This is a genomic window from Enterobacter sp. 200527-13, from assembly GCF_027924865.1.
In the GTDB taxonomy this organism is placed as follows: Bacteria; Pseudomonadota; Gammaproteobacteria; order Enterobacterales; family Enterobacteriaceae; genus Enterobacter; species Enterobacter ludwigii.
Map to the genome: position 1 here is coordinate 114,591 of NZ_BSCM01000004.1, position 114,577 is coordinate 229,167.

Annotated in this window: 111 protein-coding genes, 2 tRNA genes and 1 other RNA gene (1 of these 114 running past the window's edge); 48 read left to right on the forward strand and 66 right to left on the reverse strand. The window is 55.3% G+C overall.

The genetic code is table 11. The features are described from left to right. Positions 1 to 43: 43 nt before the first annotated feature. The 3 genes from QMG44_RS15300 to actS form a co-directional block, all read right to left on the reverse strand. On the reverse strand, positions 44 to 1,225 hold the full coding sequence (locus tag QMG44_RS15300; RefSeq protein WP_281853198.1) for a phage integrase central domain-containing protein: 1,182 nt from the start codon (positions 1,223 to 1,225) through the stop codon (positions 44 to 46). A gap of 195 nt (positions 1,226 to 1,420) precedes the next feature. Continuing rightward, positions 1,421 to 1,494: transfer RNA gene (locus QMG44_RS15305), tRNA-Gly, on the reverse strand. A gap of 80 nt (positions 1,495 to 1,574) precedes the next feature. Next, positions 1,575 to 2,315, reverse strand: a complete 741-nt coding sequence (gene actS, locus QMG44_RS15310) for an amidase activator ActS (RefSeq protein ID WP_014171504.1) — start codon at positions 2,313 to 2,315, stop codon at positions 1,575 to 1,577. Between the two features lie 162 nt (positions 2,316 to 2,477). Between actS and idi the strand changes: the two genes are divergently transcribed. After that, positions 2,478 to 3,020 (forward strand): isopentenyl-diphosphate Delta-isomerase, encoded by a 543-nt coding sequence (idi, locus tag QMG44_RS15315; protein WP_086532139.1) that lies wholly within the window; start codon positions 2,478 to 2,480, stop codon positions 3,018 to 3,020. A 39-nt stretch (positions 3,021 to 3,059) separates the two neighbouring features. Here the strand turns inward: idi and lysS are convergent, their stop codons facing one another. The 5 genes from lysS to xerD all read right to left on the reverse strand — a co-directional run bounded on the left by lysS (position 3,060) and on the right by xerD (position 9,148). Next, positions 3,060 to 4,577: a lysine--tRNA ligase gene (gene lysS / locus QMG44_RS15320; protein ID WP_025203283.1), complete on the reverse strand. Its 1,518-nt coding sequence runs from the start codon at positions 4,575 to 4,577 to the stop codon at positions 3,060 to 3,062. A gap of 9 nt (positions 4,578 to 4,586) precedes the next feature. Next, a protein-coding gene (prfB, locus tag QMG44_RS15325; protein WP_104440355.1) for a peptide chain release factor 2 occupies positions 4,587 to 5,685 on the reverse strand; the annotation gives its coding sequence in 2 pieces (ribosomal slippage) (positions 4,587 to 5,609 and positions 5,611 to 5,685; 1,098 coding nt in all). Between the two features lie 90 nt (positions 5,686 to 5,775). Then, complete coding sequence (gene recJ, locus QMG44_RS15330; RefSeq protein WP_044866092.1) at positions 5,776 to 7,509, reverse strand: single-stranded-DNA-specific exonuclease RecJ; 1,734 nt, start codon at positions 7,507 to 7,509, stop codon at positions 5,776 to 5,778. 5 nt (positions 7,510 to 7,514) lie between these two features. Next, positions 7,515 to 8,228, reverse strand: coding sequence for a bifunctional protein-disulfide isomerase/oxidoreductase DsbC (gene dsbC, locus QMG44_RS15335; protein ID WP_020883731.1), 714 nt, complete (start codon positions 8,226 to 8,228; stop codon positions 7,515 to 7,517). Between the two features lie 23 nt (positions 8,229 to 8,251). Then, the gene (xerD, locus tag QMG44_RS15340; protein WP_086532138.1) at positions 8,252 to 9,148 is read right to left on the reverse strand and encodes a site-specific tyrosine recombinase XerD; all 897 of its coding nucleotides are present in this window, start codon (positions 9,146 to 9,148) and stop codon (positions 8,252 to 8,254) included. Positions 9,149 to 9,249: 101 nt separating this feature from the next. Here xerD and fldB point away from each other — a divergent pair, with 101 nt between their 5' ends. Then, positions 9,250 to 9,771, forward strand: coding sequence for a flavodoxin FldB (fldB, locus tag QMG44_RS15345; RefSeq protein WP_014171513.1), 522 nt, complete (start codon positions 9,250 to 9,252; stop codon positions 9,769 to 9,771). A gap of 6 nt (positions 9,772 to 9,777) precedes the next feature. Here fldB and QMG44_RS15350 read toward each other — a convergent pair whose 3' ends face one another. Further along, on the reverse strand, positions 9,778 to 10,188 hold the full coding sequence (locus QMG44_RS15350; RefSeq protein ID WP_086532137.1) for a protein YgfX: 411 nt from the start codon (positions 10,186 to 10,188) through the stop codon (positions 9,778 to 9,780). Continuing rightward, complete coding sequence (gene sdhE / locus QMG44_RS15355) at positions 10,169 to 10,435, reverse strand: FAD assembly factor SdhE (protein WP_003863437.1); 267 nt, start codon at positions 10,433 to 10,435, stop codon at positions 10,169 to 10,171. The genes QMG44_RS15350 and sdhE overlap by 20 nt, the downstream gene beginning before the upstream one ends. 294 nt (positions 10,436 to 10,729) lie before the next feature. Here sdhE and ygfZ point away from each other — a divergent pair, with 294 nt between their 5' ends. Beyond that, positions 10,730 to 11,710, forward strand: coding sequence for a tRNA-modifying protein YgfZ (gene ygfZ / locus QMG44_RS15360; protein WP_079231695.1), 981 nt, complete (start codon positions 10,730 to 10,732; stop codon positions 11,708 to 11,710). 109 nt (positions 11,711 to 11,819) lie between these two features. Here the strand turns inward: ygfZ and QMG44_RS15365 are convergent, their stop codons facing one another. Then, positions 11,820 to 12,479 (reverse strand): hemolysin III family protein, encoded by a 660-nt coding sequence (locus tag QMG44_RS15365; RefSeq protein ID WP_014171517.1) that lies wholly within the window; start codon positions 12,477 to 12,479, stop codon positions 11,820 to 11,822. Positions 12,480 to 12,745: 266 nt separating this feature from the next. Here QMG44_RS15365 and QMG44_RS15370 point away from each other — a divergent pair, with 266 nt between their 5' ends. Both QMG44_RS15370 and bglA read left to right on the forward strand, forming a co-directional pair. After that, positions 12,746 to 13,477 carry a MurR/RpiR family transcriptional regulator gene (locus tag QMG44_RS15370; protein WP_086532136.1) on the forward strand — a complete coding sequence of 244 codons (732 nt, stop codon included), beginning with the start codon at positions 12,746 to 12,748 and terminating at the stop codon, positions 13,475 to 13,477. 116 nt (positions 13,478 to 13,593) lie between these two features. Next, the gene (bglA, locus tag QMG44_RS15375) at positions 13,594 to 15,027 is read left to right on the forward strand and encodes a 6-phospho-beta-glucosidase BglA (RefSeq protein ID WP_020883728.1); all 1,434 of its coding nucleotides are present in this window, start codon (positions 13,594 to 13,596) and stop codon (positions 15,025 to 15,027) included. A 36-nt stretch (positions 15,028 to 15,063) separates the two neighbouring features. Here bglA and QMG44_RS15380 read toward each other — a convergent pair whose 3' ends face one another. From QMG44_RS15380 to QMG44_RS15415, 8 genes are all read right to left on the reverse strand, one after another. Beyond that, positions 15,064 to 15,807, reverse strand: a complete 744-nt coding sequence (locus tag QMG44_RS15380) for an SDR family oxidoreductase (RefSeq protein WP_025203278.1) — start codon at positions 15,805 to 15,807, stop codon at positions 15,064 to 15,066. A gap of 74 nt (positions 15,808 to 15,881) precedes the next feature. Continuing rightward, the gene (gene gcvP, locus QMG44_RS15385; protein WP_020883726.1) at positions 15,882 to 18,755 is read right to left on the reverse strand and encodes an aminomethyl-transferring glycine dehydrogenase; all 2,874 of its coding nucleotides are present in this window, start codon (positions 18,753 to 18,755) and stop codon (positions 15,882 to 15,884) included. A gap of 124 nt (positions 18,756 to 18,879) precedes the next feature. Next, positions 18,880 to 19,269: a glycine cleavage system protein GcvH gene (gcvH, locus tag QMG44_RS15390; protein ID WP_014171522.1), complete on the reverse strand. Its 390-nt coding sequence runs from the start codon at positions 19,267 to 19,269 to the stop codon at positions 18,880 to 18,882. Positions 19,270 to 19,292: 23 nt separating this feature from the next. Next, positions 19,293 to 20,387 carry a glycine cleavage system aminomethyltransferase GcvT gene (gcvT, locus tag QMG44_RS15395; RefSeq protein WP_040018862.1) on the reverse strand — a complete coding sequence of 365 codons (1,095 nt, stop codon included), beginning with the start codon at positions 20,385 to 20,387 and terminating at the stop codon, positions 19,293 to 19,295. 430 nt (positions 20,388 to 20,817) lie between these two features. Next, positions 20,818 to 22,020 carry an FAD-dependent 2-octaprenylphenol hydroxylase gene (gene ubiI / locus QMG44_RS15400; RefSeq protein WP_086532135.1) on the reverse strand — a complete coding sequence of 401 codons (1,203 nt, stop codon included), beginning with the start codon at positions 22,018 to 22,020 and terminating at the stop codon, positions 20,818 to 20,820. 12 nt (positions 22,021 to 22,032) lie between these two features. Continuing rightward, entirely contained in the window at positions 22,033 to 23,211 is a 1,179-nt protein-coding gene (ubiH, locus tag QMG44_RS15405) for a 2-octaprenyl-6-methoxyphenyl hydroxylase (RefSeq protein ID WP_032680330.1), read from the reverse strand. Next, entirely contained in the window at positions 23,208 to 24,521 is a 1,314-nt protein-coding gene (gene pepP / locus QMG44_RS15410; RefSeq protein ID WP_086532910.1) for a Xaa-Pro aminopeptidase, read from the reverse strand. The genes ubiH and pepP overlap by 4 nt, the downstream gene beginning before the upstream one ends. A 31-nt stretch (positions 24,522 to 24,552) precedes the next feature. Beyond that, positions 24,553 to 25,131, reverse strand: a complete 579-nt coding sequence (locus QMG44_RS15415) for a YecA family protein (protein ID WP_025203274.1) — start codon at positions 25,129 to 25,131, stop codon at positions 24,553 to 24,555. 168 nt (positions 25,132 to 25,299) lie between these two features. Here QMG44_RS15415 and zapA point away from each other — a divergent pair, with 168 nt between their 5' ends. The 3 genes from zapA to QMG44_RS15430 all read left to right on the forward strand — a co-directional run bounded on the left by zapA (position 25,300) and on the right by QMG44_RS15430 (position 26,476). Further along, the gene (gene zapA, locus QMG44_RS15420; RefSeq protein ID WP_006811891.1) at positions 25,300 to 25,629 is read left to right on the forward strand and encodes a cell division protein ZapA; all 330 of its coding nucleotides are present in this window, start codon (positions 25,300 to 25,302) and stop codon (positions 25,627 to 25,629) included. Between the two features lie 41 nt (positions 25,630 to 25,670). Beyond that, positions 25,671 to 25,854: non-coding RNA, 6S RNA (gene ssrS / locus QMG44_RS15425), on the forward strand. A 25-nt stretch (positions 25,855 to 25,879) separates the two neighbouring features. Then, a complete protein-coding gene (locus tag QMG44_RS15430; RefSeq protein WP_086532134.1) occupies positions 25,880 to 26,476 on the forward strand; it encodes a 5-formyltetrahydrofolate cyclo-ligase in 597 nt (198 codons plus the stop codon). A gap of 45 nt (positions 26,477 to 26,521) precedes the next feature. On the opposite strand, the gene serA is transcribed toward QMG44_RS15430, so the two are convergent. Next, positions 26,522 to 27,754: a phosphoglycerate dehydrogenase gene (gene serA / locus QMG44_RS15435; RefSeq protein ID WP_014171529.1), complete on the reverse strand. Its 1,233-nt coding sequence runs from the start codon at positions 27,752 to 27,754 to the stop codon at positions 26,522 to 26,524. Positions 27,755 to 28,026: 272 nt separating this feature from the next. Then, complete coding sequence (gene rpiA, locus QMG44_RS15440; RefSeq protein WP_014171530.1) at positions 28,027 to 28,686, reverse strand: ribose-5-phosphate isomerase RpiA; 660 nt, start codon at positions 28,684 to 28,686, stop codon at positions 28,027 to 28,029. 127 nt (positions 28,687 to 28,813) lie between these two features. Here rpiA and argP point away from each other — a divergent pair, with 127 nt between their 5' ends. Further along, positions 28,814 to 29,707, forward strand: a complete 894-nt coding sequence (argP, locus tag QMG44_RS15445; RefSeq protein WP_008499727.1) for a DNA-binding transcriptional regulator ArgP — start codon at positions 28,814 to 28,816, stop codon at positions 29,705 to 29,707. A 47-nt stretch (positions 29,708 to 29,754) separates the two neighbouring features. On the opposite strand, the gene QMG44_RS15450 is transcribed toward argP, so the two are convergent. The 7 genes from QMG44_RS15450 to tkt form a co-directional block, all read right to left on the reverse strand. After that, positions 29,755 to 30,495, reverse strand: a complete 741-nt coding sequence (locus tag QMG44_RS15450) for an oxidative stress defense protein (RefSeq protein WP_025203272.1) — start codon at positions 30,493 to 30,495, stop codon at positions 29,755 to 29,757. A 91-nt stretch (positions 30,496 to 30,586) separates the two neighbouring features. After that, a complete protein-coding gene (gene argO / locus QMG44_RS15455) occupies positions 30,587 to 31,222 on the reverse strand; it encodes an arginine exporter ArgO (RefSeq protein ID WP_014171533.1) in 636 nt (211 codons plus the stop codon). A 146-nt stretch (positions 31,223 to 31,368) separates the two neighbouring features. After that, the gene (gene mscS / locus QMG44_RS15460) at positions 31,369 to 32,223 is read right to left on the reverse strand and encodes a small-conductance mechanosensitive channel MscS (protein WP_014171534.1); all 855 of its coding nucleotides are present in this window, start codon (positions 32,221 to 32,223) and stop codon (positions 31,369 to 31,371) included. A 187-nt stretch (positions 32,224 to 32,410) separates the two neighbouring features. Further along, entirely contained in the window at positions 32,411 to 33,490 is a 1,080-nt protein-coding gene (fbaA, locus tag QMG44_RS15465) for a class II fructose-bisphosphate aldolase (protein ID WP_014171535.1), read from the reverse strand. Between the two features lie 91 nt (positions 33,491 to 33,581). After that, complete coding sequence (pgk, locus tag QMG44_RS15470; RefSeq protein WP_086532133.1) at positions 33,582 to 34,745, reverse strand: phosphoglycerate kinase; 1,164 nt, start codon at positions 34,743 to 34,745, stop codon at positions 33,582 to 33,584. Positions 34,746 to 34,794: 49 nt separating this feature from the next. After that, the gene (gene epd / locus QMG44_RS15475; protein ID WP_086532132.1) at positions 34,795 to 35,814 is read right to left on the reverse strand and encodes an erythrose-4-phosphate dehydrogenase; all 1,020 of its coding nucleotides are present in this window, start codon (positions 35,812 to 35,814) and stop codon (positions 34,795 to 34,797) included. 381 nt (positions 35,815 to 36,195) lie between these two features. Then, positions 36,196 to 38,187, reverse strand: coding sequence for a transketolase (gene tkt, locus QMG44_RS15480; protein ID WP_020883715.1), 1,992 nt, complete (start codon positions 38,185 to 38,187; stop codon positions 36,196 to 36,198). Between the two features lie 272 nt (positions 38,188 to 38,459). Between tkt and QMG44_RS15485 the strand changes: the two genes are divergently transcribed. Both QMG44_RS15485 and QMG44_RS15490 read left to right on the forward strand, forming a co-directional pair. Beyond that, entirely contained in the window at positions 38,460 to 39,218 is a 759-nt protein-coding gene (locus tag QMG44_RS15485; RefSeq protein ID WP_086532131.1) for a M48 family metallopeptidase, read from the forward strand. A gap of 220 nt (positions 39,219 to 39,438) precedes the next feature. Further along, positions 39,439 to 40,707, forward strand: a complete 1,269-nt coding sequence (locus tag QMG44_RS15490; protein WP_086532130.1) for an OprD family outer membrane porin — start codon at positions 39,439 to 39,441, stop codon at positions 40,705 to 40,707. A 59-nt stretch (positions 40,708 to 40,766) separates the two neighbouring features. On the opposite strand, the gene QMG44_RS15495 is transcribed toward QMG44_RS15490, so the two are convergent. The 14 genes from QMG44_RS15495 to QMG44_RS15560 all read right to left on the reverse strand — a co-directional run bounded on the left by QMG44_RS15495 (position 40,767) and on the right by QMG44_RS15560 (position 53,461). Beyond that, the gene (locus tag QMG44_RS15495; protein WP_086532129.1) at positions 40,767 to 42,407 is read right to left on the reverse strand and encodes a thiamine pyrophosphate-binding protein; all 1,641 of its coding nucleotides are present in this window, start codon (positions 42,405 to 42,407) and stop codon (positions 40,767 to 40,769) included. 13 nt (positions 42,408 to 42,420) lie between these two features. Beyond that, entirely contained in the window at positions 42,421 to 43,890 is a 1,470-nt protein-coding gene (locus QMG44_RS15500; protein ID WP_047956079.1) for an aldehyde dehydrogenase, read from the reverse strand. A 9-nt stretch (positions 43,891 to 43,899) separates the two neighbouring features. After that, positions 43,900 to 44,670: an aspartate dehydrogenase gene (locus tag QMG44_RS15505; protein ID WP_281853199.1), complete on the reverse strand. Its 771-nt coding sequence runs from the start codon at positions 44,668 to 44,670 to the stop codon at positions 43,900 to 43,902. Positions 44,671 to 44,679: 9 nt separating this feature from the next. After that, positions 44,680 to 45,474, reverse strand: coding sequence for an SDR family oxidoreductase (locus QMG44_RS15510; protein WP_014171544.1), 795 nt, complete (start codon positions 45,472 to 45,474; stop codon positions 44,680 to 44,682). Next, entirely contained in the window at positions 45,458 to 46,228 is a 771-nt protein-coding gene (locus tag QMG44_RS15515) for an alpha/beta fold hydrolase (RefSeq protein WP_086532128.1), read from the reverse strand. Before QMG44_RS15515 ends, QMG44_RS15510 begins: the two co-directional genes overlap by 17 nt. Positions 46,229 to 46,237: 9 nt before the next feature. Further along, on the reverse strand, positions 46,238 to 46,768 hold the full coding sequence (locus tag QMG44_RS15520) for a cupin domain-containing protein (RefSeq protein ID WP_014171547.1): 531 nt from the start codon (positions 46,766 to 46,768) through the stop codon (positions 46,238 to 46,240). Between the two features lie 10 nt (positions 46,769 to 46,778). Continuing rightward, the gene (locus QMG44_RS15525) at positions 46,779 to 48,035 is read right to left on the reverse strand and encodes an MFS transporter (protein WP_014171548.1); all 1,257 of its coding nucleotides are present in this window, start codon (positions 48,033 to 48,035) and stop codon (positions 46,779 to 46,781) included. Positions 48,036 to 48,060: 25 nt separating this feature from the next. Then, positions 48,061 to 49,248 carry an NAD(P)/FAD-dependent oxidoreductase gene (locus QMG44_RS15530; protein ID WP_086532127.1) on the reverse strand — a complete coding sequence of 396 codons (1,188 nt, stop codon included), beginning with the start codon at positions 49,246 to 49,248 and terminating at the stop codon, positions 48,061 to 48,063. Further along, complete coding sequence (locus QMG44_RS15535; protein WP_086532126.1) at positions 49,245 to 50,171, reverse strand: VOC family protein; 927 nt, start codon at positions 50,169 to 50,171, stop codon at positions 49,245 to 49,247. Before QMG44_RS15535 ends, QMG44_RS15530 begins: the two co-directional genes overlap by 4 nt. A gap of 78 nt (positions 50,172 to 50,249) precedes the next feature. Continuing rightward, positions 50,250 to 51,038: an IclR family transcriptional regulator gene (locus QMG44_RS15540; protein ID WP_020883705.1), complete on the reverse strand. Its 789-nt coding sequence runs from the start codon at positions 51,036 to 51,038 to the stop codon at positions 50,250 to 50,252. 12 nt (positions 51,039 to 51,050) lie between these two features. Continuing rightward, positions 51,051 to 51,800 (reverse strand): SDR family oxidoreductase, encoded by a 750-nt coding sequence (locus QMG44_RS15545; protein WP_063156838.1) that lies wholly within the window; start codon positions 51,798 to 51,800, stop codon positions 51,051 to 51,053. Beyond that, positions 51,800 to 52,822: an aromatic ring-hydroxylating dioxygenase subunit alpha gene (locus tag QMG44_RS15550; RefSeq protein WP_020883703.1), complete on the reverse strand. Its 1,023-nt coding sequence runs from the start codon at positions 52,820 to 52,822 to the stop codon at positions 51,800 to 51,802. The genes QMG44_RS15545 and QMG44_RS15550 overlap by 1 nt, the downstream gene beginning before the upstream one ends. Before the next feature lie 10 nt (positions 52,823 to 52,832). Continuing rightward, the gene (locus tag QMG44_RS15555) at positions 52,833 to 53,141 is read right to left on the reverse strand and encodes a recombinase-like helix-turn-helix domain-containing protein (protein WP_014171555.1); all 309 of its coding nucleotides are present in this window, start codon (positions 53,139 to 53,141) and stop codon (positions 52,833 to 52,835) included. Next, positions 53,138 to 53,461, reverse strand: coding sequence for a non-heme iron oxygenase ferredoxin subunit (locus QMG44_RS15560; RefSeq protein ID WP_013098654.1), 324 nt, complete (start codon positions 53,459 to 53,461; stop codon positions 53,138 to 53,140). Before QMG44_RS15560 ends, QMG44_RS15555 begins: the two co-directional genes overlap by 4 nt. 417 nt (positions 53,462 to 53,878) lie before the next feature. On the opposite strand from QMG44_RS15560, the gene QMG44_RS15565 reads away from it, so the two are divergent. Further along, a complete protein-coding gene (locus QMG44_RS15565) occupies positions 53,879 to 55,090 on the forward strand; it encodes an MFS transporter (protein WP_047743614.1) in 1,212 nt (403 codons plus the stop codon). A gap of 3 nt (positions 55,091 to 55,093) precedes the next feature. Here the strand turns inward: QMG44_RS15565 and speB are convergent, their stop codons facing one another. The 3 genes from speB to yqgB form a co-directional block, all read right to left on the reverse strand. Next, a complete protein-coding gene (speB, locus tag QMG44_RS15570) occupies positions 55,094 to 56,014 on the reverse strand; it encodes an agmatinase (protein ID WP_014071686.1) in 921 nt (306 codons plus the stop codon). Positions 56,015 to 56,223: 209 nt separating this feature from the next. After that, positions 56,224 to 58,200, reverse strand: coding sequence for a biosynthetic arginine decarboxylase (gene speA / locus QMG44_RS15575; RefSeq protein ID WP_020883700.1), 1,977 nt, complete (start codon positions 58,198 to 58,200; stop codon positions 56,224 to 56,226). Between the two features lie 8 nt (positions 58,201 to 58,208). Continuing rightward, on the reverse strand, positions 58,209 to 58,340 hold the full coding sequence (gene yqgB / locus QMG44_RS15580; RefSeq protein WP_071605459.1) for an acid stress response protein YqgB: 132 nt from the start codon (positions 58,338 to 58,340) through the stop codon (positions 58,209 to 58,211). 332 nt (positions 58,341 to 58,672) lie between these two features. Here yqgB and QMG44_RS15585 point away from each other — a divergent pair, with 332 nt between their 5' ends. The 9 genes from QMG44_RS15585 (at position 58,673) to ruvX (ending at position 66,114) form a co-directional block, all read left to right on the forward strand. Then, the gene (locus QMG44_RS15585; protein ID WP_025203262.1) at positions 58,673 to 58,855 is read left to right on the forward strand and encodes a hypothetical protein; all 183 of its coding nucleotides are present in this window, start codon (positions 58,673 to 58,675) and stop codon (positions 58,853 to 58,855) included. 147 nt (positions 58,856 to 59,002) lie between these two features. Beyond that, entirely contained in the window at positions 59,003 to 60,157 is a 1,155-nt protein-coding gene (gene metK / locus QMG44_RS15590; protein ID WP_014171559.1) for a methionine adenosyltransferase, read from the forward strand. A 367-nt stretch (positions 60,158 to 60,524) separates the two neighbouring features. Next, positions 60,525 to 61,922 (forward strand): galactose/proton symporter, encoded by a 1,398-nt coding sequence (gene galP, locus QMG44_RS15595; protein ID WP_014171560.1) that lies wholly within the window; start codon positions 60,525 to 60,527, stop codon positions 61,920 to 61,922. 58 nt (positions 61,923 to 61,980) lie between these two features. Then, positions 61,981 to 62,478, forward strand: a complete 498-nt coding sequence (locus tag QMG44_RS15600) for a SprT family zinc-dependent metalloprotease (protein ID WP_032670169.1) — start codon at positions 61,981 to 61,983, stop codon at positions 62,476 to 62,478. Positions 62,479 to 62,572: 94 nt separating this feature from the next. Further along, positions 62,573 to 63,280: a deoxyribonuclease I gene (gene endA, locus QMG44_RS15605; RefSeq protein WP_020883698.1), complete on the forward strand. Its 708-nt coding sequence runs from the start codon at positions 62,573 to 62,575 to the stop codon at positions 63,278 to 63,280. Between the two features lie 52 nt (positions 63,281 to 63,332). Further along, entirely contained in the window at positions 63,333 to 64,064 is a 732-nt protein-coding gene (rsmE, locus tag QMG44_RS15610; protein WP_020883697.1) for a 16S rRNA (uracil(1498)-N(3))-methyltransferase, read from the forward strand. Positions 64,065 to 64,103: 39 nt separating this feature from the next. Continuing rightward, on the forward strand, positions 64,104 to 65,051 hold the full coding sequence (gene gshB / locus QMG44_RS15615) for a glutathione synthase (RefSeq protein ID WP_020883696.1): 948 nt from the start codon (positions 64,104 to 64,106) through the stop codon (positions 65,049 to 65,051). Between the two features lie 86 nt (positions 65,052 to 65,137). Next, on the forward strand, positions 65,138 to 65,698 hold the full coding sequence (locus QMG44_RS15620; protein ID WP_020883695.1) for a YqgE/AlgH family protein: 561 nt from the start codon (positions 65,138 to 65,140) through the stop codon (positions 65,696 to 65,698). Next, positions 65,698 to 66,114, forward strand: coding sequence for a Holliday junction resolvase RuvX (ruvX, locus tag QMG44_RS15625; protein ID WP_014171567.1), 417 nt, complete (start codon positions 65,698 to 65,700; stop codon positions 66,112 to 66,114). Before QMG44_RS15620 ends, ruvX begins: the two co-directional genes overlap by 1 nt. On the opposite strand, the gene QMG44_RS15630 is transcribed toward ruvX, so the two are convergent. Then, on the reverse strand, positions 66,080 to 67,105 hold the full coding sequence (locus QMG44_RS15630) for a type IV pilus twitching motility protein PilT (RefSeq protein WP_047956086.1): 1,026 nt from the start codon (positions 67,103 to 67,105) through the stop codon (positions 66,080 to 66,082). The two genes, ruvX and QMG44_RS15630, sit on opposite strands and share 35 nt — an antisense overlap. Before the next feature lie 17 nt (positions 67,106 to 67,122). Here QMG44_RS15630 and QMG44_RS15635 point away from each other — a divergent pair, with 17 nt between their 5' ends. From QMG44_RS15635 to QMG44_RS15660, 6 genes are all read left to right on the forward strand, one after another. Then, positions 67,123 to 67,824 (forward strand): YggS family pyridoxal phosphate-dependent enzyme, encoded by a 702-nt coding sequence (locus QMG44_RS15635; RefSeq protein ID WP_086532125.1) that lies wholly within the window; start codon positions 67,123 to 67,125, stop codon positions 67,822 to 67,824. Between the two features lie 21 nt (positions 67,825 to 67,845). After that, positions 67,846 to 68,412, forward strand: a complete 567-nt coding sequence (locus tag QMG44_RS15640) for a YggT family protein (protein ID WP_014171570.1) — start codon at positions 67,846 to 67,848, stop codon at positions 68,410 to 68,412. Next, on the forward strand, positions 68,409 to 68,705 hold the full coding sequence (gene yggU / locus QMG44_RS15645; RefSeq protein WP_014885193.1) for a DUF167 family protein YggU: 297 nt from the start codon (positions 68,409 to 68,411) through the stop codon (positions 68,703 to 68,705). The genes QMG44_RS15640 and yggU overlap by 4 nt, the downstream gene beginning before the upstream one ends. A gap of 3 nt (positions 68,706 to 68,708) precedes the next feature. After that, positions 68,709 to 69,302: an XTP/dITP diphosphatase gene (locus QMG44_RS15650; protein ID WP_014171572.1), complete on the forward strand. Its 594-nt coding sequence runs from the start codon at positions 68,709 to 68,711 to the stop codon at positions 69,300 to 69,302. After that, positions 69,295 to 70,437 (forward strand): radical SAM family heme chaperone HemW, encoded by a 1,143-nt coding sequence (gene hemW, locus QMG44_RS15655; protein WP_014171573.1) that lies wholly within the window; start codon positions 69,295 to 69,297, stop codon positions 70,435 to 70,437. The genes QMG44_RS15650 and hemW overlap by 8 nt, the downstream gene beginning before the upstream one ends. A 63-nt stretch (positions 70,438 to 70,500) precedes the next feature. Next, positions 70,501 to 70,863 (forward strand): endonuclease domain-containing protein, encoded by a 363-nt coding sequence (locus QMG44_RS15660; RefSeq protein WP_047743623.1) that lies wholly within the window; start codon positions 70,501 to 70,503, stop codon positions 70,861 to 70,863. Between the two features lie 61 nt (positions 70,864 to 70,924). Here the strand turns inward: QMG44_RS15660 and QMG44_RS15665 are convergent, their stop codons facing one another. Genes QMG44_RS15665 through trmB form a run of 3 tightly spaced genes read right to left on the reverse strand, consistent with a single transcriptional unit; the run spans position 70,925 to position 72,743 of the window. After that, complete coding sequence (locus tag QMG44_RS15665) at positions 70,925 to 71,641, reverse strand: DUF2884 domain-containing protein (protein WP_073396406.1); 717 nt, start codon at positions 71,639 to 71,641, stop codon at positions 70,925 to 70,927. Between the two features lie 56 nt (positions 71,642 to 71,697). After that, positions 71,698 to 72,024 carry a YggL family protein gene (locus QMG44_RS15670; protein WP_020883688.1) on the reverse strand — a complete coding sequence of 109 codons (327 nt, stop codon included), beginning with the start codon at positions 72,022 to 72,024 and terminating at the stop codon, positions 71,698 to 71,700. Beyond that, the gene (trmB, locus tag QMG44_RS15675; protein ID WP_020883687.1) at positions 72,024 to 72,743 is read right to left on the reverse strand and encodes a tRNA (guanosine(46)-N7)-methyltransferase TrmB; all 720 of its coding nucleotides are present in this window, start codon (positions 72,741 to 72,743) and stop codon (positions 72,024 to 72,026) included. Before trmB ends, QMG44_RS15670 begins: the two co-directional genes overlap by 1 nt. 144 nt (positions 72,744 to 72,887) lie before the next feature. On the opposite strand from trmB, the gene mutY reads away from it, so the two are divergent. The 4 genes from mutY to QMG44_RS15695 all read left to right on the forward strand — a co-directional run bounded on the left by mutY (position 72,888) and on the right by QMG44_RS15695 (position 76,873). Beyond that, positions 72,888 to 73,940 (forward strand): A/G-specific adenine glycosylase, encoded by a 1,053-nt coding sequence (gene mutY, locus QMG44_RS15680; RefSeq protein ID WP_207622561.1) that lies wholly within the window; start codon positions 72,888 to 72,890, stop codon positions 73,938 to 73,940. A gap of 26 nt (positions 73,941 to 73,966) precedes the next feature. Continuing rightward, entirely contained in the window at positions 73,967 to 74,239 is a 273-nt protein-coding gene (locus tag QMG44_RS15685; RefSeq protein ID WP_013098674.1) for an oxidative damage protection protein, read from the forward strand. Between the two features lie 56 nt (positions 74,240 to 74,295). Beyond that, positions 74,296 to 75,372, forward strand: a complete 1,077-nt coding sequence (mltC, locus tag QMG44_RS15690) for a membrane-bound lytic murein transglycosylase MltC (protein ID WP_025203253.1) — start codon at positions 74,296 to 74,298, stop codon at positions 75,370 to 75,372. Between the two features lie 244 nt (positions 75,373 to 75,616). Continuing rightward, entirely contained in the window at positions 75,617 to 76,873 is a 1,257-nt protein-coding gene (locus tag QMG44_RS15695) for a nucleoside permease (RefSeq protein ID WP_086532123.1), read from the forward strand. Between the two features lie 18 nt (positions 76,874 to 76,891). Here the strand turns inward: QMG44_RS15695 and citG are convergent, their stop codons facing one another. From citG to QMG44_RS15735, 8 genes are read right to left on the reverse strand one after another with little or no spacing between them, the layout of a single operon-like run. Next, the gene (citG, locus tag QMG44_RS15700) at positions 76,892 to 77,701 is read right to left on the reverse strand and encodes a triphosphoribosyl-dephospho-CoA synthase CitG (protein WP_020883684.1); all 810 of its coding nucleotides are present in this window, start codon (positions 77,699 to 77,701) and stop codon (positions 76,892 to 76,894) included. Further along, a complete protein-coding gene (gene citX / locus QMG44_RS15705) occupies positions 77,679 to 78,218 on the reverse strand; it encodes a citrate lyase holo-[acyl-carrier protein] synthase (protein WP_032680312.1) in 540 nt (179 codons plus the stop codon). Before citX ends, citG begins: the two co-directional genes overlap by 23 nt. Before the next feature lie 2 nt (positions 78,219 to 78,220). Further along, positions 78,221 to 79,738, reverse strand: a complete 1,518-nt coding sequence (citF, locus tag QMG44_RS15710; protein WP_086532122.1) for a citrate lyase subunit alpha — start codon at positions 79,736 to 79,738, stop codon at positions 78,221 to 78,223. A gap of 10 nt (positions 79,739 to 79,748) precedes the next feature. Further along, positions 79,749 to 80,624, reverse strand: coding sequence for a citrate (pro-3S)-lyase subunit beta (gene citE, locus QMG44_RS15715; protein ID WP_086532121.1), 876 nt, complete (start codon positions 80,622 to 80,624; stop codon positions 79,749 to 79,751). After that, positions 80,621 to 80,914 (reverse strand): citrate lyase acyl carrier protein, encoded by a 294-nt coding sequence (gene citD / locus QMG44_RS15720; RefSeq protein ID WP_020883681.1) that lies wholly within the window; start codon positions 80,912 to 80,914, stop codon positions 80,621 to 80,623. Before citD ends, citE begins: the two co-directional genes overlap by 4 nt. A 16-nt stretch (positions 80,915 to 80,930) precedes the next feature. Beyond that, positions 80,931 to 81,956 (reverse strand): [citrate (pro-3S)-lyase] ligase, encoded by a 1,026-nt coding sequence (citC, locus tag QMG44_RS15725; protein WP_086532120.1) that lies wholly within the window; start codon positions 81,954 to 81,956, stop codon positions 80,931 to 80,933. Between the two features lie 10 nt (positions 81,957 to 81,966). Beyond that, positions 81,967 to 82,830, reverse strand: coding sequence for a fumarylacetoacetate hydrolase family protein (locus QMG44_RS15730; RefSeq protein ID WP_014171588.1), 864 nt, complete (start codon positions 82,828 to 82,830; stop codon positions 81,967 to 81,969). A 17-nt stretch (positions 82,831 to 82,847) separates the two neighbouring features. Beyond that, the gene (locus QMG44_RS15735; RefSeq protein ID WP_014171589.1) at positions 82,848 to 84,209 is read right to left on the reverse strand and encodes a 2-hydroxycarboxylate transporter family protein; all 1,362 of its coding nucleotides are present in this window, start codon (positions 84,207 to 84,209) and stop codon (positions 82,848 to 82,850) included. Between the two features lie 345 nt (positions 84,210 to 84,554). Between QMG44_RS15735 and QMG44_RS15740 the strand changes: the two genes are divergently transcribed. Both QMG44_RS15740 and QMG44_RS15745 read left to right on the forward strand, forming a co-directional pair. Continuing rightward, the gene (locus QMG44_RS15740) at positions 84,555 to 86,180 is read left to right on the forward strand and encodes a sensor histidine kinase (RefSeq protein WP_025203246.1); all 1,626 of its coding nucleotides are present in this window, start codon (positions 84,555 to 84,557) and stop codon (positions 86,178 to 86,180) included. Further along, entirely contained in the window at positions 86,170 to 86,862 is a 693-nt protein-coding gene (locus QMG44_RS15745; protein ID WP_014171591.1) for a response regulator, read from the forward strand. The genes QMG44_RS15740 and QMG44_RS15745 overlap by 11 nt, the downstream gene beginning before the upstream one ends. Before the next feature lie 50 nt (positions 86,863 to 86,912). Here the strand turns inward: QMG44_RS15745 and QMG44_RS15750 are convergent, their stop codons facing one another. Then, complete coding sequence (locus QMG44_RS15750) at positions 86,913 to 89,048, reverse strand: ornithine decarboxylase (RefSeq protein WP_086532119.1); 2,136 nt, start codon at positions 89,046 to 89,048, stop codon at positions 86,913 to 86,915. Between the two features lie 255 nt (positions 89,049 to 89,303). On the opposite strand from QMG44_RS15750, the gene QMG44_RS15755 reads away from it, so the two are divergent. Both QMG44_RS15755 and QMG44_RS15760 read left to right on the forward strand, forming a co-directional pair. Next, entirely contained in the window at positions 89,304 to 90,017 is a 714-nt protein-coding gene (locus QMG44_RS15755) for a DUF554 domain-containing protein (protein ID WP_014171594.1), read from the forward strand. A gap of 95 nt (positions 90,018 to 90,112) precedes the next feature. Continuing rightward, positions 90,113 to 90,188, forward strand: a tRNA-Phe gene (locus QMG44_RS15760). A gap of 54 nt (positions 90,189 to 90,242) precedes the next feature. Here the strand turns inward: QMG44_RS15760 and QMG44_RS15765 are convergent. Further along, the gene (locus QMG44_RS15765; protein WP_281853207.1) at positions 90,243 to 90,770 is read right to left on the reverse strand and encodes a LuxR family transcriptional regulator; all 528 of its coding nucleotides are present in this window, start codon (positions 90,768 to 90,770) and stop codon (positions 90,243 to 90,245) included. Positions 90,771 to 91,441: 671 nt separating this feature from the next. Here QMG44_RS15765 and pgaA point away from each other — a divergent pair. The 4 genes from pgaA to pgaD are packed head-to-tail and all read left to right on the forward strand — an operon-like array spanning position 91,442 to position 97,644. Further along, positions 91,442 to 93,880 carry a poly-beta-1,6 N-acetyl-D-glucosamine export porin PgaA gene (pgaA, locus tag QMG44_RS15770; protein WP_086532118.1) on the forward strand — a complete coding sequence of 813 codons (2,439 nt, stop codon included), beginning with the start codon at positions 91,442 to 91,444 and terminating at the stop codon, positions 93,878 to 93,880. 8 nt (positions 93,881 to 93,888) lie between these two features. After that, on the forward strand, positions 93,889 to 95,892 hold the full coding sequence (gene pgaB, locus QMG44_RS15775) for a poly-beta-1,6-N-acetyl-D-glucosamine N-deacetylase PgaB (protein WP_040018839.1): 2,004 nt from the start codon (positions 93,889 to 93,891) through the stop codon (positions 95,890 to 95,892). After that, positions 95,885 to 97,216, forward strand: coding sequence for a poly-beta-1,6-N-acetyl-D-glucosamine synthase (gene pgaC, locus QMG44_RS15780; protein ID WP_032678962.1), 1,332 nt, complete (start codon positions 95,885 to 95,887; stop codon positions 97,214 to 97,216). The genes pgaB and pgaC overlap by 8 nt, the downstream gene beginning before the upstream one ends. Further along, positions 97,213 to 97,644 (forward strand): poly-beta-1,6-N-acetyl-D-glucosamine biosynthesis protein PgaD, encoded by a 432-nt coding sequence (gene pgaD / locus QMG44_RS15785; RefSeq protein ID WP_014171599.1) that lies wholly within the window; start codon positions 97,213 to 97,215, stop codon positions 97,642 to 97,644. Before pgaC ends, pgaD begins: the two co-directional genes overlap by 4 nt. Positions 97,645 to 97,709: 65 nt before the next feature. Here the strand turns inward: pgaD and gss are convergent, their stop codons facing one another. Next, positions 97,710 to 99,572 carry a bifunctional glutathionylspermidine amidase/synthase gene (gene gss / locus QMG44_RS15790; protein ID WP_014171600.1) on the reverse strand — a complete coding sequence of 621 codons (1,863 nt, stop codon included), beginning with the start codon at positions 99,570 to 99,572 and terminating at the stop codon, positions 97,710 to 97,712. A 213-nt stretch (positions 99,573 to 99,785) separates the two neighbouring features. Here gss and yghU point away from each other — a divergent pair, with 213 nt between their 5' ends. Both yghU and QMG44_RS15800 read left to right on the forward strand, forming a co-directional pair. Beyond that, positions 99,786 to 100,655 (forward strand): glutathione-dependent disulfide-bond oxidoreductase, encoded by an 870-nt coding sequence (gene yghU / locus QMG44_RS15795; RefSeq protein WP_032678965.1) that lies wholly within the window; start codon positions 99,786 to 99,788, stop codon positions 100,653 to 100,655. Between the two features lie 160 nt (positions 100,656 to 100,815). After that, positions 100,816 to 101,148, forward strand: coding sequence for a glycine zipper domain-containing protein (locus QMG44_RS15800; RefSeq protein ID WP_020883667.1), 333 nt, complete (start codon positions 100,816 to 100,818; stop codon positions 101,146 to 101,148). A gap of 80 nt (positions 101,149 to 101,228) precedes the next feature. Here the strand turns inward: QMG44_RS15800 and QMG44_RS15805 are convergent, their stop codons facing one another. After that, positions 101,229 to 102,776, reverse strand: a complete 1,548-nt coding sequence (locus tag QMG44_RS15805) for a methyl-accepting chemotaxis protein (RefSeq protein ID WP_032678967.1) — start codon at positions 102,774 to 102,776, stop codon at positions 101,229 to 101,231. 507 nt (positions 102,777 to 103,283) lie between these two features. Between QMG44_RS15805 and QMG44_RS15810 the strand changes: the two genes are divergently transcribed. Both QMG44_RS15810 and QMG44_RS15815 read left to right on the forward strand, forming a co-directional pair. Next, positions 103,284 to 105,875: an autotransporter outer membrane beta-barrel domain-containing protein gene (locus QMG44_RS15810; RefSeq protein ID WP_086532117.1), complete on the forward strand. Its 2,592-nt coding sequence runs from the start codon at positions 103,284 to 103,286 to the stop codon at positions 105,873 to 105,875. 148 nt (positions 105,876 to 106,023) lie between these two features. Beyond that, the gene (locus QMG44_RS15815; protein WP_032680300.1) at positions 106,024 to 107,064 is read left to right on the forward strand and encodes an aldo/keto reductase; all 1,041 of its coding nucleotides are present in this window, start codon (positions 106,024 to 106,026) and stop codon (positions 107,062 to 107,064) included. Positions 107,065 to 107,117: 53 nt separating this feature from the next. Here QMG44_RS15815 and QMG44_RS15820 read toward each other — a convergent pair whose 3' ends face one another. Next, positions 107,118 to 107,606: a TIGR00645 family protein gene (locus QMG44_RS15820; RefSeq protein WP_014171606.1), complete on the reverse strand. Its 489-nt coding sequence runs from the start codon at positions 107,604 to 107,606 to the stop codon at positions 107,118 to 107,120. Between the two features lie 81 nt (positions 107,607 to 107,687). Continuing rightward, positions 107,688 to 108,191 (reverse strand): ESA_00282 family adhesion-associated protein, encoded by a 504-nt coding sequence (locus tag QMG44_RS15825; protein WP_020883663.1) that lies wholly within the window; start codon positions 108,189 to 108,191, stop codon positions 107,688 to 107,690. Between the two features lie 102 nt (positions 108,192 to 108,293). Here QMG44_RS15825 and QMG44_RS15830 point away from each other — a divergent pair, with 102 nt between their 5' ends. Continuing rightward, entirely contained in the window at positions 108,294 to 108,698 is a 405-nt protein-coding gene (locus tag QMG44_RS15830; RefSeq protein WP_020883662.1) for a hypothetical protein, read from the forward strand. A 1-nt stretch (position 108,699) separates the two neighbouring features. Continuing rightward, positions 108,700 to 109,146 (forward strand): cytoplasmic protein, encoded by a 447-nt coding sequence (locus tag QMG44_RS15835; RefSeq protein WP_086532115.1) that lies wholly within the window; start codon positions 108,700 to 108,702, stop codon positions 109,144 to 109,146. Between the two features lie 45 nt (positions 109,147 to 109,191). Here QMG44_RS15835 and exbD read toward each other — a convergent pair whose 3' ends face one another. Both exbD and exbB read right to left on the reverse strand, forming a co-directional pair. After that, the gene (gene exbD, locus QMG44_RS15840) at positions 109,192 to 109,617 is read right to left on the reverse strand and encodes a TonB system transport protein ExbD (RefSeq protein ID WP_014171610.1); all 426 of its coding nucleotides are present in this window, start codon (positions 109,615 to 109,617) and stop codon (positions 109,192 to 109,194) included. Positions 109,618 to 109,621: 4 nt separating this feature from the next. Then, positions 109,622 to 110,353, reverse strand: coding sequence for a tol-pal system-associated acyl-CoA thioesterase (gene exbB / locus QMG44_RS15845; protein ID WP_014171611.1), 732 nt, complete (start codon positions 110,351 to 110,353; stop codon positions 109,622 to 109,624). Positions 110,354 to 110,604: 251 nt separating this feature from the next. Between exbB and metC the strand changes: the two genes are divergently transcribed. Both metC and yghB read left to right on the forward strand, forming a co-directional pair. Then, positions 110,605 to 111,792, forward strand: a complete 1,188-nt coding sequence (gene metC / locus QMG44_RS15850; protein ID WP_232937743.1) for a cystathionine beta-lyase — start codon at positions 110,605 to 110,607, stop codon at positions 111,790 to 111,792. A 149-nt stretch (positions 111,793 to 111,941) separates the two neighbouring features. After that, positions 111,942 to 112,601, forward strand: a complete 660-nt coding sequence (yghB, locus tag QMG44_RS15855) for a DedA family general envelope maintenance protein YghB (RefSeq protein ID WP_014171613.1) — start codon at positions 111,942 to 111,944, stop codon at positions 112,599 to 112,601. A gap of 47 nt (positions 112,602 to 112,648) precedes the next feature. Here the strand turns inward: yghB and QMG44_RS15860 are convergent, their stop codons facing one another. Then, on the reverse strand, positions 112,649 to 113,548 hold the full coding sequence (locus QMG44_RS15860) for an AraC family transcriptional regulator (protein WP_086532113.1): 900 nt from the start codon (positions 113,546 to 113,548) through the stop codon (positions 112,649 to 112,651). A gap of 195 nt (positions 113,549 to 113,743) precedes the next feature. Here QMG44_RS15860 and yqhD point away from each other — a divergent pair, with 195 nt between their 5' ends. Beyond that, on the forward strand, positions 113,744 to 114,577 hold the 5' portion of the coding sequence (gene yqhD / locus QMG44_RS15865; protein WP_020883658.1) for an alcohol dehydrogenase. Its footprint extends 330 nt past the window's final position; 834 of the gene's 1,164 nt are visible here — the first part of the coding sequence; it begins with the start codon at positions 113,744 to 113,746; its stop codon lies off the right edge, out of view.

Here is a 114,577-nt window from a genome sequence, read left to right on the forward strand (position 1 = left end):
AGGTGCCCAACCATGAAAGTTGAGCGTCCTGTTTTATACCGTTTTATTTGCCACGGCTCAGACTATCGATATGGTCAGCGTACCACTGCATCATCTCGCGCCGACGATCCAAATACTGCGCATGGTTGTAGGTGCCGCGAATGCTATTTTTATCCACATGCGCCAGTTGTAGCTCTATCCACGCAGAATTAAAGCCCTGTTCATGCAGGATTGTGCTCATTGTGTGGCGGAATCCATGACCAGTTGCCCTGCCACCATAACCAATACGCCGAATTAATACATTCAACGACATATCGCTGATTGGCTTAACTTTTTCGAGTCTCCCAGGGAAAACATACTGATAACCAGTAGTCATCGTTTTGAGTTCCGCCAGAATAGCCAAAGCTTGTCGTGACAAAGGTACAACGTGGGGGCGACGCATTTTCATTCGTTCTTCTGGAACACTCCAGATATTATTTTCAAAATCGAACTCTGACCATTCAGCCTTACGTAACTCCCCTGGACGCGTACCTGTTAAGATAAGTAGCTTCATAGCAAGCTTAACAAGAACATTTCCGGTATACGCCTGAAGAAGAGTGAGAAAATCAGGCAACTCTGTTGCTTGCAAATGCGGATAATTCGCCTTTTTATGCGGCATCATCACACTAGCGAGATCTGGTGCTGGATTAGATAAAGCACGTCCTGTCGCTATTGCATACTTCCAGACTTCACCACAGCGCTGACGAACCTTTCGCATCTTCTCTGTAGCCCCTCTTTTTTCAAGACGGGATAGCACCCCCATCAATTCCATAGGTGTAATAGAGTCAATGGGGCGATGACCGATATAAGGGAAAACATCTTTCTCAAAAGTTGCGATCATTTCTGTCCGGTAAGACTCGGCCCAAAGATCATAGCGCCGTTGATACCATTCCCTAGTAATAGATTCAAAAGTGTTGCCGAGCTTATCCTGCTGAGACTGTTTCTTCTCTTTGCGGGTATCACTCGGGTTGATACCCGCAGCTAATAGGTCCTGCGCCTCGTCGCGTTTGCTACGAGCTTCGGATAAAGAAACTTTTGGGTAAGTTCCTAAGGACAACATTTTCGCCTTACCTTCATAGCGGTAACGAAACCGCCAGCCCTTCGATCCATTAGGTTCAATCTGTAACGATAATCCGTTGCCATCTGCTTTGGTATACGTTTTATCAGCGGGCTTGGCGCGGCGTATCTCAAGGTCTGTGAGAGGCATATGTATAGTTTTCTCCTCAGAAATCATTCTGTGTGTATAGTTTCAGAGTGTATAGGAGAAGCTATACACATTTCTATACAACATCAGTTCTTGATTTGGGGTAACTCAGGTTGAATTGGGTTGACGAAAAAATGATAAAAAACCAAGTAAAATCAGTAGGTAGTTGACTTGAGTGGAGTTCTGGGGAATTGAAATTGGAGCGGGCGAAGGGAATCGAACCCTCGTATAGAGCTTGGGAAGCTCTCGTTCTACCATTGAACTACGCCCGCTTTGAGGTGCGTAAGGCATTATAGACCTTACGCCTCTTCATACAAGCCTCTTTGCAACTAAATGGCGATTATATAATCACTTAGCACTTTGGCTTGCTGCCTGGCGCCGGAAGATAACGCTGCGGATCGATGGCTGTGGCGCGATAGCGGATCTGGAAGTGTAACTTCACCGAGTCCGTGCCGGTACTGCCCATGGTGGCAATCTTCTGCCCAGCCTTCACATTCTGCCCGTTGTTCACCAGCATCGTATCGTTGTGGGCATAGGCAGTGATGTAATCTTCCCCATGTTTAATCATGATCAGGTTACCGTAACCGCGCAGCTGGTTGCCGACGTAGACCACCTTCCCTGCTCCTGATGCATAGACTGGCGTGCCGCGCGCAGCAGCGATATCAATGCCTTTATTGCCTCCCTCAGACAAGGAGTAAGGCAACACGACTTTGCCGCTGGCAGGCCAGACCCAGCAACGCTGGCCGACCGGAGGCCATGAGGACTGCGGCACCGCGTAAGACGGCGTCACTTTGGCTGTTTTGCCTTTTGAGGATTTCTTCGTTGAAGACGCGCCACCGTTAACCTTCAGTTTCTGCCCCACCTCGATGGTGTAGGGTGGCGAGATGTTATTCAGACGCGCCAGATCCTTCACGCTGGTCCCCGTTGCGCGCGAAATCCGATACAGCGTATCCCCGCGCTTAACGGTATAGACCGCGCCGGAATAGCTGCCCATATCCGACGACTTGCTTCCTGAACAGCCTGCCAGTAATAGTGTCAGCGTCAGACAAAAAACGGCGGTAATGGGATTTCTCGTCAGGCTTCCTGCAAACAAAACAGATCCTCGGTCAGCGTGAATGGCGCACTATGATACCAGCCCAGACTGATATGGGTCAGCCCTTTTCCGCTCTTGAGAGCAAACGGCGCATGGAGGAATGCAGTATAATGCAGCTGCTGATGGTGCTGAGCCATCCGCATCGTTGGCACTGGAGCATCAATGAGTATTCAAGAACACGTTATTTTGGTAAATGACCAGGGAATGGTGATTGGCACTCAGGAAAAGTACGCCGCGCACACCGCCCACACCCCGCTGCACCTGGCTTTCTCATCGTGGCTTTTTAACGCCAGAGGTGAGTGTCTGGTTACCCGACGCGCCTTAAGCAAAAAAGCCTGGCCAGGGGTCTGGACCAACTCCGTTTGCGGACATCCTCAGTCCGGTGAAAAGACGGAACAGGCTATCATCCGCCGTTGCCGCTTTGAGGTTGGCGCCGAGATCGCCAATATCACCCCCATCGCCGCTGAATTCCGTTACCGTGAAGCCGATCCTTCGGGGATCGTGGAGAACGAGATTTGCCCGGTATTCGCAGCACGCGTCACCAGCGGACTGCATATTAATCACGATGAAGTGTTGGAGTATGAATGGGTCGAACTGGAAGCGTTGTTCCGCGCACTGGACGCTGCCCCCTGGAGCTTTAGCCCGTGGATGGTGCAGGAAGCGACGGTCGCCCGCGACGCGCTCAGGGTCTTCGCGGCGCAATAAAAAAGCCCCTTTCGGGGCTTTTTTTACTGTCTTAACGGCTTACTTCACCGGGCGCATCGCCGGGAACAGGATCACATCACGGATGGTGTGACTGTTAGTGAACAGCATAACCATACGGTCGATACCAATCCCCAGACCTGCGGTTGGTGGCAGACCGTGCTCCAGCGCAGTCACATAGTCTTCGTCGAAGAACATCGCTTCGTCATCGCCCGCCGCTTTCGCGTTAACCTGATCCTGGAAGCGCTGAGCCTGATCTTCTGCATCGTTCAGCTCGCTAAAGCCGTTGCCGATTTCGCGGCCACCGATGAAGAACTCAAAGCGGTCAGTGATTTCCGGGTTCACATCATTACGACGTGCCAGCGGAGAAACTTCTGCCGGGTATTCGGTGATGAAGGTCGGCTGAATCAGGTGCGCTTCGGCCACTTCTTCGAAGATCTCGGTCACGATACGGCCCAGACCCCAGCTCTTCTCAACGTTGATACCGATGCTTTCCGCGATCGCTTTCGCAGAGTCGAAGTTATCCAGATCGGCCATGTTGGTTTCTGGACGGTATTTCATGATCGCTTCGCGCATGGTCAGTTTTTCAAACGGCTTGCCGAAGTCGAAGACTTCTTCACCGTAAGGCACTTTAGTGGTGCCCAGAATGTCCTGCGCCAGGGTACGGAACAGAGATTCGGTCAGCTCGATCAGATCTTTATAATCCGCATACGCCATATAGAGTTCCATCATGGTGAACTCTGGGTTATGACGCACGGAGATGCCTTCGTTACGGAAGTTACGGTTGATTTCGAACACGCGGTCAAAACCACCGACGACCAGACGCTTCAGGTACAGTTCCGGCGCGATACGCAGGTACATGTCCAGATCGAGGGCGTTGTGATGGGTGATGAACGGACGTGCAGACGCACCGCCTGGGATCACCTGCATCATTGGGGTTTCCACTTCCATAAAGTCGCGGTTAACCATGAACTGGCGGATACCGGCCATGATCTGAGAGCGAATCTTGAAGGTCTTACGGGATTCATCGTTGGAGATGAGATCCAGGTAACGCTGACGGTAACGCGCTTCCTGATCCTGCAGGCCATGGAATTTGTCCGGCAGCGGGCGCAAGGCTTTGGTCAGCAGACGCAGTTCGGTGCAGTGGATAGACAGCTCACCGGTCTTGGTTTTGAACAGCTTACCTTTCGCCCCCAGAATATCGCCCAGGTCCCACTTCTTGAACTGCTCGTTGTAGATGCCTTCCGGCAGGTCGTCACGGGAGACGTACAGTTGAATACGGCCGCCAACGTCCTGCAGCGTCACGAAGGAGGCTTTACCCATGATACGACGGGTCATCATGCGGCCAGCAACGGCCACTTCGATGTTCAGCGCTTCCAGCTCTTCGTTCTCTTTACCGTCGAAGTCAGCGTGCAGTTGGTCTGAGGTATGGTCACGACGAAAATCGTTCGGGAACGGCACGCCCTGCTCGCGCAGTGCTGCCAGCTTCTCGCGGCGGGTTTTCAGTTCGTTATTAAGATCGACTACCGCGTCAGCGCCCTGTGCTTGTTGTTCAGACATGTTGGTTCCTCATAACCCTGCTTTCAAACTTGCTTCGATAAATTGGTCCAGGCTGCCATCCAGCACCGCCTGCGTGTTACGGGTTTCAACCCCGGTACGCAGGTCTTTGATGCGGGAGTCATCAAGGACGTAAGAACGGATCTGGCTGCCCCAACCGATGTCAGATTTGTTATCTTCCATCGCCTGTTTCTCAGCATTTTTCTTCTGCATCTCCAGCTCATAAAGCTTCGCTTTCATCTGCTTCATGGCCTGGTCTTTGTTCTTATGCTGGGAACGGTCGTTCTGGCATTGCGTCACCAGCCCGGTTGGAATGTGGGTGATACGCACCGCAGATTCCGTACGGTTAACGTGCTGACCACCCGCGCCGGATGCGCGGTAAACGTCGATACGCAGATCCGCCGGGTTGATGTCGATATCGATATCTTCGTCAACTTCCGGATAGACAAACGCGGAGCTGAAGGAGGTGTGACGACGGCCGCCGGAGTCGAACGGGCTCTTACGCACCAGGCGGTGAACCCCCGTCTCGGTACGCAGCCAGCCGTAGGCGTAATCGCCAATAATCTTGATGGTGACAGATTTAATACCGGCCACTTCACCTTCAGACTCTTCGATGATTTCGGTTTTGAAGCCGCGGGCTTCCGCCCAGCGCAGATACATGCGCATCAGCATGCTGGCCCAGTCCTGGGCTTCGGTACCGCCAGAACCTGCCTGAATATCGAGATAGCAGTCAGCGTTATCGTATTCACCGGAGAACATGCGACGGAATTCAAGCTGTGCCAGCTTCTCTTCGAGCACGTCGAGTTCAGCCACGGCTTCGTTAAAGGTTTCTTCGTCGTCAGCTTCGACGGCCAGCTCCAGTAAACCGGAAACATCTTCCAGCCCCTGAGCCATTTGATCCAGCGTATCTACGATAGCTTCGAGAGAGGAACGCTCTTTACCCAGCGCCTGCGCGCGTTCAGGTTCGTTCCAGACGTCCGGCTGTTCCAGCTCGGCGTTTACTTCTTCAAGACGCTCTTTCTTGGCATCGTAGTCAAAGATACCCCCTAAGAACGTCAGAGCGCTCCGTGAGGTCCTGAATACGGTTTTTTACCGGATTAATTTCAAACATGGTCTGTTTTCTTTTATGGACTTGTCAAAATGCGGTGATAAGAGCGGGATTGTACCGAATCCACGCCCTTTTTTATAGAGATTACTGCCGCTAAATTGGCCAGATATTGTCGATGATGATCTGAAGGGTGCGGTTACCGCGGAACTCGTTTATATCCAGTTTGTAAGCCAGCTCAACTTCGCGCACGCCGTTGTCCGGCCAGACAGCGGTATCGACGTTAAAGGCAATACCGTCCAGCAGCGGGCCACCGCCTACAGGCTCGACCATCACTTTCAGATGGCGCTCACCAACAATGCGCTGTTGCAGCAGACGGAAGCGGCCATCGAACAAGGGTTCCGGGAACATCTGCCCCCACGGCCCTGCATCCCGGAGCATCTGTGCCACTTCCATCGTCATCTCAACCGGCGTGAGTTCGCCGTCGGAAACCACTTCGCCCTGCAGCAGGGCCGGGTCAATCCAGTCGGTGACCAGCTCGCCGAACAGACGCTGGAACTCGTCGAACTTCGCCTCTTCCAGCGACAAACCTGCCGCCATGGCATGGCCGCCGAACTTGAGCATCAGACCCGGGTAGAGGGTATCCAGACGCTCCAGCGCATCGCGCATGTGCAGCCCCTGAATCGAACGCCCGGAGCCTTTAAGGGTGCCATCACCAGCCGGTGCAAACGCAATGACCGGGCGGTGGAAACGCTCTTTAATACGCGAAGCCAGAATGCCCACCACGCCCTGATGCCACTCAGGGTGATACATCGCCAGGCCGCCCGGCAGCGTATCGCCGCTGCGTTCCAGCTTTTCGCACAGGGTCAGCGCTTCAACCTGCATTCCCTGTTCAATCTCTTTACGGGTCTGGTTCAGGGCGTCCAGCTCATTAGCCAGCACGCGCGCTTCACCAATGTTGTCGCACAGCAGCAACGCGACGCCAACGGACATGTCGTCCAGTCTGCCGGCCGCGTTCAGGCGAGGCCCCAGGGCGAAGCCCAGATCGCTTGCCGCCAGCTTGAGCGGATCGCGGTTAGCAATCTCAAGCAGCGCTTTGATACCGGGACGGCATTTGCCCGCCCGGATGCGGCTTAAGCCCTGCCAGGTCAGAATACGGTTATTGGTATCGAGCGGCACCACGTCTGCGACGGTCCCCAGTGCGACCAGGTCGAGATACTCGGCCAGGTTCGGCACGGCAATACCGCGGGCGTCGAACCAGCCCTTATCACGCAGCAGCGTGCGTAACGCCAGCATCAGATAAAATGCCACGCCGACGCCTGCGAGTGATTTCGACGGGAAATCGCAGTCGCGCAGGTTCGGGTTGATGATCGCTTCCGCGGCAGGCAGCGTTTCACCCGGCAGGTGGTGATCGGTAACCAGCACCGGGATCCCCAACTGATGCGCATGATCGACGCCCGCATGGGAAGAGATCCCGTTGTCTACGGTCAGGATCAGCTGTGCGCCGCGGGCATGGGCCTGATCGACCACTTCCGGGCTGAGGCCGTAACCATCTTCAAACCGGTTCGGCACCAGATATGTCACGTTGTCGCAGCCCAGCGCGCGCAGGCTCAGCACGCTCAGCGCGGTACTGGTTGCGCCATCAGCATCAAAATCCCCCACTACCACAATACGCGTACCTTCACACAGCGCGTTGTAGAGTATTTCTGTGGCTTTTTCGATGCCGTTTAACTGCTGCCATGGCAACATCCCTTTAACGCTGCGCTCAAGATCGGCGGCGGTACGCACGCCACGGCTGGCGTAAAGCCGCTTTAGCAGCGGCGGGAGGTCGTCAGGCAAATCAGCATGTTCCACCGCCTCACGGCGGCGCAGTTTTATTGGGGCTTTCACGCGAATTATTTACCACCAAACTGTTTCTGGTGCGCGTCAAGGAACTCTTTCATCTCTTTAGGTCCCTGATAACCCGGAACAACATAGCCGTTGCTCAGGACAATCGCTGGCGTACCGTTCACGCCAAACTGCACACCCAGCGCGTAGTGGTTAGCAATATCAATGTCGCAGGATGCAGGCTGCACGCCTTTGCCATTCATCGCGTCATCAAAGGCTTTGTTGCGGTCTTTCGCACACCAGATAGCTTTCATATCCTGCTCTGGCTTGCTCTCAACGCCCGCGCGCGGGAAGGCCAGATAACGCACGGTGATCCCCAGCGCGTTGTAATCTTTCATCTCTTCATGCAGCTTATGGCAGTAGCCACAGGTGATGTCGGTGAAGACGGTAATGACGTGTTTTTCCTGCGCCGCTTTATAAACGATCATCTCTTTTTCGAGCGCGTTCAGGTTTTTCATCAGCAGCTGGTTGGTTACGTTGACCGGCTGTGCACCGCTCACGTCGTACATTGGCCCCTGAATAATGTGTTTTCCGTCTTCGGTCACGTACAGCACGCCGCTGTTCGTCAGAACCGTTTTCATGCCGGCAACCGGTGCAGACTGGATATCACTGCTGGTGACGCCTAGCTTCGCCAGAGACTGTTTGATAGCGGCGTCATCCGCATGGGCAAAACCGGTAAATGAGGCTGCCAGCAGGGTGAACAGCGCGAAAGACTTTTTCATATAAGATCCTAATTCGTCGGCACTCACGCTCGTGGGTGGTGCTGTTGGTGTAGCTGCCGCAGCCGTTCCGTCGCGACATGGGTATAAATTTGGGTCGTGGAAAGATCGCTATGTCCCAGCAGCATCTGCACCACGCGCAGGTCGGCGCCGTGGTTCAGCAGATGCGTCGCAAAGGCATGACGCAAAACGTGTGGCGAAAGCTTTTCACTGTCGATACCCGCCAGTGTGGCGTAATGTTTGATGCGATGCCAGAACGTTTGCCGCGTCATCTGTTGTGCGCGCTGGCTGGGGAACAAGACATCGATTGAAGTGCCATTAAGCAACCATGGACGACCGTGCTCCAGATACGTTTCCAGCCAGTACACCGCCTCTTCACCCAGCGGCACCAGCCTTTCCTTGTTTCCTTTACCGATTACGCGAACCACGCCCTGACGAAGGCTAATGTCGCTCATCGTCAGGCCGACCAGTTCAGAAACACGCAAACCGGTAGCATACAATAGCTCAAGCATGGCTTTATCGCGTAACTCCAGCGGCAGGTCAACTGCGGGTGACTGTAATAATCTCTCAACTTGTGCTTCGCTGAGATCTTTCGGCAGCCGCTGCGGGAGTTTCGGGGAGGCCAGGAGCGCGCTGGGATCGTCTTCGCGAATTTTCTCACGGTTGAGGTGCTGGAACAGCCGACGCATTGCGCTGAGCAAACGTGCGGAACTGGTGGCCTTGTAGCCCCCTTCCATCCGCTCGCCCAGCAGCGCCTGCAGGTCGTCGCTTTGTGCGTTCGCCAGCGACAGCCCGCGGTGCGCCAGCCACTCCACCAGCATGGTGAGATCGCGCCGGTAGGCACTGAGCGTATTCTCGGCCAGGTTCTTCTCCAGCCACAGTGCATCGAGAAACTGTTCGATGAGTGCGAGATCCTTTTCCACATCAGCCCCTTTGATTCTGCAGTCAGGCCATTATGCCTGATTGCGATCGGTTTCTGGTACACTACGCGCAAAGTCAAAGCAAGAATTGAGATAGTCACGCGATGAATATTGGTCTGTTCTATGGTTCCAGCACCTGCTACACCGAAATGGCGGCAGAGAAAATTCGGGACATCATTGGCCCGGAACTGGTGACGTTGCATAACCTGAAAGATGACGCGCTTACGCTGATGGAGCAGTACGACGTGCTGATCCTCGGCATCCCGACCTGGGATTTCGGCGAAATACAGGAAGACTGGGAAGCCATCTGGGACCAGCTTGATACGCTTAACCTCGACGGCAAAATCATTGCCATGTACGGCATGGGTGATCAGTTGGGTTACGGTGAGTGGTTCCTGGACGCACTCGGCATGCTGCACGACAAACTGGCACCGAAGGGCGTCACGTTTATCGGTTACTGGCCAACCGAAGGGTACGAGTTCACCAGTAAGAAACCGATTATTGCCGATGGGCAGCTGTTTGTCGGGCTGGCACTGGATGAAACCAACCAGTACGATCTCAGCGATGAGCGCCTGCAAAGCTGGTGTGAGCAGATTCTGGGCGAAATGGCAGAACAGTTCAGCTAACGCGAATTACTCCTGCGTCAGTTGCTGTAATAACATCCGACGCAGGTCCCGCCACTCAGCGCTATCCATACTGTCCGCAGCCAGCCACAGATGCTGGCGACGCCCGCTGTCCACGCTACGTAGCCGCAGCATCATGCCGGAAGCGATCATCCAGGGCAGACCGAGAATTTCCCACTCTTTTCCCTGCCAGCGCAGGCGGGAATCCATCAGTAATTTGATCTCCCCCTGACGGGCATGAATGCGGCGCTGGCTGCGCACGCTGTCAAACACCACAAACGACAGCAACAGCAGCCACAGAGGCGTATAGCTAAGCGGCCACGGCATCAGTAACACAAAGGCCGCGACCAGGCCGTGGAGCAACAACGACATCCACTGCGAGCGCCACGAGACGCGAAGGTCAGATTGCCACAGGACCACGTTCCTGATTCCGTGTTTGAATTAATTGCACCATCCGTTGCAACTCGGTGTCGGCGGGTTTGCCGTGATTCATCAGCCAGTTAAATAAATCAGGATCGTCAGACTCAAGCAGGCGAACAAACAGACGCTTATCATCATCGCTTAAGCTGTCATACTCATATTCGAAGAAAGGCATGATGGAAATATCAAGTTCACGCATGCCGCGACGGCACGCCCAGTGAATACGGGCCTTGTTGTTAATATCCATGTTCTGTTTCCTGCATTACGTTTGGCACAGTCGGCACCCCGTCCAGTGTTCTTGATTTCTCTGCGGGGACACCAGCTAGTGTAACGTGTTTTTGACCGTTTCTTTACTGGAATATTGCGAACCACGAGCGCGCTTCCACAATAAACCCTATAAAGACAGCGGATTACACTATTTTGCGTGGCGCTACGCATAACCGGGTTATGGCACAAATGGCCTGTTGAAAGCGCTTGCAATGCCAGCAGGCTCTTTTACCATTAGGCATTATCAAAGCGTTAAGCAATTCAGGATATCGTTATGGCCTTTACACCATTTTCTCCTCGCCAGCCCGCCGCCTCTGCGCGTCTGCCGCTGACGCTTATTACTCTTGATGACTGGGCGCTGGCGACACTCACCGGTGCAGACAGCGAAAAATACCTGCAGGGCCAGGTAACCGCCGACGTCAGCCAGATGGACGAACACCAGCATCTGCTGGCCGCACACTGCGATCCAAAAGGGAAGATGTGGAGCAACCTGCGCCTGTTCCGTCGCCAGGAGGGTTTTGCCTTTATTGAGCGCCGCAGCCTGCGGGACGCGCAGCTCACCGAGCTGAAAAAATACGCGGTCTTCTCAAAAGTCACTATCGCCGCGGATGATGAACACGTTCTGCTGGGCGTGGCAGGCTTCCAGGCCCGTGCGGCGCTGAAAAATCTGTTCAGTGAACTCCCGGATGCCCAGAAACAGGTCGTCAGCGAAGGCGCAACGTCTATCCTGTGGTTTGAACACCCGGCGGAACGCTTTCTGTTAGTCACGGATACCGCGACCGCCGAACGCGTCACCGAGGCGCTGCGCGGTGAAGCCCAGTTTAATAACAGCCAACAGTGGCTGGCGCTGAACATTGAAGCCGGGCTGCCGGTGATTGACGCCGCAAACAGCGGGCAGTTCATTCCTCAGGCCACCAACCTGCAGGCGCTGGGTGGCATTAGCTTTAAGAAAGGGTGCTATACCGGCCAGGAGATGGTGGCACGCGCCAAATTCCGCGGAGCCAACAAACGCGCACTGTGGACCCTGGCGGGCCACGCCAGCCGCGTGCCTGACGCTGGTGAAGATTTAGAGCTGAAGATGGGCGAGAACTGGCGCCGTACAGGCACGGTGTTAGCCGCAGTTCAACTGGATGATGGCCGCCTTCTGGTTCAGGCCGTCATGAACAACGATATGGAAGCCGACAGCGTGTTCCGCGTGCGTGACGATGCCAATACACTGAGCATTGAGCCACTGCCGTATTCGCTGGAAGAGTAAGGCGTCATTGCCCGGCGACGAGATAAAAAAACGGTAACCTGACGGTTACCGTTTTTTTTGCTTACTCTCACGAAGAGAGGGCGGAGGCAAGAAGATCAACGTCCTGAAATTAAACCTGTCCCACATAGAGATAAATCGCTAAAAAGTGGCACACGCTACCGCCCAGCACAAACCCATGCCAGATAGCATGATTGTACGGGATACGCTTGCAGACATAGAAAATGACGCCCAGCGAGTAGACGATGCCCCCAACGGCCAGAAGCGTCACGCCCCCTACCGCCAGCTTGATCGCCAGTTGATAAACCACAATCAGCGAAAGCCAGCCCATCGTGAGATAGGTCACCAGCGACAGCACCTTAAACCGGTGCGCAATGGTCAGCTTAAACAGGATCCCCAGTAGCGCCAGGCTCCAGATAACAATCATCAGGCCACGCGACAGCGGCGAGTTAAGACCCACCAGCAGGAAAGGCGTGTAGGTCCCTGCAATAAGAAGATAGATAGCGCAGTGGTCGAATTTCTTGAGCCAGATCTTGGCCCGTTGATGCGGGATAGCGTGGTACAGCGTCGACGCCAGGAACAGCAGGATCATACTCCCGCCATACAGACTGTAGCTGGTAATGGCCATTGCGCTGGCATTCGTATCCACCGCCTGCACCAGCAATAACACTAAACCGACAATCCCAAAAACCAGGCCAATACCGTGGCTAATACTGTTGGCTATTTCCTCAGCCAGCGAATATCCCTGTGCAATTAATGGTCTGCTCACCATACAAAACTCCGGGAAAACTAACGATGAATATTCATCACCTGTCTATGCTAACTGAGAATGATTCCAGTGAACACCTGTTAGCTAAAATAATTTCACAAACATAATTTTTATCTATAAATCATGAACATAAACAAATTATTCACCTAACATTTGTTCACATTAAAATTTAATCATTAAGAATCAAGGGCATAAAATTGGATCCTGCCGACTTGCTGCATGTTATGATGGATAAATGATGTCTGAATGAGAGTTTCGCCATTGTGAGTATGTTCACCCACGCCGCCATTGCCAGTCTCAATAATCTGGAAATGATGGTCTACAACTATGTCATTAAAAATCGTGACAAAGTCATGTACATGACCATCCGCGAGCTGGCGGATGCGGCCGGCGTCTCAACGACCACTATCCTGCGCTTTTGCCGCAAACTCAACTGCGAAGGCTACTCTGAATTCCGCGTGCGCTTTAAGCTCTATTTAGAGCAGAACGAACCTCAGCAGCCAAATTTTGGTGCCAGCGAAATTATCAGCTTCTTTAAAGGCGTTAATAACGAAGAGTTCGATGCTTTATTAGACGAGGCGGTCGATATTATTTTATCTTCCGAACGTATTATATTTGTCGGCGCGGGCACGTCTGGCTCGCTGGCAAAATATGGCGCACGCTTCTTTTCGAATATCGGTAAATTCAGCAACCACATCGACGATCCTTATTTCCCGGTCACCAATGATATGGCTAAAAACGCGCTGGCGATTGTGCTGTCGGTATCCGGTGAAACCGAAGAGATCCTGCGCTTTGCCAGCCAGTTTAGCCTGCATCGCTGCAAAGTGCTCTCCATTACCAGCCACGAGCACTCGCGCCTGGCAAAGCTCGCGGACTTTAACCTCTCCTGGCATGCCCCTCAGATGCGGATAGGCGGCGTGTACGATATCACCACACAAATACCCGTCATCTATATTCTCGAATCGCTTGGCCGGAAACTGGCGAAGAAACTGACAGAATAAAACACCCTGTTTTTTCGATGTGACAAATTACATTTTCAGCGAATTGTTATATCGTGACATTTAATTCCGCTTTGCTAGACTCGAACGCAATATGTCATTTACTGAGAATAGCAGCGATGAAAAAACTTACCCTACCAAAAGACTTTTTATGGGGCGGCGCAGTGGCCGCTCACCAGGTTGAAGGCGGCTGGAACAAAGGCGGTAAAGGGCCGAGTATCTGCGATGTCTTAACGGGCGGTGCGCACGGCGTGCCGCGCGAAATCACGCAGGAAGTCGTGCCGGGGAAATACTATCCGAACCACGAAGCTATCGACTTCCATGGCCATTACAAAGAAGACATCAAACTGTTTGCTGAGATGGGCTTCAAATGTTTCCGCACCTCTATCGCCTGGACGCGTATCTTCCCGAAAGGGGATGAAACACAGCCGAATGAAGAAGGCCTGAAGTTCTACGACGACATGTTCGATGAGCTGCTGAAATACAATATTGAACCGGTCATTACCCTCTCCCACTTCGAAATGCCGCTCCACCTGGTGCAGGAGTACGGCGGCTGGACCAACCGTAAAGTGGTGGATTTCTTTGTGCGCTTCGCGGAAGTGGTGTTTGAGCGCTACAAAAATAAGGTCAAATACTGGATGACCTTTAACGAGATCAACAACCAGCGTAACTGGCGTGCGCCGCTGTTTGGCTACTGCTGCTCAGGCGTGGTTTATACCGAGCATGACAATCCGGAAGAGACCATGTACCAGGTGCTGCACCACCAGTTCGTTGCCAGCGCGCTGGCGGTGAAAGCGGCGCGTCGCATTAACCCGGAAATGAAAGTCGGTTGTATGCTGGCAATGGTGGCGCTCTACCCGTTCTCCTGTAAACCAGAGGACGTGATGTTTGCACAGGAATCCATGCGTGAACGCTATGTCTTTACCGATGTCCAGCTGCGCGGTTACTACCCATCCTATGTGCTTAATGAATGGGAACGCCGTGGCTTCACCATCCATATGGAAGCGGGTGACGAGGAGATCCTGCGTGAAGGCACCTGTGACTATCTGGGCTTCAGCTATTACATGACCAACGCCGTGAAAGCGGAAGGCGGTACTGGCGATGCTATCTCAGGCTTTGAAGGCAGCGTACCGAACCCGCATGTGAAAGCCTCTGACTGGGGCTGGCAGATTGACCCGGTGGGTCTGCGCTATTCCCTGTGCGAATTGTACGAGCGTTATCAGAAACCGCTGTTTATCGTGGAAAACGGCTTTGGCGCCTACGACAAAGTAGAAGAAGACGGCAGCATCAACGATGACTACCGCATCGACTACCTGCGTGCGCACGTGGAAGAGATGATGAAAGCCGTCACGTATGATGGCGTGGATCTGATGGGTTATACCCCGTGGGGCTGCATCGACTGCGTGTCGTTTACTACCGGCCAGTACAGCAAGCGCTACGGCTTTATTTATGTGAACAAGCACGACGACGGTACCGGCGATATGTCACGCTCGCGGAAAAAGAGCTTTAACTGGTACAAAGACGTGATTGCCAGCAACGGCGAGACGCTTTAACGCTTTTCTCCTCTCCCCGATGGGGAGAGGAGATGTTTATTTCCCACCCGCCAGTTCAATAAAACTTCCCGTCACATACGAGGCTTTCTCGCTCAGCAGCCAGACAATCGCCTGCGCCACCTCTTCCGGCTGACCGCCACGCTGCATAGGCAGCATGGATTTGACCCTATCCACCCGGCCCGGCTCACCGCCAGATGCATGGATCTCGGTGTAAATCAGCCCGGGACGCACGCAGTTTACGCGGATCCCTTGCGCTGCCACTTCCAGCGATAATCCCGTCGTCAACGAATCGACAGCACCTTTGGACGCGGCGTAATCCACATATTCACCCGGAGCACCGAGGCGCGATGCCGCGGATGACACGTTCACGATCGCGCCGCCTTTACCACCATGTCTGAACGACATGCGTTTTACCGCTTCGCGGCAGCAGAGGAAATAACCGGTCACGTTCGTGGCTAACACGCGGTTGATCCGTTCAGCGGAGAGGTGTTCAATCGTGGATTGTTCAAACAGGATCCCGGCGTTGTTCACCAGTGCGGTAAGCGGTCCGGCTTCACGATCGATACTGTCGAACATTGCCAGCACCTGAGCTTCATCACTGATATCTGCACGCACGGCAAACGCGGTGCCCCCCGCGTCGGTAATCATCGTGATCACATCCGTCGCGGCTTTAATGTTGTGGTGATAGTTCACCGCCACGGTGTAGCCTTCGCGCGCCAGCTGCAGCGCGGTGGCTTTACCGATACCGCGGCTGGCGCCGGTGACCAGTGCAATTGCCATCTATGTCTCCTTATAAAAAAAGCCGGGTAGCGTTAACGCTGACCCGGCCTGTACACATTATAACCGCGGAACGATTACTGGTATTCGCTCATTGGCACACAAGAGCAGAACAGATTACGGTCACCGTAGACGTCATCGAGACGTTTCACGGTCGGCCAGTATTTGTTTGCTATGCCGGCCGGGAACACCGCCTGCTCACGGGTATAACCGTGCTCCCACCCGGAGACCAGCTCATTCTGGGTGTGCGGTGCGTTAACCAGCGGGTTATCAGCCAGCGTCCACTCACCGGCTTTCACGCGGTCGATTTCAGTGCGGATAGCCAGCATCGCGTCAATAAAGCGGTCCAGCTCAACTTTGCTTTCAGACTCGGTGGGTTCAACCATCAGCGTACCCGCCACCGGGAACGACATGGTTGGCGCATGGAATCCGTAGTCAATCAGACGCTTAGCAATATCCAGCTCGCTGATACCTGTCTCTTCTTTCAAAGGACGGATATCGAGGATGCACTCGTGCGCCACGCGACCATCACGGCCCGTGTAGAGCACCGGATACGCTTCTTTCAGACGCGTTGCGATGTAGTTAGCATTGAGGATAGCCACCTGGCTTGCCTGCTTCAGCCCTTCCGCGCCCATCATGCGGATATACATCCAGCTGATGGGCAGGATTGAGGCGCTACCGAACGGTGCCGCAGAGACCGCGCCCTGACGGGTCAACATGCCTTCAATCTGCACTACGCTGTGGCCTGGGACAAACGGCGCCAGGTGTGCTTTCACACCGATTGGGCCCATACCCGGACCACCACCGCCGTGTGGAATACAGAAAGTTTTATGCAGGTTCAGGTGCGACACATCCGCGCCGATAAAGCCCGGAGAGGTAATGCCAACCTGTGCGTTCATGTTCGCACCGTCGAGATAAACCTGACCGCCGAACTGATGGACCACTTCACACACTTCACGGATGGTCTCTTCGTACACACCGTGGGTGGACGGGTAGGTCACCATGATGCAGGAGAGTTTTTCGCCCGCCTGCTCGGCTTTCGCACGCAGATCGGCCAGGTCAATGTTGCCGTTCTTGTCGCAGGCCACTACCACCACTTCCATACCCGCCATCTGGGCAGACGCCGGGTTGGTGCCATGCGCAGAACTTGGGATCAGGCAGATATCGCGATGCCCTTCATTGCGGCTTTCGTGATAGTGACGAATTGCCAACAGGCCCGCGTATTCCCCCTGCGCCCCGGAGTTTGGCTGCATGCAGAGTGCATCGTAACCGGTCAGCTTCACCAGCCAGTCGGAGAGCTGGTTGATCATCAGGTGGTAACCTTCCGCCTGCTCTGGTGGGCAGAACGGGTGCAGTTCGGAAAATTCAGGCCAGGTGATTGGGATCATCTCTGCCGCAGCGTTCAGCTTCATGGTGCAGGAGCCCAGCGGGATCATCGCCTGGTTCAGCGCCAGGTCTTTGCGCTCCAGAGAGTGCATATAGCGCATCATCTCGGTTTCGCTGTGGTAGCGATTGAACACCGGGTGAGTCAGGATCGCATCATCACGCAGCATGCTTTCCTGGATAGAGCGGCTGTCGAGCGCGACATCTTTATCGAGCGTATCAATATCTAGGCCGTGCGCATCGCCCAGCAAGACGTTAAACAGGTTAACGATATCTTCGCGGGTAGTGCTTTCATCCAGGGTAATGCCTACCGCGTTATGGATATCGCTACGCAGGTTGATCTCTGCCGCGTCAGCACGAGCCAGCACCGCGGCTTTGTCAGCCACTTCAACGCACAGCGTGTCAAAGTAATGGGCGTGGCGCAGTTTCAGGCCTTTCTGCTGCAGACCACAGGCCAGAATATCCGCCAGACGGTGAATACGGCTGGCAATGCGTTTCAGGCCAACCGGACCGTGGAAGACAGCGTACAGGCTGGCGATATTGGCCAGCAGGACCTGCGAGGTACAGATGTTGGAGTTCGCTTTCTCACGACGAATATGCTGCTCGCGAGTCTGCATTGCCATGCGCAGCGCGGTATTACCGGCAGCATCTTTTGAAACGCCGATGATACGGCCAGGCATGGAGCGTTTGAATTCATCTTTTGCGGCAAAGAACGCCGCATGTGGGCCACCGTAGCCCATCGGGACACCAAAGCGTTGTGCAGAACCGAAAACAATATCCGCGCCCTGTTTACCTGGAGCCGTCAGCAGGACCAGCGCCATAAAATCAGCCGCGACGCTGACAACCACTTTGCGGGCTTTCAGCTCAGCAATCAGTGCGCTGTAGTCGTGAACGTCACCGGTGGTGCCGACCTGTTGCAGCAGCACGCCAAACACATCCTGATGATCGAGGACTTTGTCGGCGTCGTCGACAATCACGTCAAAACCAAAGGTTTCGGCACGAGTACGAACCACATCAAGCGTTTGCGGATGCACGTCCGCTGCCACGAAGAAGCGGTTGGCATTTTTCAGTTTGCTCACGCGCTTCGCCATTGCCATTGCTTCGGCGGCTGCGGTGGCTTCATCCAGCAGTGAAGCGGACGCGATATCCAGGCCGGTCAAATCCAGCGTAACCTGCTGGAAGTTCAGCAGCGCTTCCAGACGGCCCTGAGAAACTTCTGGCTGATACGGGGTGTAGGCGGTATACCAGCCCGGGTTTTCCAGCATATTACGCAGAATAACCGGGGGTAACTGCACGTTGGTGTAGCCCATGCCAATATAAGACTTATAGCGCTTGTTCAGGCCGGCAATTGCCTTCAGCTCCGCCAGAGCGGCGAATTCAGTGGTGGCTTCACCCACCTGAGGCGGCGTGGCAAGCTGGATGTCTTTTGGCACAATCTGGCCGATCAGTGCATTTAATGAATCCGCGCCAACTGTCTTCAGCATCTCCTGCTGTTGCTGAGCATCCGGCCCAATGTGACGTTCAATGAAGGCGCCACGGTTTTCAAGCTGGCTTAAAGTCTGTGTCATGAGCGATGGTTCCTGAAACGTGCAGTGAATGTGTTTTCTCCCTCTCCCGGAGGGAGAGGGCTGGGGTGAGGGTGTCGTCTGTTCCCCTCACCCTACCCTCCCCCAAAGAGGAGAGGGTTAAGGCTTACTCGTTTTCTAACAGCGCTTCGTACGCGGTGGCATCCAGCAGCGCGGCGACCTGCGATTCGTCGCTGGCTTTGATCTTGAAGATCCAGCCGCCTTCATAAGGCTCGCTGTTCACCAGCTCCGGGGAGTCGCTCAGGGCGTCGTTCACGGCAACAATTTCACCGCTTACCGGAGCGTAGATATCAGAAGCCGCTTTTACGGACTCGGCCACGGCGCAGTCATCGCCTGCTTCCACGGATGCGCCGACTTCAGGCAGGTCAACAAACACCATGTCGCCCAGCAGCTCCTGCGCATGCTCGGTGATCCCTACGGTGTAAGTGCCGTCCGCCTCTTTGCGCAGCCACTCGTGTTCTTTGCTGTATTTCAGTTCTGCTGGCACATTGCTCATTGAAGTTCTCCTGATAAAAATGATTAGGCGACCGGCTTACCGGCGCGAACAAAAATCGGTTTGGTCACGTTGACCGGCATTTCACGGTTGCGGATTTGCACCACTGCCGTTTCGCCAATGCCCGCCGGAACACGCGCCAGTGCAATACTGTAGCCCAGCGTCGGGGAGAAGGTACCGCTGGTGATCACGCCTTCACGCGGGTTGCCGTCAGCATCTGTAAAACGCACCGGCAGCTCGCCGCGCAGCACGCCTTTCTCGGTCATCACCAGGCCAACCAGCTGTTCAGTGCCCTTTTCACGCTGCATTTCCAGCGCTTCACGGCCAATAAACTCACGGTCAGCCGGTTCCCAGGCGATGGTCCAGCCCATGTTGGCCGCCAGCGGTGACACGCCTTCATCCATCTCTTGCCCGTAGAGGTTCATACCGGCTTCCAGACGCAGCGTATCGCGCGCGCCCAGACCTGCCGGCTTAACGCCAGCTTCCACCAGCGCACGCCAGAAATCGGCGGCTTTCTCATTCGGCATGGCAATTTCATAGCCCGCTTCACCGGTGTAGCCGGTGGTCGCGATAAACAGATCGCCCGCCTGTACGCCGAAGAACGGCTTCATGCCGTCGGTGGCTTTACGCTGCTCATCGGTGAACAGAGAGGCGGCTTTAGACTGCGCGTTCGGCCCCTGTACGGCGATCAGCGACAGATCATCGCGGACGGTGATGTCGATGGCGTAAGGTTCAGCGTGTTGGGTAATCCAGGAGAGGTCTTTTTCGCGGGTGGCGGAGTTTACAACGAGGCGGAAGAAATCTTCAGAGAAGTAATAGACGATGAGGTCATCAATTACGCCGCCGGAGGCATTCAGCATGCCGGTGTAGAGCGCTTTGCCTGGCGTCTTCAGTTTGGCGACGTCGTTTGCCAGCAGATAACGTAAAAACTCCCGGGTGCGGCTGCCATGCAGGTCGACAATCGTCATGTGTGACACGTCGAACATACCGGCATCGGTGCGCACCGCGTGGTGCTCATCAATCTGCGAGCCGTAGTGCAGCGGCATCATCCAGCCATGGAAGTCCACCATGCGTGCGCCGCATAACACGTGTTGTTCGTACAAAGGAGTCTGTTGAGCCATCTTTTCCTCGTTGAATAAGCAGGGCTGTCTTGCGTTTCGCACACCTGAACAGTGCCACGAAACCCGGCGCCGCGATCGCTTTCTGGACCCCGACGCAAACGTTCTCTTTTACCTGAACTTACCACCGAAACCGGCGATTAACCATAAGGTAAAACGGGTCATCACATTAGCTTATGACCTAAAAACACGAAAAAGCTAACAGAGTTATTCACTGGAAAACTGCGATTAAACCCGCATAAAATTAACATTGCTCTAACAGGATTTAGCAGATGGTGATATTTCATGCGGAAAAACGGGCGGAATTTCCGTAACATAAAAATAGTAAGATTAGATTTTCTAATGCGAAAAATGCGGTGAAATTAGATTATTTCAAACGAGCGAATTTCCCCGGCGCAGAGGCCGGGAAAACAAAGTGTGACGGGGGTCTATATTAGCGCAGCCAGTCCGGCAGGTCGTTAAGACCCATCGCCTGGCGAAGGAGTTGAGGTTTTACGCCCGGAAGGGTATCGGCAAGTTTAAGGCCGAGGTCGCGCAGCAGTTTTTTCGCTGGATTCGCGCCGGCAAACAGCTCACGGAAACCCTGCATGCCTGCCAGCATCACCGCTGCACTGTGCTTACGGCTGCGTTCGTAGCGACGCAGATAGAGGTGCTGGCCGATATCTTTGCCTTCGCGATGCAGGCGACGCAACTCTTCAACCAGCTCTGCCGCGTCCATAAAGCCAAGGTTCACGCCCTGCCCGGCCAGCGGATGGATCGTATGCGCCGCGTCACCCACCAGCGCCAGACGGTGCGCCGCAAACTGACGCGCATAGCGCCCGGTTAACGGGAACACCAGCCGCTCGCTCTCAAGGGTGCATAGCCCAAGACGGTTATCAAACGCGACGCACAGCGCCTGGTTGAATGCCTCGGGAGTCGCCTCCTGCATCTGTTGCGCTTTATCAGGAACCAGAGACCAGACAATCGAACACAGATGTGGATCGCTCAACGGCAGGAATGCCAGAATGCCGTCATTGTGGAAGATTTGGCGCGCCACCCCACCGTGCGGCTCTTCAGTGCGAATCGTTGCCACCAGAGCATGATGGCGATAGTCCCAGAACGTCAGCGGAATATCCGCCTTGTTACGCAGCCAGGAGTTGGCACCGTCAGCGCCCACAACCAGTCGCGCGGTCAGCATGTCACCGCTTTGCAGGGTGATAAAGGCGTCGTTTTCTCCCCAGGCAACCTGCTGGATTTGCGCCGGTGCCAGCAGCGTGACATCGCTGCAGGACTGCGCTTTTTGCCAAAGAGCATGGTGGATAACGGCATTTTCGATGATGTGTCCCAGATGGCTGTAGCCCATGCTTTCATCATCAAACGCGATATGACCAAAGCTGTCTTTGTCCCACACTTCCATGCTGTGATAACAGCTGGCACGCTGCGCCACGATATCTGACCAGACGCCAAGGTGCGTCAGCAACTTTTCACTGGCCGCATTGATTGCCGAGACGCGCAGTTCCGGCGGCGCGTCCTGCGCGACAGGCTGAGGCACGTTTTGCTCCAGTACCGCAACGCGCAGGCCGCTGCCCTGTAAACCACAGGCCAGCGCCAGTCCTACCATTCCGCCGCCAACGATGGCGACATCAACATTTTGCACGGTGATAACTCCTTAACGCGCGACCCAACCAAGAGTCCGCTGCGCCAGCACGTCACGTGCCGGAATGAATAATTCCATCGCCATCAGCCCAAGATTGCGGCCTGCAACCAGGGGTGCCCAGCGATTGGCAAACAGGTGCACCAGACCATCCGTCACACCAATCGTCGCCTCTTTATCTGCCCGGCGTCGCTTCTGGTAATGGCTGAGCACCGACCAGGCACCACAGTCTTTTTGCTCGCTCCACGCCTGCGAAAGCGTTTCTGCCAGGCTCATCACGTCGCGAAGCCCGAGGTTAAACCCCTGCCCGGCGATGGGATGCAATGTCTGCGCGGCATTGCCGACCAGCGCCATGCGATGGGAGATAGACTGCGAGGCGGTGGTCAGCGACAACGGGTATACGCTCCGCTTTCCCGCGTGGGTAATACGTCCCAGCCGCCAGCCAAAGGCTTTTTGCAGCTCGGTACAAAAACGTTCGTCAGACCAGGTCTGTATCTCAGCCGCGTTGTCCTGCGGATGGCACCACACCAGCGAACTGCGATCGTGGGACATGGGCAGCATCGCCAGCGGGCCATGCTGGGTAAAACGCTCAAAAGCGCGGCCGTTGTGAGCGCCCGCTGTCGAAACGTTAGCAATGACGGCCACCTGCCCGTAGGGCTGTTGTCGCCACTCCACGCCGCACTGCGTGCCGAGCGAAGAGCGCGAACCGTTTGCCGCTACCAGAAGCTGGCCTTCAAGGACGGTACCGTTATCCAGCACCACGTTGACCGACGCGTCACTGCGGCTAAAGCTGGCCACACGCGCCGGGCAATGCAGGGTCACGCCTGGCGCATCCTTAAGCAGGCGGAACAGGCGTAACCCGACGTCGTGCAGCTCCACGACCCGGCCCAGCGCATCTATACGGTAATCATGCGCATCCAGAGTAACGAAACCGGCATGACCGCGATCGCTGACGTGAACGGTTTTAATCGCCGTCGCGCAGTCGGCTATCGCCTGCCAGATGCCAATGCGTGAGAGTTGCTGACAGGTACCCTGCGCCAGTGCAATGGCGCGGGCATCAAAACCGGGGTGATCAGAGGCCTCTGGCGCAACGGCCTCCACCAGATGCACCGGCAGTTTTCCCTGCGTAAAATGCGAGATGGCCAGTGCCAGCGTGGCTCCGGTCATCCCACCGCCAACAATAATCACGCTCATACGCGTGCCGCTGCCATCAGCGCCTCGATATCGTCAGCATTTTTCACGACGCTGGCGGTCAGGTTTTCGTTGCCGGTTTCGGTAATGACGATGTCGTCTTCGATACGAATGCCAATCCCACGGTATGCTTCCGGCACGTCGGCATCCGGCGCGATATACAGCCCCGGCTCAACCGTTAATACCATGCCTGGCTCCAGCACGCGGGAACGATCGGCACCGTATGCTCCCACGTCATGCACATCCAGCCCCAGCCAGTGGCTCAGGCCGTGCATAAAGTACGGACGATGCGCGTTCTCGGTAATCAGGGTATCCATGTCGCCTTTCAGGATACCGAGATTCACCAGACCGGTGATCATGATGCGCACCACTTCGCCGGTCACTTCCTGAATGGACGCGCCTGGACGGTACAGCCTGAGCGCCGTCTCGAGCGATTCGAGGACGATGTCATACACCGCGCGCTGTGCGGGGGTAAATTTACCGTTCACCGGGAACGTACGGGTAATATCGCCCGCATACCCCTGGAATTCGCATCCGGCGTCAATCAACACCAGATCCCCGTCGCGCAGCGCACTTTCGTTTTCGGTGTAGTGCAGAATGCAGCCGTTTTCACCGCCACCGACAATGGTGTTGTAAGAAGGATAACGCGCGCCGTGGCGGTTAAATTCGTGATGAATCTCCCCTTCCAACTGGTATTCAAACATTCCCGGGCGGCATTTCTCCATGGCGCGGGTGTGCGCCAGCGCGCTGATTTCACCCGCACGGCGCATCACGTCCAGCTCTTCCGGCGATTTGAACAGACGCATCTCATGCACCACCGGACGCCAGTCCGTCAGGGTGGCCGGGGCGGACAGATTCTGCCTCGAACCTTTGCGCAGCTTATCCAGAGCGGTAAAGACAATCTCATCGGCATACGCATACTCGCCCTGCGCGTGGTAAAGCACATCCAGGCCATTGAGCAGTTGATAGAGCTGCTGGTTGATCTCACTGAATGCCAGCGCCCGATCCACCCCCAGCTTCTCTGGCGCAGCCTCTTGCCCTAAGCGGCGGCCAAACCAGATTTCTGCAGTGAGATCGCGTACGCGGTTAAAAATCACGCTGTGGTTGTGGGTGTCATTACTCTTAATCAGCACCAGTACCGCTTCCGGCTCGTTGAAGCCGGTGAAGTACCAGAAATCGCTGCTCTGGCGATAGGGGTATTCGCTGTCGGCGCTGCGCGTCACTTCTGGCGCAGCAAAAATCAGCGCGGCGCTGCCCGGCTGCATATTGGCCAGCAGCGCCTGACGACGGCGCGAATACTCTTGATTTGAGATAACCATGACACCCTCCTGTGCGTTATTTTTCTTAATGTAAGGTTGGCTTGCGGACTTCCGGCGCGGTCGGCTGCGAACGCGTAAAGTGGTCGTGGCACAGCAAAGCAGCAACGCGAACGTATTCGATGATCTCTTCGAGAGACATTTCCAGCTCTTCCTGGTCTTCGTCTTCATCGTAGCCCAACTGCGCAATGTTACGCAGATCGTCGATCGCCTCACCCGCTTCGCCGGTCACTTTATCGAGTTTCGGCTGCGTGACGCCCAGCCCCAACAGGTAGTGGTTGACCCAACCTGCGAGCGCATCGGCACGATCGAAGACGCTGACGTCATCGCCTTCAGGCAGATAAAGCTGAAAAAGGAAGCCATCGTCTTCCAGCGAATCGCTGATCGCGGAGTGCATTTTACGCACGGCTTCCGCCAGCTCGTGACCAAACGCCAGCCCTTCGTTCGTCAGGTCGTGGATCAGCGGCTGCCATGAGCTGTCGCTGTTTCCGCCGCACAGCATGCCACTGATCAGACCGTGCATTTCCGCAGAGGTTAAACCGACTCCCTGCTGGTTCAGTAACTGGTTTAAATCCTTGTAACCAGGCATTTCGTTCTGTATAGACATGCGCATTCGTCATCGTTGGGAGGAATATTCATGATATGCTACCACTTTGGACCCTGGTGATACCAGAAAAGGGCTTGTATCTTCACATCAGGGTAGCTATAGTGTCGCCCCTTCGCAGCCCCCGGGGCAGTAAGCGAAGGCAGCGCAGTCAATCAGCAGGAAGGTGGCATGTCTGCACAACCCGTCGATCTCCAGATTTTTGGCCGTTCACTGCGAGTGAATTGTCCGCCTGAACAAAGGGATGCCTTGAATCAGGCTGCGGACGATTTGAATCAGCGGTTGCAAGATCTCAAAGAACGCACTAGAGTCACAAATACTGAGCAGCTGGTTTTCATCGCCGCGTTGAACATCAGTTATGAACTGACTCAGGAAAAAGCGAAGACCCGCGATTACGCGGCAAGCATGGAGCAGCGCATTAAAATGCTCCAGCAGACCATTGAACAGGCATTGCTTGATCAAGGTCGCAATCCCGAAAGACCGGGACCAAAGTTTGAATAACACTTCTCAGTTGACTATGGTAGAGTAACTGTGAAGACAAAATTTCTCTGAGATGTTCGCAAGCGGGCCAGTCCCCTGAGCCGATATTTCATACCACAAGAATGTGGCGCTCCATGGTTGGTGAGCATGCTCGGTTCGTCCGAGAAGCCTTAAAACTATGACGACACATTCACCTTGAACCAAGGGTTCAAGGGTTACAGCCTGCGGCGGCATCTCGGAGATTCCCTCTCTTTTTCTTCTACCGACTACCATGACCCAACTCCCTGAAGTCTCTTCCTCACGCCAGGACATCCGTCAGCTCATGCGTCAACGCCGTCGTGCGTTAACTCCCGAACAGCAAGCACAGTTTGCCCAGCAAGGCGCAGCCCGTATGATGGCCTATCCCCCTGTTGTGATGGCGCGTACCGTCGCCCTGTTCCTCTCGTTTGATGGCGAGCTGGATACTCAACCGCTGATCGAACAGCTGTGGCGCGCCGGGAAAAGAGTGTACCTGCCGGTGCTGCATCCGTTTAGCCGGGGAAATCTGCTGTTTTTACACTACCATCCGCACAGCGAACTGGTGGTGAATCGTCTGAAAATCACCGAACCAAAACTTGATGTCCGCGACGTCCTCCCCCTCTCAGAACTGGATGTACTGATCACGCCGCTGGTGGCGTTTGATGAGCAGGGTCAGCGCTTAGGGATGGGTGGCGGTTTTTATGACAGGACGCTGCAAAACTGGCAGCAGTATAATTTACAGCCTGTGGGGTACGCACATGACTGTCAGGGCGTGGAAGCCTTGCCGGTAGAGAAGTGGGATATTCCGCTGCCTGCGGTAGTGACGCCGGGCAAAACCTGGCGCTGGTAAAATAAAGCCGGGTAGCGACCCGGCTTTATGCTCACAGAAACAGAATCAGTACAGCAGACGGGCGCGAATGGTACCCGGAATAGCCTTCATGCTCTGCAGCGCTTTTTCCGCTACATCTTCGTCCGCTTCAATATCAATTACCACGTAACCCATCTGAGAGTTCGTTTGCAGATACTGTGCGGCAATGTTGACGCTCTGCTCGGCAAAGATCTGGTTGATCGCAGTCAGCACGCCCGGACGGTTTTCATGGATGTGCAGCAGACGACGGCCACCGTGCAACGGCAGAGACACTTCCGGGAAGTTCACGGCAGAGAGCGTAGAACCGTTGTCGGAGTATTTGCTCAGCTTGCCCGCGACTTCCAGACCGATATTTTCCTGCGCTTCCTGCGTCGATCCGCCGATGTGCGGCGTCAGGATCACGTTGTCGAATTCGCACAGCGGAGAGGTGAACGGATCGCTGTTGGTAGCAGGCTCAGTCGGGAAGACGTCAATTGCCGCCCCCGCCAGATGCTTACGCTTCAGCGCATCGCACAGCGCCGGAATATCGACAACCGTACCGCGCGCAGCGTTGATCAGCAGTGACCCCGGCTTCATCAGCGCCAGTTCCTCAGCACCCATCATGTTTTTCGTCGACGCATTTTCCGGCACGTGCAGGCTGACCACGTCGCTCATGTTCAGCAGGTCAGAGAGGTGTTGAACCTGAGTGGCGTTGCCCAACGGCAGTTTGCTTTCGATATCATAAAAATAGACATGCATCCCCAGGGATTCAGCCAGGATCCCCAGCTGAGTACCGATGTGACCATAGCCGATGATACCGAGTTTTTTACCACGGGCTTCGTATGAACCCGCAGCCAGTTTGTTCCACACGCCGCGGTGCGCTTTGGCGTTAGCTTCCGGAATACCACGCAGCAACAGCAGCAACTCGCCAATCACTAACTCCGCCACGGAACGGGTGTTGGAGAACGGGGCGTTAAAGACAGGCACACCGCGTTTTGCGGCGGCATTCAGGTCAACCTGGTTGGTACCGATGCAGAAACAGCCGATGGCAACCAACTTTTCCGCCGCGGCAATCACGTCTTCAGTCAGTTGGGTACGGGATCGCAGGCCAATGAAATGGGCATCACGGATGGACGCTTTCAGCTCTTCGGTGTCCAGCGCGCCTTTGTGAAATTCGATGTTGGTGTAACCTGCTGCACGAAGGCTATCAAGCGCTTTCTGATGCACGCCCTCAACCAGCAGGAATTTAATCTTGTCTTTCTCCAGTGATACCTTTGCCATTTACCTTACCCGACCCTGTTTTTGTCTGAACTGATGTTGTGCTGGATTAAAATCCGCTGTAGCCAACATATCAAAAAAAACTATTGCAGCAATATGAACGTTTGCGTCGGCACTCTGAAGAAAAGTCATACAGAGCAAAATGACAGAGGAAAATGCTGTAGAAATTTGCGAATGCGGCAGGATCGGCAAACGAGAGGTAAAAAGCGTGACACAAGTCACCGAATTTAGCTTTTCAAAATTTTTTTAGCGGGGGGAGGGCTCCCCCCATCAGATCATTTTACGATGGTTTGCACGCCATCTGCCGTGCCGATCAGCGCGACATCCGCGCCACGGTTGGCGAATAACCCTACAGTCACTACGCCTGGAATACCGTTAATGGCATTTTCCAGCGCAATGGCGTCGAGAATTTCCAGACCGTGAACGTCGAGGATCACGTTGCCGTTATCAGTGATGACGCCCTGACGATATTCCGGGCGTCCACCCAGTCTCACCAGTTCACGCGCCACAGCGCTACGCGCCATTGGGATCACTTCTACCGGCAGCGGGAATTTACCCAGGATATCAACCTGCTTTGACGCATCGGCGATACAGATGAATTTATCCGCCACGGAGGCGATGATTTTTTCACGCGTCAGCGCCGCACCGCCGCCTTTGATCATCTGCATATGGCCGTTGATTTCATCCGCGCCATCAACGTAGATACCAAGACGGTCAACTTCATTCAGATCGAAAACGGTGATGCCAAGGCTTTTCAGCTTTTCCGTGGAAGCGTCGGAGCTGGAAACTGCGCCCTCGATCTGCCCTTTCATCGTGCCCAGCGCATCGATAAAGTGTGCCGCCGTCGAGCCCGTACCAACACCGACAATGGTACCCGGTTGCACATACTGGAGAGCGGCCCATCCTACTGCTTTTTTCAGTTCATCCTGCGTCATGATCGTTTAGCCTGTGGTGTGAAAACGTAGGCCGCATTATAGAACACGTCGGGTGGATTTCGTCTGCCACGAAGGGAAAATTGTGTCATAGTGCAGATTAAGCAAAATTAAGGAGTCAGCCAGAGCAATGAAACGTCCGGACTACAGAACACTACAGGCACTTGATGCAGTTATTCGTGAACGCGGTTTTGAGCGCGCAGCGCAAAAGCTTTGTATCACTCAGTCCGCCGTATCACAACGCATCAAACAGCTGGAGAACATGTTCGGGCAGCCTCTGCTGGTACGTACCGTTCCACCGCGTCCAACGGAGCAAGGGCAAAAGCTCCTCGCCCTGCTGCGCCAGGTTGAACTGCTCGAAGATGAGTGGCTGGGCGACGAACAGACCGGCTCAACGCCGCTGCTGCTCTCGCTGGCGGTGAACGCCGACAGTCTGGCAACCTGGCTGTTGCCAGCCCTTGCGCCGGTATTAGCAGACTCCCCGATTCGCCTGAATCTGCAGGTCGAAGATGAAACCCGTACACAGGAGCGCCTGCGTCGCGGTGAAGTGGTTGGGGCGGTCAGTATCCAGCCTCAGGCGCTGCCGAGCTGTCTTGTCGATCAGCTGGGCGCACTGGACTACCTATTTGTCGGCTCAAAAGCGTTTGCCGAGCGCTACTTCCCGAACGGCGTCACCCGCGCCGCGCTGCTGAAAGCCCCTGCGGTAGCGTTCGACCATCTGGACGATATGCATCAGGCCTTCCTGCAGCAAAACTTCGATCTGCCGCCGGGCAGCGTGCCATGTCATATCGTGAACTCGTCTGAAGCGTTTGTGCAGCTCGCACGTCAGGGCACCACCTGCTGTATGATCCCGCACCTGCAGATAGAGAAAGAGTTGAAAAGCGGAGAGCTGATTGACTTAACGCCGGGGCTGTATCAGCGCCGGATGCTCTACTGGCACCGTTTTGCGCCAGAAAGCCGCATGATGCGCAACGTCACCGACGCGCTGCTGGCGTATGGGCATAAGGTGTTGAGACAGGATTAAGGAACAATTCCCCTCTCCTGACGGGAGAGGGGAATTGTGAAGACAGATTACTGCGCTTTTGCCGGCTCAGTCTGCTGACTTTGGGTCGGCTGCAGCTGGAATACCACATCAACCTGATCGTCGAACTGAATCGTCGGCTGCTCATAAGTTTCCTGAGCAGACACCGGCGCCGCGTCGGCCTTCATCATCCGTACCATCGGGCTTGGCTGATAATTTGAGACGTGGTAACGCACGCTGTATACCGGACCGAGCTTACTGTTGAACCCGGACGCCAGCTGTTGCGCCTGATGGATTGCATCATCAATGGCGGCTTTACGCGCCTGGTCTTTGTATTTTTCCGGTTGCGCAACGCCCAGTGAGACGGAACGAATTTCGTTCAGACCCGCTTTCAGCGCGCCATCCAGCAACGAGTTCAGTTTATCGAGCTGACGCACGGTCACTTCAACGGTGCGCACGGCACGGTAGCCTTTCAGGATGCTTTTACCGTTCTGGTAGTCGTAATCAGGCTGGGTACGCAGGTTGGCAGAGCTGATGTCTTTTTTAGCGACACCGTTCTGCTCCAGGAAAGAGAGATATTGCGCAACACGATCGTCAGCCTGCTTCTTGGCAGAAGCGGCATCTTTCGCGGCCACGTTCACTTCAATTGCCAGCGTTGCAACATCGGGTACCGCATCCACGCTTGCGGTGCCTGAAGTGACGATGTGCGGGCCATCAGGCAATTCACTTGCCTGCACCGACACCGCACCTAAACTCACTAATGCCGCCAGGGCCATCACTTTAAACTTCACTGTCATTCCTCCATGTCGCGAAGAGTGCCCAACAACAGGGCGCATGCCAGCAAGCTTAGCGGCTCTCGCTCAGTTGTCCATAAGACAACGCTTAGTTGAGCAATTCCTGAACATGATGAATCCCCTCTTTTGCCAGCTGAAAGGCAATAAACCACATCACCACGCCCACCAGCGTATTGATGATCCGCTGGGCTTTAGCGGTACGCAGACGCGGGGCCAGCCATGCCGCCAGAATCGCGAGACCGAAGAACCACAGGAATGAGGCGCTGACGGTACCCAGGGCAAACCAGCGTTTTGGCTCAACGTCGAGCTGCCCGCCCAGGCTGCCCAGCACCACAAAGGTATCCAGATAAACGTGCGGGTTGAGCCAGGTGACCGCCAGCATGGTGACGATAATCTTCCAGCGGCCCTGCTTCATGACCTCGGCGCTCGCCAGTTCGAGATTGCTGCTCATTGCCGTTTTCAGCGCCCCAAACCCATACCACAGCAGGAACGCTACCCCCCCCCAGGTCACCAGCGCCAGCAGCCAGGGAGACTGCATCAGCAGCGCACTGCCGCCAAAGATTCCGGCGCAGATCAGCAGCAAATCGCTCACCGCGCACAGTAGGGCAATCATAAGATGATACTGACGGCGAATGCCCTGGTTCATCACGAACGCGTTCTGCGGGCCAAGGGGAAGGATCATGGCCGCACCTAATGCAAGACCTTGAAAATAATAAGATAACATGAATAAATTCTCAGCAAGTTGTCCTGGGAGCTGACTATACTGCGAGAATCTTATTAGAGGAAATTGATAATATTAATTGGTGATTAGTATTGCTAATAAAAAGGCCCGGTGGCGTTGCCGCTCACCGGGCCTGCTGAGGAAGAGGATTACTCGGCTTCTTTCTCGCGTTTAAGGTTCACGTCCATCTGTGGATACGGGAAGCTGATCCCGTTGGCATCAAAATCACGTTTGATACGTTCCAGAACATCCCAGTAAACGTTTTGCAGATCGCTGCTTTTGCTCCAGATGCGCACGACAAAGTTGATGGAGGATGCCCCCAACTCGTTCAGGCGAACGGTCTGCTCTTTATCTTTCAAAATACGATCGTCGGAGGCAATGATATTGGCGATCAGCGATTTCACCTGATCGATATCAGAATCATACGCCACGCTGATAATCAGCTCGTTACGACGCACCGGCTCGCGGGAGAAGTTAATGATGTTGCCCGCGATAATTTTCCCGTTCGGTACCACCACGATACGGCCATCCACAGTTCGCAGGGTGGTTGAGAAAATCTGCACCTGCAGTACGGTGCCGGCAATACCGCCCAGGTCAACGTACTCGCCAGAGCGGAACGGACGGAAGGTTACCAGCAACACACCCGCTGCCAGGTTCGAGAGCGACCCCTGCAGCGCCAGACCAATGGCCAGACCGGCGGCACCGAGAACAGCAATCACCGAGGCAGTCTGTACGCCAACACGCCCCAGTGCAGCAATCAGCGTAAAGGCAATAATACCGTAGCGCACCAGTGCAGAGAGGAAGTCAGCCACAGTGGCGTCAATGTGACGCGCCAGCATCACGCGGTTTACGGCGTTTGATACGATACGCGCCACGATCATCCCGACGATGATGATGGCAATCGCCGCGACGATGTTAACGGCATAGCTCAGCAGCAGCGCCTGGTTGCGCACCAGCCAGTTACCGGCATTATTGATGCTGTCTACAACATCGAGTTGTTCCATTTAGTCTTCCTTTTGTTATCCCAAAAACACAAAATCCATCCCCCATGGAGACAGGCAGGTCAGTAAAGGGTAAACAAAAAGGACCGGTTTTGCCAAACAGATCACATAAACGGGCCGGGCAGACCATTGAAAAAGCATAAAAAAAGGCCCGCATTCGCGGGCCTTCTGATGCTATGAGCAGCTTAAATTACAGAACGTCAACCGCGTTCAGTTCTTTGAAAGCCTGCTCCAGACGCGCCACCATGGAAGTCTGCGCAGCACGCAGCCATACACGTGGATCGTAGTATTTCTTGTTCGGCTGGTCTTCGCCTTTCGGGTTGCCCAGCTGGCCCTGCAGGTAAGCTTCGTTCGTTTTGTAGTACTGCAGGATACCGTCCCATGTTGCCCACTGGGTATCGGTATCGATGTTCATTTTCACTACGCCGTAGCTTACGGAGTCTTTGATTTCCTGAGCAGAAGAACCGGAACCGCCGTGGAAGACGAAGTTCAGGCTGTTGTGCGGCAGGTTGTGTTTCTTAGAAACGTATTCCTGAGAATCACGCAGGATAGTTGGGGTCAGAACCACGTTACCTGGTTTGTAAACGCCGTGTACGTTACCGAAGGACGCTGCGATGGTGAAGCGTGGGCTGATTTTGCTCAGCTCGGTGTAAGCGTAATCAACGTCTTCTGGCTGGGTGTACAGTGCAGAAGCGTCCATGTGGCTGTTGTCCACGCCGTCTTCTTCACCACCGGTGCAACCCAGTTCGATTTCCAGGGTCATGTCCATTTTGGCCATGCGCGCCAGGTACTTAGAGCAGATTTCGATGTTTTCGTGCAGGGACTCTTCAGACAGGTCGATCATGTGAGAAGAGAACAGTGGCTTACCGGTCGCTGCGAAGTGTTTTTCACCCGCGTCCAGCAGACCGTCGATCCACGGCAGCAGTTTCTTCGCGCAGTGGTCAGTGTGCAGGATAACCGGAACACCGTAATGTTCAGCCATCTGGTGTACATGGTGCGCACCAGAGATTGCGCCCAGGATTGCCGCGCCCTGAGGAACGTCAGTTTTCACGCCTTTACCAGCGATGAATGCTGCGCCACCGTTAGAGAACTGAACGATAACCGGTGCTTTAACTTTTGCAGCAGCTTCCAGTACGGCGTTAATGGAGTCGGTACCAACGCAGTTAACTGCTGGCAGAGCGAAGTTGTTTTCTTTAGCTACCTGGAACACTTTCTGAACATCATCACCAGTGATCACGCCAGGTTTTACGAAATCAAAAATTTTAGACATGTTGCTTAGTCCTGTATCTTCGGCCGTTAGAAAAGGTGCGAGCTCTTAAAGCGCGCTGAAAATTGGGCAGGTTTCCCTGCCCTTGAATGGCTTACTTCTTAGCGCGCTCTTCGAGCATTGCTACTGCTGGCAGTACTTTGCCTTCCACGAACTCGAGGAATGCGCCGCCACCAGTGGAGATGTAGGAGATCTTGTCAGAAATACCGAACAGGTCGATTGCTGCCAGCGTATCACCGCCGCCTGCGATAGAGAACGCTTCGCTGTCTGCGATAGCGTTAGCAACGATTTCAGTACCTTTGCGGAAGTTCGGGAATTCGAACACGCCAACAGGACCATTCCACAGGATAGTTTTTGCGTTTTTCAGGATTTCAGCCAGTTTCTGTGCAGAATCGTCGCCCAGGTCCAGAATCTGCTCATCATCTTTGATGTCGTTAACAGATTTCAGGGTCGCAGCCGCTGTTTCAGAGAACTCAGTCGCGACGCGAACATCCGTTGGAACCGGGATATCGCAGGTGGTCAGCAGACGTTTTGCTTCGTCAACCAGATCCGCTTCGTACAGGGATTTACCGACGTTATGGCCTTGTGCCGCCACGAAGGTGTTCGCGATACCACCACCAACGATCAGCTGGTCAGCGATTTTAGACAGCGAATCCAGTACGGTCAGTTTGGTAGAAACTTTAGAACCACCAACGATTGCAACCATTGGACGAGCAGGTTCTTTCAGCGCTTTACCCAGTGCGTCCAGCTCAGCAGCCAGCAGAGGACCGGCACACGCGACGTCTGCGAATTTACCGATACCGTGGGTTGAAGCCTGCGCACGGTGAGCAGTACCGAAGGCGTCCATCACGAATACGTCACACAGTGCAGCGTATTTTTTGGACAGCGCTTCGTCGTCTTTCTTTTCGCCTTTGTTGAAGCGAACGTTTTCCAGAACAACCAGTTCACCGGCAGCGATGTCTACGCCGTCCAGGTAATCTTTTACCAGGCGAACCGGGTTGGACAGTTTGTCTTTCAGGTAATTAACAACTGGCAGCAGAGAGAACTCTTCATTGTACTCGCCTTCAGTTGGACGACCCAGGTGGGAGGTCACCATCACTTTAGCGCCCTGCTTCAGAGCCAGTTCGATGGTTGGCAGAGATGCACGGATACGCGCGTCGCTGGTCACTTTGCCATCTTTAACCGGTACGTTCAGATCAGCACGGATGAAAACGCGTTTACCAGCCAGATCCAGATCGGTCATCTTAATTACAGACATGGTGAATCCTCTCGTTGATTCTTAAAGTTTTGCAGACGCACGATGCGTCTTACCTGAAACCTTGAGCGGCCATTGCTAACGTGGTGTCGAGCATTCGGTTAGCAAAGCCCCATTCGTTATCACACCAGACCAGCGTCTTGATAAGGTGTGCGCCACTGACGCGCGTTTGAGTGCCATCGACAATGGCGCTGTGCGGGTCGTGGTTAAAATCTACTGAGACCAACGGTAATTCCGTATAGTCAACTATACCATGAAATGCCCCCTGTGCCGCTTTTTGCAGCAACAGGTTGACTTCACAGGCTTTTACCGGTTTTTTCACCGTCACGCTCAGGTCAATTGCGGTGACGTTAATCGTCGGTACACGTACGGCAATTGCTTCAAAACGATCATTAAACTGCGGGAAAAAACGGGTGATACCTGCCGCCAGTTTTGTGTCCACCGGAATGATTGACTGGCTCGCGGCTCGCGTGCGTCGTAAGTCCGGATGATAGGCGTCAATCACCTGCTGATCGTGCATCGCTGAATGAATCGTGGTTACGGTGCCGGATTCAATGCCATACGCATCGTCTAACAGTTTGATGACCGGAATAATGCAGTTGGTGGTGCAGGAGGCGTTGGAAACAATGCGGTGTTCGGCTTGCAGCTCATGCTGATTCACGCCAAATACGACGGTCGCGTCGAGGTCGTTGCTGCCAGGATGGGAAAACAGGACTTTTTTCGCACCTGCTGTCAGATGCGCTTCGCCATGCTCGCGGTTACCGTATACGCCAGTACAGTCAAGTACGATATCCACACCCAGTTCACGCCACGGTAGCCCGGCAATACTGCTCTCATGCAGCACGCGGATGGCATCGTCGCCGACAAACAGCTGATCTCTTTCCTGGCGAACATCCCAGGCAAAGCGTCCGTGGCTGGTGTCATATTTCAACAAATGCGCCATGCCCGCAGCTTCCGCCAGTTCGTTGATAGCCACCACGGTTATTTCCGCCCGACGCCCGGATTCATATAAAGCACGAACCACGTTACGCCCGATGCGACCGAAGCCATTAATCGCTACGCGTACGGTCATAGATCTCCTGCAAAGCTATCCCTGAGTTTGAGGTGGCTGAAAGAGTAATCCAGCTACGCCCGAAGGGGAATCCTTGCTGTCACAAACTGCGATTGATTGGTCAATTGTCGAACATTTAATCGACTGAAACGCTTCAGCTAGAATAAGCGAATCAGGGAATAAAAGGAATGTCTGTCCAGAGCAATAAGCGCGCTATATGACTTGCGTCACATTTTGGATGGAATAATTCACAGGAACGTTACATGTTTGAGGAATAGTGGACATATAAAGCGGATAGCGTGAAAAAACAAAACGGTAACCCAAAGGTTACCGTTTAGGGTATTTGCGCCCTCTTCTCAGTGAGAGCACGGACAGGGGCTCGCGCCCCTCCCCTACAAACAATTACAGCAGTTCTTTTGCTTTCGCGACAACGTTTTCAACGGTGAAGCCGAACTCTTCGAACAGCAGCTCTGCCGGAGCAGATTCACCGAAGGTTGTCATGCCGACGATTGCGCCGTTCAGGCCCACATATTTGAACCAGTAGTCAGCGATACCTGCTTCTACTGCCACGCGCGCGGTAACGGCTTTAGGCAGTACGGATTCGCGGTAGGCGGCATCCTGCTTGTCGAACGCATCGGTAGACGGCATGGAAACCACGCGCGCTTTAACGCCTTCGGCAGACAGTTTTTCCCATGCGGCAACAGCCAGCTCAACTTCAGAACCGGTCGCGATGAAGATCAGCTCTGGCTGACCCGCGCAATCTTTCAGCACGTAACCACCACGGGCGATGTTCGCCAGCTGCTCTGGAGTACGTTCCTGCTGTGCCAGGTTCTGGCGGGAGAGGATCAGTGCGGTTGGACCGTCCTGACGCTCAACACCGTATTTCCACGCCACGGCGGACTCAACCTGGTCACATGGACGCCATGTGCTCATGTTTGGCGTCACGCGCAGGGAAGCCACCTGCTCTACCGGCTGGTGAGTTGGACCATCTTCGCCCAGACCGATGGAGTCGTGGGTGTAGACCATCACCTGACGCTGTTTCATCAGCGCAGCCATACGCACGGCGTTACGCGCGTACTCGACAAACATCAGGAAGGTAGAGGTGTACGGCAGGAAACCACCGTGCAGGGAGATACCGTTCGCAATCGCAGTCATACCGAATTCACGCACACCGTAGTGGATGTAGTTACCGGCAGTGTCTTCGTTGATTGCTTTAGAACCAGACCAGATTGTCAGGTTAGATGGCGCCAGGTCAGCGGAGCCGCCCAGGAATTCTGGCAGCAGCGGACCGAACGCTTCAATCGCATTCTGAGAGGCTTTACGGCTGGCGATTTTGGATGGGTTCGCCTGCAGTTTAGCAATGAACTCGTTCGCTTTGGCGTCGAAGTCAGACGGCATGTCACCCTTCATACGACGGGTAAATTCAGCCGCTTCCTGTGGGAAGGCTTTCGCATAGGCAGCGAACTTCTCGTTCCATGCGGATTCTTTCGCCTGACCCACTTCTTTAGCATCCCACTGCGCGTAAATTTCAGATGGGATTTCGAAAGCAGGATATTTCCAGCCCAGCGCTTCGCGCGTCAGAGCGATTTCCGCGTCGCCCAGTGGCGCACCGTGGGAATCGTGGGTACCCGCTTTGTTCGGGGAACCGAAACCAATGATGGTTTTGCACATCAGCAGTGACGGCTTGTCCGTCACAGCGCGCGCTTCTTCTACTGCACGTTTAATCGAGTCAGCATCGTGACCGTCAACGCCACGCACAACGTGCCAGCCGTAAGCTTCGAAACGCTTCGCGGTGTCGTCAGTGAACCAGCCTTCAACGTGACCGTCGATGGAGATGCCGTTGTCGTCATAGAACGCAACCAGTTTGCCCAGCTTCAGGGTACCTGCCAGGGAGCACACTTCGTGAGAAATGCCTTCCATCATGCAGCCGTCGCCCATGAATGCGTAGGTGAAGTGGTCAACAATGTCATGACCTGGACGGTTGAACTGCGCGGCCAGGGTTTTCTCGGCAATCGCCATACCCACCGCGTTAGCAATACCCTGACCCAGCGGACCGGTGGTGGTTTCTACACCTGCGGTGTAACCCACTTCCGGGTGACCTGGCGTTTTGGAGTGCAGCTGGCGGAAGTTTTTCAGCTCTTCAATTGGCAGATCGTAGCCAGTGAGGTGCAGCAGGCTATAGATCAGCATTGAGCCGTGGCCATTAGACAGCACGAAACGGTCGCGGTCAGCCCAGGAAGGGTTCTGCGGGTTGTGGTTCAGGAAATCGCGCCACAGGACTTCGGCGATATCAGCCATCCCCATAGGGGCGCCCGGGTGGCCGGATTTGGCTTTCTGTACTGCGTCCATGCTCAGCGCACGAATAGCATTAGCAAGCTCTTTACGTGAGGACATTTTAACTCCAGATCGGACTGTTAAAGGCCATGCCCTTGACGACAGCGCGTTTTGGGCTACGCCGGAAAAAAGTGCCAACAATGTAACCCAAGCGGCATGTCATGTACATGGAGCATTCTTTTGCAGCTTAAGAAATCTCTGGATCATGCTCGCATGTTGCGCAATCTACTCGCCCGGCCCCGTAGATATTCCTTATACTTAGCCCGACCCCGGCTTCGTTGCCGGTGCACTTTTCAGATTTTATTCAGATTAACGAGTACGGAAGCGACATCATGAAAATGCGTGCAATAGTGCTGGCCCTGGGTACAACGCTCCTGCTGAGCGGCTGTCAGAATATGGATTCTAACGGCCTGATGTCCTCAGGCGCAGAAGCCTTTCAGGCCTACTCCCTGAGCGACGCACAGGTTAAAGCGCTGAGCGACCAGGCCTGTAAAGATATGGACGGAAAAGCCACGCTTGCCCCGGCCAATAGTACCTACACGCAGCGTCTGAATAAGATAGCCTCCGCGCTGGGTGATAACATTAATGGCCAGCCGGTGAACTATAAGGTGTACATGGCCAAAGATGTAAACGCCTTCGCGATGGCGAACGGCTGCATCCGCGTTTACAGCGGGCTGATGGATATGATGACCGACAACGAAGTTGAAGCGGTTATCGGCCATGAAATGGGCCACGTTGCACTTGGCCACGTGAAGAAAGGCATGCAGGTTGCGTTAGGCACTAACGCCATCCGCGCCGCGGCGGCGTCTACGGGCGGTATCGTCGGCAGCCTGTCACAGTCGCAGCTTGGCGATGTGGGTGAAAAGCTGGTTAACTCTCAGTTCTCGCAGCGTCAGGAATCCGAAGCGGATGACTACTCCTACGACCTGTTGAGCAAACGCGGCATTAATCCATCAGGTTTAGCCACCAGCTTCGAAAAACTGGCCAAACTGGAAGCCGGTCGCCAGAGCTCTATGTTTGATGACCACCCGGCGTCAGAAGAGCGCGCACAGCATATTCGCGACCGTATGGCCGCAGACGGAATTAAATAATTCGAAAGGAGGCATATTTGCCTCCTTTTTATTTCGCATGAATTGTTAATTTAACCGCACATATCGGTAATAGCGCTTGAGTACCTTTCTAAGCCGCGCAAACACTGGCTTATTGCCCTGAAACGTCTCGTCACATAATTATTGCAATCATTTACCATTCGGGTAATTATCGAACTCGCAGTAATTCAATTTACAATATTAAGACAGAGACGTTCCCTCCGTGAAAAAAGAATTATCATTAATTGCGTTAAGTTTATTCGCCGCATTACCCGCCGTTGCAAGCCAGCAATCCGACAGCAAAGGGTTTGTTGACGACAGCCATTTAGATCTGTTTTTACGCAATGCGTATATCAGTCGTGATTATCATCAGGGCCAGCAGGACAAAGCCGAATGGGGTCAGGGTATCGTTGCCACGTTTGAATCCGGCTATACCGAAGGGCTGGTTGGCTTTGGTGTGGACGGCATTGCCCAGTATGGCGTGCGTCTGGATGGCGGTCGTGGAAAGAGCGGCGCGGGCGGCATTGACTTCTTTAAACAGGAAGACGATGGCCGGGCTAAATCCGATCTGGCGAAATTTGGCGCCACAGCAAAAATGCGTATTTCCAATACCGTGCTGAGCTACGGTAACCAGCGTCCGGAATTACCGATTGTTAATGCCGACAATTCCCGTCTGCTGTTTGAAAGCTTTACCGGCACCATGCTGACCTCAAAAGAGATCGCGGGTCTGGAAGTTAACGCCGGTTACTTCACCGATGAGCAGCGCAAAAGTGACGACCGCCACGACAGCGGCCTGAAGAGCCTCTCCTTCGGCGGTGCGAGCTACCAGTTCAACGACCAGTTCAGCGGTGCGCTGTATGCCTCTCATGTGGAAGAGGTGATGAACAAGCAGTACCTGGGAATGAACTTCAAACAGCCGTTCAGCACCGGGCAACAGCTGGTGCTCGATTTCAACGGCTATAACTCACGCCTGGATCAGCGCTACGCAGACAGCCTTGATACCGGACGCAGCAATAGCATCTGGAGCCTGGCGGCAAGCTACATCTGGGATATTCATACCTTCAAGGTGGCGTATCAGCAGAGCAGCGGCAGCACCGGCTATCACTATGGCAGCTATCGCGATCAGGGTGGCGTAGGTGACGGCGGCAATACCATCTGGCTGGCGAACTCCTACTGGTCTGATTTCAACGGCGAAGACGAGCGCTCCTGGCAGGCTTCTTACGCGCTGGACTTCGGCGGTCTGGGCTTACCGGGTCTGAGCTGGACCACAGCTTACGTGCGTGGCGACAACATCAAGACCTCTGAAACCAGCAACGGTAAAGAGCATGAGTGGTTTAACCAGATCCAGTATCAGGTGCAGGAAGGCCCGGCTAAAGATCTGAAACTGAAACTCCGTTACTCCGTCCTGCGCGTGTCCAGCAACGCCAGCGACTATAACGTGGGCGGGGATGAGATCCGCGCGTACGTGGAATACCCGTTTAACGTGTTCTGATTAAGCCCCTCACCCGCCCTTCTCCCTAAGGGAGAGGGCTGGAGTGAGGGTAAACACGCTTAGTACAACGTCTTCTGCGGCGGCCCGGCAAACTTCAGCGCGCCAATCTGTCCCATCCGCACTTCCACTACCGACGGTCCTGGCATGGCAAGCGCTTCGGTCATCACCGCCTCAAAATCCTCCGCCCGTTCGACGCTCCACGCCTGTAACCCCATCGCATGCGCCAGCTGCGTAAAGTCCGGGGTATGCAGCTCGTTATAATACTGACGCCCGCCGAAATACTTATCCTGAATGCCGCGCATGACGCCGTAACCGCCGTCGTTCATCACCAGCAGCGTCACGTTGGCCTTCTCCTGCGCCAGCGTTGCCATCTCGCCCAGATTCAGGCTTACGCCACCATCGCCCACCAGCCCCACCACTTTGCGTTGCGGGTTGGCAATCGCCGTGCCAATCGCCATCGGTAGCCCCATACCGATGGCGCCTGCCAGCGAGTGAATGTTCATCAGCGGTCCATTGGCACGGAAGAGACGGCTGCCCCACAGGCTTCCGGAAACGGTGATATCACGAACCAGCAGGCCATCTTGCGGTAGCGCGTTCTCGATGGCGTCGTTGAGCTTCGCATAAGCACCGCACTGCTCACGCAGTCCCGCAACGGCTTTCGCCAGCGCCTGCTGCACCTGCGTATCCCACTGCGCATCGCCCCATTCACGCCCCTGCGCTTTAGCCGCCAGCGCGGTTAACAGCGCCGCGCAGTCGGCCACAAGGGTTGTGTCCATCAGATAGTTGCGGCTCGCCGCCGCGGGGTCGATATCGATCTGGACGCGGGGATGCGGTAATTCAAGCGTCCACGAGCGGGTTTCGTTGCTGCGCAGGCGTGAGCCAGCGACCAGCGTAAAGTCGCACTGGGCGATCAACGCCTCAACTGACGGCGAGTTATGAAACGCCCGCAGGCTGGCGCGATGACTGTCCGGCAGCACGCCGCGCGCGTGGGTGCTGGAGATAACCGTCACTCCCGCATCCGCCAGTTTTTTTACCGCATCAGCGCTACCGAGCGCTCCGCCACCCAGCCACAGCAGCGGCCGTCTGGCCTGTTTAAGCTGCGCCCACAGCGTGTCGACCACTGCCGTATCAACCGCGGAAACCGACGTGGGTTTCACCGGAGCGGTGATCAGCGACACGGGGATTTTCGCCCCCTGAATATCAATCGGGATCTCCACGGAGACCGGCCCGCACGGCGGAGTTTGCGCCTCCTGAATGGCCTTGTGAAGGATCGCTATCGCCTGGTTTGCGTTGCTGATGCGGTATGCCCGTTTTGAGCTGGCCTTCAGGAAGGTCAGCTGGTCGCGGGTTTCGTGGATAAAACCGGTGTCGGCATCCAGCCAGGCTTTTTCCACCTGACCGGTGATGTGCAGCAGCGGCGTGCAGGCATTCATGGCTTCCACCAGCGCGCCGACGGCGTTACCCGCCCCGGCGCCGGTACTGGTCAGCGCCACACCGAGCCCGGAAAAACGGCCGTGGGCATCGGCCATGGTGACCGACCCCGCTTCGCCACGTGCGGGTACAAAGCGAATATTCCCGCGCTGCCCTACCGCATCGGCGATGGGTAAATTGTGGATGGAGATGACGCCGTAGATGGCCTCAACCTGATACTGCTCCAGCGTTCTGGCGATGGCGTCGCCGACGGTTATCATTTCGCTCATTACTCACCCTTTCTCAGTCGCACCAGTGGTTGACGCTGTTACCCGTCGCCAGATAAATGCTCTTTTGCTGCATCCAGGCTTTCAGCCCCTGAATGCCCTTTTCGCGGCCCAGACCGCTCTCTTTAAAGCCCCCGAACGGGGTCGAAATCGCAAACACTTTGTAGGTGTTTATCCACACCGTGCCCGCTTCAAGCTGCTCGCTCAGGCGCAGGGCGCGCCCGGTATCCCGCGTCCAGATCCCGGCAGCAAGGCCATAAACGGAGTCATTCGCCTCACGGATCAACGCGGCTTCATCGCTAAAGGGCATCGCCACCAGCACCGGGCCGAAGATCTCCTCCTGACAGGCGCGCGCGCTGTTGGTCAGGCCTTCGATGATGGTGGGCTGGAAGTAACTGCCGTTTGCCAGCAGTGGATCGGCAGGGATCTCCCCGCCACACAGCACGCGGCCCCCTTCACGCTTTGCCAGTTCAACGTAAGCCTGCACGCTCTTGCGGTGCGCGTCGTTAATCAGCGGTCCCACATGGGTGCCGTCGGTAAAGGGATGCCCGACCCGCAGGCCGCGCGTTAATTCGAGCAGCCTCGCCATCAGCGGGGCGTAAAGGCGCTCATGGATAAAGAGCCGCGAACCGGCAATACAGGCCTGACCTGCCGAGCTGAAAATACCGTAGCAGATCCCGCGCGCAGCCAGCTCAACGTCGGCATCTTCCAGCACGATGGTCGGGGATTTACCGCCCAGTTCCAGCGAAGCCGGGATCAACTTTTCCGCCGCCACGTGCGCCAGATGACGGCCCGTGGTGGTGCCACCGGTAAAGGAGATTTTTCGCACTTTCGGGTGACGCGCCAGCGCATCGCCAATCACCGAGCCTTTGCCCGGCAGCACGCTCAGCAGCCCGGCGGGTAAGCCTGCCTGCTCAAAAATACGCGCCAGCTCAAGCGCCATCAGCGGGGTGGCTTCGGCTGGTTTGAGAACCACCGCGTTACCGGCAGCAATGGCCGGCGCCACTTTCTGCATTTCGCTGGCAATGGGGGAATTCCAGGGCGTGATAGCCGCCACCACGCCGAGCGGTTCATACCGGCTGAGGGTAAGCACATCGGGCTGGCGTGGGGTCGGTAGTTCACCTTCCAGCAGCTCGCAGGCAGCGGCAAAATAACGCGCCGTGCCTGCCGCGCTCATCACCAGCCCCCGCGCTTCCGCCAGCGGTTTACCGTTGTCGCGACTCTGCATGCGGGCCAGTTCATCGACGCGGGATTCGATCAGATCCGCCACCTTATGCAGGATCTTTGCACGCGCATGCGGCAGGCTGTTACGCCAGGCAGGATCGCGCCACGCGCGCTCTCCGGCGTCGATAGCCTCCTGCAGATCGTCCAGGCTTGCCGCGTGGAGCGTGGCGTTCACCGCACCGTCTGCCGGGAAATGGCTCTGCATCAGGTTACCACCGCCACGCCGCCAGTTGCCGCCAATGAAAATGTTAAGATCGTCCATCGTCGCTCCTCAGCGCTGCGTCAGTTCACGGCAGGCGCGAACCGCGCTGAGTGCCGCCAGGGTGGAGGTTTTGGGGTTGCTGGCAAGCGGTAGCCCGCTCAGCTCCAGATGGAACTCGCCAAACATCCCTTCGACGTGCAGCGTGTGGGTATTGCGTTGAGTGGCCGGGTCGACCATCAGTTGCACGCGGGTGTCATCCATCCCCACGCCGCCAAGTGCCACGGTCGCCGCCACGTTGGCGTTGGCCGGAAACAGTCGTGCCGCTTCACGTGCGCTGCCTTCAAAGAAGATCTGCGCCTCGGACACGGCGTTAAGATCGATAAGCTGCTCGGCATAGCTGCCGCGCCAGCTGGCCGGGCTTTTACGCGACTGGTAGGTCACCTTCTCAAGCCCGCCCTCTTTTGCCGCTGCCAGGCCATCAATGCCCGCCACCGCCCCGGAGAGCAGCGTCAGCTTTCCGCCTGCGTTGAGCAGACGCTGTTCCAGCTCGCTGTCTGCCAGCGCGCCGGTGGAGATCACCGCCAGATGCCATCCACGGCGTAAAATCGCTTCCCCGTACTGCGCCACCGCCTGCTGGCTGGCACATTCCAGCACCAGATCGGGAGTATCCGTACATAATGCGGGCGAGGTCAGTGCCACCACCGCATCGCCAAACTGCTGGCGAATCGCGGCATGATGCGTCTCGCGCGCCACGATCCAGCCGATGGCAACCTGCTCGGGCAGGCGCTCAATGACCGCCTGCGCCATGGCACCGTAGCCGATTAACATGATTTTTTTCATGATGTGTCCTTACAGATGACGGCAGAAGCCGCCGGAAACGTCCAGCGCCGCACCGGTGGTAAACGAAGCCAGCGGCGACGCGAGGAACAGCAGAGCCTGCGCAGGCTCCTGCGGCTTACCGAGACGCGCCATCGGAATGCCGCGTTTGCGGGCAATATCCGCCGTCCACTGCGGCCAGCTCTGACTTTTATCCGCCCGGTTCTCAAAGCGACGCCGCCACTGGCCGGATTCCACCATGCCAAGCAAAATGGAATTCACGCGGATGCCCTTACTCACCAGCTCTTTCGAGAGCGTGAGCGTCATATTGAGCAGCGCGGCACGTGCTGCAGAGGTGGCAATCATGTGTTCCTCTGGCTGCAGCGCCAGCAGCGAGTTCACGCAGGTAATGGAGGCAATGTCCGATTGCTCCAGCTGCGGCTGAAAAGCCTGCACGGGGTTAATCACCCCAAACAGTTTCAGTTCGGCTTCATGCAGCCAGGCCTCGCGCGGGGTGTCATTGAAGTGCGCCACATACCCCTGTCCGGCGTTATTAATCAGCAAGTCTGTCCCGCCAAAGCGGGACTTAACGGCCTGGGCAAAGGTCTGAACCTGGTCTGCGTCCAGCACGTCGCAGCGGTGAGAGAAAATCTCGCCATCAGGGAATTCGTTTTGCAGCGACGCATGCGCGCTGGCAAGCCGGTCCGGGTCGCGGCCACAGAACGCCACTTTTGCCCCCTCGCCCAGCAGCAAACGCAGTGTTTCAAAACCAATGCCAGAAGAACCGCCGGTGACTACCGCTACGCGCCCGTCAATTTGTGCATTCATCGCGCACCTCTTCGTTGATACGTAAAAGCTGTTGATTAAAAAACGCGTCGTTATCGAGATAGCTGGCGTGCCCGGCCAGGGGAATCGCGGTAAACGGCATGCCGTAACGTAGCGCCAGCCCCTGAACCAGCTCAGGCTGGGTAATGGCGTCCTGCTCGCCGCACCAGACTTCAAAGTCACCGGCGTAACGCTTCAGCCAGCCGTGAATATCGTCATGTGCCAGCATCCATGCGGCAGCGAGGTAGCCTTCCGGGCGCAGTTTGCGCATGCCCGCCGCAACGGTGGCAATATCGTCCTCACGCGCGCCCGGGCGTAATAATTTAGCGGCCCGGGTTTGCGCCAGGATCTCGCCCCCAAGCGCCATCTGCTGCTCCCGGTTACGCCAGACCTGCTCGCGCTGCGCCGGCTCGGCCTGGCCGTAACCCTGCGCGGCATCGGCCAGCACCAGATGCAGCACGCGTTCGGGATACTTCGTCGCAAAGGCGCTTGCCACCAGCGCCCCAAGCGAATGCCCGACCAGAACAACCTGCCAGACGCCCGCGCGGTCCAGCATGGCCGCCAGCGCGTCGGCGTAATCCCCCGCGTTGGCGCGCTCAACCGCCAGCATCGGGCTTTCGCCATAACCGGGCATGTCCCACGCCAGCACGCGAAAACCGTTCAGCGCCATCTGTTTATGCCAGGAGGCAGCACCGGAGCTGATGCCGTGGAGCAGCATCAGCGGGATGCCGCTTCCCTGTTCACGAAAGCCCGTCATCGCGCCCCCTTAGTTCCGCTTCACTTTCGACAGCGGGTGATCGGCCGGATAGGTCGGGATTTCCGGCTTGTTGGTGCCGAGCATCACGCACATCAGCGCCTCTTCTTCACCATGATTGAACAGACCGCGATAGATGCCCGGCGGAACGGAGATCAGATCGCGTTCGCGCAGCACGGTTTCGGTGTAGTGATCGCCGTCCTGGATCATCAGCGTGATCTGCCCTTTAAGCATGAAGAACACCTCTTCCACATCGTCATGCAGATGCAATGGTCCCTCGCACTTCGACGGCAGCACCATGGTGGAGAAGGTAAAGTGCTCAGCCGGCACGGTATTGGTATCGCTTGCCACGCCCGTCGCCCCGGTACCGATGTAGCGCATCTGCGCACGGCGGTATTTAGGATCGAAATCGGCCTGGAACTTCAGCGCGTTCCAGTCATATTTACGCCCTTCAAAGCGCGCAATGCGCGACTCGACCCACTCTTCCATGGTCAGATGGTCAGGTTTAATGCCTGGTTTTGCAGTTACGGTTGAATCAGTCATGACACTCTCCTCAGTAACGTCTCAGCAGCGGCAGTAACAGGACGCAGCCCACCGCCGCCATCACCGCCAGAAAAATCAGCCCGGAATCCATGCTGTGGGTGAAGGCGATCAACGCGCCCATCACCGCCGGCGACAGCGCGCCCGCAAAGTTTCCCAGCCCGTTGAAAATACCGCCCGCCGTCGCGCTCACCCGGGGATGGGTAGCCTTCGCCAGCAGTGCGAAAATGTTCGGCGCACCGGTGCCCCACATAAAGGTGCTAAAGCTCATCGCCGCGATAACGGCCAGCGGGGTATCAAGATGCATGACCGCCGTCAGGCCTAATCCCGCGCCAGCCATCGAGATAAAGCAGGCCACCGCGCGTTTATCGACCCGGTCAGAAAGCCATGCACCAATCACCTCACCCGCCAGCATGGCGATAAACGGCATCGACGACAGCCAGCCCGCGTGTTCAAGATGAATGCCTTTCCCTTTAATCAGGTAGCCCGGCAGCCAGCCGTTGATCCCCCACAGGTAGGTGAGAAACGCGATGTTAAAGATGCAGATAATCCAGAAGTGCGGGCTGACAAACAGCTCGCGCCGCGCGGCACGTCGTTCCTCCTGTGATTCGCGATCCGCAGCCGGTTTGGCACCCAGACGGATCCCGCGCAGGCCGATGCGCACGAACACCAGCACCGGCACGGTGAGCATCGCCATCACAAAGAAGGTGCTCTGCCAGCCGAAGGCATTCAGCAGCCAGATAGAGAGAGGGAAACCAATCGCCGCGCCTACCGGGGTACCCAGCAGCCACAACATGGTGGCTCGCGCCTGCAGATGCTGCGGGAAGTTATGCCGCACAATGGCAAACGCCAGCGGAAACAGCGGCCCTTCTGCCACGCCCAGCAAAATGCGCAGGACGATCATGACCGTGTAGTTATGGGTAAACCCCATGGCCACCATCAGCACGCACCACACCACCATCATGCCGGTGAGCAGGCGAAGCGGCGCAATCTTGTCCCCCAGTCCGCTTAAAAAGACCGATGAGAAGCCGTAGCTCAACAGAAAGGCACTCATCAGAATGCCGAGGCGCGTGGTGTCAAAATCAATGCCCATCGCCTGCTGGAAATGGCTGTCGGAAAAGAGCGCCGCAATGCTGATTTTGTCGAAAAATGCCAGCAGCACGCAGGCCAGCAATGACAGCGGGATGGCCCAGCGCACCGCTTTTTCGGGCGTGCGGGTGCCCTCACCGCTTGCCTCAACCGGCGCGGTGTTAGTCTCAAATGTGGTCATGTCTCCCCCTACGGGTGCGGGTTAGCTATCGCAATGACATCAGTGAAAAAGTCGGGTCAGCCAGCGGCACATCGGACAGATCCCTTCCGGCAGCCATCCAGCGCTTCGCCAGCTTGACGGTACGCGCATCGTTGAACGCCACCAGCTGGGTCAGCCGTCCGTTTTCATCCAGTGAGAAAAACAGCGCATTATCCCGGGCAAGGGTTGTGCAGCCGGCCTGCGGAATACCGAGGATCTGAATGTTGTGCTGGTATTGATCCGACCACAGCCACGGCGCGTCGTCATAGCCGGGGGCATCGGGATTGAGCATCGCCTTTGCCGTGGCAACCGCCTGATTCTGGGCAAAGGCCCACGACTGAATACACAGCCCATAGTGATGGTGCTGGGCCACATCACCGGCAGCAAAAATAAACGGATCCGACGTTCGCCCCTGAGCGTCCACCACGATCCCGCGCTCAGTCTGCAGACCCGCATCACGTGCCAGCTCGAGATTGAGATCAACACCGATCCCGACGACCACGGCATCAAAGGTTTCACGCTTGCCGTCACAGTGAATAACCGGCAGACCATTGTTATCTTCCAGCTCCAGCGCTCCGCAGCCGGTGCGGATATCCACGCCCTGTTCGCGGTGAAGTGTTTCCAGCTGCTGCGATACCTCGGCACTCACTGAACGCATGCACAGCGCGGGCTGCTGCTCAAACAGCGTCACGGCGACGCCACATTTACGCGCGGAGGCCGCAATCTCCAGGCCAATCCAGCCTCCTCCGATAATCGCCAGGTTTTGACTCTCTGCCAGGCGCGCCTTCAGCCGCTGTGCGTCCTGCCAGTGGCGCAGGGTATAGACCTGCGGGTGGGCAGCCCATGCATCGCCCGGCAGACGCGCCCGACCACCGGTAGCGATTAAAAGAATGTTGTAACTAAGGTATTCACCGTTGCTTAAGCACACCGTTTTCGCGTGACGATCGAGAGATTCCGCGCGCACCGGCCGGCACCATGTCAGGTTCAATGCCTGTTGCGCCGCTTCAGTAAAGAGACGCGGTAGCGGCGCGTCCGGCTCCAGTAACGCAGCCTTGGACAGCGGCGGGCGTTCGTAGAAATCCCACTCCTCTTCCGCCACGACACAAATCTCTCCGTCGAAGCCTTCGTCACGCAGGGTTTTCGCCGCCCAGCCACCTGCCTGACCGCCGCCAATAATGACAATGCGCGAGGTCATACCGCCTCCGGCTTTTTCTGCTGACGGCGAGTGTCGTGGTCAATCCCACCCTCTACCGCCCACTCGGTGAACGACACCAGCGAATGTTCCAGCTCGCGCGGCTGCCAGTTTTCGGTGAGGTAATCATCGTTGGTGTAGTATTCAAACGCCCCGCCGGTTGGGCTGTTGACGTACCAGAAATAGGCCGAGGAGACCGGATGACGCCCCGGGCCAATAAAGGTGCTCCAGGCGTTTTTGTTCATCGCTATCCCACCACCGATCACCTCGTGAATGTCGCGTACGGTAAAGGCCACGTGGTTCAGACCCCGCTTACGGTTAGGCAGCTGAAGAAGGAACAGGTTGTGATGCCCGCCGCGCACGCCACAGCGCAGGAACACCGCACGGTTGATGTAGCGGTCAGACACCTGGAACCCAAGCACCTCACGGTAGAACGTCTCCACCGCCGCCAGCTCCTCCACGAAGAACACCACGTGGCCCACGTTAATAGGCTGGGCGCGATCGTAGACCGGGCTTGGTGTGTCGATACGGCGGGCATCGCCCCACTGGTTAATCGGCTCGACGTTCAGCTCCACCGGCACCTGATGGCTGACCTGTACGCGTAAGGTCATGCCGTTCGGATCGCGGCACTCCAGCGCGTCGCCCACCTCACGAAAACCGGGCTGCTTCTCAAGCTTCGGGCGCAGCGCCTCCAGATCGTCCCGGGTGGCGACTGCCCAGGTCATCCGGCGCAACGTATTTCCTTCTTCAAACGCTGGCGGCAGGTCAGGGCTGTCGACAGGATTAAGCTCCACGCGCGCGCCGCTCAGGGTAGTAAAACGCTGGCCGCTGGCATCGCCCGTCAGGCCAAAATCACGCATAAATTTGGCGCAGTGCGTCAGGTTCTCGACACCAAATTCCAGCTTTTCAATTCCGGTTATACACATCGTTCGTTGCCTCGTCTGGCCCAGATTGGGCGTAAAACATGCCCGACGCAATGAAGCGCCTGGCGTTAACCTGATGATTTAACTGGCCTGTGACAAATACCCTAAGAAGCCAGAAATTTTATCCGCCGCCATGCGGACATCGTTTTGCAGGCGCTCGCGATCGGTCTGCGGGATCTCCTCCGAAGGCACCAGAATGCTCACCACGGCTGCCACCCTTCCGCTGCGGTCATACACCGGATAAACGATGGAGGAGATGCCATGACGGAAGAAGGATTCGCCGATCACATAGCCGCGTGCTTTGTCCTGCTGCACCATCTGCCACAACGCTTCACGGTCGTGGATCTGGCCCGGCGTGTTGCCCGGCAGACGCTCGTGCGGGAACAGCTGTTCGAAATCGGCTCGCGAAATATCAGTCAGCAGCATGCGCCCCAGCGACGTGCAGTGCACCGGCAAACGGGTACCAATGCTCACCTGATTGATGCGAGAACCGGCGGCGCTGACGCGGGCGATATAGATGATGTCGCGCCCGTCGCGGATCGCCAGATGACTGCTGCACTGGCTGACGTCACGCAGCTGCTCGATGACCGGCTGACCGACCTGCGCCACATCCAGTGAGGCAATGTATTCAAAGCCCAGACGCAGGACGTTCATGCCAAGCGAGAAGGTATTGGTTCGCGTGTTGCGTTCCAGAAAACCCATGTATTCCAGCGTTTGTACCACGCGGTAGGCGGTGGCTTTCGGCATATCGACCAGCCTGTGCAGCTCGGCAAAGGTCAGTTCACGGTGCTGCTCGCCAAAGGCCAGCAGCAGCTGTAAGCCTCGCTCCAGCCCCGGAACCAGGTACTTCACTTCGTGATCGCTTGCCATATTTGCTTTACCTCAGTTAAAGACAAAACCGCCGTTGACCGGAATCAGCTGGCCGGTGATAAACCGCGACAGATCGCTTAACAGCCAGACCACGCTGCCGGTGACGTCTTCCGGCTGCTGCGCCCCGGTGAGCGCCCGGCCGTTTTCGTAAAGCTGATGCCGCTCTGCAGGGACATATTCCGTCGCTTCGACGCGGGTTAAGCCCGGGGCGATGGCGTTAATACGAATGCGTTTTTCACCCAGCTCACGTGCCATTGAACGGGTCATGGCAATCACGGCGCCCTTGCTGGCCACGTAGGCCATCAGACGCGGCGCGCCCCACAGCGCGGTATCGGAAGCCACATTGACAATGGCTGCCCCTTCGCGCAGCAGCGGTACCGCATCCCGGGTAACCAGCCAGGTGCCTTTAACGTTAACGCTCATCACCCGGTCCCACAGATCCGGATCGTAATCAAGCATGTCCTTGCCGCCGACCCCGGTCGCCATCGCCGCGTTATTGACCAGACCGTCGATCGGTCCCTGTTCGCCAATGGTGCTGAACACCCGCGAAATGGAGAGCGGATCGGCCAGATCGATAACGTGTGATTCAATCGCATAGCCCTTCTCACTTAAGCCATGCGCGCTTTCAGCCAGCTCGCCCTGAAGGATGTCGCACATCACCACCGCCGCGCCCTGCTCTGCGCAGGCTTTCGCGAAATGAAAGCCCAGCCCACGCGCGGCACCGGTCACCACGATGCGTTTCCCGTTCAGCAGCCCATTCATCAGGCGGCTCCCTGCTGAGCTTCACGCGCCGCCAGCTGCTCTTTCGCCGCTTTTTGCATCATGCGGCGCAGGCGCGAGAGGCCCACATCATGCTGGTAAAGGTATTCGTGTTCCCGTGCATCTGGCGCCATGCTCTCCAGCACCACGCGGTCCTGCTCAAGGACTTCCCAGTGCAGTTTTTCCAGACGGTTACGGTACATGAAACGCCACATATCGCGCTGCCAGCCCTGCACGCGGCGGATACGCCAGAAGAAGACGCGGCAGTTATCGTTATCTTCCGGCACCACCATGCCAACAATGAAGAAGTGACCGCCCGGCCCGAAACGCTTCTTATAAGGAATGGACAAACGCATCCAGTAGGTGCCGCTGTTGCCCAGCTCAACCCAGTCGAAGTTGACGCCGCTCTGGCCTTTTTTCTCGAAGATAAACCCGGTTTTCGTTGGCTGCAGAACCATATCCGCTTTGCGATCCCCTTCCGCCATGGAGTGCGACGAAGAGTGCAGATAGGTGCCGTGCATCGGGTCCATCACGTTTTCCAGTGCGTACTGGTAATTGCATTTCCACGCGGCGGTGCAGAGAAAATTGCTGTAGGCGTCGGTGTCAGCCAGTTCGTCCGGGAAGCTCAGTTCGTCGGGTTGCTGATCGGCGGTAACGCCAAACCAAAGGAAGATGGCCCCGTGCACTTCCTGCACGTTGTAGCTGCGCACACACTGCTGGCCGACCAGCGGACATTTGTCCACCGCAGGCACATCCTTCACTTCGCCGTTGCCCGCAACTTCCACGCCGTGATACCAGCAGGCGATACGATCGCCCAGATTCCAGCCCATCGACAGACGCGCGCCACGGTGCGGACAGCGATCTTCCAGCGCCTGCACCTGGCCATCTTTGTTGCGCCAGACCACAATCTGTTCGCCCAGACGGGTGATCCCCACGGGCGCAGACTGAACTTCCCAGCTCGCCAGCACCGGGTACCAGAGGCCGCGCAGACCTTTATCAAGATAGTTTTGTACGGTAGTCGTCATCGCATTGCCCTCAGTAGCCGTTAACCTGTAAGAAAGCCTGGAAGCTGGCATCGCTCCATGGCTCGCCCTGCTGATCGTGCATACGTACCGCGTTCAGTCCGTTGACCAGTTCCGGCACGGTTTCCGCGCCCTGTTCGAAAAGGTCTTCCAGCGTGGAGATAAGCGTGATTTCCCAGTTTTCCGGTACGCGGCTGCGGGTCTGCCAGATCAGGTTCTGGTAATCACCGGGCTTATGGATGGCGCCGTTACCGCCCTCAGCCGGAGGGGTAAACTGACGGCTTTCCGGCAGCGCCGGGTTGAAGTTCAGACTTTCGCTCATGCCACTGTCTCCTCGACGAAGGTAATCTGGATCTGGTTTTCAAATACCCGAACCGGGTAACGATTGAGGTTACGTCCGCCGGGGCCGTGCAGGCACTGGCCGGTTTTGACATCGAAAACCGCCTCATGCAGCGGACATTCCACTTTACCGTCCTCGACGAAACCCTGACTCAGCAGCGCGTAAGCGTGCGGGCATACGTCTTCCAGCGCGTAATATTCGCCATCAATCAAATAAACGCCGATCTCTTTGCCCTCGACGTTACCGCTAAAAGGGAAATCTTCCTGTACTTGTTCTGCGTCACATACGCCTATCCAGCTCATCACGATCCTCCAGGCTTTTGTTTCATATATGAAACTCTGTTTCTTATTTAATACGGTCAATATAAAAGCGATGAATGTTTCGTCAAGCACGAATGTGACGAATTTGTTAATCAGTCGAGGTTTAATTAGCTAAGTGTGCAAGCGATCACGAAAAAATGCAGCGATATGAAATTTTCATTATTCAGGCGTGAATGAATACATTTTTTTGATGATCTTTTATTTTTTAAAATAGAGATTGACTTCTTTTATTTTTATTCCTTAAAAATTATATGTGCGCATACCTCTGGTGTTTCACCTGTGAAACTTTAATTTAATTTATCTCATTAAAACAATGAGTTTCACAGGTGAATCATTTTAGTTACGTGACAATAACGTTCATAAAAAATATAAACAGACAGCACGATTAAGGCGGATTAAATGACGGCAAGATGGCAAGGCACGTTGGCACTTCTGGTGCTCATTATTATTTCCTACGTTGACCGCGTAAATATCTCGGTGATGATTTTAAACCCTGAATTTGCCGAACATTTTCAGCTAAATGAAAACAGAATGTTACAAGGAATGCTCATGACCTGCTTTTTGCTGGGTTATGGTTTTTCCGCTTTACTATTGACCCCAGTTATCGAAAGCAAATTACATTACCGACAGGGATTGTTAACCAGCATTGCGATATGGGCGGTGGTTTGCGCCATCTCGCCACTGCTGGGGTCGCTGATGGGCATGCTCATCGCCCGCCTGATTTTAGGCATTGCCGAAGGCCCACTCTTTTCACTGAAAACACGCTTTATCAGCGATAACTTTAGCGCCGGGGAAATTGGTAAGCCCAACGCCGTTACCGCGCTGGGCGTTTCACTGGGGCTGGCGGTAGGCTTTCCGCTGATCACCTGGCTGATGGCACATCTTGGCTGGGCGGGCTCATTTTATGCCCTCGCGGCGATCAATCTGGCGCTGGGTGGGGGGTTAATCTGGCGTTTCCTGCCGGCCCCTCAACATACGGAAAAGCGCCGAACGTCCGGGTTTGTGCAGACCTTTACGCTTGCCTGGCAGACGCCGCTTCTGGGCTGGATCCTGCTGGTTGAAATCGCCACGCTGAGTTATCTCTGGGGCAGCAGCGCCTGGCTTCCGGCCTGGCTGCGCGATGAACACCACTTCTCCCTGCACGCGACCGGCTTTCTCGCGGCTATCCCCTTTCTGCTGAGTCTTGGCTCAAAGTTTCTGGGCGGTGTGCTGCTCGACAAAATGCGCCCGGACCAGGCACCGCTGCTGTTTGTGGTGGGCGGGATCTTAACGGCGAGTTCCGTCGTCATGCTGATGCTGAGCCACCAGCCCGGCTGGCTGGCGCTGTTTATGCTCTCGGCCAATATTTTCTGGGGACTTCAGGGGGCCGCCATTCCGGCGGTTATCCAGCATCATGCGGCGCGGGAAGCCGTTGGCAGTGCCTACGGGATCATCAACGGGATTGGGAATATTTGCGCGGCGTTTATTCCGCTGCTGATGGGGATGGTGATGAAATCGGTGGGTTCAGTCAGCTCAGGGTTTTCGGTGCTGGTCGTCTCGCAGGTTATCACCCTGCTGGCAGGAGGCATGTTGCTGCTGCGCATGCGTCGCGCAGCAGCAATCCGGGCGTAAGGCTTATTCGCCTTTTTTCGCGGCCTGGATGTAGAGCATTTCCAGCGCGAGGGTGGCCGCTGCCAGAGCAGTGATCTCTGACTGGTCGTAAGCCGGAGCCACTTCCACCACGTCCATACCCACGATGTTCAGATCCTTCAGGCCGCGCACCAGTTTGATGGCGCGGTCAGAGGTCAGGCCGCCGATCACCGGCGTGCCGGTGCCCGGGGCAAACGCCGGATCCAGGCAGTCGATATCGAAGGTCAGGTAAACCGGCATATCGCCGACAATCTGTTTTACCTGAGCGATGATGTCATCCACGCCGCGATCGTTCACCTGGCCGGCATCCAGCACGGTGAAGCCGTTGTCTTTATCAAACTCGGTACGGATACCGATCTGCACAGAGTGGTTTGGATCGATCAGACCTTCGTTTGGCGCGGTGAAGAACATGGTGCCATGGTCGAATTCACAGCCGTTCGCGTAGGTGTCGGTATGGGCATCAAAATGCACCAGCGCCATCTTACCGAAATGCTTCGCGTGAGCACGCAGCAGCGGCAGCGTGACGAAGTGGTCACCCCCGAAAGAGAGCATGCGTTTACCGGCAGCCAGCAGTTTTTCGGCATGGGCCTGCAGTTTTTCACTCATCTCGCGCGCGTCGCCAAAGGCGTACACCAGGTCACCGCAGTCAACCACGTTCAGGCGCTCGCGCATGTCGAAGTTCCACGGGAAGCGGTTGTGCTCCCAGGCCAGGTTAGTGGAGACCTGACGAATAGCTGCCGGACCATGACGGCCACCAGCACGGCCTGACGTGGCCATATCAAACGGCACGCCGGTGATCACCCAGTCAGCGTCACTGTCGTACGGCTGGAAGTTCATCGGGAGACGTAAAAAACCAAACGCGTTAGATACCAGAGAGTTATCGTACTGATGGCCTAAAGTGCTCATGTCCTGACCTCTTTAAAGTCGATACATTAAAAACAGATGAAAAAAAATCCCCTCCGCGTCGTTAAACCCGACGAGGAAGGGATTGATTCGTAAATCGCTTATTGGGGCGAATTATCGCCGCTAATTCATACGGGTTCAAGTGAGTATAGGCGAGGGTATTGCCCCTTGCCCTCACCCCGCCCCTCTCCAACAGAGAGAGGCAGGTTTACTTACTCGTCTTCCAGATAGGTGTATCCGTAAAGACCCGCTTCAAACTCTTCCAGGAACTGCTGCTGCAGCGCGTCGTCCAGACCGGTATTCTTCACCTGGTCACGGAACTGGGTCAGCAGCTTTTTCGGATCCAGCTGAACGTATTCGAGCATATCCGCCACGGTGTCCCCTTCGTCGGACAGCTCAACTTCTACGCTGCCGTCAGGGAAGACAAACACGTCAACCGCTTCGGTGTCACCGAACAGGTTATGCATGTTGCCGAGGATCTCCTGATAGGCACCGACCATGAAGAAGCCCAGCATCGGCGGGTTCTCCGGATCGTACTCTGGCATAGGCATCGTGGTCGCGATACCGTCGCCGTCGACGTAGTGATCGATAGCACCGTCGGAGTCGCAGGTGATATCCAGCAGCACCGCACGACGTTCCGGGGCGTGGTTCAGCCCTTCCAGCGGCAGAACCGGGAACAGCTGATCGATACCCCAGGCATCCGGCATCGACTGGAACAGCGAGAAGTTGACGTACATTTTGTCCGCCATGCGCTCCTGCAGTTCGTCAATAATCGGACGGTGAGCACGGTTGCTCGGGTCCAGCTGCTGCTGTACGTCGTGGCACATGTTCAGATAAAGCTGTTCTGCCCATGCGCGTTCCTGCAGGCTGAACGTGCCCGATGAATACCCCACATGAATATCATGCAGATCCATCTGGCTGTCGTGCAGCCACTCGCGCAGCGAACGGCGGGTACCCGGCTCGTGCATCTCCTGCCAGGTCTCCCACATGCTTTGCAGCGCACGAGGCGCGTCCTCAGCCGGTGGGGTTACCTCGGAAATTTCACTGCGTTCAACGCCGATAATGTTCGATACCAGCACGGTGTGGTGTGCGGTAACCGCGCGACCAGACTCGGTGATCACCGTTGGGTGCGGCAGGCCGTGCTCTTCACAGGCATCGCCAATCGCCCAGATGATGTTATTGGCATATTCGTTCAGGCCGTAGTTCACGGAGCAGTCGGACTGCGAGCGGGTACCTTCATAATCCACGCCCAGACCACCGCCCACGTCGAAGCACTGAATGTTTACGCCAAGCTTGTGCAGCTCAACGTAAAAACGTGCTGATTCGCGTACGCCGGTGGCGATGTCGCGAATGTTGGCCATCTGCGAGCCGAGGTGGAAGTGCAACAGCTGAATGCTGTCCAGACGACCACGCTCACGCAGAATCTCAACCAGCTGCAGAACCTGGGTCGCCGCGAGACCAAATTTGGATTTTTCGCCGCCTGAGGACTGCCATTTACCGGAGCCCTGCGACGCCAGACGCGCACGCACGCCCAGACGCGGGATAACGTTCAGACGCTCTGCCTCTTCCAGCACGATAGCGATCTCTGTCATCTTCTCGATAACCAGATAGACCTTGTGGCCCATCTTTTCGCCAATCAGCGCCAGACGAATGTATTCACGGTCTTTATAACCGTTACAGACGATCACCGAACGGGTCATGCCAGCATGTGCCAGCACGGCCATCAGCTCCGCTTTGGAACCCGCTTCCAGGCCCAGCGGTTCACCGGAGTGGATCAGGGATTCAATCACGCGGCGGTGCTGGTTCACCTTGATAGGGTAAACCAGGAAGTAATCGCCTTTATAGCCGTAAGATTCACGCGCGCGTTTAAACGCGGCGTTAATGGAACGCAGACGATGTTGCAGGATCTGCGGGAAGCAGAACAGTGCAGGCAAACGCTGGCCCTGCGCCTCGCGTGCTTTCACCAGTTTGGCGAGATCCACGCGCGCTTCAGGAACGTCAGGATCCGGGCAAACGCTGATATGGCCCAGTTCGTTGACGTCGTAGTAGTTATTGCCCCACCAGGCAATATTGTAAGTGCGCAGCATCTTGCTGGCTTCCTGGGAGCTCATCGCAACCTCCTGCATGGAACGTAGTACACCCTGTTCGCCCGCTGACGAAGGCGAAAGCGAAGACATGTCGTCAGACATAGCGAACCTCAACTCTTTGTATTAAGTGTAAAACAGTTGACTACTATCGCAGCGTTATACGGCGATAACAACCCATAAACGGATCCATTTCCCAGCAGACTATGCTGAAAACCAGACCGTGCGACCGGTTTCATATTCATATCATTGTAAACACGTGTCCGAACTTAATTATGACAACGTTCGGCGAAACCACGAGAAAACTCTTGTCTTAACAAGAGCGCCCTTGTTCAGTTTTCACAAAGCGTGACCGGCCCTGGAATCCTGAGAAGCCCCGAGATGGGTATAACATCGGCAGGTTTGCAGATTAGAAATGCGGGTTGCGGGAATCAAATACGCGCCAGAACGGCTGCGCTGAATTAGCGGAAAACACTGGTTCATTATCTCGTATCACCTCCACGGCCGCTCCTGCTGAAACGGACCACAAGCCAAAGCTAAAAGTTCACTGCTTAACCCGGCTGGAAGTGGCGACACGATGAGTTCATCGAGCGCTTATTGGTATGAGCCGCGCGCCGCGTTTTATACCGAGAACAGGGGTAAATTGCAAAAGATAAATGCGCGGGTTGCCAGCGCCGTCAGGAAAAATTTCCAGCAGCGAATTCAACTCAGTGAGAGGTTAGTCAAAAAAAACTGGAAATCGGGCGAAGAACTGACCTAAAATAGCCATCCAGATGTTAATCCATCCATACTGATTAACACTCAGACTGCCAGTGTCATTAACCTGCAGGCCTTGGTAGAATTATCTCCTTTGGCTATTCCACACAGCAGCTTGAGCTAAACAAATTCCTTTTAGGTGAAATAAAACATGGCAAAACACCTGTTTACGTCCGAGTCCGTATCAGAAGGACATCCAGATAAAATTGCTGACCAAATCTCCGATGCGGTGCTTGATGCGATCCTGACGCAGGATCCAAAAGCGCGCGTCGCGTGTGAAACCTACGTCAAAACCGGCATGGTTCTGGTTGGCGGTGAGATCACCACCAGCGCATGGGTGGATATCGAAGAGATCACCCGTAACACGGTTCGTGAGATCGGTTATGTCCATTCTGATATGGGCTTTGATGCCAACTCTTGCGCGGTACTGAGCGCAATTGGCAAACAGTCTCCGGACATCAACCAGGGCGTTGACCGTGCCGATCCGCTGGAACAGGGCGCGGGCGACCAGGGCCTGATGTTTGGTTATGCAACCAACGAAACTGACGTGCTGATGCCAGCGCCAGTGACCTACGCACACCGTCTGGTGCAGCGTCAGGCTGAAGTGCGCAAGAATGGCACCCTGCCGTGGCTGCGTCCTGATGCGAAAAGCCAGGTGACCTTCCAGTACGACGACGGCAAAATCGTCGGTATTGACGCGGTCGTTCTGTCTACTCAGCATTCCGAAGAGATCGACCAGAAATCCCTGCAGGAAGCAGTGATGGAAGAGATCATCAAGCCGGTTCTGCCAACTGAATGGCTGAGCTCCGCAACCAAATACTTCATCAACCCAACCGGACGCTTTGTTATCGGCGGCCCAATGGGTGACTGCGGTCTGACCGGCCGTAAAATCATCGTTGATACCTACGGCGGCATGGCGCGTCACGGTGGCGGTGCCTTCTCCGGTAAAGACCCGTCTAAAGTTGACCGTTCTGCTGCGTACGCTGCGCGTTATGTTGCGAAAAACATCGTTGCTGCTGGCCTGGCTGACCGCTGTGAGATTCAGGTTTCCTACGCTATCGGCGTGGCTGAACCGACCTCCATCATGGTTGAAACCTTTGGTACCGAGAAAGTGCCATCCGAGCAACTGACGCTGCTGGTGCGCGAGTTCTTTGACCTGCGCCCATACGGTCTGATTCAGATGCTGGATCTGCTGCACCCAATCTACAAAGAAACCGCTGCATACGGTCACTTTGGTCGTGAACATTTCCCATGGGAAAAAACCGACAAAGCCGCTCTGCTGCGTGAAGCTGCTGGTCTGAAATAATCGACTGACAGCGAATGTTAAAAAAGGCCAGCCCCGTGCTGGCCTTTTGCTTTTGTCAGCCAGAGAGCCTGACATTGCGCTTTGCGTGAAACCGATTACACCCCACCCGATATACCTCGCTTTCAGAATAATCTCTTTGCATGATCGCATGTCTTATGCTGTTACATTTCCTTTCAGTTAAGTCTGAAATTCATTCAAACGCGATGCGCATCAACTAATTTACCTCTATATTTTCAAAGCTTTAATTTTATTTACGGTTGCACACCAGTGTAACCGATTACACCAATGTGATTTATCTCACATATTTATACGGGTTGCTCACTTACCCTTAACATCGATAAAACTGATAACCCAACTGGAGGGCATAATGCCTGACAATAAAAAACAGGGGCGTACGTCCAATAAGGCGATGACATTTTTCGTCTGCTTCCTCGCCGCCCTGGCAGGATTACTTTTTGGCCTGGACATTGGCGTGATTGCTGGTGCGTTACCCTTTATCACTGAAGAGTTCCAGATAAGCGCTCACACCCAGGAGTGGGTAGTAAGTTCCATGATGTTTGGTGCGGCCGTGGGCGCCGTGGGCAGCGGCTGGCTCTCTTTCAGGCTGGGCCGCAAAAAGAGCCTGATGATCGGTGCAATTCTGTTTGTTGCAGGTTCGCTCTTCTCAGCAGCGGCTCCAAACGTTGAGGTATTGCTGCTTTCCCGTGTGCTGCTTGGTCTGGCCGTGGGTGTGGCGTCGTATACCGCCCCACTCTATCTCTCTGAAATCGCACCCGAGAAAATCCGTGGCAGTATGATTTCGATGTACCAGCTGATGATCACCATCGGCATCCTCGGAGCTTACCTTTCCGATACCGCGTTCAGCTACAGCGGCGCATGGCGCTGGATGCTTGGCGTGATCATTATCCCTGCCATTCTGCTGCTGATTGGCGTTTTCTTCCTGCCGGACAGCCCACGCTGGTTTGCAGCGAAGCGTCGTTTCGTCGATGCCGAGCGCGTGCTGCTGCGACTGCGCGATACCAGCGCGGAAGCGAAAAACGAACTGGAAGAGATCCGCGAGAGCCTGAAGGTAAAACAGTCAGGCTGGGCGCTGTTTAAAGAGAACAGTAACTTCCGTCGTGCGGTATTCCTGGGCGTGCTCCTGCAGGTGATGCAGCAGTTCACCGGGATGAACGTCATCATGTACTACGCACCAAAAATCTTTGAACTGGCGGGGTATACCAATACCACCGAGCAGATGTGGGGGACCGTCATCGTTGGGCTGACCAACGTTCTGGCGACCTTTATTGCTATCGGTCTGGTGGACCGCTGGGGCCGTAAGCCGACCCTGACGCTGGGCTTCCTGGTGATGGCCGCCGGTATGGGTGTTCTCGGCACGATGATGCACGTGGGGATTCACTCTCCAACCGCCCAGTATTTCGCTGTGGGGATGCTGCTGATGTTTATCGTCGGGTTTGCGATGAGCGCCGGTCCGCTGATTTGGGTGCTGTGCTCTGAAATCCAGCCGCTGAAAGGGCGTGATTTCGGTATCACCTGCTCCACCGCGACCAACTGGATTGCCAACATGATTGTCGGTGCGACGTTCCTGACCATGCTCAATACGCTGGGCAACGCGAACACCTTCTGGGTCTACTCCGGCCTGAACATCTTCTTTATTGTTCTGACGCTGTGGCTGGTTCCTGAAACCAAACACGTGTCACTGGAACATATTGAACGTAACCTGATGAAGGGTCGTCCACTGCGCGAGATTGGCGCACACGACTAATTCTCTGGCGGGAGGTGCCTCTTGCACCTCCCCGCTTCGCGCTTTATGCTCTGCCCCTATGAAAGCACCCCGTCTCCCCATCGCCCTTCAGCAAGCCGTTATGCGCAGCCTGCGGGAAAAACTCGCCCAGGCCAACCTGAAACTCGGCCGGAATTACCCTGAGCCGAAACTCGTCTATCAACAGCGTGGCACGGCGGCGGGCACAGCGTGGCTCGAATCTTATGAGATCCGTCTGAACCCGGTGCTGATGCTGGAAAATCAGCAGGCGTTTATTGAGGAAGTGGTGCCGCACGAGCTGGCGCACCTGCTGGTATGGAAACACTTTGGCCGCGTGGCACCCCACGGCAAAGAGTGGAAGTGGATGATGGAAGCCGTGCTGGGCGTTCCGGCACGCAGAACCCATCAGTTTGAACTTGAGTCGGTACGCCGCAATACCTTCCCCTACCGCTGCCAGTGTCAGCAGCATCAGCTTACCGTCCGCCGTCATAATCGCGTGGTGCGCGGCGAGGCCACCTACCGTTGCGTCAAATGTGGTGAACCGCTGGTCGCGGAATAACCAACTGAACTTTCAGGAACTTTCCTGATCTGACTGATTGCATACAGGAACAACATTCGTTACGTTGCGGGCTCGTTTTGACACGGAGTGTAAGATGTCCCGTAATTTTTCTCTCGCGGTCGCTTTTCTGGCGACAGCACTCTCCGGCCAGGCTCTGGCCGACGGTATTAACAGTTTCTCCCAGGCAAAAGCGGCAGGCGTAAAGGTCAACGCGGATGTTCCCGGTGATTTTTATTGCGGTTGTAAGATTAACTGGCAGGGTAAAAAAGGGATCGTTGATCTCGAATCCTGCGGCTATAAAGTGCGTAAGAATGAAAACCGCGCCAGCCGCATCGAGTGGGAACATGTGGTGCCGGCATGGCAGTTTGGCCACCAGCGTCAGTGCTGGCAGGATGGCGGTCGTAAAAATTGCGCCAAAGATCCGGTCTATCGCCAGATGGAAAGCGATATGCACAACCTGCAACCCGCGGTTGGCGAGGTGAATGGCGATCGCGGCAACTTTATGTACAGCCAGTGGAACGGCGGAGAGGGTCAGTACGGCCAGTGCGGCATGAAGGTTGATTTTAAAGAGAAAGTCGCTGAGCCCCCAGCCCGCGCGCGCGGCAGTATCGCCCGCACCTATTTCTATATGCGTGACCGTTACGACCTCAACCTTTCCCGCCAGCAGACGCAGCTGTTCAACGCATGGGACAAGCAATATCCGGTGACGGAATGGGAATGCCAGCGTGACGCGCGCATCGCGAAAGTTCAGGGTAATCACAACCCTTACGTCCAGCGGGCTTGCCAGGCGCAAAAGAGCTAACCTACACTAGCGGCAATTCGCTTACACCGCATGACATATGGAATTTCTGACTATGCGCATTCCTCGCATCTACCACCCTGAGCTGATTACCGTCGGCCGCGAAATTGCCCTCTCTGACGATGCCGCCAACCATGTTGGTCGCGTACTGCGCATGGGAGCAGGACAAGCTATTCAGCTGTTTGATGGTTCGAATCAGGTTTTCGACGCGGAAATTACGCGTGCTGATAAAAAAAGCGTGCATGTAACGATATTGCGCGGCGAAGTGGATGACCGTGAATCTCCGCTGCACATACACCTGGGACAGGTGATGTCGCGCGGAGAAAAGATGGAATTCACCATCCAGAAATCCATTGAACTGGGTGTAAGCCTCATTACGCCACTTTTTTCTGAGCGCTGTGGCGTTAAACTGGATGCGGAACGTCTGAATAAAAAGATCCAGCAGTGGCAGAAAATTGCCATTGCTGCCTGTGAACAGAGTGGCCGCAACCGTATTCCGGAGATCCGCCCGGCGATGGATCTGGAGGACTGGTGTGCTGAAGAGGAAAGCGGGCTGAAGCTCAATCTCCATCCACGCGCCAGCGCCAGCATCAATACGCTGCCGCTACCCGTTGAACGTGTTCGCCTGCTGATTGGTCCGGAAGGCGGCTTGTCCGCTGACGAAATTGCCATGACGGCGCGTTACCAGTTTACTGATATTCTGTTGGGACCTCGCGTTCTGCGTACTGAGACAACGGCACTCACAGCCATTACCGCGCTACAGGTGCGTTTTGGCGATCTGGGTTAACGCTAAGCCTGAGCCCTCAGGCTTTTAACGGAGATGAAAATGATCAAGCTCGGCATCGTGATGGATCCCATCGCAAACATTAACATCAAGAAAGATTCCAGCTTCGCGATGCTGCTGGAAGCGCAGCGTCGCGGCTATGAACTCCACTACATGGAGATGAACGATCTTTACCTGATCAACGGTGAAGCCCGCGCACGCACCCGCATCGTTAACGTCGAGCAGAATTACGACAAATGGTATGAATTCGGCACCGAGCAGGATATTGCCCTTGCCGACCTCAATGTCATTCTGATGCGTAAAGATCCTCCGTTCGACACCGAATACATTTACTGCACCTATATCCTTGAGCGCGCGGAAGAGAAAGGAACGCTGATCGTCAACAAACCGCAGAGCCTGCGCGACTGTAACGAGAAACTCTACACCGCATGGTTCTCTGACCTGACGCCTGAAACGCTGGTGACCCGCAACAAGGCACAGCTGAAAGCGTTCTGGCAGAAACACGGCGACATCATCATGAAACCGCTGGACGGCATGGGTGGCGCATCTATTTTCCGCGTGAAAGAGAGCGACCCGAATATTGGGGTGATTGCCGAAACGCTGACCGAGCTGGGCACGCGTTACTGCATGGCACAGAACTATCTCCCGGCCATTAAAGATGGCGATAAACGCGTTCTGGTGGTGGATGGTGAACCGGTGCCGTATTGCCTCGCGCGTATCCCGCAGGGCGGCGAAACCCGCGGTAACCTGGCGGCCGGTGGCCGCGGTGAGCCGCGCCCGTTAAGTGAAAGCGACTGGGAAATTGCCCGCCGCGTTGGCCCGACACTGAAAGCCAAGGGCCTGATTTTTGTCGGCCTGGATATCATCGGCGATCGCCTGACCGAAGTGAACGTGACCAGCCCAACCTGCATTCGTGAAATCGAAGCGGAATTCCCGATTTCGATCACCGGAATGCTGATGGACGCCATCGAGAAACGTTTACAGAAATAACCTTTCAATACTATTAGTGACAGCACCCCGGTTTGTCCGCATACTGGGGCTGTCGCTTTTTAAACCAGGAAACAGTACCTCTGACAATGAATTTACAGCATCACTTTCTTATTGCCATGCCTGCTCTCCAGGATCCGATTTTTCGCCGCGCCGTGGTTTATATTTGTGAATACAATGAAGACGGCGCGATGGGCATTATCATCAACAAACCGCTGGAAAACCTGCAGGTTGAAGGGATTCTGGACAAGCTGAAAATTTCGGCTGAAGAGCGTCTGCCGGAAATCAGGCTTGATAAACCGGTGATGCTGGGCGGGCCACTCGCAGAGGATCGCGGTTTTATCCTGCATACGCCGCCGGTCTTCTCTTCCAGTATTCGCATCTCTGACAACACCGTCATTACGACCTCTCGCGACGTGCTCGAAACGCTGGGTACCGCTGAGCAGCCGTCGGAAGTGCTGGTGGCCCTGGGCTACTCCTCCTGGGAGAAAGGCCAGCTTGAGCAAGAGATCCTCGATAACGCCTGGCTGACCGCGCCTGCGGACATGAACATTCTGTTTAAAACCCCTATTGCCGATCGCTGGCGTGACGCCGCGAAACTGATCGGCATTGATATCCTGACTATGCCTGGCGTAGCGGGGCATGCCTGATGAGCGGAACACTTCTGGCCTTCGATTTTGGCACCAAAAGCATAGGCGTCGCCGTGGGTCAGCGAATCACGGGTACCGCACGCCCGCTCACGGCCCTGAAGGCCAGTGACGGCACACCGGACTGGAACCTCATCGAGCGCCTGCTAAAAGAGTGGCAGCCGGATGACGTCATCGTTGGGTTACCGCTGAACATGGATGGCACTGAACAACCGCTTACCGCCCGAGCGCGTAAGTTCGCCAATAAAATCCATGGCCGCTTTGGCGTCTCCGTGAAGCTCCACGACGAGCGTCTGAGCACCGTTGAAGCACGCGCAGGTCTTTTTGAACACGGCGGCTTCAGGGCTCTCAACAAAGGCAGCGTTGACTCCGCGTCTGCTGTCATCATTCTCGAAAGCTATTTCGAACAGGGTTATTGAGCGCCGGGGCCTGGAGTTGCCCCTGCGCCCGTCTTTCAGCCAGGCTCTGGTCAAAGTTCTGCATCCCCGACTGCTGGCCGGTTTGAATAATACCGGGCAATTGCCACGTTTTTCCTTCGCGAATGAGATTCGCCGCCGCCGGAGTATTCACCAGCAGCTCATAAAGCGCCACGCGCCCGCCCTGCGCATCGGGGAGGAGCTTTTGCGCCAGCACCGCCCGCAGGCTGCCGGCCAGCTGATTACGCACCGGATCTTTCTCCTGCGCCGGAAACGTATCGACCAGCCGCTCAATCGCCTGCGCTGCCCCGCGGGTATGCAGTGTCGCGAGCACCAGATGTCCGGTTTCCGCCGCCGTCAGCGCGAGGCGGATTGTTTCACTGTCGCGCAGCTCTCCCAGCAGTATGACATCAGGATCCTGGCGTAACGCCCCGCGCAGCGCGTCGGCAAATGACGGGCTGTGTTGCCCAATCTCGCGCTGCTGGATCAGGCACCGTTCGCTCTGGTACAGAAACTCCACCGGGTCTTCGAGCGTCAGAATATGCCCGTCAGTATGGTGATTAAGAAAATCCACCATCGCTGCCAGCGTAGTGGACTTACCGCTGCCGGTTGCCCCGGTGACCAGGATCAACCCGTTGTCACTGGATAACAGCTCAGGAACAACCCGGGGCACCCCCAACGCGGAGAGTTGCGGGCAGACCCCGGGCAACAGCCGCAGCGTCATTGAGACGCCGCTTGTCTGTTTAAACGCGCTTCCGCGCAGGCGCTGGTTGCCCGCCAGGGTGACGGCAAAATCCACCTGCCCGTTCGCCCACCACGTTCCCTGCTGTTCATCGTTGAGCCACGCTTTTAATAGCGTATCGACTTCGGGAGGCGGAAACGGTGCGGGTTCAAGACGACCTGATCTGCGCCAGCGCGGTGGCGAATCACTGCACAGGTGTAGATCGGAGACATTATGCTTTACACTAAGGGCCACAATTTCTTCCACATCCATACAATACTCCTCGGAAAATGAACGACATTGCGCACAACCTGGCACAGGTCCGGGACAAAATCTCAGCTGCAGCAATACGTTGCGGCCGTGCTTCAGAAGAAATTACGTTACTTGCAGTGAGTAAAACCAAGCCTGCGAGCGCCATCGCAAATGCGATTGAGGCGGGACAGCATGCGTTTGGTGAAAACTACGTGCAGGAGGGCGTGGATAAAATTCGCTTCTTCCAGGAACAGGGGAAGACGGATCTGCAATGGCACTTTATTGGCCCCTTGCAGTCGAACAAAAGCCGTCTGGTCGCTGAACATTTCGACTGGTGCCATACCATTGACCGTTTGCGTATTGCTTCGCGCCTGAACGACCAGCGCCCTGAAGCGTTACCGCCGCTGAATGTGCTGATTCAGGTCAACATCAGTGACGAAAACAGCAAGTCCGGTATTGCGCTGGAAGAACTGGATGCGCTGGCAGCAGACGTCGCGGCACTGCCGCGCTTAACCCTGCGCGGGTTAATGGCCATCCCGGCACCGGAGTCAAGTTATGAAAGGCAGTTTGCCGTGGCACAGCAAATGGCTGTAGCATTTGAGGCGCTTAAAGCGCGCTATGAAACGGTAGACACGCTTTCTCTGGGCATGTCGGATGATATGGAAGCCGCCATCGCGGCAGGCAGCACTATGGTGCGCATCGGCACGGCAATTTTCGGTGCGCGCGATTACACCCAATAATAAGGAAACCTGAGGAACGCCATGAAGACGTTGACTTTCCTGCTTTCAACGGTCATTGAGCTGTATACGATGGCGCTGTTACTGCGCGTCTGGATGCAGTGGGCCCGCTGTGATTTTTACAATCCGTTCTCGCAGTTTGTCGTGAAAATCACGCAACCTATCGTAGGACCGCTGCGTCGCGTCATTCCGGCGATGGGCCCCATTGACAGTGCTTCTCTGCTGGTCGCGTTTATTCTGAGCGTTATCAAAGCGATTGTGCTGTTTATGGTTATCACCTTCCAGCCGATAATCTGGATTGCCGCCGTACTGATTCTGATAAAAACCGTCGGTCTGCTGATCTTCTGGGTGCTGCTGGTCATGGCGATCATGAGCTGGGTAAGCCAGGGCCGTAGCCCGGTGGAGTACGCGTTAATTCAGCTGGCTGAACCGCTGCTGCGTCCAATCCGTAACCTGCTTCCGTCTATGGGTGGCATCGATTTCTCTCCGATGATCCTGGTTCTGCTGCTGTACGTCGTGAATATGGGGATCGCTGAGCTGTTACAGTCCACGGGCGATATGCTGCTGCCGGGGCTGTGGATGGCGCTATGAGTGCAGTGAGCACCTGCGCTGACGGGCTGGTTTTACGGCTGTATATTCAGCCGAAAGCCAGCCGTGACAGTATTGTTGGACTGCATGGCGACGAGCTAAAAGTCGCCATCACTGCCCCACCGGTTGATGGCCAGGCGAATGCGCATCTGACCAAATATCTGGCAAAACAGTTTCGTGTCGCCAAAAGCCAGGTGATCATCGAGAAAGGTGAACTTGGGCGGCATAAACAGGTAAAAATTCTCAACCCGCAATCTATCCCGACGGAAGTCGCGGCGCTGACAGAGCAGGATTAAACCATGCAGAAAGTTGTTCTCGCTACCGGTAACGCCGGTAAAGTGCGCGAGCTGGCCTCGCTATTAAATGATTTTGGACTGGATGTCGTTGCACAGACCGAACTGGGTGTGGATTCCGCCGAAGAGACAGGGCTGACGTTTATCGAAAACGCGATCCTGAAAGCGCGCCATGCCGCACAGATTACCGGTTTGCCCGCGATTGCCGACGACTCCGGTCTGGCGGTAGATGCCCTTGGCGGTGCGCCGGGTATCTACTCCGCACGCTATTCTGGCGTCGATGCCACCGACCAGCAGAATCTGGAAAAGCTGCTTGTCGCACTGAAAGACGTGCCAGATGATAAACGCCAGGCTCAGTTCCACTGCGTACTGGTCTATCTGCGTCATGCCGAAGACCCTACGCCAGTCGTCTGCCACGGCAGCTGGCCGGGTGTGATTACCCGTGAAGCGGCAGGCAGTGGTGGCTTTGGCTACGACCCGATTTTCTTTGTCCCGTCTGAGGGCAAAACCGCTGCGGAACTGTCCCGCGAAGAGAAAAGCGCGATTTCCCACCGTGGACGCGCCCTGAAACTGTTACTGGAAGCACTGCGTAATGGCTAATTTGCCGCCTCTGAGTCTTTATATTCACATCCCGTGGTGCGTGCAGAAATGCCCGTACTGCGATTTCAACTCGCACGCGCTGAAAGGTGAAGTGCCGCATGATGACTACGTTGCGCATCTGCTGGCCGACCTGGATGCCGATGTACCTTACGCACAGGGACGTGAAGTTAAGACCATTTTCATTGGTGGCGGTACGCCGAGCCTGCTTTCTGGCCCGGCGATGCAAACGCTGCTGGACGGCGTGCGTGCGCGCCTGAACCTGGCCGCGGATGCTGAAATAACGATGGAAGCCAACCCCGGCACCGTTGAAGCCGACCGTTTTGTCGATTATCAACGTGCAGGCGTGAACCGCATCTCGATCGGTGTCCAGAGCTTTAGCGAGCCGAAGCTGAAACGTCTGGGACGCATTCACGGCCCGGAAGAGGCAAAGCGCGCGGCAAACCTGGCCACTGGCTTAGGCCTGCGCAGCTTTAACCTGGATTTGATGCACGGCCTGCCGGACCAGTCGCTGGAGGAAGCGCTGGACGATCTGCGTCAGGCGATCGCGCTTAACCCACCGCATCTCTCATGGTATCAGCTGACTATTGAGCCAAACACGCTGTTTGGTTCCCGTCCGCCGGTGCTGCCGGATGATGACGCCCTGTGGGATATCTTTGAGCAAGGTCATCAGCTTTTGACCGCGGCAGGTTATCAGCAATACGAAACCTCCGCATACGCGAAGCCGGGTTACCAGTGTCAGCACAACCTGAACTACTGGCGCTTTGGTGATTATCTGGGGATTGGCTGTGGCGCACACGGTAAAGTGACCTTCCCTGACGGGCGCATCCTGCGTACCGCCAAAACGCGTCATCCGCGTGGTTACATGGAAGGCCGCTACCTTGAACGTCAGCATGATGTTGAGGCGGCGGATAAACCGTTTGAGTTCTTTATGAACCGCTTCCGCTTGCTGGAACCCGCACCACGTGCGGAGTTTGCGCGTTATACCGGATTGCCGGAAGCCACGATTCGTCCGCAGATTGACGAGGCGCTGGCGCAGGGATATCTCACCGAGTGTGAGGATTACTGGCAGATCACCGAGCACGGCAAACTGTTTTTAAACTCCCTGCTTGAGTTGTTCCTCGCAGAAGATTCCTGAAGGCTGATTCAGGATTTTGCACCCCATTCTGCTGGCTGAGGGAAAGGCTGGCAGAGTGTGGGGATGGATATTACTCGTACTTATGCAAAACAGCTCAGACGGGAGCTGACAAAAGAAGAAAGACGGCTTTGGTATCTACTGCGCAGCCGCCGTTTCGAAAATTATAAATTTCGTCGACAACATCCTGTAGATCACTACATTCTGGATTTCGCCTGCTGCGCGGCTCATCTGGCTATTGAACTGGATGGCGGGCAACATGATGAAAAGCAGGAATACGATCGTCAAAGAACGTGCTGGCTTAACGAGAAAGGCTGGTATGTCATTCGATTTTGGAACAACGAACTCTGGAATAACGAAGAAGCGGTGTTAGAAAAGATCCTTGAAACACTGCAAATGCTGCAACCCTCACCCCGGCCTTCTCTCTAAAAGGGAAAGGGAGCAAACCATCCCCTCGCCCCTTTGGGGAGAGGGTTAGGGTGAGGGGAAATTACTTCAGCGTCCCCACCAGCGCCTTGCGGCTATCTTCCAGCGACACCACGCGTTTACAGACGTCTTTGCCGAACTGCTGGAAATCGTCTTCCTGGTTCTTCCACTCGTTCTGAATCGAGGTCTGCAGCCCACCCAGGCTACCGAGCACGCCCTGCAGTGGGTTACCGCCGCCTTTCAGCACCGCTTTAGCCCCCATCTCGTTAATGCTGTCCTGCAGGATGCCACCCATTGCCTGGTTCACCAGCTGCTGACCGTCGGCACGAACCTGATCGATTGCCTTGTAATGGAACGTCAGGCCGTCGGAGCGATGCTCAATAATGCGGTTCATCTGCTCTTTCAGCTGTTTGTCGAGCTTCGTCAGGCGGGTGCGCATGTTACTGCTCTCACCCACCTCTTTAGTGATGATCTTATCCAGCGCGACACGGCTCTTCTCTACGCGCGTCAGGGCACCTTCATCAATCCACGGCAGCGCGGTACGCAAATCGGCCTGGTAGTCTTTCGCCTGCTCACGCTGAGCGGGGGTCAGGTTGTACTGTTTACCGTTAAATGTGACGTTCCCGTCCGGCGTAATCACCAGATGACCGTTCTCGCCTTTGACCTGCACGGTTTTCGGGCTTAACACCACGTCATCACGCGGGGTGACGCTACATTTATACTCCGCATGAGCGGTGAATCCGGTTGCCATTAAGGCAACAGCCAGCAACGTTTTGCGCATCTTAAACACTCCCTCAGACAAAATGGGCCAGCTAATGCTGGCCCCTTACTGCTTAATTAGTCCCACCAAACGTCAAAAAGTTCGCTGACGCGGACATCTTCCAGTTTGTGGTCTTCAAGCCATTTGCGCACAAGCGCCTGATGTTCTTCGGTGCATTTACCGACTTCCTGGGTGCAGATCAGACCTTCCCATGCCAGGTAACCGCTACCATCAAAGGCCAGCTTGTTTGGCTCGATCACTTCATTAATGAACGCATCTACGTCCTGATCGATCTGGTCTACGCTGGTGCCTTCCGGGAAACGCCACGCAACGGAGAAGCCCACTTCCTGGAATTCTTCGATGTGCATTTTTTTACGCAGACGACGGCTACGATTCTTTGCCATTATTTCACCCTCTCGAACATTAAGTCCCATACGCCGTGACCAAGACGATGGCCACGCTGTTCAAATTTTGTCACCGGACGTGAATCCGGACGCGGTACATAGTCGTTGCTTGCAGACTGGTTTTTATACCCGTCCAGAGACGACATGACTTCCAGCATATGTTCCGCATAAGGTTCCCAGTCGGTCGCCATATGGAAGACACCGCCCAGTTTCAGCTTACTTTTTACCAGCTCAGCAAACGGCGCCTGAACGATACGGCGTTTATTATGCCGTGCTTTGTGCCACGGGTCAGGGAAAAAGAGCTGAACCATCGTCAAAGAATTGTCAGGAATCATTTTGTGCAGCACTTCAACCGCGTCGTGACACATAACGCGCAGGTTCTCAACGCCCTCTTCATGAGCCGTTGCCAGACATGCGCCTACGCCTGGTGAGTGCACCTCAATGCCGAGGAAATTTTGCTCCGGGCGCGCGTGGGCCATGGTAACCAGTGAAGACCCCATACCGAAGCCAATCTCCAGTGTTACCGGCGCGTCGCGGCCAAACAGCTCGGTAAAGTCCAGAGGCTGCTCGCTGAACTCAACGCCCATCACCGGCCAGTAGTTGTCCAGCGCATGTTGCTGCCCTTTGGTCAGGCGACCCTGACGGCGGACAAAGCTGCGAATACGGCGCAGCGGGCGACCGTTTTCATCAAATTCCGGTGAAATGACGTCGTTTTTCATAAAAGAGTTGTCTGCTTGTGAGAATGTTCGGGAAACGGGCATTATCCAAAGTTAAGGCTTCTATGCAAGCATGGGAAAGATCCGGTTTACAGCAGATTGACGCTGTGCTGCAATCGGCGTCCCTGATTATACGAATCGATGACCATGCAAGCCTCTCAATTTTCAGCCCAGGTGCTGGACTGGTACGACAAATACGGGCGTAAAACCCTGCCCTGGCAAATTGAAAAAACGCCTTACAAAGTATGGCTCTCCGAAGTGATGTTGCAACAAACGCAGGTCGCTACGGTGATTCCCTACTTCGAGCGCTTTATGGCACGTTTCCCAACGGTGACCGACCTGGCCAATGCGCCATTAGACGAGGTGTTGCACCTGTGGACCGGTCTCGGTTACTACGCCCGTGCGCGCAATTTGCATAAAGCCGCGCAGCAGGTGGCGACCCGACACCACGGCACATTTCCGGAAACCTTCGATGAAGTGGCCGATTTGCCCGGCGTCGGACGTTCAACCGCAGGCGCGATCCTCTCCCTGTCTTTAGGCAAGCATTTCCCGATCCTCGACGGCAACGTGAAGCGCGTCCTCGCACGATGCTATGCCGTTGACGGCTGGCCGGGAAAAAAAGAGGTCGAAAAACGGCTGTGGGAGATCAGCGAAGCGGTTACCCCGGCAAAAGGCGTGGAGCGCTTTAACCAGGCGATGATGGACCTGGGGGCCATGATCTGCACGCGATCAAAACCGAAATGCGAACTTTGCCCGGTCAATAATCTCTGCGTGGCTTATGCAAACCACGCATGGGCGCAGTATCCGGGCAAAAAGCCAAAGCAGACGCTGCCAGAGCGCACCGGCTACATGCTGTTGATGCAGCATGGCGATGGGGTCTTTCTGGCGCAGCGGCCGCCGAGCGGCCTGTGGGGTGGTCTATACTGCTTCCCACAGTTTGAAGATGAAGAATTGTTACGGGAATGGCTTAAACAGCGCGGCATCGCTGCCGATAACCTGACGCAGCTGACCGCGTTTCGTCATACCTTTAGCCATTTCCATCTGGATATTGTACCGATGTGGCTTCCCGTGTCCTCAATCACCGCCTGCATGGATGAAGGAACGGCTCTCTGGTATAACTTAGCGCAACCGCCATCAGTCGGGCTGGCGGCTCCCGTGGAGCGCCTGTTACAGCAATTACGTGCCGGTGCAATGGTTTAGCATCAGCCACCAACAGAGGAATGAGTATGGCCAGAACTATTTTTTGTACTTTCCTGCAGCGTGACGCTGAAGGCCAGGATTTCCAGCTTTATCCGGGCGAACTGGGTAAGCGCATCTATAACGAAATTTCCAAAGAAGCCTGGGGACAGTGGCAGAAAAAACAGACCATGCTGATCAACGAGAAGAAACTCAGCATGATGAACCCGGAGCACCGCAAACTGCTTGAACAGGAGATGGTGAACTTCCTGTTCGAAGGCAAAGACGTCCACATCGAAGGCTATACGCCGCCGGAAAAATAACAGCGTGCGGGGGCAACTCCGCCGTACAAGCAAACACAACACGCACTCCCGGAATGATGAAAAAATTTTTAGCGCTAGCCCTTGTTGCGCCGTTGCTTGTCTCTTGTTCTTCCAAAAAAGGCGATGATTACAACGAAGCCTGGATAAAGGACACCAACGGTTTTGACATTTTGATGGGGCAGTTTGCCCATAACATCGAAAATATATGGGGATTTAACGAAGTTCTTATTGCCGGACCTAAGGACTACGTTAAGTACACCGACGCCTATCAGACCCGTAGCCACATCAACTTTGATGAGGGGACTATCACGGTTGAAACCATCGCAGGCACCGAACCTGCCGCACGGTTACGTCAGGCGATCGTGAAAACCTTGCTGATGGGTGACGATCCAGGCTCAATCGATCTCTACTCCGACGCCGATGACATCACCATCTCCAAAGAACCATTCCTGTACGGCCAGGTTGTCGATCAGACCGGACAGGCCATTCGCTGGGAAGGGCGTGCCACAAAATTTGCCGATTATCTGCTGCAGACGCGCCTGAAAAGCCGCTCTAACGGCCTGAAGATCATCTACAGCGTCACCATTAACCTCGTGCCGAACCACCTCGACAAACGTGCGCATAAGTACATTGGCATGGTACGTCAGGCCTCGCGTAAGTACGGCGTGGATGAGTCGCTGATCCTGGCGATCATGCAGACCGAATCGTCGTTTAACCCGTACGCGGTAAGCCGTTCCGACGCGCTGGGACTGATGCAGGTCGTGCAGCACAGCGCAGGTAAAGACGTCTTCCGCGCTCAGGGTAAATCCGGTACGCCGAGCCGCAGTTATCTGTTCGATCCGCAAAGCAACATTGATACCGGCACCGCCTACCTGGCGATGCTCAACAATGTCTACCTGGGCGGGATTGATAACCCGACATCACGTCGCTATGCGGTGATCACCGCGTATAACGGCGGTGCGGGCAGCGTCCTGCGTGTCTTCTCGAGTGACAAAGTGCAGGCGGCGAATATCATCAACAGTATGGCGCCGGGGGATGTCTATTCCACGCTCACCACCCGACACCCGTCTGCGGAATCGCGTCGTTATCTGTATAAAGTGAACACGGCGCAAAAAAACTACCGTCGACGCTAAACCCTTTACCCTGCCCTCTTCCTGTGGGAGAGGGCCAGGGTAAGGGCATCAGACCGCTCCCTCCCCGCCCCACCCATACGAAAATGTTATTTGCATCACAATCCAAACTGCAAATTAATGTGGATTGCATTTTTTTGCGGGAGGTAACAAAACATAACCTCGCCTGCTGATAGAATTGCATCAAATAACAACCCTGAATGTTCCTATAACAACATATCTCCCGCTCACTTGTGAGGAAAGTAACATGAACCTTAAGCTGCAGCTTAAAATATTGTCGTTTCTGCAGTTCTGCCTGTGGGGTAGCTGGCTGACTACACTTGGCTCCTATATGTTTGTGACGCTCAAGTTCGATGGTGCGTCTATCGGTGCCGTCTACAGCTCGCTCGGCATTGCGGCTGTCTTTATGCCAACGCTGCTGGGGATCGTGGCGGATAAATGGTTAAGTGCGAAATGGCTGTACATGCTTTGCCATCTGGTGGGTGCGGGGACGCTGTTTATGGCAGCCCAGGTCACCTCGCCGGGGGCGATGTTCATGGTGATCCTGTTTAACTCGCTGGCCTACATGCCAACGCTTGGCCTGATCAACACCATCTCCTACTACCGCCTGAAATCTGCCGGTATGGAAATCGTCACCGATTTCCCGCCAATCCGTATCTGGGGCACCATCGGCTTTATCATGGCAATGTGGGGCGTGAGCTTCGCAGGCTTCGAACTGAGCCATATGCAGCTCTACATCGGGGCGGCACTCTCCGTGGTGCTGGCGCTGTTCACCCTGACCCTGCCGCATATTCCGGTGTCTAACCAGCAGAAAAACCAGAGCTGGAGCACCATGCTCGGTCTGGACGCCTTTGCGCTGTTTAAAAACAAACGCATGGCGATCTTCTTTATCTTCTCTATGCTGCTGGGTGCGGAACTGCAGATCACCAACATGTTCGGCAACACCTTCCTGCACAGCTTCGACAATAACCCGCTGTTCTCTGGCAGCTTTATCGTTGAACATGCGTCAGTGATGATGTCCATCTCTCAGATCTCTGAGACGCTGTTCATCCTGACCATCCCGTTCTTCCTGAGCCGCTACGGCATCAAGAACGTCATGCTGATCAGTATCGCTGCATGGATGTTGCGCTTCGGTCTGTTTGCCTACGGCGACCCAAGCCCGTTCGGTACCGTGCTGCTGGTTCTGTCGATGATTGTTTACGGCTGCGCCTTCGACTTCTTCAACATCTCTGGTTCGGTGTTTGTGGAAAAAGAGGTGAAACCTGAAATTCGCGCCAGTGCTCAGGGTATGTTCCTGATGATGACCAACGGCTTCGGCTGTATTCTGGGCGGTGTGGTGAGCGGTAAAGTGGTTGAGATGTACACCACTAACGGCATCACCAACTGGCAGCCCGTGTGGCTTATCTTCGCCGCGTACTCGTTGGTACTGTTCTTCGCGTTTATCGCACTGTTCAAGTACAAGCACGTACGCGAACCGCACGCTGCGCAGCCTATCGCGCATTAATGATTATCCCCTCTCCTTTCAGGAGAGGGGTAATTTCGCCAGCACCCATCCTACCGACAATAAATCCGCACTGCCCCCCGGGCTTAAATTCCGTTCAATGAGCGCATTGTCCATCTGTATTAATGCATCACGATCCCAGCCACGCGTCAGTAATGCCCGCGCATAACCCTGCACATAACGCAGCCCTTCCATACCGCCGCGCGACACCAGGTTACTGTCCTGATTCATCGCCATCAGGCGCAGCAGCAGGTCATGCAGCGCGTGCCCGTTCCATTGCGCCAGTGCTGCACGCACCGTAGCAAAACCGCTTTCCGCTTCGCCCCGCGCGCCGGTTAAACCATACTGCTGAAACTGCCGCTCCCCTGCCGTCGCCTGTCCACTGCGCGCTGCCAGCTCACGCGCCACCAGCCCGCGACAGAGGTGACTCACCTCACTACAGAGGCTCTCAGCCGTGGCGTGTTTCACACGTCCGGCGGCAAAGCACAGCAAACCGAGGGCAAAAATGCCGCCTTTATGCGTGTTCACCCCGCATGTTGCAGCGTACATTGCCTGTTCACAGGCAATGCCCATCGGGCGAATGATCCGTATTTGTTCCGCCGCGGGTTTATCCGCATGGGTATGACCCAGCTCTGCAAAGCGCGCAAACCACGGGGTGATGGCCGCAATACTGCGGGCAAACAGCGCATGGTCCATATCGCGGTGTGCACCGTTGTTGAGCTTATCCACCAGACCCGGCTTGGGCGTCAACGCCAGCTCCTGCCATAACGCCTCTTCGGCGAGCCCTGGCACATCGCATGGCTGCGGGTTAGTCGCGAGCAAACCAGTCATCGATCATCTTCTCCACGCGAGCCACCACCTGCTCTACAGGATGCTTACGCGAACGGGAACAGGCGTGGGCAGGCTCATCACATACCAGACAGCGCCGGAGGTGTGCCCCTAAAGACTGGCGCCCCACATGCCCCTGTGCCGGGCAGATCACATCCAAATCCCACAGCCTGCCGAGCGGGTGAGTCTGCTCCAGATCCGTACAGTGCGCTTTGATTTCCGCCGCCGGATGCGCCACGCACCAGATTGCTTCTGGCCCGGTGGGCAGCCACAGCACCTGGCGGTCCAGCACCTGCCAGCGGTTTTCCCACAGCAGCTGGTCGCACATCTGCAATGCCACGCCCATCGTATTGCGATAGCGCAGGCTGTCTTTGATCTCCCCGGGGGTGACGAGCGTGAGAGAAATCACCGGTTGTTGATAGTGCGTGAGCCAGTCAGTCTGGCGTGCTGCACGGCGCTCTTTCGCCGCCAGCAGCTCCTCCAGGCTGACACCCGCCCGCACGGGTGTCGCTACAGTCATCATTACTCCTTCACCTGTCGAACGGTGTCGATGACGCTGCCGTCGCGGTAGCGGATCACACCGACGATTTTGTCGGTAAACTCAATGGGTTTTGGTACGCCGGTCAGTGATATCGCCCGCTCGAAAAGCGCGTTGATATCGACAACGTTGAGGCCTGCGGCAAGCAGTCGTTCGCGGATTTCCGGGCGTGCCGGGTTAACTGCGATGCCGTGATCGGTAACCAGCACGTCGATGCTCTCCCCGGGCGTCAGCCGGGTGGTCACCCGCTTCACGACGGTTGGAATACGGCTACGCAGCAGGGGGGCGACTACGATGGTCAGGTTCGCCGCCGCGGCCACATCACAATGTCCGCCGGATGCCCCACGCATTACGCCGTCAGAGCCGGTAATAACATTGACGTTAAAATCGACGTCAACTTCCAGGGCGCTCAGGATCACCACATCAAGCTGGTCGCAGCTTGCTGCCTTGCTGCCGGGGTTGGCATAAACGTTGGTGGAGATCTCCACATGATTCGGATTTCGTGCCAGCGAGGCCGCGGCCTGGCCGTCGAAACATTGGGTATCAAGCAGCTTTTCGATCAGGCCTTTCTCGTGCAGATCCACCAGGCTGCCGGTAATGCCCCCGAGCGCGAAGCGCGCCTTCACGCCGCTGCGCTCCATTTTCTCCTCCATAAAGCGGGTACAGGCGGTAGCCGCCGCACCGGAGCCGGTCTGCATGGAAAAACCGGGTTTGAAATAGCCTGAATGTTCAATCACATCCGCCGCGTAGCGGGCAATCATCAGCTCACGCGGATTACTGGTCACGCGAGCCGCACCGACGCTGATTTTCGCCGGGTCACCCACGCTCTCCACCTGCACAATGTAATCCACCTGATCCTGCACCAGGCTGGCGGGCATATTCGGGAACGGCACCAGTTCTTCGGTCAGCAGCACCACCTTGCGGGCGAAATGCGCGTCCACCATTGCATAGCCAAGCGAGCCGCAGCACGATTTCCCGTGCGTGCCGTTGGCGTTGCCAAATTCATCGCTGCACGGCACGCCAAGAAACGCCACGTCGATATTCAGCTCGCCGTCCTGCAACAGCTTCACGCGCCCGCCGTGGGAGTGAATTTGTACCGGCTCGGCCATCAACCCGTGTGAGATAGCGTCCGCCAGCTTGCCCCGCATACCGGAGGTGTAAATCCGGGTGATAACGCCGCTTTCGATGTGTTCGATCAGCGCGTCGTTACAGGTCATCAGCGAGCTGGAAGCCAGCGTCAGGTTTTTAAAGCCCATACGCGCAAGCAGCGCCACGACGGTATTGATCACCCGGTCGCCTTCGCGAAACGCATGGTGGAAGGAGACGGTCATCCCGTCCTGTAACCCGCTGCGTAACACCGCCTCTTCGACCGAAGCACAGAGCTTACGGGTGTGTTTTTCGTCAGGGCTGTTCAGCCATGGCGTTGCGCTGTGGGCGGTATCAAACGGTTTTAAGTCCCGCAGATGGGGGAAATTCACATGGAGAAGTTCTGTCTGATTCATTGTGTAATCCTTAACGACGCACGCCGGAGGCCGCCGCGCGTTCCAGCACCATCTGCGCGTGGTTAATAATAGGGGCATCGACCATTTTGCCGTTGAGCGACACGACGCCCAGGCCGTTACGCTCCCCCTCTTCTGCCGCTTCAATCACCCGTTTCGCGTGATCCACTTCCTGCTGGGTTGGGGCATAGGCGTTATGTAACAGGTCAATCTGACGTGGGTTAATCAGCGATTTACCGTTAAAGCCCATCTTGCGGATCAAATCGACCTCGCGCAGGAAGCCGGCTTCATCGTTAACGTCCGACCACACCACGTCGAAAGCGTCGATACCCGCGGCGCGGGCGGCGTGCAGCACGGCACAGCGGGCATAAAACAGCTCAGTGCCATCCCCGCGTTCCGTCTGCATGTCCATCACATAATCAAAGGCGGCCAGCGCGATCCCGATTAAGCGCGGAGAACTGCGGGCAATGGCCACGGCGTTAATCACCCCAATCGCCGACTCAATAGCCGCTATGACGCGGGTCGAGCCCGGCTCGCGCCCACATTCACGCTCGATACGCGCCAGATGCCCTTCCAGCTCATCGATATCCTCTGGGGTGTCGGTTTTCGGCAATCGAATCACGTCCACCCCTGCCCGCACGGCGGCTTCCAGATCCAGCAAGCCAAACGGCGTGCTCAGCGGGTTAATGCGCACCACGGTTTCGATATCCTGATACATCGGGTGCTGCAGGGCATGAAACACCAGCATGCGCGCGGTATCCTTCTCGCGCAGGGCGACGGCGTCTTCAAGGTCAAACATGATGGAGTCCGGGCGGTAGATAAATGCCGTAGAGAGCATGGCGGCGTTTGCGCCCGGCAGGAACAGCATACTGCGGCGGAGTTTGCTCATTTCAGCGCCCCCCAGTTGAGTGTCGGCTCATCGGCTGCGCGCAGGAGCGCACTTTGCAGGCGGGCGCGGATCACACAGTCCAGCGCCCCTTTGTCTTCAACAATAATTAATCCCTGGTGCACGTTCATGGCGCGCAATGTGTCGTTAACGACCTGGCGAATGTGTTCGCCAAACTGCTTAATCACTTCACTGTGGATGATAATTTCCAGCTCACCCTGAGCAGGGGCAATTTTTACCATCAGGTCGCTGGACTCCTGCGTACCGGCCAGCGCCTCCCTTACAATTTTCATGATAAATTCCTGATAGTTATGCGACTTCCGCACTCGCACGGTAATGCGTTTCGAGGTGCGCGAAGGTGGAGTCCGGGACAATCTCCCGGATCCGGGAAAACTGCTGTGTCTTCAGCAAGCGGCGGACTTCCGACGCGGAAATAGCGTTGCCGGTGACCTTGATGCGCGGCATTTCCACCACGTCAATCTGCGAGGCCAGCAGGTCGTGCAGCGTCTGGTTGTACTGACGGGTGATATCGCAAAACGGCTCCGAACCGATAAAGCGATGCGTAATACCCAGCGCCGGGGCGATGAAGTCCCGGAAGATCAGCACATCGATTTCGCTCCACGCCTGCTGTACTTTGCCGGTCTCTTTCAGGAAGTAGGCCGGGAACGTGGCGCGGGAGATGATGTACTGCGATCCTTCATGCACAATCACGTTTGGCAGATGCGCCACGCCCGCCCGTACCATCTCTAGCCGGGCGCTGAACGGGAAGAACGAGGCATCCTCGCGCACCACAAACAGATGCAGCGCATCGCACTGCCCCGCGGCCTGCTCGACCAGATGCCGGTGGCCGAGGGTAAACGGATTCGCATTCATCACGATCGCGCCAATCTTCTTCCCGGCCTTGCGCTGACACTTGAGCGCGCGGCAGTAGCGCTGGATCCCCTGCGGGGTGTTCTCCATCAGCACCGCGTTGTTCCCGCTCTGGGCAATCGGCCAGAAGCCGCTGCGGCCAAAGCGCTCCTTGTTGCACGGACGGGTGCAGAGGAAGAGGTGAAAATGGCCGCGCTCCAGCGCCGCATTTTCCACCTCTGCCAGCAACCGTACGCTGAGGTTCTCCCCACGAAGCTGCTCGTTTACCGCCACGCACTTGATGACGTTAGCGGCAAGCCCGGCACAACCCACCAGCTGCGTGCCGGACCAGGCTTCGACAAACAGCGTGATGTCGTTGTCCAGGCCAAGGCCGCTGTCTGCCAGCAGGTAACGGATCTGGCTTAAGCGTTCCGGGTGTTTCGCCACAAGTGTGTGGCGAAAATCGATAGTGGGTTGACTGTTCATGCCGTTTTACTCAGTGTGCTGCCGCAAGCCCGGTGGCGGGCGCTTCCATGATCACATTGCTCAGATGACCGATATGCTCGATCTCCACCTCAATGCGATCGCCCTCTTTCATGAACAGCGGCGGGTTGCGCTTTTTGCCCACGCCGCCAGGGGAGCCGGTGATGATCACATCGCCCGGGCTGAGGCGGGTAAAGGTGCTGATGTATTCGATAAGCTCCGCGACCTTGTGGATCATGCTGCTGGTGTTGTCTTCCTGCACCATACGGCCGTTAAGCCAGGTGCGGATCGCCAGCTGGTGCGGGTCCGGGATCTCATCCGCCGTCGCCATCCACGGGCCAAACGCTCCGGTCTGACGCCAGTTCTTGCCTGCCGTAAACCAGGTGTGCTGCCAGTCGCGGGCGGAGCCGTCCATATAGCAGCTGTAACCCGCCACATGGCGCAGCGCCTCATCACGGCTGATGTTCTCTCCGGCTTTGCCGATGATGACCGCCAGCTCTCCTTCGTAGTCGAATTCACTGGAGTGACGCGGCTTCAGCACCGGTTCGTTATGGCCGGTCTGCGAATCCGGGAAGCGGACAAACAGCGTCGGCGCCGGGTTGTGCTGGTCAAACTCTTTGCGTTTGTCGGCGTAGTTCATGCCCACGCAGAGGATTTTTTCCGGCTGCTCAATCACCGGTAAGAAGGTGATGGCATTCAGAGGGACATCCACGGCGTCGTTGAGATAACGGGTGGCCTCGGCCAGCCCGTTGCCCTGCAGCAGCGCTTTGAGGTCGCTGTAGCGGTCGCCGAGACGGCGACCTAAATCAATCACACCTTCGGCCTGAACGATGCCGTAGCTGCGTGTTCCCTGGTATAAAAAGCTTGCGAGTTTCATTGTTCTTTCCTGAAAACTTAAACGAGGAAGTTGCCCAGTATCAGCAGAGAGATGGAGACGTTAATCGCGCCGCCGATACGGGTAGCAATCTGGGCGAAGGGCATCAGACTCATACGGTTGCCTGCGGTCAGAATCGCCACGTCACCGGTACCGCCCTGGCCGCTCTGGCAGCAGGAGACGATGGCGACATCAATCGGGTGCATGCCAATCTTTTTGCCCACGAAGAAACCGGTCGCCACCAGCGCGGAGACGGTGCTGACAATCACCAGCAGGTTGGTCAGCGTGAATGCGGCGACCAGTTCATGCCAGGGGGTAATGGCCACGCCCACGGCGAAGAGAATGGGGTAAGTTACTGACGTCTGGAAGAATTTATACACCACCTGAGAGCCTTCCAGCAGACGTGGAGAAGCACCATTACAAAGCTTGACCAGCACCGCCATAAACAGCATGCCAACCGGTGCGGGCAGGCCAATCAGCTTGTGACCGAGCATCCCCAGCATGTAGAGCAGAACGGCCAGCAGTGCGCCAGAAGCGATCGTGGTGACGTCTGCTTTACCGGAGAACGCAGGCTGTGCGGTGGTTTCATCGGTATTCGCACGGTTAGGCATCAGCTGGCCTTCGCCGGTCAGGTGCGGGTAACGTTTACCGAGCTGATTGAGGCAACCGGAGATGATGATTGCCGTCAGGCCGCCGAGCATAACCATAGGCAGAACGCGACCGAGCGCCACGCCCTGGTCCATATGCAGCAGGGTGGCATAGCCGATGGAGAGTGGGATCGCCCCTTCCCCAACACCGCCCGCCATGATCGGCAGAATGATAAAGAAGAAGATCTGGAATGGCTCAAGGCCCAGCGCTATCCCTACGCCCATGCCAACAATCATGCCGACAATTTCGCCGCACAGCATCGGGAAGAAGATGCGCAGGAAGCCCTGAATCAGCACGGTGCGGTTCATGCTCATGATGCTGCCGACAATGATGCAGCAGATGTAGAGATACAGAATGTTGGTGGATTTGTAGAACTTCGTGGTGGACTCCACCACCACATCCGGCAGCAGACCGTAATAGACCAGTGCCGAAGGAATAAAGGTGGCGCAAATCGCCGCCGCGCCGAGTTTACCGACAATCGGCAGGCGCTTGCCAAACTCACCGCAGGCAAAACCGAAGAACGCGAGCGTGGCGACCATCACCACGATATCGCTGGGCAGTTTGCCGCCGAGGCAATCAATGGCAATCAGCGCGCCAGCCAGGACAAACAGTGGCAGAGGGATAATTCCGATTTTCCACGTATCCATAATATGCCACCAGCGCTCTTTGAGTGATGGTCGCTGAATATCAATCGGGTCGTGGGTAACAGAGAAAGAATCGTCAGTTGTGCTCATAATAAGCCCCTTAGTTATTTTGTGCGTTCAGCTTAGAGTCACAAAGGCTTACTTTATGTGAGGAATGGCATATTAAAAGCGAAGTTTTTATGGCAGCTATGGTTTTAATGGTTTCTTTTATTTAATGTGATTCACGCCTTATTTATTGCCGTGGTTTTTATGGTTTCTTTTCTAAAACGAACAATCAAATAACATTTCTCCAGACGGCTTCAGGCGCATAGGCTATTCGGAAAATTCTTTTACAGGGCCTGCTGTGCAAGGGATCACAAGTTTTCGGCAAACCGGGCATCGGCGCGAAAAAAGATGATATATTGGCAATCTTTGCTGCTACCTCGCGTGATAGTTATGAAAGTATCGTTTCAGATTAAGCTGTTTATTTCGCTGGTCGCCTTTTTCTCAGTACTTTTTGCGTTACTGGGCGGATATTATTACGTCGATGTCGGCAAGCAGCTTTATCAGGAAATGAGTGCACGTGCCAAAATACAGGCGGAAGAGATCGCACTTATTCCCTCATTACGTGATGAGGTTGAACAAAAAGATATCAAAGCCATCCATGATTTTATGCAGAAAATTGCCGCTCACAGTGATGCCAGCTTTATTGTGATTGGAGATAATAAAGGTCTGCATCTTTTTCATTCGGTCTTTGCCGACAGAGTGGGCAAGACGCTTATCGGTGGAGACAATGAGGAGGTCCTGCAGGGAAAAAGCACCACCACCATCCGCAAAGGGGGGTTGGGTATTTCGCTGCGCAGCAAAGCGCCCATCTTCAACGATGCGGGGCAAGTGGTGGGGATTGTCTCGGTGGGTTATCTCACCAGCTACCTTGATACCATTACCGTCAGCAAAGTGGTCAATATCCTGCTGGCCGCCGTGCTGCTGTTGATTGCGCTCTTTATCTTCTCCTGGTTCTTTACCCGCAGTATTAAGAAGCAGATCTTCTCCCTGGAGCCACGGGAAATCGGCCTGCTGGTGCGCCAGCAAAAGGCGATGATGGAGTCTATCTATGAAGGGGTGATCGCCATTGATGATGAGCTGCGCATTGAGGTGATCAACCAGGCGGCGCGCAAGCTGCTTGGCCTGAGCCAGCCAGCCCGTGAACTGCGCGGGCAGCTGATTAGCCAGGTTATCGACCCTGTCCCGTTCTTCTCGACGCAGACGATGCTGGCAAAAGATACCCATGATGAAATTTGCCGTTTTAACACCCTCACGGTGATTGCCAGCCGGGTGCGCATCATGCTTGAGGATTCGCTGCAGGGCTGGGTGATCACCTTCCGCGATCGGAATGAAATTGACTCGCTTAGCGCCCAGCTCAGCCAGGTTAAACGCTATGTCGATAACCTGCGCATCATGCGTCATGAGCAGTTGAACCGCATGACCACTCTGTCCGGCCTGCTGCACATGGGCCGCTATGAAGAGGCGATTGGCTATATTCAGGCGCAGTCGGAACACGCTCAGGAGCTGCTGGACTTTATCTCTTCCCGCTTCAGCTCCCCGACCCTGTGTGGCCTGCTGCTGGGTAAAGCCGCCCGCGCGCGGGAGAAAGGGGTCGAGCTCAGTTTTGATCCGGCCTGCCGGCTGGACAGGCCGTTCCCGTCGCTGGCTGAAGAAGAGCTGATCTCAATCATCGGCAACCTGCTGGATAACGCCATCGAAGCAACGCAGCGCTCACCGCTCCCCCATGCACCGGTCGAAGTGCTGATCAAACTGAGCGAGCAGGAGCTGATTATCGAAGTGGCCGACCAGGGCGTTGGCATCAAACCGGAGATCCGTGACAGGATATTTGAACGCGGCATCACCACCAAAACACGCGGCGATCACGGGATTGGCCTGTATCTGATCGAAAGCTATGTTACGCAGGCTGGCGGCGCGATAGAAATTGCCGATAACACCCCGCGCGGCGCCATTTTCTCACTGTTTATTCCCGCCCGGCGTCCCGCCCAGCAACTGGAAGATACCGACTATGCAACATGAACTTATCGACGTATTGATTGTTGAAGACGAGAACGAACTGGCGCAACTGCACGCGGAACTTATCGGTAAACATCCGCGCCTGAGGCTGGTAGGGATCGCCTCGTCTCTCGCTGCCGCCCAGGTCCAGCTTGAAAGCAAGCAGCCGCAGCTTATGCTGCTGGATAACTATCTGCCGGACGGTAAAGGGATCACACTGATCAATGACCCCATGCTCACCCGCGCCAACTGTTCGGTGATTTTCATTACTGCTGCCAGCGACATGGACACCTGCAGCCAGGCCATCCGGAATGGCGCCTTTGATTACATCCTGAAGCCGGTCTCCTGGAAACGCCTCAGCCAGTCGCTTGAACGCTTTGTGCAGTTTGCCGAACAACAGCGAGTCTGGAAGATTGTCGACCAGCAGAACGTCGACTCGCTCTACCAGCTGCAGGCGAAAAACTACCGTCTGGATAACGGCAGCAAAGGCATTGAGGAGAATACGCTGGCACGGGTGCAGGCGTTGTTTAACGACAAGGCGACACACTGTTTTTCCGTCGACGAAGTCGTGCAGGAGACAGGATTAAGTAAAACCACCACCCGACGCTATCTGGAGCACTGCGTGGAGGCGGGGTTTCTGAGCGTAGAGATGTTGTACGGGAAGATTGGGCATCCGCGGAGGATGTATAAGAGAAGTGCGGTGTGAGCCCTGACCCTCTCTTTAGGGGAGAGGGCCAGTATTACGGATGACGGCGACTATGACAATACATACCCGTACAGTCGCTTAATCCCGTCGGGATCCTTTTCGCTGTAAACGCCCTGCAGTTCCGGCGAGAAACCTGGCAGCAGGTTGATGCCCTCCTCCAGCGCCAGGAAGTAACGCTGTACCGCCCCACCCCAGATTTCACCCGGCACCACGCACAGTACGCCAGGGGGATAGGGCAGCGCGCCCTCGGCGGCAATGCGTCCGCCGGCATCACGGATGCGCACCAACTCCACGTTCCCGCGAATATACGCCTGATTCGCATCCTGCGGATTCATCGCCCGTTCTGGCAAACTCTCTTTACGGAACATTGCCTTCTGCAGATCTTTCACGTCAAAGCTCACGTAGAGATCGTGCATCTCCTGGCAGAGCTGGCGAAGGGTGTAATCGCGATACCGTACCGGGTATTTCTGGTAGATGGTCGGCAGGACGTCAGCAAGCGGCGTATCGTCTTCAATATGCTGTTCAAACTGACCCAGCATCGCCACCAGCTGCGCCAGCTTCTCACTGCTTTCGGCAGGCGTCAGCAGGAAGAGGATCGAGTTGAGATCGCACTTCTCCGGCACAATGCCGTTTTCACGCAGGTAGTGCGCAAGAATGGTCGCCGGAATGCCGAACTCGGTATATTCCCCGGTTTCCGCATCAATACCCGGCGTGGTCAGCAGCAGCTTGCACGGATCGACGAAATACTGCTCGCTGGCATAGCCTTCAAACCCGTGCCATTTAGCCCCCGGCTCAAAGCTGAAGAAGCGGCGCTCGCTGGCGATGGCGTGAGTGGGATGATCCTGCCACGGACGCCCGGCCACCATCGGCGGAATAAACGGTTTGATCATATGGCAGTTGGCAATGATCGCCTTGCGGGCCTCAATGCCCAGCTCAACACACTCCGCCCAAAGCCGGCGCCCGCTCTCCCCTTCATGGATTTTCGCGTTCACATCGAGAGCCGCGAACAGCGGATAGAACGGACTGGTCGAGGCATGGAGCATGAACGCATTGTTGAGGCGCTTGTGCGGACAGAAACGCGCCTGGCCGCGAATGTGATTATCCTTTTTATGGATCTGCGAAGTCTGCGAGAACCCGGCCTGCTGTTTATGCACCGACTGCGTCACGAAAATGCCCGGATCGTTCTCGTTCAGATCCAGTAACAGCGGAGAGGTTTCCGCCATCATCGGAATAAACTGCTCGTAGCCCACCCAGGCCGAATCAAACAGGATGTAGTCACAAAGATGGCCGATCTTGTCGATCACCTGACGGGCGTTGTAGATCGTGCCATCGTAGGTGCCAAGCTGAATGATCGCCAGACGAAACGGGCGTTTCTCCATGGCCTTTTCCGGCGCAACTTCACGGATCTGATTTCGCAGGTACGCGTCGTCAAAGCACTGCGCGTCAATCCCGCCAATAAAACCAAACGGGTTACGCGCCGCTTCAAGATAAACCGGCGTGGCGCCCGCCTGGATCAGCGCACCGTGGTGGTTGGACTTATGGTTGTTGCGATCGAACAGCACCAGGTCGCCGCGGGTCAGCAGCGCATTGGTGACCACCTTATTTGCAGCGGAGGTGCCGTTCAGCACAAAGTAGGTTTTATCAGCATTAAAGACTTTTGCTGCGAACTTCTGGGCATGCTTGGCGGAGCCTTCGTGGATCAGCAGATCGCCCAGTTTCACATCGGCATTGCACATATCGGCGCGAAATACGTTCTCACCGAAGAATTCATAGAACTGCCGTCCCGCAGGGTGTTTTTTAAAAAATGCACCGTGCTGGTGTCCCGGACAGGCAAAAGTACTGTTGCCCATCGCCACGTACTGGCTCAGGGTGTCAAAAAATGGCGGCAACAGATTCTCTTCATACCGGCTGGCCGCCGTCTCCAGTTCCAGAAACTCCTGAGCTTTACCTGATATCACTGCCGTTGCGCCATCAGGAACGTCAGACGGCTCTTGCGAGTAAATAAACACCGGAAGCTGAAAGCCCGTGCGTTTAAGCAATGCCAGAATGCCGCTGCAACTTTCCACGGGGGTAATGACGACTGCCGCCACATCCGTAAAATCAGTGTTATCCAGCGTCACCTTTTCGCGGTGCGTAGACACAGTAGAGACCAGCTCGCGGCTGACGGCGATTTTCATGGTTTTCATAAGTGCAGTTACCCTCACCGAACGGTGAGACAGGAGTAGATAATATCGATACGGGTGAGCGTTCGCGCAGCGACAGACAACATCATCATTGGCGGCTCCGTACACAGGAAGGAGAAATTTCGCGCAATCATGTCACCTTTTATTTTGAGGTGCAAGAAGCAATCAGTATGCGTTAACCCGCCTAAACCTAAGCTTAACAGGCCCCTGGCGTGTCATAATCCTGCAATACCCATGATTAACTAACAGGAGTTCACGGTGGTTATCGGACCCTTTATCAATGCCGGTGCCGTATTGCTGGGCGGCGTACTTGGCGCCGTATTAAGTCAGCGGTTGCCGGAGCGTATTCGCTCTTCCATGCCCTCAATATTCGGCCTGGCCTCGTTAGGTATCGGCATTTTGCTGGTGATTAAGTGCGCCAACCTGCCGGTGATGGTGCTTGCTACCCTGCTCGGCGCGCTCATTGGCGAGTTCTGCTATCTGGAAAAGGGTATTAACAGTGCGGTCAGCAAAGCCAAAAACCTGATTGCCCACCCGGGCAAGGCGAAAAACGGCACTCACGAGTCGTTTATTCAGAACTACGTCGCGATAATTATTCTTTTTTGCGCCAGCGGCACAGGCATTTTCGGTTCAATGCAGGAAGGCATGACTGGCGACCCCAGCATATTGATTGCGAAGGCGTTTCTTGATTTCTTCACGGCCACCATTTTCGCCACGACCCTCGGCATCGCCGTCGCCGCGATTTGCGTGCCCATGCTGCTTATCCAGCTGGCCCTCGCTACCTGCGCCACACTGATCCTTCCTCTCACCACGCCGGCAATGATGGCCGACTTCACCGCCGTCGGTGGCCTGCTGCTGCTGGCGACAGGGCTGCGGATATGCGGAATAAAGATGTTTGCAGTGGTGAATATGCTGCCCGCGTTGTTGATTGCAATGCCGCTATCCGCGCTCTGGACGCACTTTTTTGCTTAAGTTTACGGCGAACTGGTGAGAGAGTGTGCAGTCCGTTACGAAAACAACAAATTTCGTTGACGGCAGAGGGCATATCAGGTTTAATGCGCCCCGTTGCCCGGATAGCTCAGTCGGTAGAGCAGGGGATTGAAAATCCCCGTGTCCTTGGTTCGATTCCGAGTCCGGGCACCACTCTTCAGAAAACCCGCCCTCGTGGCGGGTTTTTGCTTTTGGGGTAAAGCAAAGCTAGGGATCGTTCCCATCCGAATCCAGCAGTTTATTTTTAAAGATAAACAAACAAGCCTCGTTGAAGTTCTCTGCCCCCAGCCGTTCTGAGAGCGCGGTCCGTTTACGGTAGAGGCTTTTAATCGACGTATTCAGTTCCTGTGCCACCTCTTCCATCGCCATGCCAGCCCTGAGCAACCGCAGCATAATGGCTTCATGCGTGCTCGGCCGTAAGTTCAGCAGCCACTTTGTTGTCAGACGTTTGCCCTTCATGTTGAGCACCAGGTTGAATAACGACGCCATATCGGGTGCCGTGAGCGACGTGTTCATAAACAACTTCATGCTGAGCAGGTTCTCCTCGCGATGCCGCATATCTAGCATAACGCAGCAGATTGTTTTTTTCGTTCTGGCCGGATGGCGTATCAGGTAATCATATAAACGCAGCGGTGCACGGCTATCAATCAATACAGAATATTCATCTGCGCCGTTATCAAATATCTTTCTGTCAATGGAGTCCAGCAGGATTATATCCGGAAAAAATATCCTCATCCCCCTGACAAGGTAGCGATCCTGTGTCACTAACACTATTGAAGTTGCCACTAACCATCCCTTTTAGATTAAAGCAAGAACGACCCTTCGGAAAGAAGTCCGCCTTCGTTTTATAGCGCTTTTATATTAACGATAAATGTATTCTGGCTTTGATTGACCCTCAATTCGCACATTCATTGATACGTCTTCCCATAGACTATCATTCAATGGCTGCCATTAATTATAAGTAAAAAACAATCTCAGAAAAGTCACTTTTATGGATATTAAGAATTTTTGTCATGAAACTTCCCAAACATGCACCGGAAAGTACTTTAATTCACACCAATAAGGCGCATTAAAAATATAAACAAATTTGTCACAATATAAATAAAAGCCAACCAAATCATAAAGTTACAAATATAAACTCATTTCAAAATAATCGTTTATGACAGCTCATTACAGAATTATCTCAAAACAACCACCCTGCTTTTCAACATATTTATCTGCCAACATATCGGGTGTACATTACCAGCCACTTAGCCCTGACCATAAGGACCCATAATTACCTTTAAGTAAGTACCCCATAACGTAACTGCATTCAGATTAAACGTTCTCATTTATGGCCTTTAACCCCGTGCTTAAAGGCGGCCGTGTTATGCAATGGATTTATGATAAACAAATGGCAAATAGATATGGAAAGATCACTTCGCTTCAATACGTTATTCTTTTACCGCACTCCCGCTTTATTGTTTCTGTTATTACTTTTCCCCTTTCTGGTTCAGGCAGCAGAATCAGTATATGAACAACAGATTCAGCAGGCGCGTAACGGTAATTACGCACCTTTTCTGCAATATCTTCAGCGTTATCAGCAGCAACATGCCCTGACGCCTGAGCAGGTTGCGGACTGGTTGCAGGTGGCGTCCTGGGCGGGTCGTGATGACGACGTTATTCAGGTCTGGCTGCGTTACAAGGTCTATATGGCTCTTCCTGCCCGTGGCGTGGCTGCTGCTGCTCAGGCAAGGCGAAACCAAAAGGCGTGGCAACCTGCGTTAATGCTCTGGAAGGAGGCGTGTAACCTTGCACCGGATAACGACGATTATCGCATCGGCTACATCAAAACCCTCGCCGACGCCCGCATGGATACACTGGCTCTGCAGGAAGCCCGGCAACGGGTGGCGGAAAAGCCCTCTCTGGCTCACCTTCAGACGCTCTCTTATGTCTATTCACGCCAGGGAAAAAACCAGGAGCGGCTTTTGGCAGACATCCGCGCGTTGAATAGTGCGCCAGCGGATGACGCCCTTCGTACTGAGTTGATTGATGCGTTAACAGACAACCGGGCCGACACGCCTGCCCTGCGGCTTTCACAAACGGTGACGCTGCCCCCCGCGCAACGCCGCCGTCTGGCACTCAACGCCGCCGCTGAAATGGTACGCCTTGCCGATGTGCCTGCCCGTACTGAAACAGAGCGTTTGCAGCTCGCGCAAGCGGCGCTGAACCGCTATGACGAACTGCTGTCCCGCTGGCAAAACGAACCTCAGGCAGCGGAGGACGTTATCCGGGCCCGTGTCGATCGGCTTGGCGCGCTTCACGCCCACGGTGATTATCCACAGGTCATCAGGGAATATCAGGCGTTAACGTCGGCTCAGCATCCCGTGCCGACCTGGGCAATTGGCTGGGTTATCTCCGCGTATCTGGAGGAGAAAAATGCCGATGCCGCCCTCTCGCTTCTCAAACGTTATCCAGACTATGCGCCGGATCCGCAGGACGACGATCATGCGCTTTTCTACGCCTGGCTGGATACCGGGCAGTATCAGGCCGCTCGCCAGTATGTTGAGAAGATAACCCGTAACACGCCCTGGACCCGCTACGATTTCGGTTCGCCAACCCCGCAACCCAACGATCAATGGCTCATCGGGCAGTCGCTCACCTTTAACTATTTGCTGATGACCAATGCCCTTCCGCAAGCCGAAAAGCTGGCGCAACGTCTGGCTGCGTCAGCGCCGGGAAATCAGGGATTACAGATTGATTACGCCACCTTACTTCAGGCGCGGGGTCTGCCGCGGGCGGCGGAGCAAAAGCTCAAAATGGCCGAGACGCTGGAGCCATCCAATATCGAGCTGGAACGGCAGCAGGCCTACGTCGCAATGGATCTGCAAGAGTGGCGACAGATGGATTTACTGGCCGATGACGTTATCGCCCGCGCGCCTGTCGACGGGAGCGCCCGACGTCTGGACAGGCTCAGAGACGTCCATCATCTGTCCGAACTGCGTCTGAACGCGGGCAAAGGACTGCACTCTGATAACCCCGTCAGCGGCACACACGATCTGAGCTGGGATGCAACGCTCTACGGTCCGCCCGTCGCGGATAACTGGCGGCTGTTTGGTGGAACCCGATTTGCGCAGGGCAATTTCGACGAAGGCAAAGGCAGCAGCCGCCACCTGTTTGCCGGCATCGAATGGCGGCCTCGCGACCTTCTGGTCGAAGCAGAACTCTCCGGTAACCATTATCACGGTGCAAACAAGCCCGGTGCTCGCCTCTCGGCGGCGTACAGCCTGAACGATAGCTGGCAGGTGGGTGGAAACCTCGAACGTCTTTCACGCACGACGCCTTTACGGGCACTGCGTAATGGCGTCAGCGCAAACCGGGGAGAAGGCTGGGTCCGCTGGTATCAAAACGAACGCCGTGAGTACCAGTTTAACGCCTCTGCCAGCCACTTTTCCGACCATAACCGCCGCCAGGAGTTCGCCCTTACGGGTAAAGAGCGGCTGTGGCAGACACCCACCCTGACGCTGGATCTCGAACCGGGTATATCAGCGAGTACTAACACCCTGCGGGACACGCTCTATTACAACCCGGAGCGGGATCTGTCCGTAACGGCAGCCCTGTCCGTCGATCATCAGATGTACCGCCATTACGACACGCTCTGGAGCCAGCAGGTCGTTCTCGGCGGCGGGGAATACTGGCAGAAAAATCAGCCCGCTGGCGCCATCGCCCTGCTGGGTTACGGGCAGCGCATTCAATGGAACAACGTCATTGATAGCGGCGTGATGCTGAACTGGGACAAGCGCCCTTTCGACGGTAAACGAGAAAGCAATCTCTCCGTCACGTTTGATGCGAATTTACGCTTTTAAGGATGAATATGCTGAACAAACGTTTTTCTGTGAGCCTGATAATTATCGGCTGGTTATGCCTCAGCGCGAGCGTTTGCGCTCAGGCCCTCTCGTTTATGTCCCCCCAGGAACGGCCACAGCCTGAAGCGAGTAAACCCTGGCCAAAAAACCATTTTCTGGTTCTGGCCTACCATGACGTTGAAGATGATGCAGCCGATCAGCGCTACCTGTCCGTTCGTACCAGCGCCCTAAACGAGCAGATCGGCTGGCTTGTGCATCACGGTTATCACGCCATTAGCGTGCAGGATATTCTGGATGCGCATGAGGGCAAAAAAACGCTGCCGCCCAGAGCCTATTTACTCAGTTTTGATGATGGCTACAGCAGTTTCTACACCCGCGTCTGGCCACTTCTTCAGGCCTGGAACGTCCCTGCGCTGTGGGCTCCGGTGGGCAGTTGGGTAGATACACCAGCGAATCAGCAGGTCAATTTCGGCGGACTGATGACGCCCCGCGAGCGCTTTGCAACCTGGGATATGGTGCGGGAGCTAAGCCAGTCTCCGCTGGTTGAGATTGGCTCGCATACCTGGGCTTCGCATTACGGCATACCGGCTAACCCACAGGGAAGCCGTGAACCCGCCATCGCCAACCGCTTTTACGATAAAGCGACGGGGCGTTATGAAACCGATCGGCAGTTCAACCAGCGGATCGCTGATGACGTGCGCAAAGTTACCGACAAAATTACCCGGGTGACAGGAAAAGCGCCCCGCGCCTGGGTCTGGCCCTATGGCGCCGCGAACGGCACATCGCTCGCCATCGCCAGAAAGCAGGGTTATCAGTTGGCTTTTACCCTTGAGGATGGGCTGGCGGATGTGCGCGATCTCGGCAATATTCCGCGTCTTTTGATTTCCGGAAATCCCTCGCTCAAATCCTTTGCCAGCACGGTCAGCCAGATTCAGGAGGCCGATCCCGTGCGCGTCATGCATGTCGATCTCGATTATGTTTACGATCCCGATCCGGCCCAGCAAACCAACAACATCAACAAACTTGTCCAGCGGGTTTACGACATGAAAATCAGTCATGTTTTCCTGCAGGCGTTTTCCGATCCACTGGGCGATGGCACGATCAAAGCGCTCTACTTCCCTAACAGCCGGCTTCCGGTGCGCGCCGATCTGTTTAATTTTGTCGCCTGGCAGCTGCAAACCCGTGCAGGCGTAAAAGTCTATGCGTGGATGCCGGTGCTCTCTTTCGATCTCTCACCCGCACTCCCGCGGGTACAGCGCTGGGATCGTCAAACGGGCCAATTGCACGAGGCTACCGACCCCTACATCCGCCTCTCCCCGTGGAACCCCGAGGTTCGTCAGCAGGTCACGGAAATCTATGAAGATCTTGCCCGCTACGCCAGCTTCAATGGGATCTTATTTCACGACGATGCGGTGCTGACAGACTTTGAAGATGCCGGCCCGGATGCCCTGCGCGCCTGGAATAACCGCAGCATCGCCGCGATGCAACACGATCCGGCCGCCCTTCATGCCTGGAGTCGCTTTAAAAGTCAGACGCTCATCGGCTTTACCCGCAGCCTTAGCCAGGCGGTGAAAAACATACGCGGCCCGCAGATTAAAACTGCGCGGAATATGTTCGCCCTGCCCATCCTGCAGCCCGAGAGCGAAGCGTGGTTTGCACAAAATCTGGATGATTTTCTGATGACCTACGACTGGACGGTTCCGATGGCTATGCCGCTGATGGAATCCGTTCCGGCCGAGGAAAGCGATGCCTGGCTCACGCGGTTGATCGCCGCCGTTGCCGCACGGCCCGGTGCACTCAATAAAACCATTTTCGAGCTACAGGCCCGGGACTGGGAGCAGAAACCTCAACGTGCCGTGCCCGACACGCGTCTGGCCCAGTGGATGCGCGTACTCCAGCTGAACGGCATCAAAAATTATGGTTACTACCCCGACGATTTCATCAACAACCAACCTGATATTTCACGCATCAGGCCTGAATTCTCTTCGTACTGGTACCCTGACAATGACTGATCGCATTATCGCATTCTCTATTTTATGCCTGGTATTCGGGTTGCCTCTGGGCGTGGCTGCCCTCTTTACCGGAGAACTGATTCTGGATTTTGTCTTCTTCTGGCCACTGTTCATGTCCGTGCTCTGGATAACCGGGGGACTCTATTTCTGGTTTCAGCTTGAACGGCACTGGTCATGGGATAAGCAGACGCCTGCTCCGACGTTAGACGGCGATCCGTTAATTTCAATCCTGATCCCGTGTTTCAACGAGGAAAGAAATGCCCGGGAGACCATTAGTGCCGCGCTGGATCAGCGCTACCCCCATATCGAAGTTATCGCGATCAACGATGGTTCTTCTGACAACACCGCAGAGGTGCTGCAGCAGCTGGCGCAGGAACAGCCGCGCCTGCGCGTCATTCACCTCGCAGAAAACCAGGGTAAGGCGGTGGCGCTTAAGGCCGGTGCGGCGGCGGCGCGCGGCGATCTGCTGGTCTGTATTGATGGCGATGCCCTGCTCGATCGTGATACCGCAGCCTATCTGGTAGAGCCGCTGATTAAGTATCCCCACGTCGGGGCCGTCACCGGGAATCCGCGTATTCGCACACGATCAACGCTGATTGGCCGTATTCAGGTAGGCGAGTTCTCATCGATTATTGGTCTCATCAAACGGACGCAGCGGATCTACGGCAGGGTCTTTACCGTCTCCGGGGTTATTGCGGCCTTTCGCCGGCAGGCGCTGGCAGATGTGGGGTACTGGAGCCCGGATATGATCACCGAAGATATCGACATCAGCTGGAAGCTTCAGCTTCGACACTGGGATATCTTTTTTGAGCCGCGGGCGCTGTGCTGGATCCTGATGCCAGAGACGTTAAAAGGTCTGTGGAAACAGCGTTTACGCTGGGCGCAGGGCGGTGCAGAGGTCTTTCTGGTTAACCTTCGCAAGATCGTGCGCTGGGAACATCATCGCATGTGGCCGCTGTTTTTAGAGTACGCGTTGTCAACGCTGTGGGCATTCGCCTATGCGGTAACCGTGTTGCTGTTCATTGTCAGCCATATCATTACGTTACCCACAAACCTGACCGTCGAGAGTCTGTTTCCTCCTGAATTTACCGGGTTGCTTCTGGGGGTCATGTGTCTGATGCAATTCCTCGTCAGTTTGTATATCGAGCGGCGCTATGAAAGAAACGTGGCGAGTTCACTTTTCTGGGTGATCTGGTTCCCGATGGTGTACTGGATGATTGGTCTGTTCACCACCCTCGTCGCCTTTCCAAAAGTCATGCTTAAACGTCAGCGTGCACGTGCGCGCTGGATCAGTCCGGACCGGGGAAAAGGAAGCATTCAATGAACGAAAATACGCTAATTCTGACTGAACATCGGCTATTGCCCCGTCTTTTTGATGCGGTGCTGACGCTGCTGGCATGGGGAGGTTTTCTGTTTTTCCTCTATGCCAATCTGTGGATGCAGGTAACCGAGGAGAGCAACTACCGCTGGGGCATTATTATTGCCTCGTTTAATACGGTGCTGATCTATTTGCTGATCGCCGCGCTAAACGGCTGGTTGCTCATTCTGTGGTATCAGTACAATCGCCGTCGCGCTCAGGTAAGGCGGCGGCGTCCCGATGCCTGGCGTCACGATGAGCTGGCGAGAAGCTTTAACGTCCCCCCGCAAATCATTTCAGAGATGAGTCAGTACAATTTGCTGACGGTCTATCATGACCAGATCGGCCGCATCATTGACCTGAAGATAAGTCAGCAGCACGACGAGCATCCCTGAGCCGCCAGAAAACGAAAAACACCCGCAAGGAACACTTGCGGGTGTGTGTTGACAGCCGGAACAGCTTACTTGTCTTTCACCACAATCAACGGTTCGATGTCGCTCTCTTTCTTCACCACCAGCGAATCATCCCCGCGCAGACAGGTGCCGCCGTAGTTACCGCCCACGGTAAACGTACAGACCTGGATATGCTTGCCATCCACCTTCGGCAGGCACCACAGCTGCTGGTAGATATTTTTGCGATCGACAAACTTGCCGCTCGACTTGTCCAGCACTTCATCCCCGGCGCTAATCAGATCGATATTGCTGCCGCAGCGTCCGGCAATCGGTTTGATGGCGTAACCGGTCTGTTTCAGCAGGTCGTTAACCTCGAAATCGGTATCGAGCAGATAACGGTGATTCGGGAACAGCTGCCAGAGCACCGGGAGGATCGCCTTGTTGCCGGGAATAACCGTCCACAGCGGTTCGAACACCAGCACTTCCGGACGCAGCAGGACGTCAATCAGCCGTACGTCACCTGCCGGATGCCCGGTGCGGATCGGCACGGCGGCGTATTCGGTTTCGCTCACCTCGCGGATCTGCTCTATCGCCGTCTCCCACGCCCAGGTTTTCCACACGCAGTTAACGTGACGGCCTTCATCGTCAATCAGTTGCCCGGCTGCATCCCAACTGAGAGCGTTAAGTCCATGCAGAATTTTGGTTTCAAACCCGGCCTGCAGCAGAGAGCGCTGAATAAAGAGCGCGTGATAATCCTCTTCGACGTCATTGTCCTGCATGATGTGCACGAACGGACGCGCATGGCTGTGCTTCCACGCGCCGGTAAGTTCTTCCAGCAAACCTTCCGCCGGATTGTGGCCGTTACCGCGGTAACCGTTCTTCACCCACTCTTCGAGGATTAATCCCCCTTCCGTGTGGCAGGAGGCGGAATCGGCGTTGTACTCGTAAACCTTGATGCCACGCTCATCCATACAGAAATCCATACGACCAGTGATCATATGATGACGACGCCACTGCCATGAGAGGCGCAGACGCGGCCAGAGGATTTTAGGGATGTCAAAAAGCGCCAGTAAGTTATCGTCTTTCAGCACTTTGTCGGTCGCGTGCAGGTACATCAGGTGCAGTTCATTGGTCGCTTTGATCAGCTCCTGCTCGGCACTTTCGGTGATGGTAAAATACTGGCAGGGATCTTTATTGATAAAGTGGCCGTTTGCGCGCACATACGCCTGCTGCAGGGCGTCGTTTTCGTTGAGCCATTTCCCGTCAAACTGACGTTTATTCTTCAGCCGCGCACCGCTGATTTTCAGCAGTTCACCGTCGAGTTCCGGCTGCGGGATGCTGTGCTCCGTGTCGTCCGTCTGGATCATCCAGCCGAGAATTTCGGTATCGTTAAAGGTGTCATGCAGCGTGTAAGTACCGTTCTCAACGGTCATTCGCAGCTCGCGCGTCCACTGCTGCCCGAGCGGGAGCGGGGAGTGAATAACGTTCTGCTCGGCAATGCGCACCTTATCGTCCAACAGTTGCGTGATCACGGCAACGTGGCCGGTCTCATGAAACTCCCCGCCCTTTTGCCAGATAAGCAATGCCCCGGCCTGCGGCGCGCGTTTCGACCCATTGGCAAAGGCCTGAAGCGGCAGGATGTTATCGTTCACGACCTGGCGCAAAAAGCGCAGAGAGAAGATCTCCCACGCCATACCGACGTCGGTGAAAACACATCCATAATTGAGAAACAGAAAACGGCGGGCAAACTCAACACACTGCCACTTGTGGCCCATGTATTCATTGCCAATATAGCTGCGAAAATCCGCGTCTTCCGGATAACGACGCGGATCGAGACTGCCGTAGTTTGAAGAGTAAATCGCCACGCCACCCGGCGCATAACCTAATAACGTCCCGAATGGCGCGTCACTGCTTAACTTTCCTTTACGCATGTATCCAACCTAAAACGGGCAGGCGGCAATGTTGAAAGGGTTGTCGTCGTCTGCACGTTGTAATTAACCTGACAGAGGTGGGATTTATCATACACCCGTTCCGCTGTCTGTGTAGTGTGGCGCGAAGGGAAAATGTATTGCGCTCAGTTCGCTAAACCCTCCCATGAACTCCTGCTACACTCCCTCAACACATCACAAAAAAGGCAGGCCAACATGTCAGACGAAAATACCTATCAGCCACCCAAAGTGTGGGAATGGAAAAAGAACGGCGGCGGCGCGTTCGCCAATATTAACCGTCCTATCTCCGGTGCGACGCATGAGAAAGAGTTACCCGTGGGCTCGCATCCGCTGCAGCTCTATTCTCTGGGCACACCAAACGGGCAGAAAGTGACCATCATGCTGGAAGAGCTTCTGGCGCTTGGCGTGACGGGTGCCGAGTACGATGCATGGTTGATTCGCATTGGTGAAGGCGACCAGTTCTCCAGCGGCTTTGTTGAAGTGAACCCGAACTCGAAAATTCCGGCGCTGCGTGACCACTCCACGACACCGCCCACGCGCGTATTTGAATCCGGCAGCATCCTGCTCTATCTGGCAGAGAAGTTCGGCCATTTCCTGCCAAAAGATCCGGCGGGACGTACGGAAACCCTGAACTGGCTGTTCTGGCTGCAGGGCGCGGCCCCGTTCCTCGGCGGCGGTTTCGGCCACTTCTATAACTACGCACCGGTGAAGATTGAGTACGCGATTGACCGCTTCACGATGGAAGCCAAACGCCTGTTCGACGTGCTGGATAAACAGCTGGCGCGTAGCCGCTACGTGGCCGGTGAAGAGTACACCATCGCCGATATGGCGGTCTGGCCGTGGTTCGGCTGCGTGGCGCTGGGTAGCGTGTATAACGCCGCCGAGTTCCTCGACGCTGAGAAGTACACCAACGTTCAGCGCTGGGCGAAAGATGTGGCACACCGCCCTGCCGTGAAGCGCGGGCGTATCGTTAACCGCACCAGCGGCGAGCTCAACGAGCAGCTCCACGAACGCCACGCGGCGAGCGACTTCGAGACCCATACGGAAGACAAGCGTCAGGCGTAATGCTCTGCCGGGCGGACCACCGCCCGGCAACAGGGATCCCTGCCAGGGGCATGATTTGCTTAAGGGTTGAGCCGATATTACTGGCACTATGCGGACGTTTTTCTCAGGTCAGATGACGAGAAAAGCAGACTCAACCGACAGCAGTCACAAAGGATTTGTTATGAAATTGATGAAAACAGCGCTGATTATCAGCACCCTGATCTTTTCCACTTCTGGTATGGCGATAGATAAAACCGCCGCCGGTGCAGTGGCCGGTGCGGCAATTGGCGCAGCCACGGGCAAAGATTTGAAATCCACGGTAGGCGGTGCGGTCGTTGGCGCGGGTACCGGTGCGATGTTCAAAAACGGCGACAAAGGTAAAGCTGCGCGTAAAGGCGGCGCGGTGGGTGCCGTGGTGGGCGCAGGTGCTGCAGCGGTAACAGGCAACAGCGTACTGAAAGGGGCCGCCGTCGGTGCCGGCTCTGGCGCACTGATTGGTGAAGCCACCCACTGATAAGCGGCAGGCGGCGCTCCGTTTGGCTCGCCTGCATTTAACCGAAAAAAAGGCCGCACACGGCGGCCTTTTAACAGTGATTAAGCCGAGAGGCGGAATTTCTGCACCGACCGCTGGAGCTCTTCGGTCTGACGTTCAAGCGCGGAGGCCGCTGCCGAGACCTCTTCCACAAGCGAGGCGTTTTGCTGTGTCACGCCATCCATTTGCGTGATAGCAATACCCACCTGCGAAATCCCCTTACTTTGCTCCTCAGACGCAGACGCGATTTGCTTCATGATGGTCGTCACTTCCGTCACATCACGCAAAATGGCATCCATGGTGGTGCCCGTGTCGCCCACCAGCTTTGCGCCCTGCTCAACGCGTGAAACGGAATCGGTAATCAATCCCTCAATTTCTTTTGCCGCGTTGGCGCTGCGGCTTGCCAGGTTACGCACTTCGCCGGCCACGACGGCAAACCCACGTCCCTGCTCGCCCGCGCGCGCCGCTTCCACGGCAGCGTTGAGCGCCAGGATATTGGTCTGGAAGGCAATGCTGTTGATCACATTGGTGATTTCAGCAATCTTCTTCGAGCTCTCAGAAATACCGCTCATGGTGGTCACCACCTCTTCCACCAGCGAGCCGCCGCGGCTGGCCGTTGTTGACGCCACATCCGCCAGCTGGCTGGCCTGACGCGCGCTTTCCGCATTCAGCTTCACGGTGGCGGTCAGCTGTTCCATGCTGGCCGCCGTCTCTTCCAGTGCGGCGGCCTGCTCTTCGGTACGGGACGAGAGATCGTTATTACCGCTGGAGATCTCCGTCGCGCCGCGCCAGATATTCTCGCTGCCGGAGCGAATAGAGCTCACCGCTTCTCGCAGGCTATCCTGCATCGCGCTCAGCAGAGGAACCAGTTGACCCACGCAGTTGCGGCCGAACGGTTCAATCGGTTGACTGAGATCGCCCTGGGCAATCTGGCGGAACTGCTGGCGAATGCGAGCCAGCGGTTTTACCAGCATCGCCACCAGGTAACGGTCGGTGAAGAGCAGGATTAACAGGCCAATAATCGTGGCGGTGATAATCACCGTGCGGGTCATGCTGGTCAGGCTGTCCACGACCACTCGGGTGCTGTCGAGTGCCCGGGCGGCCGCGTTGTTAAAGTTCTCCGCAGCAGCACCAAACGCACGACTCAGCGGAGGGGTGATGTTATTCGCCTGCTGACGGTAGCCCTCCAGAGAGGACTGCTTCGCCTGCTGCATTTGCGGCGTTACGCCCTGCTCAAGCAAAGCCTGCCAGCTACCGATCACCTGAGCTGAAACTTGCTCATCCATCGGTCCTGGTGAGATTGCCTTCATCTCAGCCAGTTTCTTCCCCATATTGTCCAGCGCCTGCTGGGCAGGGGCCAGGTCCGGTGTGCCACCCGCGGCTTTCACTTCCATCGCGCGACTCAACCGGGTCACAAAGCGAAAATACTGATCGTTACCCTGACTGAGTATGGTCATCTGTTTGACCAGCTGGCGATCCACCTCATTGCCCTCTGATACCCGTGACAGAGACCAGGTGCTGTAAAGCCCCACGCCCGCCCACATTAAACAAAAGATCCCTAGAATCGTCAGCATGACGAAACGGATCGTGAAATTACGCAACATATTCATAAGTCTTCCTTGCCGTGAGGGTGAATTCGCCCAGAGGCGAGTCTTACCCTCGTTATCGGCAGGAATGAGCAAATTCATCACCTTTCACGCATTATTTTTATTAAAATTTTTACTGCTCCTGCGTTCATTCAGAAAAAAGAGACACTTTCGAAGGGGAAAATTACCCTGCTAAGAATGTGTTTTACTTTGTCAGTGGATAAATAAATGTAAAACTGCAGCGCATTAAATTAACGGCCATACCTCCTGAGGAGTACATCATCAACAGGTTGCGTCAATCAATAGCGCTACCCTTTCGCGAAAACCCGCTTAATTTGCAGGGTAACTATTCAGTTCTATTTATGACACAAATATATTAACACCTTATTATCAGATTTCATGATTTAAATACCCCAATAACTTACTCCTTATCTTTTAAATTTCATTACATCCTTTACTTATGAGAAATTCCTTAAATTAAATAAATTCCTTTACAAGGATGTCGACGATTTTTTATTAACGGAGTTTCAGATGCGTAAATTTATGAACCGCACATTGCTTTCGCAGTGTGTCTTAATGGCTTTAACCTCTTTCGGTACCCAGGCAGCAATGACGGCAGCGACACCGTGTGAGGATGGCGTGACGACGCAAACCTGTGGATTAACGAAATATACCGATGACAGCTTTTATCAAAATCCCGGTGTGACAAATGCGGTTATGGCCGACGCCACGGCGAATAATATTTTCATGGATGGTCATCGAGGGGATGGCGACACGCAGTCATTAACGGTATCCGGAACGGATATGTCAGGCCACTATATCCAGGGAAGCAACGGCGGTACCGCGAATATCACCCTGAATAACGGCGCTACGGCCGATATGATTGAAGTCGGTAGCGGAGGAGCGACCACCAATACCACCGTGACGGTTGATGGCGCGACGCTGAACGGTGAAAACAGCACAGGCAATTACCAGCGTGATAAAGCCTATATGATGGGCTCAGCGATTTATCTCGATCCACTGGATAAAGGCTACCACACCGTCAATATTGAGAACGGGAGCGCGCTGCACGGCAGCATTGTAAGCGCCGGCGCTGGCGAACAGGATATTACCCTCAGTAACAGTACAATGGATAAGGGCGGTATTTATGCAGGGAGCGATCAATCGGATACCCGCATTACGCTGACCGGAGCCACCGTCGATGCCTCGCAGAGTGAAATCGCGCAGAACATGGGCGACCTGGCCGAAAAACTCAGCGAGTATAAGCCGTTCAGTGACATCAACCTGGATGGCGTGGGCGATCTTGCCATCGCTATGTACGGCACCCAGGCCGATTCCCTGGCCCTGAATAACAGTACCGTCACTGGCGATATTGGCGTTATTAATGAAAAGGGGTCGACATCACTTACGTTTACTAATAAGAGCGTCGTGAATGGCAATATTACCTTGAACGGCAGTTCAGCGAATTCTGTTCTGGTGGATAACAGCACCATTAATGGTGCGGTAAATACCGGTCAAAACAGCGGCAATACCACCATCACGCTGCAAAACAATGCCACCGTAAATGGTGATATTACAACCGGTGCGGGCGATGATACGGTCGTGCTGACCAATAATTCTCATGTTAACGGCAATGTTGATGGCGGTGACGGTAGCGACACGCTGTCAATGGATGCCGGCAGTTCTGTTTCTGGTGAAATTAGTCAGTTCGAGACGGTGAACACGACCAGCAATAACAGCATCGCCATTGATAAAATTAACGATGCCACCAGCTGGAGTTTGCAAAATGGCTCAACGCTTGTCGCTACTACCACCGGCAGTAATGCGATGGTAAATATGAGCACCGACAGCTTTGTTGATTTCGGCAATATCACCGGGGTTAATAACGCCGTTGTCGTCAACAGCATTACTCCCTCGGCACAAAATCAGCAGAACGTGATTCTGGGTACGTTCACCACTTCAGGCACCAGCACCCCGCAAAATTATGCGGCGGCCACCTTCACAAATGGCCAACAGAATGTTGAAAACCGTAGCGGCGCTTATAACTATGACAACAGTCTGAATATTGTGGCCGCAGATACCGCGCCGCAGACACGCCTTACCGCCGATAATACGCAGTCGTGGAATATCGAATTTAACAGCCAGAAGGGCAGCCTCGCGAGCGACGTTCAGGGCCTTGTTGCCGGTCTGGACGCTGCCGAGCAGGCCGGACATCAGGTGGCTGATGATATCAGCAACCATATGAATCAGGTGCATCTGGCTAACCTGCTCGGCAAGCAGGAGGAAGGTGCGCAGGTCTGGGGTGATTTCCTCTATCAGAATGGCAATTTCAGCAATGATGTTGACTATAAGAGCATCACCCAGGGCGCTCAGGGTGGCGTGGACTGGACGGCGCATCTGGACAACGGTGATAGCTTCACTGGCGGTATTGCACTGGCATGGACACGCAGCCGCGTGCAGGATACCCATGACGGCGCTGATAGCTTTAATGACAGCGTCTACGGTAATTACTACAGCCTGTACGGTGGCTGGCAGCAGGCGCTTAACGGCAGAACATGGGGTATGTTTGCCGACGGTAGCTTCAGCTATGGCGATATGCGGTACACCCTGTCTGCGAATAACGTGACGGGGAATACCAGCGGCATGACCGAGGCACTGCACGGTTCGACGGATGGCACCCTGTATATGGCGCAGGCGCGTACCGGTGTGAACGTGTTGCTGCCAGGTGAAACCCTGCTGCAACCTTACGCCACCTTAGGCTGGGATCAAACCAAAGCAAACGGCTTCTCCGACAGTGAAGTGACCTTCGCCGACAGTCAGGTCTCTTCCTGGAACAGTGGGGTCGGGTTGAGACTCACCACAACGCTTCGCGATCTGAGCAAGAACGTGCAGATGATGCCGTGGATCGACGCACGCTTCCAGAAAGAGTTCAGCGACGATACTGATATTCAGGCGGCGGATTACCACACCACCTCCGGCCATAACAACACGATGGGGATCTTCGGAGCAGGCATCAATGCAACCATCGCGCATAACTTCACGCTCAATACCGGGGTGTATGTCGGCACCGGTGACGTGGACAACGATGCCAGCGTGCAGGCGGGGATGAGCTACAGCTTCTGACGAGTGAACGCCCGGTCAGTCTGATGCTGCCGGGCTTTAATCATTCAGGGTGATCAGGCATGTCATCGCTTATCAACAGGATTTGTGATTTGATAAGCACAGAATGAAAACGTTGTTTCGAAAATTCATCGACAAGAAAGGAGACATCATGTCCTGGCACCCTTACCCCGCCCGCTACGAAAATATGCAGTACCGCTACTGCGGAAAAAGCGGCCTGCGCCTGCCGGCGCTGTCACTTGGTCTGTGGCATAGTTTCGGCCACGTACAGCCTCTCGACTCTCAGCGGGCGCTGTTGCATAAAGCCTTCGACCTCGGCATTACCCATTTCGATCTTGCCAACAACTACGGCCCGCCGGCGGGAAGCGCGGAAGAAAACATGGGTCGTCTGCTGCGGGAAGATTTTGCCGCGTATCGCGATGAACTGATCATCTCAACCAAAGCAGGCTATGACATGTGGCCGGGGCCGTATGGGTCGGGCGGGTCGCGCAAATACCTGCTCGCCAGTCTCGATCAGAGCCTCAAGCGCATGGGGCTGGAGTATGTGGATATTTTCTATTCTCACCGCGTGGATGAAAATACGCCGATGGAAGAGACCGCCGCTGCGCTGGCCCAGGCTGTGCAGAGCGGTAAAGCGCTGTATGTCGGTATCTCCTCCTACTCCACGGAGCGCACCCAGAAAATGGCGGACCTGTTACGTGAGTGGAAGATCCCGCTGCTTATCCACCAGCCATCTTACAACCTGCTCAACCGCTGGGTCGATCACACCGGCCTGCTGGATACGCTTGAGAAAAACGGGGCGGGTTGCATTGCGTTTACGCCGCTGGCGCAGGGTCTGCTGACCGGAAAATACCTGAACGGTATTCCTGAAGATTCTCGTATGCAGCGTGAAGGCAAGAAGGTGCGCGGTCTGACGGAAAACATGCTGACTGAAGCCAACCTGAACAGCCTGCGTTTACTGAATGAGATGGCACAGGCCCGTGGTCAGACGATGGCGCAAATGGCACTGAGCTGGCTGCTGAAGGATGAACGCGTGACGTCCGTGCTGATTGGTGCGAGCCGTCCGGAGCAGATCGAAGAGAACGTGCAGGCCCTGAATAACCTGCGCTTTAGCGACGATGAGCTGAAAAGGATTGACCAGCATGTTGCGGATGGGGAATTGAATTTGTGGCAGGCATCGTCGGATAAATAGCGCGGTCTGTCGCGCTCACGCTCCCCCTCTCCCCTGGGAAGAGGGGGGGAAAATTACTTCTTACTGATCTTATCCAGATACCCCATCACGAACGCAGACAGCACAAACGTCAGATGGATAATCACATACCACATCAGTTTGTTGTCCGGGACATTCTTGGCGTCCATGAATACGCGTAACAGGTGGATAGATGAGATCGCCACAATCGACGCGGCCACTTTATTCTTCAGCGACGAGGCATCCATTTTGCCCAGCCAGTTGAGCTTCTCTTTGCGCTCGTCGATATCGAGCTGAGAGACAAAGTTCTCATAGCCGGAGAACATCACCATCACCAGTAATCCGCCCACCAGCGTCATATCCACCAGCGAGAGCAGAACCAGAATCAAATCTGCTTCGGCAATGGAAAAGATGTTCGGCAGAACATGCAAGATTTCCTGGAAAAACTTAATCGTCAGCGCAATCAGCGCCAGCGAAAGGCCAAAATAGACGGGTGCCAGTATCCAGCGAGAGGCGTACATCGCGTTTTCAAAGAAGCGTTCCATAAAGTCCTGTCTGCAAACGAAACCAGCGCCCAGTATATCTCAACGGCGCTGACTGTTTGCAACAACTCACTCGTTGTACGTTCAGACATTGTCAGGATTGACGTCCGGGCGCGCATACTCCGGCCAGACCAGCACCACCAGTTCCGGATACGCCTCCAGGCTGAACTCACGAAAACACTGGCGCAGGTTTAATACGTCCAGATCGGAACAGGAGACCTTCTCACCGTTAAGGCAACGCTTTTTGATATTGTCATAATATTTATACACCGCGGAATTCAGGTCGCTGCAGCGGCGCTGCGCTTCAAACAACCCAGGCGTGTCATTAATTTCCGACATTTTCATTCGCTTAATTGTCGCGTGCAAAAAGTCGATATATTCATGGTTCACCCGCCAGTACCAAACCGGTGTAACCGAGTTCATCAATACGGAGAAATGGTCTTCACCTTCCTCTTTTGTCATCAGTTCAGGTAGCGGAGGTTCACTGGCGTCTTTCGACACTTGCGTTTTATTGAACTCCTGCATCAATAAAAGAACACCAGCGGTCAGTAATAGTAATGTGATGACCGTAAAAAAAATGCTGTTCATGGGTAGGCTCCATTTTTTTTGATTTTAAAATTGCCTCATGATATTGTCAACGAATCTCACGCCTTTACCAACCCCACCCTGTTGTAATTAAAGGAAATTAAAATGCTGCCCGACTACCTCGTCCCGGCTAAGTACCACATTGCGCCTGTGGAACAGCAAACGACGGAAGCAGAAAAAGAGGCTAATTTCACTCAGGGGAAAAGAAAGCTCTCTGATTACGAGTCTGACATATTAATAGGCGTTTCTCGCACCGGTAAATCCCGTAATATGTTACTGGAAGAGCACGACCGTCATATAAAGGACCGGTTATTTCGCGCCGTTAAAATAGAAGCCTTTGTCCACCTGCTGAATGACCTGCAGGCCGAAGGTGAAATAGATGCTCAGAAACTAAGTCAAATAATCGCGGAAAAAACCAAAGAAATAAACGAAGCCGGCAATGAAATTTGGCTTAATCTAATTACGCGTGAAACCAATAACCCTATTTTTTATAACCTGGGGGAAGAGTAACGTGAAAGAAATTAAAGATAACGACGTTTATTTGGCTTTAGATAACAAAAAAAGTGATGAATTTATCTTAAAGCAAAATCTCGATGCACTGCGAAACACAAAAAATGCCGAGATGACGCGAATAACGCAAGACCTGGTATCGATCCCGGCGACGCTGGTACGCCTGAAATGGCATAATCGCCGCGAGATTTATCCTCTGCAGGTGAAGGAAGAGATATACGGCGCGGTGATGAATACCCTCATCGAACAGCGGCCTGAGCTGAAAGAGAAGCTTCTCGGGCGTCTGGAGGCCAATTATCAGTATCTGCTCGCCAGAGAAGTGGCCACCCTGCGCCTGACGCGCAAACTGTCTGACGGCGAGTACCGCACGTCAAACGTCACCTGCGTTGCGCTTGATGAAGACGCGCTGGCGTCCCACGCGCCTGCGTCCACTGAGACAAAAAACTGATCGCCCGACACGCATAAAAAAAGCCGGCTTTCGCCAGCTTCTTTGTTATTTCGCGGCCGCTTTCTCTTCGCCGACCAGCCCAATCTTGAGATAACCCGCCTGATGCAGCGTGTCCATTACCTTCATCATGGTTTCGTAATCGACGGTTTTATCCGCGCGGAAGAAGACCGTGGTGTCTTTCTTGCCGCCGGTGAGCTGATCCAGCGCCGGGATAACAGACTGATCCGTCACCGGGTCGTTGCCGAGGAACATCGATTTATCCGCTTTCACCGACAAATAGACAGGTTTCTCAGGACGCGGCTGCGGCTGGCTGGAAGAGGCAGGCAGATTAACCTTCACGTCGACCGTCGCCAGCGGCGCAGCCACCATGAAAATAATCAGCAGAACCAGCATGACGTCGATAAACGGCGTCACGTTGATTTCATGCATTTCGCCGTTATCGTCCAGATTTTCGTTAAGACGCATCGCCATACAATCAACCTACGCGCAGTTTAGACGCCGCATGCACCGGTTTAACGGAGCTGGCATTGAGGTCAAGATCGCGGCTTTGCAGCAACAGCACCTGCGCGGCAACGTCACCGAGCGTGGCTTTATAGTTGCCAATCATACGCGCGAAGATGTTATAGATGACGACCGCCGGAATGGCCGCGACCAGACCGATTGCGGTCGCCAGCAGCGCTTCGGCAATCCCTGGCGCAACCACCGCCAGGTTGGTGGTCTGCGTCTGCGCAATGCCGATAAAGCTGTTCATGATGCCCCAGACCGTACCGAACAGACCGATGAACGGTGAGATCGCCCCGATAGTGGCCAGATAACCGTTACCGCGGCCCATATGGCGGCCAACGGCAGCAACGCGACGCTCCAGGCGGAAGCCGGTACGTTCTTTAATGCCTTCGTTATCTTCACTGCCTGCGGAGAGTTCCAGCTCGTTCTGTGCTTCGTTGACTAACAGGGTGGTCAGGCTTTTTCCATGGAAGGATGAGGTCATGTCTAAGGCCTGATCCAGGGAGCGGGCTTCAGCCAGTTGCTGTTGTTCCCGCTTGAGGCGACGCTTCTGCGACAGCAGTTCGACGCTCTTACTGAAGAAGATAGCCCAGGTGATCACGGACGCCAGAACCAGGCCGATCATCACAATCTTAACCACGATGTCAGCATGATGATACATGCCCCAGACGGAGAGATCCGTCTGCATCAAATTATTACCCACTCTGTATCTCCAGGACGCAAATCACAAAATCTGACCGTAATAATATCAAAACGTCGTCGAATTGATAGTAGTTCTCATTAGTATTTACATACTGCCGTAATTTTCGTTCACTTTCCTTGCGCTTACGCAGTAAAAATTTCTTATGCGTATTTTTGCTAATATTTTCTGCTTATTCGATAAGCCCCCGGGTGCAGATTTTTACAATCGTGGTAGTCTGGACGTCCAGACGTATAAAAACAGGGTTAGCGAACATGACAAAGAAGCATCTTGATACCACGCTGGTACAGGCAGGACGCAGCAAAAAATACACTCAGGGATCGGTCAACAGCGTGATTCAACGCGCCTCCTCGCTGGTATTTGATACCGTCGAGGATAAAAAAATCGCCACGCGCAACCGCGCCAAAGGCGGGCTGTTCTATGGCCGTCGTGGCACGCTAACCCATTTTTCACTTCAGGAAGCCATGTGCGAACTGGAAGGGGGCGTGGGCTGCGCCCTGTTCCCCTGTGGTGCGGCGGCAGTTGCCAATACCATTCTGGCGTTTGTGGAACAGGGCGACCATATCCTGATGACCAATACCGCTTATGAACCAAGCCAGGATTTTTGCACCAAAATCCTCAGCAAGCTCGGCGTGACCACCGGCTGGTTCGATCCGCTGATTGGCGAAGGTATCGCTGAACTTATCCAGCCGAACACGCGCATTGTGTTTCTGGAATCCCCAGGCTCTATCACCATGGAAGTGCACGACGTCCCGGCTATTGTGAAAGCAGTGCGCAGCAAAGCCCCCGAGGCAATCATCATGATCGACAACACCTGGGCGGCGGGCGTGCTGTTCAGGGCGCTGGAATTCGACATTGATATCTCTATTCAGGCCGCGACCAAATATCTGATTGGCCACTCTGATGGCATGATCGGTACTGCCGTATCCAACGCGCGCTGCTGGGATCAACTTCGGGAGAATGCCTACCTGATGGGCCAGATGGTGGATGCGGATACGGCCTACATGACCAGCCGCGGTATCCGTACGCTGGGAGTGCGCCTGCGTCAGCACCATGAAAGCAGTCTGAAGGTGGCCGAATGGCTGGCCCGGCAGCCGCAGGTCGAGCGCGTTAATCATCCGGCGCTTCCGGGCAGCAAAGGCCATGAATTCTGGCAACGTGACTTTACGGGCAGTAGCGGGTTGTTCTCATTTGTTCTTAAAAAACGGCTCAATAACGACGAACTGGCGAACTACCTGGATCATTTTACCCTTTTCAGCATGGCTTACTCCTGGGGCGGGTTTGAATCCCTGATCCTGCCTAACCAGCCGGAGCAAATTGCGGCCCTGCGCCCCGGTGGAGAAGTGGATTTCAGCGGCACGCTGATCCGACTGCATATTGGTTTAGAAGATGTTGACGATTTAATTGCGGATTTAGCGGCAGGGTTTGAACGTATCGTGTAGAGTGCATGCTGAAAATGTACTCCCTGGACGCTTTTGTGAACACTGCCACCAGAAAAGTCTGCATTAGTTGCGCCCGCGATCAAACCCCACGGGCGAATTAGGGAGTACAATAGCGCTATATCTGCATCTGCTGTTCCACAGGAAAGTCCATGGCTGTTATTCAAGATATTATTGCGGCACTCTGGCAACACGATTTTGCCGCGCTGGCGGACCCTCACGTTGTAGGTATCGTCTATTTCGTGATGTTCGCAACCCTGTTTCTGGAAAATGGATTACTGCCAGCTTCATTTTTACCCGGTGACAGCCTGCTTTTACTGGCCGGGGCGTTAATCGGTAAAGGCGTCATGGACTTCACGCCGACGATGGTCATACTTACCTCCGCTGCCAGCCTCGGTTGCTGGCTGAGCTATCTGCAGGGCCGCTGGCTCGGCAATACGCGCGTCGTGAAAGGTTGGCTGGCGCAGTTACCGCATAAATATCATCAACGTGCGACCTGCATGTTTGACCGCCACGGTCTGCTGGCGCTGCTGGCCGGGCGTTTTCTGGCGTTTGTTCGCACGCTGCTGCCGACCATGGCAGGCATTTCCGGGCTGTCAAACCGCCGCTTCCAGTTCTTCAACTGGTTGAGCGCCCTGCTGTGGGTAGGCGTGGTGACCACACTTGGCTACGCGCTGAATATGATCCCCTTTGTGAAACACCACGAAGACCAGGTAATGACCTTCCTGATGATCCTCCCGCTTTTCCTGCTGGTCGCGGGACTGCTCGGGACGATTGCGGTCGTGATTAAGAAGAAATACTGCAGCGCGTGATATAAAAAAGCCGGGTGACGTTACGCTTACCCGGCTGGACTCTCCCCTCAGGTCCCCTGCATCATTCTGATGCGCGACGCATCTTCCCCCGGCGTGACGCCGAAGTAACGCTTAAACTCCCGGCTAAACTGCGACGCACTTTCATAGCCCACCCGCATCGCCGCCGCGCTGGCCTTCATGCCATCATGGATCATCAGCATACGAGCCTTATGCAGCCGATAGGTTTTGAGATACTGCAGCGGCGAGGTGCTGGTCACCGACTTAAAATTATGATGAAACGCCGAGACGCTCATGTTTGCTTCCGCCGCCAGCTGGTCAACGCTCAGGTTTTCCGTGTACTGGCTTTCGATACGCTTGAGCACGCGGCTAATCAGGCTGAAGTGCGTCTGGCGGCTGACCAGCGCGAGTAATGCCCCACCGCCCGGCCCCAGCAGCACATGGTAAAGAATTTCGCGGATAATCTGTTTGCCCAGGATGCGTGCATCCAGCGGCCGTTCCATAACGTCGAGCAGACGCTCAATGGCGCAGAGGATCTCCTCGGATAACGTCGCGGAGTTAATCCCGCTCGCGGGCATCGACGGCCGGAACAATGCGTCCTCGCCAATCTCCATCAGCAGCTCCTGCAGCTGAAGGATATCAACATTTAAACGAATGCCCGCCAGCGGTACCGCTTCTGTCGCGAAAGTTTCACATTCAAAGGGTAAAGGTACTGTGAGCAGCAGATATTCATTGGTGTCATACCGGAACACGCGCTCATTGATATAGCCAATTTTATGGCCTGAAAAGAGAAAAACGATGCCCGGCTGGTACATGACCGGTGTGCGTGTCCCTGGCTGCGTCCCATACAGAAGACGAATGTCAGGCAACATCTCACCGACGCCATTTTCTTTATCAATCAGTATTTTAATCTGCGCAGTAAGCTGAAGGCAGATCGCTTCACGGTTCATTTTACGTTACTCCGGCTACGGTTTCCGACGTTAACAGTGTGCGCAGTTTACCGTGTTTTCTCCAGCGTTCTGTAGAAATGGGCAAGACATCGGCAGGAATGTGCATTGAGAGGATAGCCCCGGACGGCCACAATGTGCAGCATCAGGTAGCCTTCAGCGCCACCACGGTTTTTCACCCACATAAGGGAACGAGCAATGAATAATTTTAATCTCCACACCCCAACCCGCATTCTGTTTGGTAAAGGCGCTATCGCCGACCTGCGCGCACAGATCCCCGCTGACGCCCGCGTACTGATCACCTACGGTGGCGGCAGCGTGAAAAAAACCGGCGTACTGGATCAGGTTTACAGCGCGCTGGAAGGTCTGGACGTGCGTGAGTTCGGCGGTATCGAGCCTAACCCGTCTTATGAAACACTGATGAACGCGGTCAAGATCGCCCGTGATGAAAAAGTCACCTTCCTGCTGGCAGTCGGCGGCGGCTCCGTTCTGGACGGCACCAAATTCATCGCCGCTGCGGCGCACTACGCGGACGGTATTGACCCGTGGCACATTCTGGAAACCCGCGGCAGCGATATCAAAAGCGCGATCCCAATGGGTTCCGTGCTGACCCTGCCTGCGACCGGTTCTGAATCCAACAAAGGTGCCGTTATCTCCCGTAAAACCACGGGTGATAAGCAGGCCTTTATGAACGATCACGTTCAACCTGTATTCGCCATCCTCGATCCGGTTTACACCTACACCCTGCCTGCACGTCAGGTCGCGAACGGTGTGGTCGATGCGTTTGTGCACACCGTTGAGCAGTACGTTACCTACCCGGTAGATGCCAAAATTCAGGATCGCTTCGCGGAAGGCATTCTGCTGACGCTGATTGAAGACGGTCCGACAGCGCTGAAAGAGCCGGAAAACTACGATGTGCGCGCCAACGTGATGTGGGCGGCAACCCAGGCGCTGAACGGTCTGATCGGTGCCGGCGTGCCGCAGGACTGGGCAACCCATATGCTGGGCCACGAACTGACGGCCATGCACGGT

Coding starts and splice junctions, on each gene's coding strand:
- QMG44_RS15300 (WP_281853198.1), bottom strand. CDS start 1,225: ATGCCTCTCACAGACCTTGAGATACGCCGCGCCAAGCCCGCTGATAAA.
- idi (WP_086532139.1), top strand. CDS start 2,478: ATGAGTATTCAAGAACACGTTATTTTGGTAAATGACCAGGGAATGGTG.
- lysS (WP_025203283.1), bottom strand. CDS start 4,577: ATGTCTGAACAACAAGCACAGGGCGCTGACGCGGTAGTCGATCTTAAT.
- dsbC (WP_020883731.1), bottom strand. CDS start 8,228: ATGAAAAAGTCTTTCGCGCTGTTCACCCTGCTGGCAGCCTCATTTACC.
- fldB (WP_014171513.1), top strand. CDS start 9,250: ATGAATATTGGTCTGTTCTATGGTTCCAGCACCTGCTACACCGAAATG.
- sdhE (WP_003863437.1), bottom strand. CDS start 10,435: ATGGATATTAACAACAAGGCCCGTATTCACTGGGCGTGCCGTCGCGGC.
- ygfZ (WP_079231695.1), top strand. CDS start 10,730: ATGGCCTTTACACCATTTTCTCCTCGCCAGCCCGCCGCCTCTGCGCGT.
- QMG44_RS15365 (WP_014171517.1), bottom strand. CDS start 12,479: ATGGTGAGCAGACCATTAATTGCACAGGGATATTCGCTGGCTGAGGAA.
- QMG44_RS15370 (WP_086532136.1), top strand. CDS start 12,746: ATGTTCACCCACGCCGCCATTGCCAGTCTCAATAATCTGGAAATGATG.
- bglA (WP_020883728.1), top strand. CDS start 13,594: ATGAAAAAACTTACCCTACCAAAAGACTTTTTATGGGGCGGCGCAGTG.
- QMG44_RS15380 (WP_025203278.1), bottom strand. CDS start 15,807: ATGGCAATTGCACTGGTCACCGGCGCCAGCCGCGGTATCGGTAAAGCC.
- gcvP (WP_020883726.1), bottom strand. CDS start 18,755: ATGACACAGACTTTAAGCCAGCTTGAAAACCGTGGCGCCTTCATTGAA.
- gcvH (WP_014171522.1), bottom strand. CDS start 19,269: ATGAGCAATGTGCCAGCAGAACTGAAATACAGCAAAGAACACGAGTGG.
- gcvT (WP_040018862.1), bottom strand. CDS start 20,387: ATGGCTCAACAGACTCCTTTGTACGAACAACACGTGTTATGCGGCGCA.
- ubiH (WP_032680330.1), bottom strand. CDS start 23,211: ATGAGCGTGATTATTGTTGGCGGTGGGATGACCGGAGCCACGCTGGCA.
- QMG44_RS15415 (WP_025203274.1), bottom strand. CDS start 25,131: ATGTCTATACAGAACGAAATGCCTGGTTACAAGGATTTAAACCAGTTA.
- zapA (WP_006811891.1), top strand. CDS start 25,300: ATGTCTGCACAACCCGTCGATCTCCAGATTTTTGGCCGTTCACTGCGA.
- QMG44_RS15430 (WP_086532134.1), top strand. CDS start 25,880: ATGACCCAACTCCCTGAAGTCTCTTCCTCACGCCAGGACATCCGTCAG.
- serA (WP_014171529.1), bottom strand. CDS start 27,754: ATGGCAAAGGTATCACTGGAGAAAGACAAGATTAAATTCCTGCTGGTT.
- rpiA (WP_014171530.1), bottom strand. CDS start 28,686: ATGACGCAGGATGAACTGAAAAAAGCAGTAGGATGGGCCGCTCTCCAG.
- argP (WP_008499727.1), top strand. CDS start 28,814: ATGAAACGTCCGGACTACAGAACACTACAGGCACTTGATGCAGTTATT.
- argO (WP_014171533.1), bottom strand. CDS start 31,222: ATGTTATCTTATTATTTTCAAGGTCTTGCATTAGGTGCGGCCATGATC.
- mscS (WP_014171534.1), bottom strand. CDS start 32,223: ATGGAACAACTCGATGTTGTAGACAGCATCAATAATGCCGGTAACTGG.
- fbaA (WP_014171535.1), bottom strand. CDS start 33,490: ATGTCTAAAATTTTTGATTTCGTAAAACCTGGCGTGATCACTGGTGAT.
- pgk (WP_086532133.1), bottom strand. CDS start 34,745: ATGTCTGTAATTAAGATGACCGATCTGGATCTGGCTGGTAAACGCGTT.
- epd (WP_086532132.1), bottom strand. CDS start 35,814: ATGACCGTACGCGTAGCGATTAATGGCTTCGGTCGCATCGGGCGTAAC.
- tkt (WP_020883715.1), bottom strand. CDS start 38,187: ATGTCCTCACGTAAAGAGCTTGCTAATGCTATTCGTGCGCTGAGCATG.
- QMG44_RS15485 (WP_086532131.1), top strand. CDS start 38,460: ATGAAAATGCGTGCAATAGTGCTGGCCCTGGGTACAACGCTCCTGCTG.
- QMG44_RS15495 (WP_086532129.1), bottom strand. CDS start 42,407: ATGAGCGAAATGATAACCGTCGGCGACGCCATCGCCAGAACGCTGGAG.
- QMG44_RS15500 (WP_047956079.1), bottom strand. CDS start 43,890: ATGGACGATCTTAACATTTTCATTGGCGGCAACTGGCGGCGTGGCGGT.
- QMG44_RS15505 (WP_281853199.1), bottom strand. CDS start 44,670: ATGAAAAAAATCATGTTAATCGGCTACGGTGCCATGGCGCAGGCGGTC.
- QMG44_RS15510 (WP_014171544.1), bottom strand. CDS start 45,474: ATGAATGCACAAATTGACGGGCGCGTAGCGGTAGTCACCGGCGGTTCT.
- QMG44_RS15515 (WP_086532128.1), bottom strand. CDS start 46,228: ATGACGGGCTTTCGTGAACAGGGAAGCGGCATCCCGCTGATGCTGCTC.
- QMG44_RS15520 (WP_014171547.1), bottom strand. CDS start 46,768: ATGACTGATTCAACCGTAACTGCAAAACCAGGCATTAAACCTGACCAT.
- QMG44_RS15525 (WP_014171548.1), bottom strand. CDS start 48,035: ATGACCACATTTGAGACTAACACCGCGCCGGTTGAGGCAAGCGGTGAG.
- QMG44_RS15530 (WP_086532127.1), bottom strand. CDS start 49,248: ATGACCTCGCGCATTGTCATTATTGGCGGCGGTCAGGCAGGTGGCTGG.
- QMG44_RS15535 (WP_086532126.1), bottom strand. CDS start 50,171: ATGTGTATAACCGGAATTGAAAAGCTGGAATTTGGTGTCGAGAACCTG.
- QMG44_RS15540 (WP_020883705.1), bottom strand. CDS start 51,038: ATGGCAAGCGATCACGAAGTGAAGTACCTGGTTCCGGGGCTGGAGCGA.
- QMG44_RS15545 (WP_063156838.1), bottom strand. CDS start 51,800: ATGAATGGGCTGCTGAACGGGAAACGCATCGTGGTGACCGGTGCCGCG.
- QMG44_RS15550 (WP_020883703.1), bottom strand. CDS start 52,822: ATGACGACTACCGTACAAAACTATCTTGATAAAGGTCTGCGCGGCCTC.
- QMG44_RS15555 (WP_014171555.1), bottom strand. CDS start 53,141: ATGAGCGAAAGTCTGAACTTCAACCCGGCGCTGCCGGAAAGCCGTCAG.
- QMG44_RS15560 (WP_013098654.1), bottom strand. CDS start 53,461: ATGAGCTGGATAGGCGTATGTGACGCAGAACAAGTACAGGAAGATTTC.
- QMG44_RS15565 (WP_047743614.1), top strand. CDS start 53,879: ATGACGGCAAGATGGCAAGGCACGTTGGCACTTCTGGTGCTCATTATT.
- speB (WP_014071686.1), bottom strand. CDS start 56,014: ATGAGCACTTTAGGCCATCAGTACGATAACTCTCTGGTATCTAACGCG.
- speA (WP_020883700.1), bottom strand. CDS start 58,200: ATGTCTGACGACATGTCTTCGCTTTCGCCTTCGTCAGCGGGCGAACAG.
- yqgB (WP_071605459.1), bottom strand. CDS start 58,340: ATGAATATGAAACCGGTCGCACGGTCTGGTTTTCAGCATAGTCTGCTG.
- QMG44_RS15585 (WP_025203262.1), top strand. CDS start 58,673: ATGAGTTCATCGAGCGCTTATTGGTATGAGCCGCGCGCCGCGTTTTAT.
- metK (WP_014171559.1), top strand. CDS start 59,003: ATGGCAAAACACCTGTTTACGTCCGAGTCCGTATCAGAAGGACATCCA.
- galP (WP_014171560.1), top strand. CDS start 60,525: ATGCCTGACAATAAAAAACAGGGGCGTACGTCCAATAAGGCGATGACA.
- QMG44_RS15600 (WP_032670169.1), top strand. CDS start 61,981: ATGAAAGCACCCCGTCTCCCCATCGCCCTTCAGCAAGCCGTTATGCGC.
- endA (WP_020883698.1), top strand. CDS start 62,573: ATGTCCCGTAATTTTTCTCTCGCGGTCGCTTTTCTGGCGACAGCACTC.
- rsmE (WP_020883697.1), top strand. CDS start 63,333: ATGCGCATTCCTCGCATCTACCACCCTGAGCTGATTACCGTCGGCCGC.
- gshB (WP_020883696.1), top strand. CDS start 64,104: ATGATCAAGCTCGGCATCGTGATGGATCCCATCGCAAACATTAACATC.
- QMG44_RS15620 (WP_020883695.1), top strand. CDS start 65,138: ATGAATTTACAGCATCACTTTCTTATTGCCATGCCTGCTCTCCAGGAT.
- ruvX (WP_014171567.1), top strand. CDS start 65,698: ATGAGCGGAACACTTCTGGCCTTCGATTTTGGCACCAAAAGCATAGGC.
- QMG44_RS15630 (WP_047956086.1), bottom strand. CDS start 67,105: ATGGATGTGGAAGAAATTGTGGCCCTTAGTGTAAAGCATAATGTCTCC.
- QMG44_RS15635 (WP_086532125.1), top strand. CDS start 67,123: ATGAACGACATTGCGCACAACCTGGCACAGGTCCGGGACAAAATCTCA.
- QMG44_RS15640 (WP_014171570.1), top strand. CDS start 67,846: ATGAAGACGTTGACTTTCCTGCTTTCAACGGTCATTGAGCTGTATACG.
- yggU (WP_014885193.1), top strand. CDS start 68,409: ATGAGTGCAGTGAGCACCTGCGCTGACGGGCTGGTTTTACGGCTGTAT.
- QMG44_RS15650 (WP_014171572.1), top strand. CDS start 68,709: ATGCAGAAAGTTGTTCTCGCTACCGGTAACGCCGGTAAAGTGCGCGAG.
- hemW (WP_014171573.1), top strand. CDS start 69,295: ATGGCTAATTTGCCGCCTCTGAGTCTTTATATTCACATCCCGTGGTGC.
- QMG44_RS15660 (WP_047743623.1), top strand. CDS start 70,501: ATGGATATTACTCGTACTTATGCAAAACAGCTCAGACGGGAGCTGACA.
- QMG44_RS15665 (WP_073396406.1), bottom strand. CDS start 71,641: ATGCGCAAAACGTTGCTGGCTGTTGCCTTAATGGCAACCGGATTCACC.
- QMG44_RS15670 (WP_020883688.1), bottom strand. CDS start 72,024: ATGGCAAAGAATCGTAGCCGTCGTCTGCGTAAAAAAATGCACATCGAA.
- trmB (WP_020883687.1), bottom strand. CDS start 72,743: ATGAAAAACGACGTCATTTCACCGGAATTTGATGAAAACGGTCGCCCG.
- mutY (WP_207622561.1), top strand. CDS start 72,888: ATGCAAGCCTCTCAATTTTCAGCCCAGGTGCTGGACTGGTACGACAAA.
- QMG44_RS15685 (WP_013098674.1), top strand. CDS start 73,967: ATGGCCAGAACTATTTTTTGTACTTTCCTGCAGCGTGACGCTGAAGGC.
- mltC (WP_025203253.1), top strand. CDS start 74,296: ATGAAAAAATTTTTAGCGCTAGCCCTTGTTGCGCCGTTGCTTGTCTCT.
- QMG44_RS15695 (WP_086532123.1), top strand. CDS start 75,617: ATGAACCTTAAGCTGCAGCTTAAAATATTGTCGTTTCTGCAGTTCTGC.
- citG (WP_020883684.1), bottom strand. CDS start 77,701: ATGACTGGTTTGCTCGCGACTAACCCGCAGCCATGCGATGTGCCAGGG.
- citX (WP_032680312.1), bottom strand. CDS start 78,218: ATGACTGTAGCGACACCCGTGCGGGCGGGTGTCAGCCTGGAGGAGCTG.
- citF (WP_086532122.1), bottom strand. CDS start 79,738: ATGAATCAGACAGAACTTCTCCATGTGAATTTCCCCCATCTGCGGGAC.
- citE (WP_086532121.1), bottom strand. CDS start 80,624: ATGAGCAAACTCCGCCGCAGTATGCTGTTCCTGCCGGGCGCAAACGCC.
- citD (WP_020883681.1), bottom strand. CDS start 80,914: ATGAAAATTGTAAGGGAGGCGCTGGCCGGTACGCAGGAGTCCAGCGAC.
- citC (WP_086532120.1), bottom strand. CDS start 81,956: ATGAACAGTCAACCCACTATCGATTTTCGCCACACACTTGTGGCGAAA.
- QMG44_RS15730 (WP_014171588.1), bottom strand. CDS start 82,830: ATGAAACTCGCAAGCTTTTTATACCAGGGAACACGCAGCTACGGCATC.
- QMG44_RS15735 (WP_014171589.1), bottom strand. CDS start 84,209: ATGAGCACAACTGACGATTCTTTCTCTGTTACCCACGACCCGATTGAT.
- QMG44_RS15740 (WP_025203246.1), top strand. CDS start 84,555: ATGAAAGTATCGTTTCAGATTAAGCTGTTTATTTCGCTGGTCGCCTTT.
- QMG44_RS15745 (WP_014171591.1), top strand. CDS start 86,170: ATGCAACATGAACTTATCGACGTATTGATTGTTGAAGACGAGAACGAA.
- QMG44_RS15750 (WP_086532119.1), bottom strand. CDS start 89,048: ATGAAAACCATGAAAATCGCCGTCAGCCGCGAGCTGGTCTCTACTGTG.
- QMG44_RS15765 (WP_281853207.1), bottom strand. CDS start 90,770: ATGAGGATATTTTTTCCGGATATAATCCTGCTGGACTCCATTGACAGA.
- pgaA (WP_086532118.1), top strand. CDS start 91,442: ATGGAAAGATCACTTCGCTTCAATACGTTATTCTTTTACCGCACTCCC.
- pgaB (WP_040018839.1), top strand. CDS start 93,889: ATGCTGAACAAACGTTTTTCTGTGAGCCTGATAATTATCGGCTGGTTA.
- pgaC (WP_032678962.1), top strand. CDS start 95,885: ATGACTGATCGCATTATCGCATTCTCTATTTTATGCCTGGTATTCGGG.
- pgaD (WP_014171599.1), top strand. CDS start 97,213: ATGAACGAAAATACGCTAATTCTGACTGAACATCGGCTATTGCCCCGT.
- gss (WP_014171600.1), bottom strand. CDS start 99,572: ATGCGTAAAGGAAAGTTAAGCAGTGACGCGCCATTCGGGACGTTATTA.
- yghU (WP_032678965.1), top strand. CDS start 99,786: ATGTCAGACGAAAATACCTATCAGCCACCCAAAGTGTGGGAATGGAAA.
- QMG44_RS15800 (WP_020883667.1), top strand. CDS start 100,816: ATGAAATTGATGAAAACAGCGCTGATTATCAGCACCCTGATCTTTTCC.
- QMG44_RS15805 (WP_032678967.1), bottom strand. CDS start 102,776: ATGAATATGTTGCGTAATTTCACGATCCGTTTCGTCATGCTGACGATT.
- QMG44_RS15810 (WP_086532117.1), top strand. CDS start 103,284: ATGCGTAAATTTATGAACCGCACATTGCTTTCGCAGTGTGTCTTAATG.
- QMG44_RS15815 (WP_032680300.1), top strand. CDS start 106,024: ATGTCCTGGCACCCTTACCCCGCCCGCTACGAAAATATGCAGTACCGC.
- QMG44_RS15820 (WP_014171606.1), bottom strand. CDS start 107,606: ATGGAACGCTTCTTTGAAAACGCGATGTACGCCTCTCGCTGGATACTG.
- QMG44_RS15825 (WP_020883663.1), bottom strand. CDS start 108,191: ATGAACAGCATTTTTTTTACGGTCATCACATTACTATTACTGACCGCT.
- QMG44_RS15830 (WP_020883662.1), top strand. CDS start 108,294: ATGCTGCCCGACTACCTCGTCCCGGCTAAGTACCACATTGCGCCTGTG.
- exbD (WP_014171610.1), bottom strand. CDS start 109,617: ATGGCGATGCGTCTTAACGAAAATCTGGACGATAACGGCGAAATGCAT.
- metC (WP_232937743.1), top strand. CDS start 110,605: ATGACAAAGAAGCATCTTGATACCACGCTGGTACAGGCAGGACGCAGC.
- yghB (WP_014171613.1), top strand. CDS start 111,942: ATGGCTGTTATTCAAGATATTATTGCGGCACTCTGGCAACACGATTTT.
- QMG44_RS15860 (WP_086532113.1), bottom strand. CDS start 113,548: ATGAACCGTGAAGCGATCTGCCTTCAGCTTACTGCGCAGATTAAAATA.